The sequence below is a fragment of the Rhodoblastus acidophilus genome, from assembly GCF_009720655.1.
Classification (GTDB): Bacteria; Pseudomonadota; Alphaproteobacteria; order Rhizobiales; family Beijerinckiaceae; genus Rhodoblastus; species Rhodoblastus acidophilus_A.
The window spans coordinates 112942-226505 of the sequence record NZ_WNKS01000004.1 but is presented as its reverse complement, the minus strand read 5'-3'; the positions used below and the strand labels follow the sequence as shown (position 1 = coordinate 226505).

At 63.0% G+C, this 113564-nt stretch carries 107 protein-coding genes and 5 pseudogenes (2 of these 112 only partly in view); 73 read left to right on the top strand and 39 right to left on the bottom strand.

Going from position 1 to position 113564, the window contains the following annotated elements; all coding sequences use genetic code 11:
* From GJ654_RS07325 to hemC, 8 genes are all read right to left on the bottom strand, one after another.
* On the bottom strand, window positions 1-429 hold the start of the coding sequence (locus GJ654_RS07325) for a F0F1 ATP synthase subunit gamma (protein WP_155445476.1). The gene continues 435 nt to the left of window position 1, outside the view; only the first 429 of its 864 coding nucleotides appear in the window; its start codon is at window positions 427-429; the stop codon falls past the left edge of the window.
* A gap of 88 nt (window positions 430-517) precedes the next feature.
* A complete protein-coding gene (gene atpA / locus GJ654_RS07320; protein ID WP_155445475.1) occupies window positions 518-2047 on the bottom strand; it encodes a F0F1 ATP synthase subunit alpha in 1530 nt (509 codons plus the stop codon).
* Entirely contained in the window at window positions 2047-2619 is a 573-nt protein-coding gene (locus GJ654_RS07315; RefSeq protein WP_264586170.1) for a F0F1 ATP synthase subunit delta, read from the bottom strand. The genes atpA and GJ654_RS07315 overlap by 1 nt, the downstream gene beginning before the upstream one ends.
* 212 nt (window positions 2620-2831) lie before the next feature.
* The gene (locus GJ654_RS07310) at window positions 2832-5063 is read right to left on the bottom strand and encodes a primosomal protein N' (RefSeq protein WP_155445473.1); all 2232 of its coding nucleotides are present in this window, start codon (window positions 5061-5063) and stop codon (window positions 2832-2834) included.
* 33 nt (window positions 5064-5096) lie between these two features.
* Window positions 5097-7904: a preprotein translocase subunit SecA gene (gene secA / locus GJ654_RS07305; protein WP_155445472.1), complete on the bottom strand. Its 2808-nt coding sequence runs from the start codon at window positions 7902-7904 to the stop codon at window positions 5097-5099.
* A 165-nt stretch (window positions 7905-8069) separates the two neighbouring features.
* On the bottom strand, window positions 8070-8522 hold the full coding sequence (locus tag GJ654_RS07300) for a DUF2147 domain-containing protein (protein ID WP_155445471.1): 453 nt from the start codon (window positions 8520-8522) through the stop codon (window positions 8070-8072).
* A 22-nt stretch (window positions 8523-8544) separates the two neighbouring features.
* Window positions 8545-9213: a uroporphyrinogen-III synthase gene (locus GJ654_RS07295; RefSeq protein ID WP_155445470.1), complete on the bottom strand. Its 669-nt coding sequence runs from the start codon at window positions 9211-9213 to the stop codon at window positions 8545-8547.
* 3 nt (window positions 9214-9216) lie between these two features.
* The gene (gene hemC / locus GJ654_RS07290; protein WP_155445469.1) at window positions 9217-10137 is read right to left on the bottom strand and encodes a hydroxymethylbilane synthase; all 921 of its coding nucleotides are present in this window, start codon (window positions 10135-10137) and stop codon (window positions 9217-9219) included.
* Window positions 10138-10288: 151 nt separating this feature from the next.
* On the opposite strand from hemC, the gene tsaD reads away from it, so the two are divergent.
* The 3 genes from tsaD to GJ654_RS07275 are packed head-to-tail and all read left to right on the top strand — an operon-like array spanning window position 10289 to window position 12881.
* The gene (tsaD, locus tag GJ654_RS07285) at window positions 10289-11341 is read left to right on the top strand and encodes a tRNA (adenosine(37)-N6)-threonylcarbamoyltransferase complex transferase subunit TsaD (protein ID WP_155445541.1); all 1053 of its coding nucleotides are present in this window, start codon (window positions 10289-10291) and stop codon (window positions 11339-11341) included.
* Complete coding sequence (locus GJ654_RS07280; protein ID WP_155445468.1) at window positions 11341-11898, top strand: phospholipase D-like domain-containing protein; 558 nt, start codon at window positions 11341-11343, stop codon at window positions 11896-11898. Before tsaD ends, GJ654_RS07280 begins: the two co-directional genes overlap by 1 nt.
* The gene (locus GJ654_RS07275; RefSeq protein WP_155445467.1) at window positions 11895-12881 is read left to right on the top strand and encodes an NAD(P)H-dependent glycerol-3-phosphate dehydrogenase; all 987 of its coding nucleotides are present in this window, start codon (window positions 11895-11897) and stop codon (window positions 12879-12881) included. The genes GJ654_RS07280 and GJ654_RS07275 overlap by 4 nt, the downstream gene beginning before the upstream one ends.
* A 123-nt stretch (window positions 12882-13004) precedes the next feature.
* On the opposite strand, the gene GJ654_RS07270 is transcribed toward GJ654_RS07275, so the two are convergent.
* Window positions 13005-13388, bottom strand: a complete 384-nt coding sequence (locus tag GJ654_RS07270) for a DUF3597 domain-containing protein (protein ID WP_155445466.1) — start codon at window positions 13386-13388, stop codon at window positions 13005-13007.
* A 173-nt stretch (window positions 13389-13561) separates the two neighbouring features.
* Here GJ654_RS07270 and GJ654_RS07265 point away from each other — a divergent pair, with 173 nt between their 5' ends.
* Window positions 13562-13849: a YciI family protein gene (locus tag GJ654_RS07265; RefSeq protein WP_155445465.1), complete on the top strand. Its 288-nt coding sequence runs from the start codon at window positions 13562-13564 to the stop codon at window positions 13847-13849.
* A complete protein-coding gene (locus tag GJ654_RS07260; protein ID WP_264586169.1) occupies window positions 13846-14262 on the top strand; it encodes an EVE domain-containing protein in 417 nt (138 codons plus the stop codon). Before GJ654_RS07265 ends, GJ654_RS07260 begins: the two co-directional genes overlap by 4 nt.
* Before the next feature lie 9 nt (window positions 14263-14271).
* Here the strand turns inward: GJ654_RS07260 and GJ654_RS07255 are convergent, their stop codons facing one another.
* Window positions 14272-14790 carry a MarR family winged helix-turn-helix transcriptional regulator gene (locus tag GJ654_RS07255; protein ID WP_155445464.1) on the bottom strand — a complete coding sequence of 173 codons (519 nt, stop codon included), beginning with the start codon at window positions 14788-14790 and terminating at the stop codon, window positions 14272-14274.
* Window positions 14791-14940: 150 nt separating this feature from the next.
* On the opposite strand from GJ654_RS07255, the gene zapE reads away from it, so the two are divergent.
* The 10 genes from zapE (at window position 14941) to GJ654_RS07205 (ending at window position 28542) form a co-directional block, all read left to right on the top strand.
* A complete protein-coding gene (zapE, locus tag GJ654_RS07250; RefSeq protein ID WP_155445463.1) occupies window positions 14941-16122 on the top strand; it encodes a cell division protein ZapE in 1182 nt (393 codons plus the stop codon).
* Window positions 16119-16745, top strand: a complete 627-nt coding sequence (locus tag GJ654_RS07245; RefSeq protein ID WP_155445462.1) for a TetR/AcrR family transcriptional regulator — start codon at window positions 16119-16121, stop codon at window positions 16743-16745. Before zapE ends, GJ654_RS07245 begins: the two co-directional genes overlap by 4 nt.
* Before the next feature lie 253 nt (window positions 16746-16998).
* The gene (mdh, locus tag GJ654_RS07240; protein WP_155445461.1) at window positions 16999-17961 is read left to right on the top strand and encodes a malate dehydrogenase; all 963 of its coding nucleotides are present in this window, start codon (window positions 16999-17001) and stop codon (window positions 17959-17961) included.
* Between the two features lie 93 nt (window positions 17962-18054).
* On the top strand, window positions 18055-19251 hold the full coding sequence (sucC, locus tag GJ654_RS07235; RefSeq protein ID WP_155445460.1) for an ADP-forming succinate--CoA ligase subunit beta: 1197 nt from the start codon (window positions 18055-18057) through the stop codon (window positions 19249-19251).
* Between the two features lie 3 nt (window positions 19252-19254).
* Window positions 19255-20145 carry a succinate--CoA ligase subunit alpha gene (gene sucD / locus GJ654_RS07230; protein ID WP_155445459.1) on the top strand — a complete coding sequence of 297 codons (891 nt, stop codon included), beginning with the start codon at window positions 19255-19257 and terminating at the stop codon, window positions 20143-20145.
* A 170-nt stretch (window positions 20146-20315) separates the two neighbouring features.
* Complete coding sequence (locus tag GJ654_RS07225) at window positions 20316-23327, top strand: 2-oxoglutarate dehydrogenase E1 component (RefSeq protein ID WP_155445458.1); 3012 nt, start codon at window positions 20316-20318, stop codon at window positions 23325-23327.
* A gap of 67 nt (window positions 23328-23394) precedes the next feature.
* Window positions 23395-24609 (top strand): 2-oxoglutarate dehydrogenase complex dihydrolipoyllysine-residue succinyltransferase, encoded by a 1215-nt coding sequence (gene odhB / locus GJ654_RS07220; RefSeq protein WP_155445457.1) that lies wholly within the window; start codon window positions 23395-23397, stop codon window positions 24607-24609.
* A 59-nt stretch (window positions 24610-24668) separates the two neighbouring features.
* A complete protein-coding gene (lpdA, locus tag GJ654_RS07215) occupies window positions 24669-26066 on the top strand; it encodes a dihydrolipoyl dehydrogenase (protein ID WP_155445456.1) in 1398 nt (465 codons plus the stop codon).
* Window positions 26067-26158: 92 nt separating this feature from the next.
* On the top strand, window positions 26159-26713 hold the full coding sequence (locus GJ654_RS07210) for a hypothetical protein (protein ID WP_155445455.1): 555 nt from the start codon (window positions 26159-26161) through the stop codon (window positions 26711-26713).
* Window positions 26714-26814: 101 nt separating this feature from the next.
* Window positions 26815-28542 carry a chloride channel protein gene (locus tag GJ654_RS07205; RefSeq protein WP_155445454.1) on the top strand — a complete coding sequence of 576 codons (1728 nt, stop codon included), beginning with the start codon at window positions 26815-26817 and terminating at the stop codon, window positions 28540-28542.
* 20 nt (window positions 28543-28562) lie between these two features.
* On the opposite strand, the gene GJ654_RS07200 is transcribed toward GJ654_RS07205, so the two are convergent.
* Together GJ654_RS07200 and GJ654_RS07195 are read right to left on the bottom strand one after the other, a co-directional pair.
* On the bottom strand, window positions 28563-29516 hold the full coding sequence (locus GJ654_RS07200; protein WP_155445453.1) for a tyrosine recombinase XerC: 954 nt from the start codon (window positions 29514-29516) through the stop codon (window positions 28563-28565).
* Between the two features lie 49 nt (window positions 29517-29565).
* Window positions 29566-29886 carry a DUF1476 domain-containing protein gene (locus GJ654_RS07195; RefSeq protein ID WP_155445452.1) on the bottom strand — a complete coding sequence of 107 codons (321 nt, stop codon included), beginning with the start codon at window positions 29884-29886 and terminating at the stop codon, window positions 29566-29568.
* A 297-nt stretch (window positions 29887-30183) separates the two neighbouring features.
* Here GJ654_RS07195 and purC point away from each other — a divergent pair, with 297 nt between their 5' ends.
* The 9 genes from purC (at window position 30184) to GJ654_RS07150 (ending at window position 36782) form a co-directional block, all read left to right on the top strand.
* On the top strand, window positions 30184-30948 hold the full coding sequence (gene purC / locus GJ654_RS07190; RefSeq protein ID WP_155445451.1) for a phosphoribosylaminoimidazolesuccinocarboxamide synthase: 765 nt from the start codon (window positions 30184-30186) through the stop codon (window positions 30946-30948).
* 7 nt (window positions 30949-30955) lie between these two features.
* Entirely contained in the window at window positions 30956-31195 is a 240-nt protein-coding gene (gene purS, locus GJ654_RS07185; RefSeq protein WP_155445450.1) for a phosphoribosylformylglycinamidine synthase subunit PurS, read from the top strand.
* A 16-nt stretch (window positions 31196-31211) separates the two neighbouring features.
* Complete coding sequence (gene purQ / locus GJ654_RS07180) at window positions 31212-31895, top strand: phosphoribosylformylglycinamidine synthase subunit PurQ (RefSeq protein ID WP_155445449.1); 684 nt, start codon at window positions 31212-31214, stop codon at window positions 31893-31895.
* 133 nt (window positions 31896-32028) lie between these two features.
* Window positions 32029-32418 carry a 50S ribosomal protein L19 gene (rplS, locus tag GJ654_RS07175; RefSeq protein WP_155445448.1) on the top strand — a complete coding sequence of 130 codons (390 nt, stop codon included), beginning with the start codon at window positions 32029-32031 and terminating at the stop codon, window positions 32416-32418.
* 161 nt (window positions 32419-32579) lie between these two features.
* Complete coding sequence (gene leuC / locus GJ654_RS07170; protein ID WP_155445539.1) at window positions 32580-33992, top strand: 3-isopropylmalate dehydratase large subunit; 1413 nt, start codon at window positions 32580-32582, stop codon at window positions 33990-33992.
* A 9-nt stretch (window positions 33993-34001) separates the two neighbouring features.
* Window positions 34002-34508, top strand: coding sequence for an OsmC family protein (locus GJ654_RS07165; RefSeq protein ID WP_155445447.1), 507 nt, complete (start codon window positions 34002-34004; stop codon window positions 34506-34508).
* Window positions 34508-34933 (top strand): metallopeptidase family protein, encoded by a 426-nt coding sequence (locus GJ654_RS07160; RefSeq protein WP_155445446.1) that lies wholly within the window; start codon window positions 34508-34510, stop codon window positions 34931-34933. Before GJ654_RS07165 ends, GJ654_RS07160 begins: the two co-directional genes overlap by 1 nt.
* A gap of 21 nt (window positions 34934-34954) precedes the next feature.
* Complete coding sequence (gene leuD / locus GJ654_RS07155; RefSeq protein ID WP_155445445.1) at window positions 34955-35560, top strand: 3-isopropylmalate dehydratase small subunit; 606 nt, start codon at window positions 34955-34957, stop codon at window positions 35558-35560.
* A 43-nt stretch (window positions 35561-35603) separates the two neighbouring features.
* Entirely contained in the window at window positions 35604-36782 is a 1179-nt protein-coding gene (locus GJ654_RS07150) for a lytic murein transglycosylase (protein ID WP_155445444.1), read from the top strand.
* Window positions 36783-36838: 56 nt separating this feature from the next.
* Here GJ654_RS07150 and GJ654_RS07145 read toward each other — a convergent pair whose 3' ends face one another.
* The 5 genes from GJ654_RS07145 to GJ654_RS07125 form a co-directional block, all read right to left on the bottom strand.
* On the bottom strand, window positions 36839-38971 hold the full coding sequence (locus GJ654_RS07145; RefSeq protein WP_155445443.1) for a sensor domain-containing protein: 2133 nt from the start codon (window positions 38969-38971) through the stop codon (window positions 36839-36841).
* A gap of 263 nt (window positions 38972-39234) precedes the next feature.
* On the bottom strand, window positions 39235-39843 hold the full coding sequence (locus GJ654_RS07140; protein WP_155445442.1) for a TPM domain-containing protein: 609 nt from the start codon (window positions 39841-39843) through the stop codon (window positions 39235-39237).
* Entirely contained in the window at window positions 39843-40607 is a 765-nt protein-coding gene (locus tag GJ654_RS07135) for a TPM domain-containing protein (protein ID WP_155445441.1), read from the bottom strand. Before GJ654_RS07135 ends, GJ654_RS07140 begins: the two co-directional genes overlap by 1 nt.
* 19 nt (window positions 40608-40626) lie before the next feature.
* The gene (locus GJ654_RS07130) at window positions 40627-41211 is read right to left on the bottom strand and encodes a LemA family protein (protein WP_155445440.1); all 585 of its coding nucleotides are present in this window, start codon (window positions 41209-41211) and stop codon (window positions 40627-40629) included.
* Window positions 41212-41241: 30 nt separating this feature from the next.
* Entirely contained in the window at window positions 41242-42255 is a 1014-nt protein-coding gene (locus tag GJ654_RS07125; protein WP_155445439.1) for an NADPH:quinone oxidoreductase family protein, read from the bottom strand.
* Window positions 42256-42404: 149 nt separating this feature from the next.
* On the opposite strand from GJ654_RS07125, the gene GJ654_RS07120 reads away from it, so the two are divergent.
* Complete coding sequence (locus GJ654_RS07120; RefSeq protein WP_155445438.1) at window positions 42405-43049, top strand: invasion associated locus B family protein; 645 nt, start codon at window positions 42405-42407, stop codon at window positions 43047-43049.
* A 139-nt stretch (window positions 43050-43188) separates the two neighbouring features.
* Window positions 43189-45126 carry an acetate--CoA ligase gene (gene acs, locus GJ654_RS07115; RefSeq protein WP_155445437.1) on the top strand — a complete coding sequence of 646 codons (1938 nt, stop codon included), beginning with the start codon at window positions 43189-43191 and terminating at the stop codon, window positions 45124-45126.
* 82 nt (window positions 45127-45208) lie between these two features.
* Here the strand turns inward: acs and GJ654_RS07110 are convergent, their stop codons facing one another.
* Window positions 45209-46084: an undecaprenyl-diphosphate phosphatase gene (locus tag GJ654_RS07110; protein WP_155445436.1), complete on the bottom strand. Its 876-nt coding sequence runs from the start codon at window positions 46082-46084 to the stop codon at window positions 45209-45211.
* 85 nt (window positions 46085-46169) lie between these two features.
* Window positions 46170-48152, bottom strand: a complete 1983-nt coding sequence (locus GJ654_RS07105; RefSeq protein WP_155445435.1) for a protein meaA — start codon at window positions 48150-48152, stop codon at window positions 46170-46172.
* A 411-nt stretch (window positions 48153-48563) separates the two neighbouring features.
* Here GJ654_RS07105 and ccrA point away from each other — a divergent pair, with 411 nt between their 5' ends.
* Window positions 48564-49829, top strand: coding sequence for a crotonyl-CoA carboxylase/reductase (gene ccrA, locus GJ654_RS07100; protein WP_155445434.1), 1266 nt, complete (start codon window positions 48564-48566; stop codon window positions 49827-49829).
* 3 nt (window positions 49830-49832) lie between these two features.
* On the opposite strand, the gene GJ654_RS07095 is transcribed toward ccrA, so the two are convergent.
* Window positions 49833-50690 carry a YihY/virulence factor BrkB family protein gene (locus GJ654_RS07095; RefSeq protein ID WP_155445433.1) on the bottom strand — a complete coding sequence of 286 codons (858 nt, stop codon included), beginning with the start codon at window positions 50688-50690 and terminating at the stop codon, window positions 49833-49835.
* Between the two features lie 97 nt (window positions 50691-50787).
* Between GJ654_RS07095 and GJ654_RS07090 the strand changes: the two genes are divergently transcribed.
* Together GJ654_RS07090 and GJ654_RS07085 are read left to right on the top strand one after the other, a co-directional pair.
* A complete protein-coding gene (locus tag GJ654_RS07090) occupies window positions 50788-52821 on the top strand; it encodes a M3 family metallopeptidase (RefSeq protein ID WP_155445432.1) in 2034 nt (677 codons plus the stop codon).
* Between the two features lie 83 nt (window positions 52822-52904).
* Entirely contained in the window at window positions 52905-54563 is a 1659-nt protein-coding gene (locus GJ654_RS07085) for an acyl-CoA dehydrogenase family protein (RefSeq protein ID WP_155445431.1), read from the top strand.
* A gap of 27 nt (window positions 54564-54590) precedes the next feature.
* Here the strand turns inward: GJ654_RS07085 and GJ654_RS07080 are convergent, their stop codons facing one another.
* The 5 genes from GJ654_RS07080 to GJ654_RS07060 form a co-directional block, all read right to left on the bottom strand.
* Entirely contained in the window at window positions 54591-54869 is a 279-nt protein-coding gene (locus tag GJ654_RS07080) for an RNA-binding S4 domain-containing protein (protein WP_155445430.1), read from the bottom strand.
* A complete protein-coding gene (locus GJ654_RS07075; protein WP_155445429.1) occupies window positions 54870-56168 on the bottom strand; it encodes a GNAT family N-acetyltransferase in 1299 nt (432 codons plus the stop codon). It lies immediately after the preceding gene.
* A 68-nt stretch (window positions 56169-56236) separates the two neighbouring features.
* Window positions 56237-57403 (bottom strand): CobW family GTP-binding protein, encoded by a 1167-nt coding sequence (locus GJ654_RS07070; protein WP_155445428.1) that lies wholly within the window; start codon window positions 57401-57403, stop codon window positions 56237-56239.
* Window positions 57400-58740, bottom strand: coding sequence for a D-alanyl-D-alanine carboxypeptidase family protein (locus GJ654_RS07065; RefSeq protein WP_155445427.1), 1341 nt, complete (start codon window positions 58738-58740; stop codon window positions 57400-57402). Before GJ654_RS07065 ends, GJ654_RS07070 begins: the two co-directional genes overlap by 4 nt.
* 187 nt (window positions 58741-58927) lie before the next feature.
* On the bottom strand, window positions 58928-59212 hold the full coding sequence (locus GJ654_RS07060; protein ID WP_155445426.1) for a BolA family protein: 285 nt from the start codon (window positions 59210-59212) through the stop codon (window positions 58928-58930).
* A 105-nt stretch (window positions 59213-59317) separates the two neighbouring features.
* Between GJ654_RS07060 and GJ654_RS07055 the strand changes: the two genes are divergently transcribed.
* From GJ654_RS07055 to xth, 8 genes are all read left to right on the top strand, one after another.
* Entirely contained in the window at window positions 59318-59893 is a 576-nt protein-coding gene (locus tag GJ654_RS07055; RefSeq protein WP_155445425.1) for a J domain-containing protein, read from the top strand.
* 83 nt (window positions 59894-59976) lie between these two features.
* Window positions 59977-60960, top strand: a complete 984-nt coding sequence (gene cobS, locus GJ654_RS07050; protein ID WP_196305462.1) for a cobaltochelatase subunit CobS — start codon at window positions 59977-59979, stop codon at window positions 60958-60960.
* Between the two features lie 23 nt (window positions 60961-60983).
* Window positions 60984-62870, top strand: coding sequence for a cobaltochelatase subunit CobT (gene cobT, locus GJ654_RS07045; protein ID WP_264586168.1), 1887 nt, complete (start codon window positions 60984-60986; stop codon window positions 62868-62870).
* 107 nt (window positions 62871-62977) lie between these two features.
* On the top strand, window positions 62978-63316 hold the full coding sequence (gene fdxA, locus GJ654_RS07040; protein ID WP_155445423.1) for a ferredoxin FdxA: 339 nt from the start codon (window positions 62978-62980) through the stop codon (window positions 63314-63316).
* A gap of 457 nt (window positions 63317-63773) precedes the next feature.
* Window positions 63774-64484 (top strand): CarD family transcriptional regulator, encoded by a 711-nt coding sequence (locus GJ654_RS07035; protein WP_425540376.1) that lies wholly within the window; start codon window positions 63774-63776, stop codon window positions 64482-64484.
* Between the two features lie 196 nt (window positions 64485-64680).
* A complete protein-coding gene (locus GJ654_RS07030; RefSeq protein WP_155445422.1) occupies window positions 64681-66951 on the top strand; it encodes a DNA translocase FtsK in 2271 nt (756 codons plus the stop codon).
* A 118-nt stretch (window positions 66952-67069) separates the two neighbouring features.
* Window positions 67070-67843: a LolA family protein gene (locus tag GJ654_RS07025; protein WP_155445421.1), complete on the top strand. Its 774-nt coding sequence runs from the start codon at window positions 67070-67072 to the stop codon at window positions 67841-67843.
* A 62-nt stretch (window positions 67844-67905) separates the two neighbouring features.
* Window positions 67906-68712: an exodeoxyribonuclease III gene (xth, locus tag GJ654_RS07020; RefSeq protein ID WP_155445420.1), complete on the top strand. Its 807-nt coding sequence runs from the start codon at window positions 67906-67908 to the stop codon at window positions 68710-68712.
* Here the strand turns inward: xth and GJ654_RS07015 are convergent.
* Entirely contained in the window at window positions 68696-69898 is a 1203-nt protein-coding gene (locus GJ654_RS07015; RefSeq protein WP_155445419.1) for an NAD(P)/FAD-dependent oxidoreductase, read from the bottom strand. The two genes, xth and GJ654_RS07015, sit on opposite strands and share 17 nt — an antisense overlap.
* Window positions 69899-69941: 43 nt before the next feature.
* Between GJ654_RS07015 and GJ654_RS07010 the strand changes: the two genes are divergently transcribed.
* Complete coding sequence (locus GJ654_RS07010; RefSeq protein ID WP_155445536.1) at window positions 69942-70946, top strand: RluA family pseudouridine synthase; 1005 nt, start codon at window positions 69942-69944, stop codon at window positions 70944-70946.
* Window positions 70947-70950: 4 nt separating this feature from the next.
* On the opposite strand, the gene GJ654_RS07005 is transcribed toward GJ654_RS07010, so the two are convergent.
* The 4 genes from GJ654_RS07005 to GJ654_RS06990 all read right to left on the bottom strand — a co-directional run bounded on the left by GJ654_RS07005 (window position 70951) and on the right by GJ654_RS06990 (window position 76126).
* A complete protein-coding gene (locus tag GJ654_RS07005; protein ID WP_155445535.1) occupies window positions 70951-71418 on the bottom strand; it encodes a PTS sugar transporter subunit IIA in 468 nt (155 codons plus the stop codon).
* A gap of 187 nt (window positions 71419-71605) precedes the next feature.
* Window positions 71606-72196, bottom strand: a complete 591-nt coding sequence (gene hpf, locus GJ654_RS07000; protein WP_155445418.1) for a ribosome hibernation-promoting factor, HPF/YfiA family — start codon at window positions 72194-72196, stop codon at window positions 71606-71608.
* A 235-nt stretch (window positions 72197-72431) separates the two neighbouring features.
* Entirely contained in the window at window positions 72432-73343 is a 912-nt protein-coding gene (locus GJ654_RS06995) for a class I SAM-dependent methyltransferase (RefSeq protein WP_155445417.1), read from the bottom strand.
* Window positions 73344-73408: 65 nt separating this feature from the next.
* The gene (locus GJ654_RS06990; RefSeq protein ID WP_155445416.1) at window positions 73409-76126 is read right to left on the bottom strand and encodes a bifunctional acetate--CoA ligase family protein/GNAT family N-acetyltransferase; all 2718 of its coding nucleotides are present in this window, start codon (window positions 76124-76126) and stop codon (window positions 73409-73411) included.
* A 169-nt stretch (window positions 76127-76295) separates the two neighbouring features.
* Between GJ654_RS06990 and GJ654_RS06985 the strand changes: the two genes are divergently transcribed.
* On the top strand, window positions 76296-76673 hold the full coding sequence (locus GJ654_RS06985) for a DUF2147 domain-containing protein (RefSeq protein ID WP_246664641.1): 378 nt from the start codon (window positions 76296-76298) through the stop codon (window positions 76671-76673).
* A gap of 110 nt (window positions 76674-76783) precedes the next feature.
* On the opposite strand, the gene GJ654_RS06980 is transcribed toward GJ654_RS06985, so the two are convergent.
* A complete protein-coding gene (locus tag GJ654_RS06980; RefSeq protein ID WP_155445415.1) occupies window positions 76784-77989 on the bottom strand; it encodes an O-succinylhomoserine sulfhydrylase in 1206 nt (401 codons plus the stop codon).
* Window positions 77990-78212: 223 nt separating this feature from the next.
* Between GJ654_RS06980 and GJ654_RS06975 the strand changes: the two genes are divergently transcribed.
* Both GJ654_RS06975 and GJ654_RS06970 read left to right on the top strand, forming a co-directional pair.
* Window positions 78213-79673, top strand: coding sequence for a lipopolysaccharide biosynthesis protein (locus GJ654_RS06975; protein WP_155445414.1), 1461 nt, complete (start codon window positions 78213-78215; stop codon window positions 79671-79673).
* Window positions 79674-79754: 81 nt separating this feature from the next.
* A complete protein-coding gene (locus GJ654_RS06970) occupies window positions 79755-80420 on the top strand; it encodes a L,D-transpeptidase (RefSeq protein ID WP_246664640.1) in 666 nt (221 codons plus the stop codon).
* Window positions 80421-80535: 115 nt separating this feature from the next.
* Here the strand turns inward: GJ654_RS06970 and rpmB are convergent, their stop codons facing one another.
* Window positions 80536-80829: a 50S ribosomal protein L28 gene (gene rpmB / locus GJ654_RS06965; protein WP_155445412.1), complete on the bottom strand. Its 294-nt coding sequence runs from the start codon at window positions 80827-80829 to the stop codon at window positions 80536-80538.
* 283 nt (window positions 80830-81112) lie between these two features.
* Between rpmB and GJ654_RS21150 the strand changes: the two are divergent.
* The 15 genes and pseudogenes from GJ654_RS21150 to trmB form a co-directional block, all read left to right on the top strand.
* Window positions 81113-81433: pseudogene (locus GJ654_RS21150) on the top strand (hypothetical protein); the annotation flags it as partial.
* Window positions 81434-81522: 89 nt separating this feature from the next.
* Entirely contained in the window at window positions 81523-82041 is a 519-nt protein-coding gene (locus GJ654_RS06960) for a winged helix-turn-helix domain-containing protein (protein ID WP_196305460.1), read from the top strand.
* A 365-nt stretch (window positions 82042-82406) separates the two neighbouring features.
* The gene (locus tag GJ654_RS06955) at window positions 82407-83087 is read left to right on the top strand and encodes a hypothetical protein (RefSeq protein WP_155445410.1); all 681 of its coding nucleotides are present in this window, start codon (window positions 82407-82409) and stop codon (window positions 83085-83087) included.
* Window positions 83088-83153: 66 nt separating this feature from the next.
* On the top strand, window positions 83154-84188 hold the full coding sequence (gene trpS / locus GJ654_RS06950) for a tryptophan--tRNA ligase (RefSeq protein WP_155445409.1): 1035 nt from the start codon (window positions 83154-83156) through the stop codon (window positions 84186-84188).
* 95 nt (window positions 84189-84283) lie between these two features.
* Window positions 84284-84844 carry a NifU family protein gene (locus GJ654_RS06945; protein ID WP_155445408.1) on the top strand — a complete coding sequence of 187 codons (561 nt, stop codon included), beginning with the start codon at window positions 84284-84286 and terminating at the stop codon, window positions 84842-84844.
* Window positions 84845-84877: 33 nt separating this feature from the next.
* Entirely contained in the window at window positions 84878-85564 is a 687-nt protein-coding gene (tsaB, locus tag GJ654_RS06940; RefSeq protein WP_155445407.1) for a tRNA (adenosine(37)-N6)-threonylcarbamoyltransferase complex dimerization subunit type 1 TsaB, read from the top strand.
* Window positions 85561-86046: a ribosomal protein S18-alanine N-acetyltransferase gene (gene rimI, locus GJ654_RS06935; protein WP_155445406.1), complete on the top strand. Its 486-nt coding sequence runs from the start codon at window positions 85561-85563 to the stop codon at window positions 86044-86046. The genes tsaB and rimI overlap by 4 nt, the downstream gene beginning before the upstream one ends.
* A 103-nt stretch (window positions 86047-86149) precedes the next feature.
* Window positions 86150-87559 (top strand): tRNA (N6-isopentenyl adenosine(37)-C2)-methylthiotransferase MiaB, encoded by a 1410-nt coding sequence (miaB, locus tag GJ654_RS06930; protein WP_155445405.1) that lies wholly within the window; start codon window positions 86150-86152, stop codon window positions 87557-87559.
* Between the two features lies 1 nt (window position 87560).
* On the top strand, window positions 87561-88586 hold the full coding sequence (locus tag GJ654_RS06925; RefSeq protein WP_155445404.1) for a PhoH family protein: 1026 nt from the start codon (window positions 87561-87563) through the stop codon (window positions 88584-88586).
* Window positions 88583-89071, top strand: a complete 489-nt coding sequence (gene ybeY, locus GJ654_RS06920) for an rRNA maturation RNase YbeY (protein ID WP_155445403.1) — start codon at window positions 88583-88585, stop codon at window positions 89069-89071. Before GJ654_RS06925 ends, ybeY begins: the two co-directional genes overlap by 4 nt.
* A 2-nt stretch (window positions 89072-89073) precedes the next feature.
* Entirely contained in the window at window positions 89074-90078 is a 1005-nt protein-coding gene (locus GJ654_RS06915; RefSeq protein WP_155445402.1) for a hemolysin family protein, read from the top strand.
* 72 nt (window positions 90079-90150) lie between these two features.
* A complete protein-coding gene (lnt, locus tag GJ654_RS06910) occupies window positions 90151-91719 on the top strand; it encodes an apolipoprotein N-acyltransferase (protein WP_155445401.1) in 1569 nt (522 codons plus the stop codon).
* A gap of 54 nt (window positions 91720-91773) precedes the next feature.
* Window positions 91774-92184, top strand: coding sequence for a helix-turn-helix domain-containing protein (locus GJ654_RS06905; RefSeq protein ID WP_264586166.1), 411 nt, complete (start codon window positions 91774-91776; stop codon window positions 92182-92184).
* A gap of 184 nt (window positions 92185-92368) precedes the next feature.
* A complete protein-coding gene (gene metK / locus GJ654_RS06900) occupies window positions 92369-93565 on the top strand; it encodes a methionine adenosyltransferase (RefSeq protein ID WP_264586165.1) in 1197 nt (398 codons plus the stop codon).
* An 86-nt stretch (window positions 93566-93651) separates the two neighbouring features.
* Window positions 93652-94374, top strand: coding sequence for a tRNA (guanine(46)-N(7))-methyltransferase TrmB (trmB, locus tag GJ654_RS06895; protein ID WP_155445400.1), 723 nt, complete (start codon window positions 93652-93654; stop codon window positions 94372-94374).
* On the opposite strand, the gene GJ654_RS06890 is transcribed toward trmB, so the two are convergent.
* Both GJ654_RS06890 and mutM read right to left on the bottom strand, forming a co-directional pair.
* Window positions 94361-95149: a M48 family metallopeptidase gene (locus GJ654_RS06890; protein ID WP_155445399.1), complete on the bottom strand. Its 789-nt coding sequence runs from the start codon at window positions 95147-95149 to the stop codon at window positions 94361-94363. The two genes, trmB and GJ654_RS06890, sit on opposite strands and share 14 nt — an antisense overlap.
* A complete protein-coding gene (mutM, locus tag GJ654_RS06885) occupies window positions 95149-95997 on the bottom strand; it encodes a bifunctional DNA-formamidopyrimidine glycosylase/DNA-(apurinic or apyrimidinic site) lyase (protein WP_155445398.1) in 849 nt (282 codons plus the stop codon). Before mutM ends, GJ654_RS06890 begins: the two co-directional genes overlap by 1 nt.
* Before the next feature lie 87 nt (window positions 95998-96084).
* On the opposite strand from mutM, the gene ubiE reads away from it, so the two are divergent.
* From ubiE to rpsT, 7 genes are all read left to right on the top strand, one after another.
* The gene (ubiE, locus tag GJ654_RS06880) at window positions 96085-96867 is read left to right on the top strand and encodes a bifunctional demethylmenaquinone methyltransferase/2-methoxy-6-polyprenyl-1,4-benzoquinol methylase UbiE (protein ID WP_155445397.1); all 783 of its coding nucleotides are present in this window, start codon (window positions 96085-96087) and stop codon (window positions 96865-96867) included.
* Between the two features lie 13 nt (window positions 96868-96880).
* Window positions 96881-98440: a 2-polyprenylphenol 6-hydroxylase gene (gene ubiB / locus GJ654_RS06875; RefSeq protein ID WP_264586163.1), complete on the top strand. Its 1560-nt coding sequence runs from the start codon at window positions 96881-96883 to the stop codon at window positions 98438-98440.
* A 12-nt stretch (window positions 98441-98452) separates the two neighbouring features.
* Complete coding sequence (coaBC, locus tag GJ654_RS06870) at window positions 98453-99679, top strand: bifunctional phosphopantothenoylcysteine decarboxylase/phosphopantothenate--cysteine ligase CoaBC (protein WP_155445396.1); 1227 nt, start codon at window positions 98453-98455, stop codon at window positions 99677-99679.
* The gene (dut, locus tag GJ654_RS06865; RefSeq protein WP_155445395.1) at window positions 99648-100130 is read left to right on the top strand and encodes a dUTP diphosphatase; all 483 of its coding nucleotides are present in this window, start codon (window positions 99648-99650) and stop codon (window positions 100128-100130) included. Before coaBC ends, dut begins: the two co-directional genes overlap by 32 nt.
* 51 nt (window positions 100131-100181) lie before the next feature.
* Window positions 100182-101138: a cysteine synthase A gene (gene cysK / locus GJ654_RS06860; RefSeq protein ID WP_155445394.1), complete on the top strand. Its 957-nt coding sequence runs from the start codon at window positions 100182-100184 to the stop codon at window positions 101136-101138.
* A gap of 162 nt (window positions 101139-101300) precedes the next feature.
* The gene (locus GJ654_RS06855; RefSeq protein WP_155445393.1) at window positions 101301-102074 is read left to right on the top strand and encodes an enoyl-CoA hydratase; all 774 of its coding nucleotides are present in this window, start codon (window positions 101301-101303) and stop codon (window positions 102072-102074) included.
* Window positions 102075-102199: 125 nt separating this feature from the next.
* Complete coding sequence (gene rpsT, locus GJ654_RS06850) at window positions 102200-102472, top strand: 30S ribosomal protein S20 (protein ID WP_155445392.1); 273 nt, start codon at window positions 102200-102202, stop codon at window positions 102470-102472.
* Between the two features lie 12 nt (window positions 102473-102484).
* Here rpsT and GJ654_RS06845 read toward each other — a convergent pair whose 3' ends face one another.
* Window positions 102485-102685, bottom strand: coding sequence for a hypothetical protein (locus tag GJ654_RS06845; protein ID WP_155445391.1), 201 nt, complete (start codon window positions 102683-102685; stop codon window positions 102485-102487).
* 285 nt (window positions 102686-102970) lie between these two features.
* Window positions 102971-103554, bottom strand: a pseudogene (locus tag GJ654_RS06840) (IS256 family transposase); the annotation flags it as partial.
* 201 nt (window positions 103555-103755) lie between these two features.
* Between GJ654_RS06840 and GJ654_RS06835 the strand changes: the two are divergent.
* Window positions 103756-104361, top strand: coding sequence for a hypothetical protein (locus GJ654_RS06835; protein WP_155445390.1), 606 nt, complete (start codon window positions 103756-103758; stop codon window positions 104359-104361).
* Window positions 104362-104826: 465 nt separating this feature from the next.
* A complete protein-coding gene (locus GJ654_RS06830; RefSeq protein ID WP_155445389.1) occupies window positions 104827-105393 on the top strand; it encodes an IS5 family transposase in 567 nt (188 codons plus the stop codon).
* 13 nt (window positions 105394-105406) lie between these two features.
* Here the strand turns inward: GJ654_RS06830 and GJ654_RS06825 are convergent, their stop codons facing one another.
* Window positions 105407-107200 (bottom strand): sensor histidine kinase, encoded by a 1794-nt coding sequence (locus GJ654_RS06825; RefSeq protein WP_155445388.1) that lies wholly within the window; start codon window positions 107198-107200, stop codon window positions 105407-105409.
* 48 nt (window positions 107201-107248) lie between these two features.
* Window positions 107249-107947: a response regulator transcription factor gene (locus GJ654_RS06820; RefSeq protein WP_155445387.1), complete on the bottom strand. Its 699-nt coding sequence runs from the start codon at window positions 107945-107947 to the stop codon at window positions 107249-107251.
* Between the two features lie 413 nt (window positions 107948-108360).
* Between GJ654_RS06820 and GJ654_RS06815 the strand changes: the two genes are divergently transcribed.
* The 8 genes and pseudogenes from GJ654_RS06815 to GJ654_RS06780 all read left to right on the top strand — a co-directional run.
* Complete coding sequence (locus tag GJ654_RS06815; protein WP_155445386.1) at window positions 108361-109077, top strand: DUF1013 domain-containing protein; 717 nt, start codon at window positions 108361-108363, stop codon at window positions 109075-109077.
* A gap of 9 nt (window positions 109078-109086) precedes the next feature.
* Entirely contained in the window at window positions 109087-109599 is a 513-nt protein-coding gene (gene ruvC, locus GJ654_RS06810) for a crossover junction endodeoxyribonuclease RuvC (RefSeq protein ID WP_155445531.1), read from the top strand.
* 57 nt (window positions 109600-109656) lie between these two features.
* Window positions 109657-110271 (top strand): Holliday junction branch migration protein RuvA, encoded by a 615-nt coding sequence (gene ruvA, locus GJ654_RS06805; protein WP_155445385.1) that lies wholly within the window; start codon window positions 109657-109659, stop codon window positions 110269-110271.
* Between the two features lie 11 nt (window positions 110272-110282).
* Window positions 110283-111305, top strand: coding sequence for a Holliday junction branch migration DNA helicase RuvB (ruvB, locus tag GJ654_RS06800; RefSeq protein ID WP_155445530.1), 1023 nt, complete (start codon window positions 110283-110285; stop codon window positions 111303-111305).
* 181 nt (window positions 111306-111486) lie between these two features.
* A complete protein-coding gene (locus tag GJ654_RS06795) occupies window positions 111487-111699 on the top strand; it encodes a DUF1192 domain-containing protein (protein WP_155445384.1) in 213 nt (70 codons plus the stop codon).
* 372 nt (window positions 111700-112071) lie between these two features.
* The gene (locus tag GJ654_RS06790) at window positions 112072-112593 is read left to right on the top strand and encodes a DUF1465 family protein (protein ID WP_155445383.1); all 522 of its coding nucleotides are present in this window, start codon (window positions 112072-112074) and stop codon (window positions 112591-112593) included.
* A 328-nt stretch (window positions 112594-112921) separates the two neighbouring features.
* Window positions 112922-113137, top strand: a pseudogene (locus tag GJ654_RS21145) (IS21 family transposase); the annotation flags it as partial.
* Between the two features lie 2 nt (window positions 113138-113139).
* Window positions 113140-113253, top strand: a pseudogene (locus GJ654_RS06780) (ATP-binding protein); the annotation flags it as partial.
* Here GJ654_RS06780 and GJ654_RS06775 read toward each other — a convergent pair.
* Window positions 113235-113564 (bottom strand): annotated as a pseudogene (locus GJ654_RS06775) (ISAs1 family transposase); its annotated part runs 267 nt beyond the window's last position; the annotation flags it as partial. The pseudogenes GJ654_RS06780 and GJ654_RS06775 sit on opposite strands and share 19 nt — an antisense overlap.

Genomic DNA, 113564 nt, shown 5'->3' with positions numbered 1-113564 from the left:
CGAGCGAAGGTCCACGACCTCGACGATCAGTTTTTCAAACTGACGCTTGAGCTGCTCATAACCCTTCTTGCCGACGCAGAGGATTTTGACCGTCTTGCCCTCGGCCTGCAACGCCAGGATGCGTTCGCGCGCGAGGCGGACGATCGAGGAATTGAAACCGCCGCAAAGGCCGCGCTCGGCGGTGGCGACGATGAGAAGATGCGTCTCGCTCTTGCCGGTTCCCGACAGCAGGGCCGGCCCGCCGCCGGAAATGCCTGAGGCCAGATTGGCCAGCACGGTCTCCATGCGTTCGGCATAGGGGCGAGCAGCTTCCGCGGCCGTCTGCGCGCGGCGAAGCTTCGCCGCCGCGACCATTTGCATGGCCTTGGTGATTTTCTGCGTCGCCTTCACGGAAGCGATGCGGTTACGAAGATCCTTCAACGAGGGCATGGTTTATCCGCTCGAAAGCCGCTCGCGACCGAAGGCCGGAGCTTTTACGGGAGCGGACCCGTCGCCGAAACGACGGGTCCGGTTCGGATTAGGCGAAGGACTTGGTGTAGCCTTCGACGACCGCCTTCAGCTTGTCGGCGACGTCGTCCTTGAGGTCCTTGGAGGAGCGGATCGCTTCCAGGATCTCGGCATGGCTGGTGCGCAGCAGGTTGAGGAGGCCTTCCTCATAAGCCTTGATGCGCGCGACCGGCAGGCCGTCGAGATAGCCATTGACGCCAGCGTAGATCACCGAAACCTGCTCTTCCATCTTCAGCGGTGCGAACTGCGCCTGCTTCAGAAGCTCGGTCAGGCGCGCGCCACGGTTCAGCAGGCGCTGCGTGGTGGCGTCGAGGTCGGAGCCGAACTGGGCGAAGGCCGCCATTTCGCGATACTGGGCCAACTCGCCCTTGATCTTGCCCGCGACCTTCTTCATCGCCTTGGTCTGCGCGGACGAACCGACGCGCGACACGGAGAGGCCGACGTTCACCGCAGGGCGGATGCCCTGGTAGAACAAGTCGGTTTCGAGGAAGATCTGGCCGTCGGTGATCGAGATCACGTTGGTCGGGATGTAGGCCGACACGTCGTTGGCTTGCGTTTCGATCACCGGCAGAGCGGTCATCGAGCCCGCGCCATTGGCGTCGTTCAGCTTCGCGGCGCGCTCCAGCAGACGGGAGTGCAGGTAGAACACGTCGCCGGGATAGGCTTCTCGGCCCGGAGGACGACGCAGCAGCAGCGACATCTGGCGATAGGCGACAGCCTGCTTGGTGAGGTCGTCATAGACCATCAGCGAGTGCATGCCGTTGTCGCGGAAATATTCGCCCATAGCCGCGCCGGCGAAGGGGGCCAGGAACTGCATCGGCGCCGGGTCGGAGGCGGTGGCGGCGACGATGATCGAATATTCAAGGGCGCCCTGCTCTTCCAGCACCTTCACGAACTGGGCGACGGTGGAGCGTTTTTGACCGACCGCGACATAGACGCAATAGAGCTTGGCGCTCTCGTCGGTGCCCTGGTTCAGCGGCTTCTGGTTGAGAATGGCGTCGAGCGCGACGGCGGTCTTGCCGGTCTGGCGGTCGCCGATGATCAGCTCGCGCTGGCCGCGGCCGATCGGGATCAGCGCGTCAATGGCCTTGAGGCCGGTCGCCATCGGCTCATGCACCGACTTGCGCGGAATGATGCCGGGGGCCTTGACGTCCACGCGGGCGCGCTTTTCGGCGACGATCGGACCCTTGCCATCGATCGGGTTGCCGAGGGCGTCAACGACGCGTCCCAAAAGACCCTTGCCGACGGGAACGTCGACGATCGCGCCGGTGCGCTTGACGGTCTGGCCTTCCTTGATGTCGCGGTCGGAGCCGAAGATCACGACGCCGACATTGTCGGTTTCGAGGTTCAGCGCCATGCCGCGGATGCCATTCTCGAACTCGACCATTTCGCCCGCCTGGACGTTGTCGAGGCCATAGACGCGGGCGATGCCGTCGCCGACGGACAGAACCTGGCCGACTTCGGTGATCTGGGCTTCATTCCCGAAATTCGCGATCTCGTTCTTGAGAATCGCAGAGATTTCTGCGGCGCGGATATCCATCAGCCGACCTCTTTCATACGTGTGCGGAGCGAATTGAGTTTGGTTTTCAGCGAGGCGTCGACCATGCGCGAACCGAGCTTGACGACGATGCCGCCAATGATCGAGGGATCGACCTTGACGTTGACCTTAACGGTCTGGCCGCCCGACACCTGACGCAGCGCGGAATCGAGCGCGGCGGAATGATCGGACGAAAGCGGAGCCGCGACGACGACGTCAGCCCGGGTCACGCCCTTGGCCTTGTCGTTCAGCGCGGTATAGGCGCGAATCATCTCGGGCAGGACGAACAGGCGGCGCTTGGAGGCCACGAGCTTGATGAAATTGGCGGTGACGTCGCCAAAGCCGCACTGGCTGAGCAGGGCGGAGATCGCCTTGAGCTGCTGTTCGGCCGAGAATACCGGGCTGGCGACGAAACGCTTGAGATCGGAAGATTTTTCGATCATGTCGCCGAAATTGCCGAGGGCCTCGGCGACGGCGTCGGTGACCTTCTTTTCCTGAGCCAGCGAGAAAAGGGCCTGGGCATAGCGTTCCGCAACGCCAGATGTCGGATTAACGGAGTCTTCGACTTCAGCCACGCGGAAAGGCCCCCTATTTTTAAGTCTGACGCATGCCCGTGGAATGTCTGGCTCTGAGCCAAGCGGTGATCCGGGCAGCGCTGTCTGGAGACGATTGGATCAGCCGAGGCGCTCCAATCGAAAGGCGGCGTTCACGTATCATAGGGCGCCGGGCGGCGCAACCCATGGACCGCCTGCGAATTCACGCCCTGCTACCAAATGAGGACACAGCGTCAGAGAAAGTTTTGGGGGTCGACGTCGATGCTGATCTTCAGATCTTTGGTCGGCTTGGGCGCGTTTGCGCGCATGGCGCGCAGGAACGCCTGAATATTCGCCTTGCGTGGCGCTTTGATCAGCAGGCGGAAGCGATATTTGCCGCGCACCATGGCGATCGGCGCCTCCACGGGCCCAAACACGGCGATATCCTCATCCCCAGGCAGCGCGCCCGGAGGCGCCACGCTCCAGGCGTTTTTTTCGGGCGGAAGCACGGCCGCGCGAGCCAGCGCGCGGGCGAAAAGTTCGGCGGCGTTGCGGTCTGAGCCGGAAACGATCACCCCGGCGAGGCGGCCAAACGGCGGAAGACGCGCGACGCGGCGCGCCTGCGTTTCTTCAACGTAAAATCGCTCGAAATCGCCTGACAACAGCGCGCGCAGAACCGGATGGTCGGGCTGATACGTCTGGAGCATCGCGGTCCCCGGCTTTTCCCCGCGACCGGCGCGGCCCGCGACTTGATTGAGAAGTTGAAACGTGCGCTCGGCGGCGCGCGGATCGCCGTTGGACAGGCCGATATCGGCGTCGACCACGCCGACCAGCGTCAGATAGGGAAAGTTGTGGCCCTTGGCGACGAGCTGCGTTCCGATCACCAGATCGACCTTGTGGTCGGCGATGGCCTGCAATTCCGCGCGCATGCGTTCGGTCCCGCCGGGCATGTCGGACGACAGGACAAGCAATCGCGCCTCCGGCAGAATCTCGGCCGCCTCCTCCGCCAGCCTTTCGACGCCGGGACCGCAGGCCGAAAGCGTGTCCGCTTCGGAGCAGGCGGGACAGATCTCGGGACGGCGCTCGACATGGCCGCAATGATGGCAGACCAGGGCGCGACGGAAGCGATGTTCGACCAGCCATGCCGAACAATTGGGGCACTCGAACTTGTGGCCGCAGGCGCGGCACAGGGTCAGCGGCGCATAGCCGCGCCGATTGAGAAACAGCAGCGACTGGTCGCCCTGCGCGAGATTGCGCTTGAGCGCCTCGACCAGCGGCGGCGATACCCACCGCCCCCGCGCCGCCCCATGGGCGCGAAGATCGATGGCCTTGATCGCCGGCAAAAGACGGCCGGCGAACCGGCTCTCAAGACGCAGATAGCCGTATCGCCCCTGCCGGGCGTTTTCCCGCGTCTCGATCGAGGGCGTCGCGGAAGCCAGGACGACGGCGCAGCTTTCCTGGCGGGCGCGCACCACGGCCATGTCGCGGGCGTGGTAGATCACCCCCTCTTCCTGCTTGTAGGCGGCCTCATGCTCCTCATCGACGATAATCAGGCGCAAATCGTTGAACGGAAGGAACAGGGCCGAGCGCGCGCCCGCCACCACCCGAACCTCGCCTTCGGCCGCCCCACGCCAGACGCGGGCGCGGCGGCGCGGCGTCAGCTCGGAATGCCATTCGGCGGGCGCGGCGCCAAAGCGTTTTACAAAGCGGTCCCTGAACTGCGAGGTCAGCGCGATCTCGGGCATCAGGATCAACACCTGCCCGCCCGCGGCCAAAACTTCGGCGACCGCCTCGAAATAGACCTCGGTTTTGCCCGAACCGGTCACGCCCTCCAGCAGGATCGGCTTGAATTCCTTTCCAGCCGCCGCCTCGCGCAAGACCGCGGCGGCCTTGGCCTGATCGTCGGAGAGTTGGGCGCGGCAGAAATCGGCGTCCGGGGTTTGCGCGGCAAGTTCGGGCCCCAGCGCCACCGTCTGGAGCGCGCCGTCGTCGATCAGGGCGTCGATGACGCTCGGCGACACGCCCGCGACCCGCGCCAATTCCGCCTTGGTCAGCGCGACGTCGGCGGGCAGCGCCGCCAGCGCGCGCCCCCGCGCTTCGGTCAGGCGCGACGGCGCCGCGCCCGTCGCGCGCAATCCGATGCGCACCGGCTCAGGCCCAGCCTCGACCGCCGCATGGGTGGACATGCGCAGCACCATGCCGCACGGCGCGAGCGACCAGGCGGCCACCCAGTCGAGAAAATCGCGCATTTTTTGCGACAGCGCCGGAAAATCCAGCCGCGATTCAATTCTTTTGAGATTTGCGGCGCCACCGGTTCGAAAAGCCCAGACGACGCCATAGGTTTTGCGAGACCCGAGCGGAACCTCGACGAAATCGCCTGATGTCAAGGAGAGGTCCGGCGGAACCGCGTAGGAATAAGTCTGATCGACCGCGACGGGGATCAGGACTTCGGCGACGCAATTTTCAGGGGTTGGCGCCGGATCCATGATCCGCTCCGCAGCGGGCTCCAGCGACGCCGATCAGGCGGTCGCGCCGTGGCAATGCTTGTATTTCTTGCCGGACCCGCACGGGCAAGCCTCGTTGCGGCCGACCCGGCCCCAGCTCTCGGGACTGTTGGGATCTCGCGGGGCGCCGACGTCGTCGCCGGTCAACGCAACCGGCGTGAATTCGCCAGCGGCGATGGCCGCGTTGATGCGGGCAAGCGCTTCCTCGTCCTCGCCCGTCGCGGGATCGACGTGCGACCCGAACATCGGAGGCGGCGCCGGCATGGGCGGCGGCTCCACGGACACTTCCACGCGCATCAACTGCGCCGTGGTCACCTCGCGCAGCCGCGTGATCAGGCCGTCGAACAATTCGAACGCCTCGGACTTGTATTCGTTGAGCGGATCGCGCTGGGCCATGCCGCGCCAGCCGATCACCTGCCTCAGATGGTCGAGCACGACCAGGTGCTCGCGCCACAGGTGATCGAGCGTCTGCAACAGGATCTGCTTTTCCACATAGCGCATGACCTCGGGCGTGTTGCGCTGCTCACGCGTCACGTAAGCCTCGTCGGCGGCCTTTTCGATGCGCTCGCGCAGTTCTTCGTCGGCGATGCCCTCTTCCTTGGACCAGTCGGCCAGCGGCAGCTCCAGATTGAGCTGCGCCCTCACGCCCTCGTCGAGCGCGGCGATGTTCCAGGCCTCGGGATAGGCGTCATGGGGCACGTTGGCGGAGACGAGACCGTCGATCACGCCATGGCGCATGTCGGTGATGACGTCCGCAATCGACTCTTGGGCCATCATGTCGCGACGCTGCTCGAACACGACCTTGCGCTGGTCGTTCATGACGTTGTCGAATTTCAACACGTTCTTGCGCATGTCGAAATTGCGCGCTTCCACCTTCTGCTGCGCCTTCTCCAGCGCCTTGTTGATCCAGGGGTGGATGATCGCCTCGCCTTCCTTCAGGCCGAGCTTGACCAGCATGGTGTCCATGCGGTCGGAGCCGAAAATACGCATCAAATCGTCCTGCAAGGACAGGAAGAATTTGGATTTGCCGGGGTCGCCCTGGCGTCCCGAGCGTCCGCGCAGCTGGTTGTCGATGCGCCGGCTTTCGTGGCGCTCGGTGCCGATGATGTAGAGGCCGCCGGCGTCCAGCGCCTTGCGCTTGAATTCCGCGACCTCGGCGCGGATCGCCTTTTCCTTGGCCGCGCGCGCCTCGCCCTCCAGCCCCTCGCATTCCTGGCGCAGACGCATGTCGACGTTGCCGCCGAGCTGAATGTCGGTGCCGCGACCCGCCATATTGGTGGCGACGGTGATGGCGCCGGGCACGCCGGCCTCCGCGACCACATAGGCTTCCTGCTCATGGAAGCGGGCGTTGAGAACTGCGAAATTTTTCGAAGGCTTGCCCGAACGCGCCGACGCATAGAGCTTGTCCAGCGCTCCGGGCGCGCCGAAGTCGATCTGCTTGTAACCGCGCTGCTTGAGGAATTCAGCGAGCTGCTCGGACTTTTCGATCGAGGTCGTGCCGACCAGCATCGGCTGCGCCTTGGCGTTCGCGTCCTCGATCTCGGCGATGATCGCGTTGAGCTTTTCCTCGTTGGTGCGATAGACCTCGTCGTCGGCGTCGATGCGGATCATCGGCATGTTGGTGGGAATTTCCACCACGTCGAGCCGGTAGATTTCGGCAAATTCGTTGGCCTCGGTCGAGGCGGTGCCGGTCATGCCCGCGAGCTTGCCGTAGAGCCTGAAATAGTTCTGGAAGGTGATCGTCGCCAGCGTGACGTTTTCCGGCTGGACCTGCACGTCTTCCTTGGCTTCCAGCGCCTGATGCTGTCCCTCGGAATAGCGGCGTCCCGGCATCATGCGCCCGGTGAATTCGTCAATGATGACGACCTCGCCGTTGCGGACGATATAATCCTTGTCGCGGGCATAAAGCTTGTGGGCGCGCAGCGCCTGATTCACGTGGTGGACCAGGGTGACGTTGGTGGCTTCGTACAGCGATCCCTCGATGAGCAGGCCGTGCTCGCGCAAAAGCTCTTCGACGCGTTCGTTGCCCTGCTCGGTGAGGGACACGTTGCGCTGCTTCTCGTCCAGGTCGAAATCGCCGGGAACAAGGTGCGGGATGATCTTATCGATAGCGACATAGAGGTCGGACTTGTCGTCGGACGGCCCCGAGATGATCAGCGGCGTGCGCGCCTCGTCGACCAGGATCGAATCGACCTCGTCGACGATGGCGAAGGTGTGGCCGCGCTGAACCATGTGGTTCAGCTCATATTTCATGTTGTCGCGCAGATAGTCGAAGCCGAACTCGTTGTTCGTGCCGTAGGTAATGTCGGCGGCATAGGCCTCGGCGCGCTCGCGGTCGTCGAGGCCATGGACGATGACGCCGACGGTCATGCCAAGGAAATTATAGACCCGGCCCATGTTTTCCGCGTCGCGGCGGGCGAGATAATCGTTGACGGTGACGACATGGACGCCCTTGCCGCCCAGAGCATTGAGGTAGCAGGCGAGGGTCGCGACCAGCGTCTTGCCTTCGCCGGTCTTCATCTCGGCGATGGCGCCTTCATGCAGCACCATGCCGCCGATCATCTGCACGTCGAAATGCCGCAGCCCCAGCGACCGCTTGGCGGCTTCGCGCACAGTGGCGAACGCGGGAACCAGGAGGTCGTCGAGCTTGGCGCCGCCGGCCAGCTGCGCGCGGAATTCATCGGTCCGCGCGCGCAACGCCTCGTCCGACAAAGCCGCGACTTCGGGCTCCAGCGCGTTGATCGCGGCGACACGAGGCTTGTAGCCCTTCAGGCGGCGATCGTTGGCGGTGCCGAAGATTTTTTTAGCAAGGCTTCCGAACATTCCAACGACCCTTCAATCGACGCCTGTCGCGCCGCCCAAATGTGGGAGGCTTTTTGCATAGCACAAGGAGCGGCGCGCGTTCTGTGACAACCCGACGCAATCCAGAGAACGTTTGGCGCTTCCGCGCGCGAAGCGGCGAAGACTTAAGAGGGGGGCGTCGCCTTGTCAACGCGGCGGCGGCTTGCGCTGCTTTTTCGGCTTTCCCTTCGGCTTGGGTTTCGGCGCAGGCTCCTGCTCCGGCTCGTCGGCCTCGCGCCGCCATGTCTCCCCGCCGCAAATGCCGGCGGGCAGGCAGCCCTTGACCTTGAGAAGATCGCCCTGCGTCGAAATCTCGCCCGTGTAGGTCTGGCCGTCGTCGAGGTTGAAAATGGTTCCGCGCCAGATTTCGCCGTCCTGGCGCATGTCGATGAGGATTTTCTGGCCGACGGCGGAGGCGGCGCCGGGTTCCGGCGCGGGAGCGGAGGCGACAAAACCGCAGAGCGCGTCATCGCAGCGTTTGATCCGGATCGTCGCGGTGCCGTCAGCCACCCGCCACAGACCCATCGCGCTCGGTTGCGTCTCAGCCGCCGCAGCGGGCAGGATAAGCAAGGCGATGACCAGGGTCGCCAGGATTCTCATCTTTATTTGGTTCCCACGAGGCCTACCGCCTCTCGATCAGGCTCAATAAACAGTCTTCGATCGGTTGAGAAGCGACGAAAACCCTGTCCGCGGGAATTTCCGCGCACGCCCGCGCGACCGCAGGCGAGAGGCAGAAATGGTCAAGGCGCGTGCGCGCCTCACCCATCAGCGGCAGCGCCAAGGCCGCGCTGCGCGGCGAATAATGCAGCACGCCATCGATTTCTCCGGCCGCGAGCGCCTCGACGATTTTCTTGGGCCACGCGGCGACCGGGCGCGCGGCATAGACCTCGACGAGATCGACGCGCCAGCCGGCTCCGCCCAGGCGGGTTTCAAGGTCCGCCCGACGTTCGCGCCCCGCAACATAAAGGACTCTCTTCGTCCCTGACTCCTTGAGCAGCAGATCGGCGAGCCGCTCCGCATCGGGCGCCACGGCGGCCACCGAAAACCCAGCCTTGCGACCGGCCGCGGCGGTTTTTTCGCCAACGCAGGCCAGAGGCGCAGCGATGGGCGCGACTTCGTGCAGCGCGCGGGCGCTGGTGGCGACGACAAGGTCGAAGGGACCATCGGGGAGCGCCGCGCCGGTCGGCGCGACCTCCATGACAGGCGCGATCAGCGCCTCATGGCCGAGAGCCGACAGCCTGCCGGCGGTGCGCTCCGCCTCGTCAACGGGACGCGTCACCAGCAGGCGCATGGCTCAGAACGCCAGAATGTCGCTCGGCGCGGCCGCCAGGATTTTGCGGGCGGCTTCCTCGCCCAGGGCGGCGGCGTTGGCGACGGGACCTTCGACGCAGGCGTCGTAGGATTCGGAGCCGTCCTTGCGCAGCACCAGGCCGTAGAACTTGAGTTTGTCGCCCTCAACGGTCGCATGGCCGGCGATGGGCGTGCGGCAGGAGCCGTCGAGCACGTGCAGGAAGGCGCGCTCGGCGTTCAGCGCATAGCCGGTCGCCGGATCGCAGATGGCCGCGAGGTCTTCGAGAAGCTGCTTGTCCTGCGGACGCGCGGTGATGGCGATCGCGCCCTGGCCGCAAGCCGGCGGGAATTCGTCGAGCGTCAGAACCGAGGTCACCTTGTCGGCGAGGCCGAGGCGGCGCAGACCGGCGAGCGCCAGCAGGGTGGCGGCGAATTCGCCGCTCGCGACCTTGTTCAGACGGGTCTGAACGTTGCCGCGCAGCAGCTCGATCTGCAAATCGGGGCGCAGCCGCCGAATCATCGCCTGACGACGCAGCGAAGCCGAACCGACGCGCGCGCCCTGCGGCAACTCCATCAGTGTGGGGGCGGCGCCGCCGATAAAGGCGTCGCGGACGTCCTCGCGCGGCAGATAGCCGGCGACGATCAGCCCCTCGGGCAGCAGGGTCGGCAAATCCTTGGCGGAATGCACGCAGATATCGACCTGGCCATCAAGCTGGGCCTGATCCAGTTCGCGCGTGAACAAACCCTTGCCGCCGGCCTCGCTCAGGGCGCGATCGAGGATTTCGTCCCCCATCACCTTGATGATGCAGATTTCGAACGCGTCTTCCGAGGTCTTGAAATGCGCGGCGAGACGCCGGCGGGTTTCATAGGCCTGCGCAAGGGCCAGAGGGCTGCCGCGCGTCCCAATTTTAAGCCGGACGGTCAAGACGAAACTCCAGAAAGGTTGTTTGCGGTTTTCTTTTCTTCGGGCGCCGGACTATAGGGAAAAGAGTTCGGCGACGGAAGCCGAGCCCTGTCCGAAATTCGGCATTTTTTTGCGGCGATTCGCCGCGTTGGAGGGGAGCCCCATGCAAGCCCTGCGCGTGCTCGGCATCGAGAGCACCTGCGACGAAACGGCTGCGGCGGTCGTCGAGGCGGACAATGCCGGGCGCGGAAAAATTCTCTCCAACGCGGTCTTGAGCCAGATCGCCGAACATGCGGCCTATGGCGGCGTGGTGCCGGAAATCGCGGCGCGCGCCCATATCGACGCGCTTGATCCCCTGATTCGCCGCGCGCTGGACGAGGCCGGTTGCACGCTTGCCGACATCGACGCCGTCGCCGCCGCCGCCGGCCCCGGCCTGATCGGCGGCGTGATGATCGGCCTGACCATGGGCAAGGCGATCGCGCTGGCGGCGAACAAACCGTTTGTCGCCGTCAATCACCTCGAGGGACATGCGCTCACCCCCCGGCTGACCGACGGCGTCGAGTTCCCTTACCTCCTGCTGCTCGTGTCCGGCGGCCACAGCCAGTTGATCTCGGTCGAGGGCGTCGGCGAATACCGCCGCCTCGGCTCGACGGTGGACGACGCCCTGGGCGAGGCGTTCGATAAAGCCGCAAAACTGTTGGGCCTGCCCTATCCCGGCGGCCCCCAGGTGGAGAAGGCGGCGGCCTTGGGCGACCCTGACCGGTTCGAATTTCCCCGCCCGATGGCCGGCCGGCGCAATCCGGATTTCTCCTTCTCCGGACTGAAAACGGCGGTGCGCCTGGAAGCGGAAAGAATCGCGCCCCTGACGGACAAGGATGTGTGCGACCTCTGCGCCTCCTTCCAGGCGGCGGCGGTGGACGTCATCGTCGATCGCTGCCGGGCGGCCTTGCGGCTGCTGGCGGAAAAGCCTCCGACCGCTCTGGTCGCCGCCGGCGGCGTCGCGGCGAACGGCGCCATCCGGCGCGGGCTCGCGCGACTGTGTCTCGAAAGCGGCCTGCAACTGGCGCTGCCTCCCGTCGGCCTGTGCTCCGACAATGGCGCGATGATCGCCTGGGCGGGCCTGGAGCGGCTTCGTCTGGGTTTTGTCGACGGCATGGATTTCGCCGCCCGCCCGCGCTGGCCGCTTGACAGCCGACAGGACCCGCGCTGGCACGGCAAGGCGTGATGCGCTGGACATTTTTCCTGCTGACCGGGGCGATGCTCGTCGCTCTCGCGGCGGCAAAACCGTTCTTGCGGCAGAATTCTCCGGTGACCGCGCCCGTTCGCATCGCCTATGGTCCGGGACATGGTTTCGAGGCCATCGATCTCGATCTGATCGGCCGGGCGAAGGACAGGATCGACATGGCCGCGTACGTCCTCAGCGACCAGCGAATCATCGAAGCCCTTTCGGCGGCGGCGGAGCGCGGCGTGAAAATCAGGCTTTATCTTGACCCCGAACAATTTCGCCGCATCGCCGGCGCCAATGTAAATATGCTAGCGCTGGTCAACCAACCCAATGTGAGCGCCAGGATCAAGGCCGAGCAGAACGACATGATGCACCTAAAATCCTTTGCCGTGGACGGGCGCTGGCTGCGCACCGGCTCCGCCAATTTTTCCTGGGCGGGAGAGCGCCGCCAGGACAATGACATCCTGGTGATCGACAGCCCCGAAGCCACGCGGGACTTCTTGCGCAATTTCGATATGATTTGGGCGCGGCGCGACAACAGCGAGGCCAGCCAATGAGCGCGACTCTCGCAGTTTTAGGCGCCGGCGCCTGGGGCACGGCGCTGGCCAATATGGCGGCGGGCCAGCACGAAAAGGTTTGGGTCTGGGCGCATGAGTCCTGGCTCGCGGAGGCTCTGAGCGCGGATCGCGAGAACAAGGCGCTTCTGCCCGGCGTGCCGCTCGCCGATTGCATCGAGCCGACCGATGACCTCAATTGCGTGCGCGAAGCCGACCATGTGCTGATGGTGACGCCAGCCCAGGTGGTGCGCTCGGTCTGCGAGCAACTCAAGGGACGCATCCGCCCGGAGTCCGCTGTGGTGAGTTGCGCCAAGGGCATCGAGCGCGGCACGGGTCTTTACATGCGCGAGGTGCTGAAAGAGGTGCTGCCGGACCAGCCCGGCGCCGCGCTGTCCGGCCCCAGCTTTGCCCATGACGTCGGACGCGGCCTGCCCACCGCCGTGACGCTCGCCGCCGACCGCATCGAACTGGCGGAATTGCTCTGCGCGCGGCTGGCGGCGCCGCACTTCCGGCTCTATCGCTCCGACGACCTGATCGGGGTGGAAATCGGCGGCGCGGTGAAGAACGTTTTGGCGATCGCCTGTGGCGTGGCGCTCGGCGCCGGCCTCGGGGCCAGCGCCCACGCGGCGCTGCTCGCGCGCGGCTTTGCCGAAATGCGGCGATTCGCGCTGGCGCAGGGGGCGAAGACCGAGACACTCATGGGCCTGTCAGGGCTCGGAGACCTCGCGCTGACCTGCTCCTCGCCGCAATCGCGCAATTATTCCCTTGGCTTCGCCATCGGACAGGGAGAGAGGCCCGAAGTCGCCGGCCACGGCGCTTTGACCGAGGGCGCCTGGACCGCGCCGGTCCTTACCGAAAAGGCGCGCAGCCTGGGAGTCGAAATGCCTATCGCGGAAGCGGTGCAGGCGATTTTGGAGGGCCGCACCGGCGTCGCCGAAGCCATAGGCGCGCTGATGCGCCGGCCCTTTAAGGCAGAGAGCTGACGTTTCTCTGTCAGTGCTCTTATGACGGCGGTGGGCCTATCGCGCAGCGACGCCGCGCGTCACCTCTCCCCGCCTCAGCGGGGAGAGGGACAAGGTGAGGGGCTGCCGCCAGCCTTGCGCGGATTACTTCTTCAGAAGGTCCGCCGGAACCTTGCCGCCATTGGCGGCGACCAGTTCGATCACCTTCTTGTGCAGCCAGATGTTCATGGAGGCGGAATCACTGGTGTCGCCCTCGAACTTCAGTTCGGCGGCAAGCTGCTTCCTGGCCGCGAGGCTGGAATCGAGTCCGAGCACTTTCAGGAGATCGACGATTGACACGCGCCAATCCAGCGTTTCCGGATTGGATTCGTTGAGATCGTCCAAAACCTTGGCGATGTCGACGGCGCCGGCGGCAGGCTGCGCAGCAGCCGGCGCGGTCGGGGACTCCGCTGCGGGCTTGCCGGCGGGAGCGGCTTGGGCGGGTGCTGAACCAAAAATCTTGCCGATGATCGAACCGAAGATGCTCATGGGGACCTGCCGGGTTCTCGAGAAAAATTCCACATTGCAACGCGGATCAGGCTAGGGCTAACGCGCGACGCTTACAATACGTGAACAAACGGATTGGGATTGAATGCGCGTAACGCTTCGTGCAAGCATCTGGGCTCACTCATCTTATCCTCCGGAAGATTTTGGTTTTCCCCATGCACTATGTCGCCCTCTGCCTCGACAAGCCCGATTCGCTTAGCCTCCGTACCGAAAATCGCGCCGCCCATCTCGCTTTCCTGGCCGCCCACGCCGCCAAAGTGAAACTGGGCGGCCCCTTGCTCGACGCGGAAGGCAAAATGTGCGGCTCGATGCTGGTTCTCGAATGCGCTGACGAGGCGGAAGCCAAGACCATGCTCGCGCAAGACCCCTATGCGCAGGCGGACCTGTTCGCCTCGGTGGAGTTGCGCGCCTACCGTCCGGTCGTCGGAACCTACGTTGCGTGAGCGCCTACTGGCTGTTCAAGAGCGAGCCTGACGCGTGGTCGTGGGACCAGATGGTGGCCTGCGGAAAGGCGGGAACCGGCTGGACCGGCGTGCGCAACCACCTCGCCAAGAACCAGATGCAGGCGATGAAGCTGGGCGATCTCGGCTTTTTCTATCATTCCAATGTCGGCAAGGCCGTGGTCGGCGTGGTCGAGGTGATCAAGACTTTTCACCCCGATCCCACCGACGAGAGCGGCAAGTTTGGCATGGTGGACGTGCGCGCGGTCGAGCCGCTGCCGCGTCCGGTGACGCTGGACGAGATCAAGGCCGACCCGCGTTTTTCGGACATGGCGCTGGTGAAGAACACGCGTCTGTCCGTCCAGCCGGTTTCGGCGGAACACTGGCGCGCGATCCGAGCCAAAGGGGGATTGTAGCTTCGCGGACTATGGCTCGTCCGTATCGGCGGCGCCAGGCTGCGCGACCCCGGCGGCAACGCCCGCGAGCCAGCGGCGCAGGGCGCGCTCGCGCTTCGGCCGCATCCCCTCGATGAGCCGCGCGGAGGCCGCCTCGATCCGCTCCCGCCCGCGCCTCAAGACCGTCTCGCCCTGGGCGGTCAATACGAGCGGACGCGCGCGAAGCGCGCCGCCCTCCTCCCGCACCAGATCGGCGCGGCGCAAATTGGCGACGATCAGGCTGATGGTTTGCGGCGTCAGCTTGCTGCGCCGCGCGATGTCGGCGGCCAGCAGGCCGGGCTGGGCGCCGAGCAGTTGCAGCACAGCCATTTGCGGCGGGGTGATCCCGAGATCGGCGAGCAGTCTTTCCTCCGCCAACCGCTGCGCGGCAGCCGCCTGGCGCAGCAAGCCGGCGATGTCGCCGTTCTCTCCCGGAAGCTCGAGCAGCCGCGCCGGCTTGCGTTTCTCGGCTTCCGTCGCGGCGGACGCCTGGAGGACAGGTTTGGTCATGGTCGGCTCCGCGCAGTACGAATCGAATCGGTAGTGTCTTGAAAAGAACCGCGGCAGCGCAAGCGTCGCCGCGCATTTGTCCACGGTTTCGCGCGCTTTAGGCGAAAGGCGAGGTTGCCAGCGGTTTTGTGGCGCCGTTACTTCGATTCAATGGAAAGCGCCTTTCCCCCCATCGTCGAGCATTACCAGTCCCTGGTGGCGCGGGGACGCATCGAACACGACCCGCACCAGGCCGCTGTCGCCGCAAAGCTCGACAAGCTGCGCGAAGCCTTGGACGTGCGCCGGCTGGCCAAAAAATCCAGCGCGCTCGGCTGGATGTTCGGCGCGCGGCGCCCGACGGAAGAGCGGGTCAAGGGTTTGTACATCTGGGGGTCGGTCGGGCGCGGCAAGACCATGCTGATGGACATGTTCTTTGATTCCGTCGTGCTGGAGACCAAGCGCCGCGTCCATTTCCACGCCTTCATGGCCGACGCGCACCGGCGGATTTTCGACTGGCGGCAGAAGAAGAAGGCCAGTGCTGTCAAGGGCGACGACCCCATCGTTCCCGTCGCGGAGGCGCTGGCGAAAGAGGCGACGCTGCTGTGTTTCGACGAGTTCGCGGTCACCGACATCACCGACGCGATGATCTTGGGGCGGTTGTTCCAGGCGCTGTGGGCGCGCAACGTCACGGTGGTCGCCACCTCCAACGTCGATCCCGGCGATCTCTACAAGGACGGCCTCAACCGCGCGCTGTTCCTGCCCTTCATCGACATGATCCGGGCGCATATGGAAGTGATCAAGCTCGACGCGCCCAGAGATTTCCGGCTGGAGAGGCTGGAAAACGCCCCCGTCTGGCTCACGCCGCCGGACGACAAGGCGCGAAACGCCCTCGACGAGGCTTTCGTCGCGCTGAGCGGCGTCATCAAAGGCGCTGAAAGCCGCCTGCCGATCCTCGGGCGCGAGATCGTCGTCCCGCAGGCGGCCGGCCATGTCGCACGGTTCGATTACGCCGACCTGTGCAAAAAACCGCTGGGCGCGGCGGATTTCGTCATGATTGCCGAATGTTTCCACGCGCTGGTCGTCGACAATATCCCCGTGATCACACCCGACGAGCGCAATGAGGCCAAGCGTTTCATCAACCTCATCGACGCGCTCTATGACAAGCGCGTCAAACTGCTCGCTTCGGCCGCAGGCGAACCACACGAACTTTATCGGGCGCCCGAAGGACGGGAAGCCTTCGAGTTCGAGCGGACGGTGTCGCGCCTGATCGAAATGCGGTCGAAAGACTATCTGGCGCTGCCTCACGGCAGCATTGGAGCCAGCGGCGACATGGCCGGACTGGTCGATACGTGAGCGCGCCGGCGCGACAGATCGAGGCGGCGGCGGACCAGAGAATCCTCGAGCATGCCTGCGAGCATCTGCGCCGTTTCGGCCCGAAGCGGACGACGATCCTCGACATCGCCGAAGCCGCGGGCATGTCGCACGCCAATGTCTATCGCTATTTCCCCTCCAAACTTGCGCTGTTCGACGCGGTCACTGCGAACTGGCTGGCCGCGCTCGAGGGACAGTTGCGCGTGATCAAGGAGGGGCCCGATCCCGCCTACGACAAGCTGGAGCGGGCGCTTTCGGCGATCCAGAAGACCTATCGCGCCAAGCTTGAGGCCGATCCGGCTCTGTTCAAGCTGCTCTGCGACGCCATCGAAACCAACCGCGTGGTGGCGCGAAAACATCGCAACAAGATCCAGGGCGAGGTTCAGGCCATTGTCGAGGAGGGGATCAATGCGGGCTCGTTCCGCATGACCGACCGGCGAAGGGCGATGGCGCTGGTCTTCGACCTCGCCCATCGCTTCATTCAGCCGATTTCCATCGCGCTCGACCGCTCCATTCCGGCGCCGGACCTCGCCTTCCGCGCGGGCCGGGCTTTTGCAGCCATCCAGCGCAGCCTGGTTTATGGTGATCCCGACTTTGACATCTGACACTTTTTGTTTTTTGTCACCCATGCGTAATGCGAGGTGAGGCGAGCACAAGATTCAGCGCTAATCGCCTGTTCCTACCGAGCTTTTTCAGCTAAAGCTGCGGCCTGTTGTCGCAGCAGGGGCCGCCTTCCCGCCCCCGTTAGTCTTTCTCCCGACTTGAAAGCCTGACCGCTTGGAGGCACAAGCCCTCTCCGACATTGACGCCACCCCCGCGGCCTCCAGCGCGGAACATCAAGAGCAAGGACTAGGACCCATGGCGCGTAACAAGATAGCACTGATCGGAGCTGGCCAGATCGGCGGCACGCTGGCCCATCTCGCCGGCCTCAAGGAGCTTGGCGACATCGTCCTGTTCGACATCGCCGAAGGCACCCCCCAGGGCAAGGCGCTCGACCTCGCCGAGTCCTCACCCGTAGACGGTTTTGACGCGGCGCTGAGCGGCGCCAACGACTACAAGGCGATCGAAGGCGCCGACGTCGTCATCGTCACCGCCGGCGTGCCGCGCAAGCCCGGCATGAGCCGCGACGACCTGCTCGGCATCAACCTGAAGGTCATGGACCAGGTGGGCGCCGGCATCAAGCAATACGCCCCCAACGCCTTCGTCATCTGCATCACCAACCCACTCGACGCCATGGTCTGGGCGCTGCAGAAGTCGTCGGGCCTGCCGGCGAACAAGGTCGTCGGCATGGCCGGCGTGCTCGATAGCGCCCGCTTCCGCTATTTCCTCTCCGAAGCCACCGGCGTGTCGGTCAAGGACATCCACGCGATGACGCTGGGCGGCCATGGCGACGACATGGTGCCGCTGGTCCGCTATTCCACGGTCGGCGGCGTGCCGCTGCCGGAACTGGTCAAGTCCGGCTGGCTCAGCCAGGACAAGCTCGACGCCATCGTCGACCGCACCCGCAAGGGCGGCGGCGAGATCGTCGCGCTGCTCAAGACCGGCTCGGCTTTCTACGCCCCCGCCGCGTCCGCCATCGCCATGGCTGAATCCTACCTCAAGGACCAGAAGCGCGTCCTCCCGGTCGCCGCTTATCTCAACGGCGAATATGGCGTGACCGACACCTATGTGGGCGTTCCCGCGCTGATCGGCGCCAATGGCGTGGAGAAGATCATCGAAGTCTCCTTCGACGCGACCGAAAAGGAACAGTTCGCCAAGTCGCTGGCCTCGGTGCAAGGCCTGATCACCGCCTGCAAGCAGATCAATCCGGCGCTCGCCTGATTTTTTCATCAGCCCCCGGCCTGTCCGGGGCCATGCGGGTCCGCGCGGAAAAAACACGCCGGACCCGCTCAAGCTCTCATTGGGAGGTTTTGTATGAATATTCATGAGTATCAGGCGAAAGCCGTTCTCAAGGAATTCGGAGTGCCGGTTTCGCGTGGCGTTCCGGTCCTGAAGGTCGAGGACGCCGAAGCCGCGGCAAAGGAGCTCGGCGGTCCGCTCTGGGTCGTCAAGTCCCAGATTCATGCGGGCGGTCGCGGCAAGGGCAAGTTCAAGGAAGCCGCCGCCGGCGAAAAGGGCGGCGTGCGCCTCGCCAAGTCGATCGAGGAAGTCAAGCAGTTCGTCAAGGAGATGCTCGGCAATACGCTGGTCACCATCCAGACGGGACCGGCCGGCAAGCAGGTCAACCGCCTCTATATCGAGGACGGCTCCGACATCGAGAAGGAATTTTATCTCTCGGCGCTGGTCGACCGCGTGACGTCGCGAGTCTCCTTCGTGGTCTCCACCGAAGGCGGCATGGACATCGAGGAAGTCGCGCATTCGACTCCGGAAAAGATCGTCTCGTTCTCCGTCGATCCCGCGACCGGCGTCATGCCGCATCACGGCCGCACCGTCGCCCAGGCTTTGGGGCTGAAGGGCGACCTCGCCAAGCAGGCGGGCGTTTTGGTGGGCCAACTCTACAAGGCGTTCGTGGCCACGGACATGTCCATGCTCGAGATCAATCCGCTGATCGTCTCCAAGCAGGGCGAGCTGAAGTGCCTGGACGCCAAGGTCTCCTTCGACTCCAACGCGCTCTACCGTCAGCCGAAAATGCTGGCGCTGCGCGACGAGACCGAGGAAGACGCCAAGGAAATCGAGGCTTCCAAATATGATCTGTCCTATGTCGCGCTCGACGGCGACATCGGCTGCATGGTCAATGGCGCCGGCCTCGCCATGGCGACCATGGACATCATCAAGCTCTACGGCCATGAGCCCGCCAACTTCCTCGACGTTGGCGGCGGCGCCAGCAAGGAGAAGGTTACAGCGGCGTTCAAGATCATCACCGCCGATCCGAACGTGAAGGGCATCCTGGTCAACATCTTTGGTGGCATCATGCGCTGCGACGTGATCGCGGAAGGCGTGATCGCCGCGGTCAAGGAAGTGGGCCTCAGGGTTCCGCTCGTGGTTCGCCTCGAAGGCACCAATGTCGAACTCGGCAAAAAAATCATCGGCGAATCCGGTCTCAACGTCATCTCCGCCGATGACCTCGACGACGCCGCCCAGAAAATCGTCAAGGCCGTGAAGGAGGCTTGAGACATGTCCATCCTGATCGACAAGAACACCAAAATCATCACCCAGGGCTTTACCGGCAAGAACGGCACGTTCCACTCGGAGCAGGCGCTGGCCTATTTCGGCACCAAGGTCGTCGGCGGCACCTCGCCCGGCAAGGGTGGTGGGACCCATCTGGGACTGCCGATTTTCGATACGGTCGCTGAAGCCAAGGCCGCCACCGGCGCCGACGCGTCGGTGATCTACGTCCCGCCGCCGGGCGCGGCCGACGCCATCTGCGAGGCGATCGACGCGGAAATCCCGCTGATCGTCTGCATCACCGAAGGCATTCCGGTCGAGGACATGATCCAGGTGAAGCGCGCGCTGTCGGGCTCCAAGTCGCGCCTGATCGGGCCGAACTGCCCCGGCGTGATGACCGCCAACGAATGCAAGATCGGCATCATGCCCGGCAACATTTTTAAGGCGGGCAATGTCGGCATTCTCTCGCGCTCGGGCACGCTGACCTATGAAGCGGTGTTCCAGACCACCCAGGTCGGCCTCGGCCAGACCACGGCGGTCGGCATCGGCGGCGATCCGGTCAAGGGCACCGAATTCATCGAAATGCTCGAACTGTTCCTGGCCGACCCCAAGACCGAGTCGATCATCATGATCGGCGAGATCGGCGGCTCGGCGGAAGAGGACGCGGCGCAGTTCATCGCCGACGAAGCCAAGCGCGGCCGGAAAAAACCGATGGTCGGCTTCATCGCGGGCCGCACCGCGCCTCCGGGCCGCCGCATGGGCCATGCCGGCGCGATCATCGCCGGCGGCAAGGGCGGCGCAGAAGACAAGATCGCCGCGATGGAAGCCGCGGGCATCCGCGTCTCTCCCTCGCCGGCGCGACTGGGTTCGACCCTGGTTGAAGTGCTGAAGGGCAAGTGATTTTGGGGCGCGGGCGAAAGAAAAACGTCCGCGCCTTTTTCGTCCGCCGATCAATAGAGCCGTCGGCGGCGCCGGGAACACTCCGGCTTGAGGCTCGAATGCGTTCTTGAACGAATGCTTTGATCCCGCGGGCAAGCCGCTCCGGCGGCGGCGGGTCGAGAGGAACAACCATGGCGCGTCACGACAGCACACCCAATGGCGGCGGAGGAAACGGCCGATCGCAGACGAACGAGGCTTTCGCCGATTCGTCCTTCCTGTTTGGCGGCAACGCTGCCTATATCGAGCAGCTCTACGCGCTCTATGAGCAAAATCCCGCCGCCGTCGACGCCGAATGGCGCGAATTCTTCGGCGGTCTGAACGACGACGCCGCGTCGGTCGAAGCCAACGCCCGCGGCGCCTCGTGGAAGCGCAAGAACTGGCCGCTCGCGCCGCAAAGCGAGCTGGTCGCCGCGCTCGACGGCCAATGGCCCGTCAACGAAAAGGCGCTCGCCGACAAGATCAAGGGCAAGGCGGCAGCCAGCGGCAAGGGCGAGATTTCCGCCGCCGAATTGCAGCAGGCCACCCGCGACTCCGTGCGCGCCATCATGATGATCCGCGCCTATCGCATGCGCGGCCACCTGCACGCCGAACTCGATCCGCTGGGTCTTGATCCGCAGAAGGATCACGAGGAGCTGCATCCCTCGTCCTACGGTTTCACGGAAGCCGATTACGACCGCAAAATCTTCATCGACCATGTGCTCGGCCTGGATTACGCGACGATCCGCGAGATGCTGGCGATCCTGCGCCGCACCTATTGTTCGACCATCGGCTGGGAGTTCATGCACATTTCCGATCCGGCGGAAAAAGCCTGGATTCAGGAACGCATCGAAGGTCCGGACAAGGAGGTCAGCTTCACCAAGGAAGGCAAGCGCGCCATCCTGCAAAAGCTGATCGAAGGCGAGGGTTTCGAAAAATTTCTCGACGTGCGCTACACCGGCACCAAGCGTTTCGGCCTTGACGGCGGCGAAGCCATGCTGCCGGCGCTCGAGCAGATCATCAAGCGCGGCGGCGCGCTCGGCGCCAAGGAAATCGTGCTGGGCATGGCCCATCGCGGCCGCCTGAATATTTTGTGTCAGGTGATGGGCAAGCCGCACCGCGCCCTGTTCAACGAGTTCAAGGGCGGCTCGTTCCTGCCCGACGAAATCGAGGGCTCGGGCGACGTCAAGTACCACCTCGGCGCCTCGTCGGACCGCGAATTCGACCACAACAAGGTGCATCTGTCGCTCACCGCCAACCCCTCGCACCTCGAAATCGTCGACCCCGTGGTGCTGGGAAAGGTGCGCGCAAAACTCGACCAGGATCTGGATCGCGCCCCCGACGACCGCCGCTCCATCATGCCGCTGCTGATCCACGGCGACGCCGCTTTCGCCGGCCAGGGCGTGGTCGCCGAGTGTTTCGGCCTCTCGGGGCTGAAAGGGCACCGAACCGGCGGCTCCCTGCATTTCATCATCAACAACCAGATCGGTTTTACGACCTATCCGCGTTATTCGCGCTCCTCGCCCTATCCGTCCGACGTGGCGAAGACGGTGGAGGCGCCGATCTTCCACTGCAACGGCGACGATCCGGAAGCGGTGGTGTTCTGCGCCAAGGTGGCGACGGAATTCCGCCAGAAATTCCAAAAACCCGTCGTTATCGACATGTGGTGCTATCGGCGCTTCGGCCATAACGAGGGCGACGAGCCATCGTTCACCCAGCCGCTGATGTACAAGAAAATCCGGTCGCACAAGTCGACGCTGGATATTTATGCGGAAAAACTGATCGCCGAAGGCTTGGTCACCCAGGGCGAAGTCGACAAGATGAAGGCCGACTGGCGAAGCCGACTGGACGCCGAATATGAGGCGAGCCAGGGGTTCAAGCCGAACAAGGCCGATTGGCTCGACGGCCGCTGGTCCGGCCTGCGCGCCGTGCCGAGCGCCGATCTCGAAGACGCGCGTCGCGGCAAGACCGCCTTGGACGTCGACCAGGTCAAGGCCTATGGCAAGGTTCTGACCACGACGCCGGACGGATTCCATCTCCACAAGACCATCCAGCGCTTCCTCGACAATCGCGCCAAGGCGATCGAGACGGGCGAGGGCATCGACTGGGCGACAGCCGAATCGCTGGCTTTCGCCTCGATCGTCGACGAGGGCTATCGCGTCCGCCTCTCCGGCCAGGATTGCGAGCGCGGCACGTTTTCCCAGCGCCATTCGGTGCTGACCGACCAGGAAAACGAAAGCCGCTACGTGCCCCTGAACCACATCCGCGAGGGCCAGGGCCATTACGAAGTCATCAACTCCATGCTCTCGGAAGAGGCGGTTCTGGGTTTTGAGTACGGCTATTCGCTGGCCGAGCCCAATGCGCTGGTGCTTTGGGAGGCGCAATTCGGCGATTTCGCCAATGGCGCGCAAGTCCTGTTCGACCAGTTCATCTCCTCGGGCGAGCGCAAGTGGCTGCGCATGTCCGGTTTGGTGTGCCTGCTGCCGCACGGCTACGAGGGCCAGGGTCCCGAGCACAGCTCGGCGCGTCTGGAGCGCTATCTGCAACTCTGCGCCGAAGACAACATGCAGGTGGCGAACTGCTCCAGCCCGGCCAACTACTTCCACATCCTGCGCCGGCAGCTGAAGCGGGATATTCGCAAGCCGCTGATCCTGATGACGCCGAAATCGCTGCTGCGCCACAAGCGCGCGGTATGCACGATGGACGAATTGACCGGCGACGGCCATTTCCGCCGTCTGCTCTCCGACACGGCCGAGACCGACGCGAACGAAAAGATCAAGCTCGTCAAGGACGACAAGATCCGCCGCGTCATCCTCTGCACCGGCAAGGTCTATTACGACCTCTACGAAGAGCGGGAAAAGCGCGGCATCGACGACGTCTACCTGCTGCGCGTCGAGCAGCTCTATCCCATGCCGCTGAAGGCGCTGGTCGAGCGTCTGAAGCGCTGGAAGAAGGCCGATGTGGTCTGGTGCCAGGAAGAGCCGAAGAACATGGGCGCGTGGTCCTTCGTCGAGCCCTATCTGGAATGGGTGTGCGCGCAGGCCGGCGGCAAGAGCACGCGCGCCCGCTATGTGGGACGCCCGGCCTCCGCCGCCACGGCGACCGGCACGATGTCGCGCCACCTCGCGCAGCTCCAGGCCTTTTTGGACGACGCTTTCGCCAACTGAATCGGGACGCTACGCGGCGTCCCCCCTTTCCTTATGAGCCCCGCGCCCTGAGCGGATGAGGTTGCACATGTCCACCGACGTTATCGTTCCCACCCTTGGCGAATCCGTTTCGGAAGCCACCATTGGCCGCTGGTTTAAAAAGATCGGCGATGCGGTGAAAGCCGACGAGCCCCTGCTTGAACTCGAAACCGACAAGGTCACGCTCGAAGTCAACGCCCCCGCCGCCGGCACGCTTGCTGAAATCATCGCCAAGGACGGGGATACGGTTTCCCCCGGCGCGCTGCTCGGCAAGATCGGCGCGGGCGCCGGCGCATCGGCTCCGGCCGCCGCTCCAGCCGCAGCGCCTGCTCCCGCTGCTGCGTCGGCCCCCGCCCCGGTCGCGGACACCGCTGGCGCGGGCGCGCCGCCCTCCCCGGCGGCCGCGAAGAACGCGGCCGACCGCGGCATCGACGTGTCGCAGGTGCCAGGCTCCGGCAAGCGCGGTCAGGTTCTGAAAGGCGACGTGCTCGCCTACACCCCGCCGGCCGCCGCGCCGGCCCCGGCGCCGGTCGCGTTGCGCGCCCCCTCGGCGCCGTCGGACGCCTCACGCGAAGAGCGCGTGAAAATGACCAAGCTGCGCCAGACCATCGCGCGCCGCCTGAAGGACGCCCAAAACGCCGCGGCCATGCTCACCACGTTCAACGAAGTGGACATGCAGCCGCTGATGAGCCTGCGCACACAATACAAGGACCTGTTCGAGAAGAAGCACGGGGTGAAGCTCGGCTTCATGGGCTTCTTCGTGAAAGCCTGCACCCACGCCCTCAAGGAAATCCCGGCTGTTAACGCCGAGATCGACGGCACGGACATCATCTACAAGAATTTTTGTCATGTCGGCGTCGCCGTCGGCACCGACAAGGGTCTTGTTGTCCCGGTGGTGCGCGACGCGGACAAGCTGTCGATTGCGGGGGTGGAAAAGACCATCGCCGATTTCGGCAAGCGGGCGCGTGACGGCCAGCTCAAGATCGACGAGATGCAGGGCGGCACCTTCACCATCTCCAACGGCGGCGTCTATGGCTCGCTGATGTCGACGCCGATCCTGAACGCGCCGCAGTCCGGCATTTTGGGCATGCACAAGATCCAGGAGCGCCCGGTGGTGATCGGCGGCAAGATCGAGATTCGCCCGATGATGTATTTGGCGCTGTCCTACGACCACCGCATCGTCGACGGCAAGGAAGCCGTCACCTTCCTGGTCCGCGTGAAGGAGGCGCTGGAAGATCCGGCGCGTCTGGTCCTCGACCTCTGATCACGCCTTCCCACCATGCCCGGCCCGGCCGGGCGTGATGCCTCCAAGCGGAGAATTTCATGTCCTACGACCTCATCGTCATCGGCTCCGGCCCCGGCGGCTACGTCTGCGCAATCCGCGCGGCGCAACTGGGCCTCAAGACCGCCATTGTCGAGAAACGAAAAACCCACGGCGGCACCTGCCTGAACATCGGCTGCATTCCCTCGAAAGCCCTGCTGCACGCGTCCGAGGTTTTCGAGGAAGTCGCGCACGGCCTGGGAAAACTCGGCGTCAACGTCGGCAAACCAAAACTCGACCTTCCCGCCATGATGAAGCACAAGGAAGACACGGTCGCCGCCAACGTCCAGGGCGTCGCCTTCTTGCTCAAGAAGAACAAGGTCGATTGCTACACCGGGACCGGCTCGATCCCGGCCGCCGGAAAAGTGGAAGTGACCGCCGAGGACGACTCCAAGCAGGTGCTGGAGACGAAAAACATCGTCATCGCCACCGGCTCGGACGTCGCCCAGCTTCCCGGCGTCACTATTGACGAAAAGATCGTGATCTCCTCCACCGGCGCGCTCGAACTGCCGAAAGTGCCGGGCAAACTGATCGTCGTCGGCGCCGGCGTGATCGGCCTCGAACTCGGCTCGGTCTGGCGGCGTCTCGGAGCGGACGTGACAGTGGTCGAATTTTTAGACCGCATCCTGCCCGGGCTCGATCTCGACACCTGCAAGCAGTTCCAGCGCCTGCTGGAAAAGCAGGGGATCAAATTCAAGCTCGGCTCCAAGGTTTCGAAAGTCGAGACCACCAGCAAGGCCGCCAAGGTCACGGTGGAGCCGGCCGCTGGCGGCGACGCCTCCGTGCTCGACGCCGATGTCGTGCTGGTCGCCATCGGCCGCCGTCCCTATACGGACGGCCTCGGCCTCGAAGCACTGGGCGTCGCCATGGAGCGTGGCCAGATCGTCATCGACAGCCATTTCGCCACCAACGTTCCCGGCATTTACGCCATTGGCGACGTGGTGCGCGGCCCGATGCTCGCCCACAAGGCCGAAGACGAAGGCGTCGCCGTCGCGGAAATTCTGGCGGGCCAGCACGGCCACGTGAACTACGAGGTGATTCCCGGCGTGGTCTACACCAGCCCCGAAATCGCCTGCGTCGGCGCCACCGAAGAAGATTTGAAGGCCAAGGGCGTCGCCTACAAATCCGGCAAATTCCCGTTCACCGCCAACGGCCGCGCCCGCGCCGCCAACCACACCGACGGTTTTGTCAAAGTTTTGGCAGACGCGACGACCGACCGCGTGCTGGGCGTGCATATCCTTGGCTTCGGCGCCGGCGAAATGATCGCCGAAGCCGCCGTGCTCATGGAATTCGGCGGCTCCTCCGAGGATCTCGCGCGCACCTGCCATGCGCATCCCACCATGTCGGAAGCGATCAAGGAAGCGGCGATGGCGGTGGAAAAGCGCGCCATTCACATGTAATCCCGCAAACAAGTCGCGAAAGGCCCGGCGTGTCCGGGCCTTTTTTTTAGCCATATTTCTGCGACACTGTCTTTGACGACACGGGGACCGCCATGCGCGAACTGAAAAAATTCTTGTGGCTGGCGCTCGCCGGCTTGTTCCTTTTCGAAGCCTGGCTCTGGGATGTTCTGGGCGCGGCGCTCGCGTCGCTGGTGGCCGTGCTGCCGATCAAGGAAGCGCGCGCATCCTTCGAAGGCTTTGTCAAAAACCTTTCGCCCTGGGGCAGCCTTCCGATCTTCGTGCTTCCGATCCTGCCGCTGCTGCCGCTCAAGCTGGCGGCGCTGTTTTTCATCGCCCATCATCAACTCGTGCTGGGCCTGAGCTGTTTTCTGGCCGCGAAACTCGTTGGTTTTGCTGCGGGCGCCTATCTGTTCGATCTGTGCCGTCCAAAACTCCTGCAAATTTCCGGTTTCGAAAAACTCTACACCACGCTGATCCGCTGGCGCGCCATCGCCCATGACATGATCGAGCCCTATCGCGCCGAACTGCGCCGGCGCACGGAATTTTTGCGTGTCCGCCTCCGCGCTTTGCGCGGCGCCCGGGGCTCGTCGATGGTCGCGCGGCTGCGCGCCCGCAGCAAACGCTGGATCGCCGAGCGCAACGGGTAAAAGAATTTGCTCCCGAAGCGCCGACGGTCCATTTTGCGGATGTGTCGTCGCCTGAATCCACCGAATCCGCTGACGCCCCAAGGCTTCCGGCGCTCGCGCGGATGCTCGGGCGCTTGCGCTCGTCGCTGCGCGCCAATGAATTCGCGCTGGTCGCGGTCGCCGCGCTGATCGGCTGTCTCGCCGCGCTCTGCGTCACCGCGATGACTGAGACGGCGATCTTCTTTCATGAAAAAATCTACAATCTGCCCTTCGACGTGCGCCTCAGCGCCGCCGCCAAAGTGTCGCCTTGGGCGGCGTTTTCGTCGCTGATCGTCGCCGGCTTGATCCTCGGCGCCATGGAGGCGCGACGCCGCAAGAAAAAAATCCGCGCCGCCGTCGATCCCGTGGAGGCCAACGCCCTGCGCGGCGGCCGCATGTCGTTTCGCGACAGCGTTGTCGTCTCCCTGCAAACCCTCATTTCCAATTCCGCCGGCGCCTCTGTCGGGCTGGAGGCCGGCTATGCCCAAATCGGCGCGGCCTTTGGCTCGGCGCTTGGGCAGAAATTGCGACTGCGGCGCAATGACCTGCGCCTGCTGGTCGGCGCCGGCGCGGGCGCGGCCATAGCCGGCGCGTTCAACGCGCCCCTGACGGGCGCGTTCTACGCTTTCGAGGTCGTGCTCGGCGCCTATTCCATTTCCGGCGCGGCGCCGATTTTCACCGCCGCCATTGCGGGAACGCTCACGACAAAGCTGATCGCCACCGCGCCGTACCAGATCGAGGCGCCTGCGCTCCAGGCCCTGACCTGGAGTTCGTATGTCGCGCTGATCGGACTGGCGGCGCTGACCTCGGCGCTGGGCATTTTGGCGATGCGGGCCGCTGGCCTTGGCGAAAAGGCGCTCGAAGCCACAAAGCTCCCGCCCTTGTTCCGGCCGGTCATCGGCGCGGTGATCGTCGCGTCGCTGGCGATCTTCACTCCGCAAGTTCTCGGCGCCGGCCACGGCGCGCTCGCCCTGGACGTGGCGACGAATTTTCCCGCCGCCATCCTCCTGGCTTTCCTGGGCATGAAGCTCGTCGCCTGCCTGGCGTCGCTGGCGAGCGGCTTTCGCGGTGGCCTGTTCTTCGCCTCCCTGCTGATGGGCGCGCTGCTGGGAAAGATTTACGCGCTCGCCCTGGCGGAACTGTGGCCAGCGCTCGCGCCCGACCCCACTTTGTGCATCCTCGCCGGCATGGCGACGCTCGGGGCGGTGATCGTCGGCGGCCCCTTGACCCTCGCGTTCCTCGTGCTCGAAGGCGTTTCGGATTTTTCCGCCGCCAGCGCCATCATCGCCGCAACCATTGCCGCCAATCTGATCGCGCGCGCCACCTTCGGCTATTCCTTCTCGACCTGGCGGCTGCATTTGCGCGGCGAGAGCATCCGCAGCGCAAACGATATCGGCTGGATCGAGGAGCTGAAAATCGGAAAACTGATGCGGTCGGCGCCGCCCACCGCGCCCGACTGGATCGACCTCGACGCCTTCTGCGAGCTTTTTCCGCCCGGCGGCGAGCAATTTGTCGCGCTGGTCGATCGCGACGGCCGCTATGCCGGCCTCGTCAACGCGGCGGAAGCGCACGCCTACTCCCGCGACCGCGAGGGCTGGGCGAAAAACCTCGCGCGTCACACCGATATCGTGCTCTCGCCGGACATGAACGCCAAGACGGCGATGACCCTGTTCGACAATGCGGAGGCCGATCTGCTCGTGGTCGTCGCCCCCGAGACCGGAGAACCCGTCGGAACCGTCACCGAAACCTTTTTGGCGCGGCGCTATGCGGAAAAGGCCGACGCCGCCGCGCGCAACGCCATGGGGATCTAGTCATTGCGAAGCAATGACGGCTAAGCGCGGGGGTGGGCGGATTTATAGGCGTCCAGCAGGCGCGCCTTGTCGATGGCGGTATAAATTTGCGTGGTGGACAGGCTGGCGTGCCCCAAAAGCTCCTGGATCGAACGCAGGTCGCCGCCGCGCCCGAGCAGATGGGTGGCGAAGGAATGGCGGAGCGCGTGGGGGGTCGCCGAATCAGGAAGGCCAAGCGCGCCGCGCAGCCTCTCGACCGTCAACTGGATGATGCGCGGAGACAGAGGCCCACCTCGCGCGCCCACGAACAGGGGGCCATCGGGCGCGAGCGGGTGCGGGCAGAGGTTCAAATAAGTTTCGACCGCCGTGCGGACCGGCTGGATCACGGGCGTGGCGCGCGTCTTGCCCCCCTTGCCCTTGATGGTGAGCGCGTCGACGGAGCCGACCGGCGCGTCTTGACGGCGGATCGAAAGCGCCTCGGAAATGCGCAGGCCTGCGCCATAGAGCAGCGCGAGCACGGCGGCGTCGCGGGCGACGATCCAGGCCGGCCGCGCCTCATCCGCTTCGCCCGACGCGAGTTCGCGCGCCTTGTCCACCGGCAGAGCTTTTGGCAAGACCCGCGCCAGTTTGGGCGAGCGAGCTTTTGAGAAGACGTCGACGGTCGCGATGTCCTCGCGGCCCAGATGGCGCGCGAAGGATCGCAAGCCGGCGAGTTGCCGCATCAGCGAGCGCGACGTGACCCCCTGCTCGCGCCGCTGCGCCATGAAGGCCCTGATATCGGCCGGTTTCAGCGCCGACAGGGCGGCGAGCGTGACAGTCTCTCCGCGCCGTTGCGCGGCAAAGGCGAGAAATTGTCTGAGGTCCCGGGCGTAGGCGTCGAGCGTGAGCGGCGACACCCGCCGCTCGCCGGAAAGCCGCCCAAGCCACGCGCCCGCCAGGCCAGCCAGTTCGGCGTCGGCATGGGGAAAGGCGAGGGCGGCGAACGGCTTCGACATGCTCCTGTTTTATTCGGAAGTGTTCAAGAAAACCTTAGCCGGCGCAGCCTTAGCCGTTCTTGATTTCGTTGAGCGCCAGAGCGTGGAACTCCTCGAAATGGCGCGTGATCTGGTGTTCCGACTGCTCCACGCCGGCGCCGACGAAATCCTTGAGGATTTGCGCGATGATCGCCTTCGAGTCATGCTTCACCACGCCCTCGGCGACGAGCCCCTTGGCGTAATCTTCCGCCGCCGCGCCGCTCTTGCCCAGCTTCTCCGCCGCCCAAAGGCCCAGCAGCTTGTAAGCCTTCGCGAAAGCCTTGAACTGAAGCTCTTCGTCATGCGCGAACTTGTTCTCGTAGGCGTCTTCGCGCTTGTCGAACGTGGACATGAATTTTCCCTTCCATTTTCAAGGCTGGATTTCGCCTCTATATATCGACTTGACGTCCGCTAGGCCAGTAGCGCTTCCGTCCAACATGCCGTGAACCGCGCAAGCTCCAGGTATGTTCCATTGATGAATCCGGTTGTGCTGCGACCCAGAACGGGCTAGGAACCGTACGAAACGCGTCTCGGGGTCCGTGAGCGCGCGCTTGAGCCATTCCGCACCAGCGCGCTCCGGAGAGCCAGACGCATTGTCGCGGGAGGCGCGCGTTCCTCCCTGGATTTCTCGAAGTGATCGGTTGACCACATGAACCGCCGCCGTCGCATATACGAAGGCAAGGCCAAGGTGCTTTACGAAGGCCCGGAGCCCGGCACCCTCGTTCAGCATTTCAAGGACGACGCCACCGCCTTCAATGCCAAGAAACATGAAGTGATCGACGGCAAGGGCGTGCTCAACAACCGGATCTCGGAATATATCTTCCAGAACCTGAACGACATCGGCGTGCCCACGCATTTCATTCGCCGGCTCAACATGCGCGAGCAGCTGATCCGCGAAGTCGAAATCGTGCCGCTCGAGGTCGTGGTGCGCAATGTCGCGGCTGGCTCGCTCTCCGCCCGGCTCGGCATCGAAGAGGGATCGCAGCTGCCGCGCTCGATCATCGAATTCTACTACAAGAATGACGCGCTCAACGACCCCATGGTGTCGGAAGAGCACATCACCGCCTTTGGCTGGGCGACCCCGCAGGAAATCGACGACATCATGGCGCTGGCCATCCGTGTCAACGATTTCTTGACTGGCCTGTTCCTCGGCGTCGGCATCCGCCTCGTCGACTTCAAGATGGAATGCGGCCGGCTCTGGGAAGGCGACATGATGCGCATCGTCGTCGCCGACGAGATTTCTCCCGACTCCTGCCGCCTCTGGGACATCAAGTCGAACGACAAGCTCGACAAGGACCGGTTCCGCCGCGACATGGGCGGTCTGGTCGAGGCTTATGCCGAAGTGGCTCGCCGCCTCGGCATCATGCAGGAAAACGAGAAGCCGGTCGCGACCGGTCCGAAACTGGTGCAGTGAGGATCAAATGAAAGCCCGTGTGACCGTCACCCTGAAGACCGGCGTGCTCGACCCGCAGGGCAAGGCGATCGAAGGCGCGCTGCACTCCCTGGGCATCGATGGCATCGCCTCTGTGCGCCAGGGAAAAGTGTTCGACATCGAGGTCGAAGGCGACGACGCCGAGGCCGCCAAGGCGGCGCTGGCCGCCGCCAGCGAAAAGCTTTTGGCGAACACCGTCGTCGAAAACTACCGCGTCGACATCCTCTAAATTTTGGGACCGAGCGATGAAGGCCGCGATCGTGCTTTTTCCCGGCTCCAACCGCGAGGGCGACGCCGCGCGCGCCCTCCGGCAGGCGGGCGCCGACACACAGATCGTCTGGCACGACGATCATGCCCTGCCTGACAGGACCGATCTTGTCGTTCTGCCCGGCGGTTTTTCCTACGGCGACTATCTGCGCTGCGGCGCCATCGCCGGTCGCGCGAAAATCATGGACGCCGTGCGCGCCCATGCCGCGCGCGGCGGCTATGTGCTGGGCATTTGCAACGGCTTTCAAATCCTCTGCGAAAGCGGCCTTCTGCCGGGCGTGCTGATGCGCAACCGCGACCTGCGCTTCGTCTGCAAGCGCCAGTTTTTGCGCGTCGAGCGCAACGACACGGTTTTTACCCGCGTTTACAAAAAGCATCAGGCCATCGATGTCGCCATCGCCCATGGCGAGGGCAATTACGAGGCGCATGAGGAAACGATCCGCGAACTGGAAGACCAGGGCCGCGTCGCTTTTCGCTACTGCAACGCGCAGGCGCAAGTCGGCGGAGAGGCCAACCCCAATGGCTCGACCAACGACATCGCCGGGATCTATTCCGAGAAGCTCAATGTGCTCGGCATGATGCCCCATCCCGAGAACCTGATCGATCCGCTGGTCGGCGGAATTGATGGGCGCGGCCTGTTCGCGAGTCTCGTCGCCGCCTAAGGGCTCGACAAGGAAGCGAGAACCCTGTAAGGGACCGCCTCCGGCCGCAAAGCCGCAAGCGCCCGCCCAAGCGGGCGCCAATTCACAACAGCGTTCCGAAAACGCTCGCCGCAAGGCGAAACGGAGAACTGACATGGACCTTATCAAGCAGCTCGAAGCCGAGCAGATCGCCAAGCTTTCGCAGAACAAGACCATTCCCGAATTCGGTCCCGGCGATACCGTGATCGTCAACGTGAAGGTCAAGGAAGGCGACCGCGCCCGCGTGCAGGCCTATGAAGGCGTCGTGATCGCCCGCAACGGCGGCGGCCTCAACGAAAGCTTCACCGTGCGGAAAATTTCCTACGGCGAAGGCGTGGAGCGCGTGTTCCCGGTCTATGGTCCGCTGATCGACTCGATCAAGGTGGTCCGTCGCGGCAAGGTGCGCCGCGCCAAGCTCTATTACCTCCGCGACCGTCGCGGCAAGTCGGCCCGCATCGCCGAACGCACCGACACCAAGAAGGCCAAGGCCGCCAAGGGCGAGTAATCCCCGCCGGGGAGCAGAAAACTCGACTTTTTGCGAAGGCTGGCCGCTGCGCCAGCCTTTTGCGTTCGCCATGAACCGCGCGTTGCGTATCGCGACGGAACGCGCCACATAATTTCAGCGCATTCGGGCGGCACACAACCGCCACGAAAGGGATGATGAAAATGACCACCGGCAAGCCGCGCACTCTGTATGACAAGATCTGGGACGACCATGTCGTGGACATCCAGCCTGACGGCACGGCCCTGCTCTACATCGATCGCCACCTGATCCACGAAGTCACCAGCCCGCAAGCTTTTGAAGGCCTGCGCATGGCCGGCCGCAAGGTGCACGCGCCGGGTAAAACCCTCGCCGTGGTCGATCACAACGTTCCCACCACCGACCGCAGCAAACCCATCGAAGACCCGGAATCCAAGGCGCAGGTCGAACAACTCGCCATCAATGCGGCCGACTTCGGCGTCGAATATTTTAACGAGCACGACCGCCGCCAGGGCGTCGTCCACATCGTCGGCCCCGAACAGGGTTTTACACTTCCCGGCGCCACCATCGTCTGCGGCGATAGCCACACCTCGACTCACGGGGCCTTCGGCGCGCTGGCGCATGGCATCGGCACCTCGGAAGTCGAGCATGTGCTGGCCACCCAAACCCTGATCCAAGCCAAGGCCAAGAACATGCTGGTCAAGGTCAATGGCCAGCTCGGCGAGGGCGTCACGGCGAAAGACATCGTGCTGGCGATCATCGGCAAGATCGGCACCGCCGGCGGCACCGGCTATGTCATCGAATATGCCGGCGAGGCCATCGAAAACCTCTCGATGGAAGGCCGCATGACCGTCTGCAACATGTCGATCGAAGGCGGCGCCCGCGCCGGCCTGATCGCGCCGGACGAAAAGACGTTTGCGTACCTGAAGGATCGCCCCAAGGCGCCCAAGGGCGAAGCTTTTGAGCGCGCGGTCGCCTATTGGAGCCAGTTCAAATCCGATCCGGGGGCGCACTACGACGCCGTGGTCGAACTCGACGCCGGCAACCTGCCGCCGGTCCTGACCTGGGGCACCAGCCCCGAGGACGTCGTCACCATCGACGGCGTCGTGCCGACGGTCGACAGCGCCAAGACCGAGGCGCAGCGCGCCAAAATCGCCCGCGCCCTCGAATATATGGGCCTGAAGGGCGGGGAAAAGCCTGTAGACATCAAGATCGACCGCGTCTTCATCGGCTCCTGCACCAACGGCCGCATCGAGGATTTGCGCGAGGCGGCCAAGATCGCGGAAGGCAAAAAGGTGGCGGCGCATGTCAACGCCATGGTCGTGCCCGGCTCCGGTCTGGTCAAGGAACAGGCGGAAGCCGAGGGCCTCGACAAGATTTTCGTCGCCGCCGGTTTTGAATGGCGTGAGCCCGGCTGCTCCATGTGTCTGGCGATGAACCCCGACCGTCTCGCCCCCGGCGAGCGCTGCGCCTCGACCTCGAACCGCAATTTCGAGGGCCGCCAGGGTTTCAAGGGCCGCACGCATCTGGTGTCGCCGGCCATGGCGGCGGCGGCGGCCATCGCCGGCCATTTTGTCGACGTGCGCGCATTCAAGTAAGAGGATCGAATGGACGCTGAACACCTGCGCGCCCTTCAGGCGCCCCTGAAGGAGAAATACAAGGCGGACACCCAATCCGCTTTGGTGACGCTTCACGCGCAGGGCGACGTGTCCGGCGAGGGACTGGCGTGCAAGGTCTCGACCTCGCGCGCCTTGATCGAAGCCGGCCTCCATCCGGCCACCGGCGGAACGGGCCTGCAAGCCTGTTCCGGCGACATGCTTCTTGAAGCCCTGGTCGCCTGCGCAGGCGTCACCCTCAAAGCGGTGGCGACGGCGCTGGACTTCAAGCTCAACGGCGGCGCCGTGCGCGCCGAAGGCGATCTGGATTTTCGCGGCACGCTCGGCGTCGCCAAGGACGCGCCGGTCGGCTTTGTCGCCATCCGGCTGTTCTTCGATCTCGACACGGACGAACCGCAGGAGCGCATCGACGCGCTGACCAAGCTGACGGAACGCTATTGCGTGGTCTTTCAGACCCTGGCAAAGCCGCCGCAGATCACGCTGACAGTGAAGCGCTGATGGGCAGCATCAACCCTCCCACGGTCGATTGGGCGTTGCGAAAAGCGCCGTCGCTCGCCGATTTCGAAATATTGGCCGAGGCGGCGTTCCTGCGCCTGCCCAAACGCTTCCTGCGCTACTGCAACGGCCTTCTCATCCAGATCGAGGATTTTCCCGACGAGGAAACGCTCGACGAAATGGGCTGCGAAAGCGAATTCGAACTTTTGGGACTGTTTCGTGGGCGCGGACTCGCCCAGGGCGATGAGGTGCAGACCGGGCAATTCCCCAACACGGTCTATCTCTACCGCCGCCCGATCCTCGACGCCTGGGCCGACAGCGAGGAGCTTCTGGGCGACCTGATCCGGCACGTCCTCATCCATGAGATCGGCCACCATTTCGGCCTATCCGACGACGATATGGAAAAAATCGAGCGCGAAGCCGACTGATTCAACAAAGCGAGCAAGACAATGGACAAGTTCACGGTATTGACGGGCGTCGCCGCGCCTCTGCCGATCACCAACATCGACACCGACATGATCATCCCGAAACAATACCTCAAGACGATCGCCCGCACCGGGCTCGGCAAGGGGTTGTTTTCGGAAATGCGCTACAAGGAAGATGGCTCGGAAAATCCCGATTTCGTCCTGAATCAACCGGCCTATCGCAAGGCGCAAATTGTCGTCGCCGAGGACAATTTCGGTTGCGGCTCCTCGCGCGAACATGCGCCCTGGGCGCTGCTCGATTTTGGCATTCGCGCGATCATCTCGACGAGCTTCGCGGATATTTTCTACAACAACTGTTTCAAGAACGGCATCTTGCCGATCAAGGTGTCGAAGGAAGACCTCGCGAAGCTCATGGACGACGCCCAGCGTGGCTCCAACGCCACCCTGACCATCGACCTCGCGGCCCAGGAAGTGCGCGGCCCCGACGGCGGCGTGGTCAAGTTCGACATCGACCCGCACAGGAAACATTGCCTGCTGGAGGGGCTCGACGACATCGGCCTGACGCTCGTCAAGGCGTCCAGGATTGGCGATTTCGAAGCGAAAATCGCTCAGGAGCGCCCCTGGATCTGACAAGGTTAATGATCGATTGGTAAAATCGCGCTAGGCTCAGGGCATGAAAGTCCTGAGCCTTTCTCTTGCCGCCCTTCTCGCCTTCGGCGTGTCCGCGCGCGCCGATTTCGACTCCTGCAAGGCGCGCCTCAAGGCCGAAGCCGCCGCCAACGGGGTCTCGGCCGCGACCCTGGCTCGCGCCCTCGACGACCTCGAACCCAATGACGCCCCGACCTTTTTGGGGGCGCAGCCGGAATTTTCGACCCCGATCTGGGATTATATCGCCGGCCTCGTCGACGAGGAGCGGGTGCGCGACGGCCAAGCCGCCTTCGCCAAATACAAGCAAGCGGCGCTCGCCGCGCAGCAGCGATTCGGCGTCGACGCCGCTGCGGTGGTGGCGGTCTGGGGCGTCGAATCGAATTTCGGCCAGAATTTTGGCACACGGCCGGTGATCCAGTCGCTGGCCTCGCTCGCTTGTCTGGGCAGCCGCCGCAACGATTATTTTCGCGGCGAGCTGATGGCGGCGCTGAAGATCGTCGACCACGGCGACGTGAAACTTGACGAGTTTACCGGCTCCTGGGCCGGCGCCTTCGGCAACACCCAGTTCATGCCTTCGACCTTTTTGCGTCTCGCCGTCGACATGGACGGCGACGGACGCCGCGACGTCGTTGAATCGGTCGCCGACGCGCTCGGCTCCACCGCCAACTTTTTGAGGTCCTCCGGCTGGGTGACCGGCCTGCCCTGGGGTTTTGAGGTCGCGCTGCCCCAAAACTACAAGGGACCGTCCGGTCGCGGCGGCAAGCAACCCCTCGCCGCCTGGGCGAAGCGCGGCCTGACCCATATCGACGGCTCACCGCTCTCGGGTTCGGGCGCCTACGGTCTGCTGCTGCCGGCCGGGGCGAATGGCCCCGCCTTCCTGGTGTCGCGCAATTTCGACGCCTTCTATTCCTACAACGCCGCCGAGTCCTACGCGCTGGCCATCGCCCTGCTGTCCGACAGGCTGAAGGGCAAGCCGGGCATCCAAACCGCGTGGCCAACCGACGACCCCGGCCTGACGCGCGCCGAACGCCGCGAGGTTCAGGCGCGGCTCGAACAGCGCGGCTACGATGTCGGCGGCAAGCACGACGGCGTGATGGGGACCAAGACCCGCGAAGCCGTCAAAGCTTATAAAGCCAGCGTGGGCATGAAACCGGACAGCCGGGCCGGGCAGAAGGTGCTGGAGTCCTTGCGCGCCGGGCGGTGAGGCCGCCGTTTGAAGGAAAGGCCGAAGCGATCCCAGGCCGCCTTCGCCGGCAAGATTCACTCTGCGGCGATCGTGAGGGCCGGGCTCTCCTGGAGCTTTTGCAGCAGCGCCGGCAGTTCGCGCGCGGCGACGGGGCGGCTGAACAGAAACCCCTGCGCCTGGCTGCAGCCCTCTCGCCGCAGCGCCTCCAACTGAGCCTCCGTTTCCACGCCTTCCGCGAGCACAGCCATGTCCAGGCCGTCGCAGAGACTGACCACCGCCTTCACGATCGCGTTGCTCTTGCGCGACTGGTCGAGATTGCAGGTGAAGCTGCGGTCGATCTTCACCTTGTCGAAGGGGAAGGTCTGGAGATAGCTCAGCGAGGAATAGCCCGTGCCAAAATCGTCCATGGCGATGCGCACGCCCAGGGCTTTTATGGCGCCCAGGGTGGCGAGTGTCGCATCCTTGTCCTTGATCAGGACGCTTTCCGTGATTTCCACCTCGAAACGCCGGGGGAGGAGGCCGGATTTGCGCAGGGCCGACGCGATCTGCTTCACCAGGGAGCGCGATTGGAACTGCACCGGCGAGAAATTCACAGCGACGCCAATCTCTTCGGGCCAGCGCACCGCATCCGCGCAAGCCTGGCGAAGCACCCACTCGCCCAATGGCGCGATGAGACCGATCTCCTCTGCGAGCGGAATGAACAGGTCGGGCGACAGCAGGCCGCGCTGGGGATGACGCCAGCGCAGCAGCGCCTCAAAACTTTTCACCCGCCGCGAGGCCACGTCCACGATAGGCTGGTAGAAAAGTTCGAGTTGGTCATCGCTCAGCGCCCGGCGCAGGTCGAGTTCGAGTTCCCGGCGCTCCTGCATGCGCTGGTTCATCGCCTGCTCGAAATAGCGCCACATGCCGCGACCGTCCGACTTGGCGCGATAGAGCGCCATGTCGGCGGCGCTGAGCAAGCTTTCGCTGTCGCCGCTGTCCTGCGGCGCAAGGGCGATGCCGATGCTGACGCCGACGATGACATGCTGTTCGTCGATGATGAAGGGCCGCGACAGCGTTTCAATCAGGCGGCGCGCCAGCGCGGCGGCCTCTTCCGGCTGCAGCAGGAAAGACTGGATGATGGCGAATTCGTCGCCGCCCAGCCGCGCCAGCGTGTCGGTTTCGCGCAATTCCGCCTTGAGTCTGTCGGCGGCGGCGACAAGCAGCCGGTCGCCAATGGGATGGCCGAGTGTGTCGTTGACCTCCTTGAAGCGGTCGAGATCGAGGCAGAGCAAGGCGAAGCCGATTCCACGCCGGGCGCGGGCGAGCGCCTCGTCGAGCCTTAGGCGGAACAGGGTCCGGTTGGGCAGGTTGGTCAGCGAATCATGATGCGCGGCATGGGCGAGGCGCTGCTCGACCTCCCTCCGCTCGGTCACGTCGATGGCTACGCCCGTCGAGGAGATGGCCTTGCCGTCGGGGCCGAACTGATAGCGGGCGCGCAACTCGATGTAGCGAAGCCGCCCCGTGCGCGGACACCGCGTGCGGTAATCCAGGCTGATTTCGGGCGCGTTGCTTTCATAGGCGTCGCGCATTTGCTCAACGACCCGGCGCCTGTCCTCGGCGACAATGCGCTCCATCCATTCCGTGGTCGGAATTGGCCCATCGCCCTGGGGCAGAGCCATGATCTCCCGCATGGCGGGTTCGACGTGAATGACGCCCTTGACGAGGTCGCGTCGCACCGTGCCGATCCGGCCCACCATCTGGCCGAGTCGCAGCGCTTCAGCGTATTCGCGCGCCTCTTCGTCTGCGCGGCGCGCCTCTGTCATGTCGATGATGATCCCGATGCTGCGCAGCGGCGTCCCGTTCTCGTCGCGGCTGGTGACGGTGGCGCTGATCAGCGCCCAAACAATGCCGCCATCAGGCAGAACTTGACGGACTTGTCCCTCCCAGCGGCCGTGCTCGATCATCGCTTTGATGAAATCCGGCATAATACGGCTGGAGTCCTCGGGATGCTGGACGTCTTGCGGTCCGAGCGTGAGAAGCTCCTTCTCGCTGCGGCCGAGCATCTTGCACAAGCGCGAATTGACGCGCGTGAACTTGCCCGTGCGGAAATCGGCCTTCGCGATCCCGGCGATGTCGGTGACGAAAAGCGCCTCGATGGCGGCGGCGTGGTCTGCCGGGCGATTGCCCGCGAACAGAGTGTTCAGCTTCCGCCAGAGTTGTTTCATGCTTCGGACACCTTAGGGCGCCCCAAGACGCGGCGCTAAAGGCTTCTGACATGAAGCGCTGGGGAGGCGACAGCATAGTGGCCGATTACGACACAGAGGTAACGTCCAAAAGTGAATCCGGCGCGAAGAATAAAAGTTAACGCGAACCTCCGGAGCCTCGGGAAGGTTAGTTTTGCCGCATCTGAATGCGAAACGCAGGTTCTTCAATCGACGTTGGCCGGCTTCCCGCCGATCTTTGCCGTCCGCCCGGCAAGCGGCGGGCGTCAATCATCCAGTTGCACCAGTCCGTCCGGTAACTCATTGTCGCCGCCGTCGCCGGGCGCGGCGCGTTCGAGCAGCGCGCCGCAGCGGTCGATCGCCGCCACAAAAGCCTCCGTCGCCTGTCCGGCGCGCAGGCGCTCCGTGAGCAGCGCGACCACCTCGCGCCATTCGTCTTCCGAAATTTTCTGCGCCAAACCCTCGTCCGGAAGAATGCGCGCGTAACGCTCGGCGAGCGACACAAAAATCAGCACGCCCGCACGGCTCTCCGTCCGCCCGACGCCTCTTGCAAAAAACTGTTCGGTCGCGGCGCGAAAAGCCTGCCGGCGTTTTTCGGCGCGGGGAACCAGGGCTACGCCGAGGGGCGTCACCGCCAACAAAGCCAGCGCGCAGACAAAGATTGCGAGCTGGCTGACGAAAATCACCTGCGCCGACCAGTCTGTAAAAATCAGCAGCGGCCAAGGCGCGAGGCAGGCGAGAACGCCGGCGTAGAGCGCCGCTGCGCCCCGGGTGTCGCAGGATTTTTTCGCCAGCACGCAGACGATCTGGCCGCTGGTCCGCGCCTCGGCCCTTTGCACCGCCGCGACGATCCGCGCTTCATCGGCTGCTCTCATCACCAGTCTCCCGAAGCGCCGCCGCCGCCGGACGAACCGCCGCCGCCGGAAAACCCGCCGAAATCGCTCCCGCCCGACGAACTCCACCCGCCGCCGCTGGAGCCGCCCGAACCAATATAGATGAACGGCCCGCCGCCGCCGCGGCGGTGGATGCGCCACACGATGATGAACACAACGAGAAAAATCACCAGCGGCAAGAGCACGACGAACAGGTCTTCGGGGGCGTTCTGCCGCAGATCCGGCTTTTTCTGCCATTCGCTGGTGTCGGTGGTCAGGATCGCGATGATGTCGTCGACGCCGCGCGTGACGCCGCCGTCAAAATCCCCCTTTTTGAACCGGGGCGCGATGCCGTTGACGATGATCAGTTTTGAAAGGGCGTCGGTCAAAACACCTTCGAGGCCATAGCCAACCTCGATGCGCACCTTTCTTTCCTTGGGCGCGACGAGAAGCAGCACACCATTGTTCGTCTTCTTGTCGCCCAGCCCCCATTTGCGGAACAACAGGTTCGCAAAGGTTTCGATGTCGCGGTCCTGGAGCGAGTCCACGGTGGCGACCGCGAGCTGGATGCTCGATTTTTGTTCGAGATCGGCGAGTTTTGTCTCGAGCGCCTGCCGTGTGTCGGGGCCAAGCACATGCGCCTGATCGACGACGCGCCCGGTCAGCTCCGGAAATTTTATGTCCTGAGCCCTGGAGAGCGAGCCCAGCGCCAGCAGCACGACAAGCGCAATCACCCAGACATGAAGCGTCCGGACCGCCCTGGGCATGGGCAAGCCTCCCCAAAAATCAGAATTTCACTTGCGGGGCCGATTGCGCGCCGTCCGAGGCCGTAAACGCCGCCATCGGCTTCTTGCCGCGAAACAATGTGTTCGCCCACAGCAGCGTCGGAAACGTTTCGAGCGTGAGATTGTAGTTGCGCACGGCGGCGATGTAGTCGCGGCGCGCGACGGCGATGCGGTTTTCCGTTCCTTCAAGCTGCGACTGCAGCGCCATGAAATTCTGGTTGGACTTCAGGTCCGGATAGTTTTCCGAAACCGCAAGCAACCGACCCAGGGCGCCGCTGAGCGCCGCCTGGGCGTCCTGGAATTGCTTGAGCTTGTCCGGATCGGTCAATTGGGAGGCGTCCACATGCACTTGCGTCGCCTTGGCGCGGGCTTCCGTCACCCCGACAAGAACGTCCTTCTCCTGCTTGGCGTAGCCCTGCACCGTCGAGACGAGATTGGGAATGAGATCGGCGCGGCGCTGGTACTGGTTCTGGACGTCGGCCCACCGCGCCTTGGCGTCTTCCTCGGCTGTGGGGATGGTGTTGTAGCCGCAGCCGGACAGGCTGAGGCCGATGACAGCGACGGCGACAAGATTTTTAAAGCGCATGCTCGCATCCTCAATTCGGAACGCCGAACCTCAATCTATGCGTGAACCCGTGGTTTCGCCAGACCGTTGCGGCACGGCCAGCACGATCTTGCCCTGCGCCTTGCGTTCCTTGAGCATGTTCAGCGCCTCGGCGATCCGTTCCAGCGGCAACACCGCATGGACATGGGCCGAAATTTTTTTCCGCGCCGCCCAGTCGAAAATCTGCGCCATGTTTTGGCGATGGGCCGCCGGCTCACGCTTGACGAACTCGCCCCAATAGACGCCGATGATTGAACACCCCTTGAGAAGGGTGAGGTTGAGCGGGATTTTCGGGATTTCGCCCGCGGCGAAGCCGACGACGAGAAACCGTCCGTTCCAGGCCATGGCGCGCAACGCCTTTTCGCTGAAATCGCCGCCAATGGCGTCATAGACGCAATCGACGCCACGCCCGTCGGTGGCGCGCTTCAGCGCCTCCTTCAAATCCTCGGCGGCGTAGTCAATCCCCTGTTGCGCCCCGAAGGTGCGGGCAAAATCGAGTTTTTCCGAGGAAGAGGCGCAGGCGATGACATGCGCGCCCATCGCCCGCCCGATTTCGACCGCGGTCAGGCCCACGCCGCCGGACGCGCCGAGCACGGCAAGGGTCTCCCCCTCCCGCAGCTGCGCGCGTTGCCTGAGGGCGTAAAGGGTTGTTCCATAGGTGATGAACAGCCCTGCGGCGTGGTCGTCGTCCAAGCTGTCCGGCACGGGCGTCAGACTGTCGGCGGGAACGACAAGACGCGACCGCGCCGCGCCATAGGAGCAATAACCGGCCACACGCTGGCCCGGCGCGACGCCGGACACGCCCTCTCCGAGCGCGACCACCCATCCGCAAAACTCCCCGCCCGGCGAGAACGGCAGAGCCGGTTTGAGCTGATATTTGTTGGCGATGATCAGCGTGTCGAAAAAGTTCAACGCGACCCGCGACGGGGCGACCAACACCTCGCCCGGCCCCGGAACGGGATCGGGCAATTCGCGAAAGGTCAGGTTTTCCGGCGGCCCGTAAGATTCACACAGTGCGGCGATCATGCCAAAAATCCGTTTCTTGGGGGATGTCCGATTTCCGCCAAGTTGGCGTCATAATCAAGCGGGGCCGCGCGCTCTCGCCGAAAATGAAATTGGCGCTATGATCCCGCGCACCTGATTCGCTTCAACCGAACTTTCCACGGCTGCTCATGATGTCCTTTAATCGTCACGCCCGCATGCTCATGATCGGATTGCTCGCCGGCTCGGTCTGCGCGGCCCCCATGGTCTCGCACGCGAAGCCGAAAAAACCCGCGGCCGAGGAGCCGGCGGACGACGAGAAGCCCAAGGGCAAGGACGCAAAGCACAAGGACGCGAAGGGCAAGGGCAAGGACGAGAAGAAGGCCGACTCCAAGGACGCCGGCAAGACGCTGAAACTGGGCATTTTCGGCGAGTGGGGCGCCTATCAGACCCAGGGCAAGCCAAAGACCTGCTACGCCCTGGCCAAGCCGAAAAGCCGCGAGCCCAAGACCGCGAGCCGCGACGCCGCCTATATCTTCATCTCCACCCGCCCGGCGGAAAACGTCAAGAACGAGATCGCCATCATCATGGGCTTTCCGATGAAGGACGGCTCGGAGGCGAGCGCGGAAATCGGATCGAACACGTTCGGCCTGCTCGCCAAGGGCGCCAACGCCTGGGTCAAGAATCCGGCGGAGGAAAACCAGTTCATCGCCGCCTTGAAGAAGGGCTCGAAACTGGTGGTCACGGCGGATTCGGTCAAGGGAAAGACCACCACCGACACTTATGTGCTGACCGGACTCGCCCAGGCGCTGGACAAAGTGCACAAGGAATGTCCGTGACGGGCAAGTCACGGTGGTGATGGACCAAAGTGTGAGCGTCCCCCCGCTTGTGAGGCGTTACGCGCTTGGGCCATAATGCTCCCGATCAAAGACGCCCTGCTGAACCAAGAGTGGCGTCTGATTGTGTTGGGAGGAATGCATGTCCGATAAAGTTTATCCCGTTCCGGCGGAGTGGGAAAACCGCGCGTTTATCAACGATGCGAAGTACAAGGAGCTTTACGCGAAGTCCGTGTCGGACCCCGAAGGTTTCTGGGCGGAGCACGGCAAGCGCATCGACTGGATCAAGCCCTTCACCAAGGTGAAGCACACCTCCTACGATCCGCACAATGTGTCGATCAAATGGTTCGAGGACGGCACCACCAACGTGTCGCTGAACTGCATCGACCGTCACCTCGCCAAGCGCGGCGATCAGGTCGCGATCATCTGGGAAGGCGACAATCCCGAAGAGTCGAAAAAGATCACCTACAAGCAGCTGCACGAGGAAGTCAGCCGCTTCGCCAACGTCTTGAAAGCCAAGGGCGTCAAAAAGGGCGACACCGTCACCCTCTATCTGCCGATGATTCCGGAAGCTGCCTACGCCATGCTGGCTTGCGCGCGCGTCGGCGCGATCCACTCGATCGTGTTCGGCGGGTTCTCGCCTGATTCGCTGGCGGGCCGCATCGAGGGCTGCAAGTCCAAGGTCGTCATCACCGCCGACGAAGGCCTGCGCGGCGGGCGAAAAGTTCCGCTGAAGGCCAACGCCGACGCCGCCATCGACAAGACCGGCGACATCGTCGAGACCCAGATCGTCGTCAAGCGCACCGGCGGCAACGTGGCCTGGAAGGAAGGCCGCGACGTGTGGCTGCATGAGGAAACGGCAAAGGTTTCGGCCGACTGCCCGCCCACCGAAATGAACGCGGAAGACCCGCTGTTCATCCTCTACACCTCGGGCTCCACGGGCGCGCCAAAGGGCGTGGTGCACACCACCGGCGGCTATCTGGTCTATGCGTCCATGACGCACCAGTATGTGTTCGACTATCACGACGGGGACATTTATTGGTGCACCGCCGACGTGGGTTGGGTGACCGGCCACAGCTACATCGTCTATGGGCCGCTGGCGAACGGCGCGACCACGCTGATGTTCGAGGGCATTCCGAACTATCCGACCATCTCCCGTTTCTGGGATGTGGTGGACAAGCACGGCGTCAACATCTTTTATACCGCCCCGACCGCCATTCGCTCGCTGATGGGCGCCGGCGAGGAGCCGGTGAAGCGGACCTCGCGCAAAACCCTGCGCCTGCTCGGTTCCGTTGGCGAGCCGATCAACCCGGAAGCCTGGGAATGGTATCACCGCGTGGTCGGCGAGGACCGCTGCCCGATCGTCGACACCTGGTGGCAGACTGAAACCGGCGGCATCCTCATCACCCCGCTGCCCGGCGCGACAAAACTGAAGCCCGGCTCGGCGACCCGTCCGTTCTTCGGCGTTCAGCCGCAGGTGGTCGACGCCAATGGCGTGGTGATCGAAGGCCCCTGTGAAGGCAATCTGGTGATCGCCGACAGCTGGCCGGGCCAGATGCGCACGGTCTACGGCGACCACGAACGCTTCCAGCAGACCTATTTTTCGACCTATCCCGGAAAATATTTCACCGGCGACGGCTGCCGCCGCGACGCCGATGGGTTCTACTGGATCACCGGCCGCGTTGACGACGTCATCAACGTCTCCGGTCACCGCATGGGCACGGCGGAAGTGGAAAGCGCGCTGGTCGCCCACGCGGCGGTCTCGGAAGCCGCCGTGGTCGGCTATCCGCACGACCTCAAGGGCCAGGGCATCTATGCCTATGTCACCGTGATGGAAGGCATCGAGCCGACCGAAGAGCTGCGCAAGGAACTGGTGGCCTGGGTCCGCAAGGAAATCGGCCCGATCGCCTCGCCGGACGTGATCCAGTTCGCGCCGGGTCTGCCCAAGACCCGGTCCGGAAAAATCATGCGCCGCATCCTGCGCAAGATTGCGGAAAACGAGTTCGGTTCGCTGGGCGACACGTCCACGTTGGCCGACCCCACCGTGGTCGAGGATCTGATCGCCAATCGCGGCGGCTGATCGGCGCATCCGATCAAATGAGAAGCCCTTGGTCCTCACGGACCAAGGGCTTTTTTCATGTCGTGGTTTTGAGAGAGGCGGCTTAGGTCAGCCAGCCCAGATACACGGCGCTGATCAGGAATATGCCGATGAAAAAGCGGTAGAACACGAAAATCCAGGACGAGAACCGCTCCAGATATTTCATCAGGCTCCAGATCGCGACAAAGGCGGAGATCGACGCGACCACCAGGCCAACGGCAAGGATCAACCAGCCCTCCAGCGGCAGATGCGCCTTGTAGAGTTCATGGAACTCTTTGACGCCCGCCAGAAAAATGGCGGGAAGGCCTAGCAGGAACGAGAAGCGGGCGGCTTCTTCGCGCTTGAGGTCGAGGAACAGCGCGGCGGTCAGGGTCGAGCCGGACCGGCTCACGCCGGGAATGAGCGCGCCGACTTGCGCGAGCCCCACCAGCATGGCGTCCTTGAGCGAAACATTGTCCATGGTCCGCCTGTGCGCGCAAAACATTTCCGCCAGCGCCAGCAGCACCGACATGACGATGCAGGCCGCGCCGATGACATAAAGGCTGCGCAACGGCGAGCCGCAGGCGTTCAGCGTCGATGACAGCAGCAGGCCGAAAATCACCAGCGGGACCGTGGCGAGCACGATCCAGCTGGTGAAGCGGAACTGCCAATCACGAAAATCGCGTCGGGCGATGGCGCGCACGGAGCCGCCGAGCAGTCCGGAAAAATCGGACCAGAAATAGGAGATCACGGCGGCCAGCGCCGCCATCTGCATGGCGGCCGAAAACGCCGATCCGGGATCGCGCCAGCCGAGCAGCGCCGGCACGATGCGCATATGTGCGGTCGAGGAAATGGGAAGCAATTCCGTAATGCCCTGAACCACGCCGAGGGCCGCGACCTTCGCGTACCCGAGTTCGATGAATCCGGTGTCCAGTCCCTGTGTACAGGCTCCGGCGGCCATGCTCGCACTCCCGTCGAATCAAAAAAGAAAGCCTCCGCCGTTTGTGACCCACACGGCGGAGGCTGGCAATCGCGACGGCTTGCGTTCAGGCTGCGGCGGCGGTTTTTTCCACCACGCGGACGAGGTCGGCCATGATCGCGTTGAGTTCGTAATCCTTGGGCGTGTAGACGGCGGCGACGCCCTCGGACAACAACAATTTCTCGTCTTCCGGCGGGATGATGCCGCCGACGATCACCGGAATGTCGGAAATCTCCTGCGCCTTCATCTTCGCCATCACGTCTCGGACCAGGGACAGATGCGAGCCGGAAAGAATGGACAAGCCGACGATGTGCACGCCCTCTTCAAGCGCGGCATTGACGATTTCGGCCGGGGTGAGGCGGATGCCCTCATAAACCACCTCCATGCCGGCGTCGCGGGCGCGCACTGCGATCTGCTCGGCGCCATTGGAGTGGCCGTCGAGGCCCGGCTTGCCGACCAAAATTTTTATGCGCCGGCCGAGTATTTTCGAGACGCGCTCCACATCGGCGCGCACGCTGGCCAGCGAGGCGCCGGCCTCGCGCGCGGCGCGGCCCACCCCGGTCGGCGCGCGGAACTCGCCGAACACTTCGCGAAGAGTTTGCGCCCATTCGCCGGTGGTCACGCCCGCCTTGGCCGCCGCGATCGACGGCTCCATGATGTTGCGGTCCTCCTGCGCGGCGGCGCGCAGATCGGCGATCGCCTTTTCCGCCGCCTTGGCGTCGCGCTGGGCGCGCCACGCCTTCAGGCGCTCGATCTGTTCGGCCTCGACATGTTCGGAGACGACCATGATGGCGCCGTTGCCTGCGGTGAGCGGCGAGGGCTCGGTTTCCGTGAACTTGTTGACGCCGACGACGATCTGCTCGCCCGATTCGATGGCCTCGAGGCGCCGCGTATTGGATTCAACGAGCTTGGCCTTGAGATAGCCGGTTTCAACCGCGGCGACCGCGCCGCCCATGGCGTCGATGGCGGCGAGTTCGGCAAGGGCTTCGGCCTTCAGTTCATCAACCTTCTTGGTCAGCTCAATGGAGCCGTCGAAAAGGTCGCCATATTCGAGGAGGTCGGTTTCATAGGCCAAAATTTGCTGGAGGCGCAGCGACCATTGCTGGTCGAACGGACGCGGCAGGCCAAGGGCCTCGTTCCAGGCCGGCAATTGCACGGCGCGGGCGCGCGCCTTTTTGGACAGCACGACGGCCAGCGTCTCGATCAAGATGCGATAAACATTGTTTTCCGGCTGCGGTTCGGTCAGCCCCAGCGAATTGACCTGCACGCCATAGCGGAACCGGCGATGCTTTTCCTCCTTCACGCCATAGCGGTTGAGGGTCAGCTCATCCCACAATTCGGTGAAGGCGCGGACTTTTGCCAACTCGGTGACAAAACGCATGCCGGCGTTGAGGAAGAAGGAGATGCGTCCGACAACCTCGCCGAAGTCGGCGTCGGCCACCTGCCCCGATTTTTTCACCGTGTCGAGGATGGCGACGGCGGTCGCCAGCGCATAAGACAGCTCCTGGACCGGCGTCGCGCCCGCTTCCTGCAGGTGATAGGAACAAACGTTCATCGGGTTCCACTTGGGGACCTCTTTTGTTGTGAACAGGATGACGTCGCGGGTCAGGCGCAGCGACGGGCCCGGCGGAAAAATGTGCGTGCCGCGCGAAAGATATTCCTTGATGATGTCGTTCTGCGTCGTGCCTTGCAGCACCGAGCGCGGCGCGCCCTGCAAGTCGGCGGCGGCGATGTAGAGCGACAACAGCCAGGGCGCGGCGGCGTTGATCGTCATCGACGTGTTCATCTGCGCGATGGGAATGCCGTCGAACAGGGTGTTCATGTCGCCGAGATGGCTGATCGGCACGCCGACCTTGCCGACCTCGCCGCGCGACAGCGGATGGTCGGAATCGTAGCCGGTCTGGGTCGGCAGGTCGAAGGCGATGGAGAGGCCCGTCTGCCCCTTGGCGAGATTGCCCCGATACAGCTTGTTGGATTCGGCGGCGGTCGAATGACCCGCATAGGTGCGGAAAATCCACGGCTTGTCGCGGCCAGTCTGGGTCTTGGTCATTCGAGCCTCTCACACGGTTTGACGGTGTTTTGTTCATCGATGCTTTGCCTGACTTTTTCGCAAAGCACAATCAGACGTCAAGCCGAGACGATCCTGGAAAAATGCGGGAACGCCCTCGCGCTAATCGATGATATTTCTGCCTTTGGCGTCGCCGGGGCGGGCGAGGGCGAGACCAATAAGGCGTTGGACTTAAGGAGAAAGCATCATAGCCGCAAGTACAGTCGCCAAAGCTGATAAAAATGTTTATCTGCCGGATTTCATGGTGGCGGGGCGGCAAACTCCTGGAGTGAGGGCCCGTTTCCCGACAGCGGAATGCCGCAGCGCAGCAAAAATCCCTTTTGGATTTGGCGCGCGCCGTTCTAGCATCGTCGACGCCAGGGAAAAAAACGGTTTAACCGACAGGAGTGAGCGTTGACCGAACAAAAACCGGTCTACAAGGACCTTTACGACATCGGCGAAATTCCGCCCCTCGGCCATGTTCCGAAAAACATGCACGCCTGGGTGATCCGCAAGGACCGTCACGGCCCGCCGGAAACCGCCATGCAGCTCGAAGTCGTGCCCACCTGGGAGCTCGACAGCCATGACGTGCTGGTGCTGGTGATGGCCGCCGGCGTGAACTACAATGGCGTGTGGGCCGCGCTTGGCGAGCCGATCTCGACCCTGGACGTGCACAAGCTGCCTTATCACATCGCGGGGTCCGACGCCTCCGGCATCGTCTGGGCGGTCGGCTCCAAGGTGAAGCGCTGGAAGGTGGGCGACGAAGTGGTCGTCCACTGCAACCAGGACGACGGCGACGACGAGGAATGCAACGGCGGCGACCCGATGTTTTCGTCATCGCAACGCATCTGGGGCTACGAGACCCCCGATGGCTCCTTCGCCCAGTTCTGCCGCGTGCAGGACCGCCAGCTCATGGTGCGTCCGAAGCACCTGACCTGGGAGGAAAGCGCCTGCTACACGCTGACGCTCGCCACCGCCTATCGCATGCTGTTCGGCCACGAGCCGCACCGCCTGAAGCCGAGCGACAACGTGCTGGTTTGGGGCGCCTCCGGCGGCCTCGGCGTGTTCGGCGTCCAGCTCATCGCGGCGGCCGGCGCCAACGCCATCGGCATCATTTCCGACGAAACCAAGCGCGACTACGTGCTGTCGCTCGGCGCGAAGGGCGTGATCAACCGCAAGGACTTTAAATGCTGGGGCCAGCTGCCCAAGGTCAATTCGCCCGAATATACCGAGTGGACCAAGGAAGCCCGCAAGTTCGGCAAGGCGATCTGGGACATCACTGGCAAAAAGGACGTGGACATCGTCTTCGAACATCCGGGCGAAGCGACCTTCCCGGTTTCGACCCTGGTGTGCAAGCGCGGCGGCATGATTGTGTTCTGCGCGGGCACTTCCGGCTTCAACCTCACCTTTGACGCTCGCTACGTTTGGATGCGGCAAAAGCGCATCCAGGGTTCGCATTTTGCTCATCTGAAACAGGCGGCCGCCGCGAACAATTTCGTGGTCGACCGCCGCGTCGATCCCTGCATGTCCGAAGTCTTCCCCTGGGCGAAGATTCCGCTGGCCCACATGAAGATGTGGAAGAACCAGCACGCGCCCGGCAACATGGCGGTTCTGGTCAACGCCACCGAAACCGGCCTGCGAACGATCGAGGACGTGATCGAGGCGGGAAAAAAATCCTGATTTTCAGGGGGCGGGGCTTCGGTCCCGCCCTTCCCGCGTCTTTCGGGCTCGCACCAGCGCCTGGTTCAACTCCGCGCCGTAAATGAAGATCGCGCCGAGCGCATAGAGAAACACGATGGCGATCATCACCGAGGCCAAGCCCGCATAAGTCGCGACATATTTGAAGGCATAGCGCTGGAGATAGGCGCTGAAGGCCGTCGCGAAAATCATCCAGGCGGCGAATGTGAGGATTATGCCCGGGGCGCAATCGCGCAAGGGCATTTTGGCGTTGGGCAGCACGCGATGCGCCACGATCAGGGCAATCACCAGAATGACCGTTGCGACGCCATAGCGCGCCAAGGCAACCAGATGCGTAAGCGGCGCCAGCCCTGGCGCGAATTTGAGCGCCGTCTCCCAGATTACCGGCCCGAGCACCAGCAGCAGGGTCAGCGCCAGCAAGGCCAGGGCGCCGATGACGACATAGCCGATGGATTCAAGCCGCAGGAGCCACCAGGGTCGCGTTTCCTTCAGACCATAGGCGCGGTTCAGCCCTGTTCTCAGAGCCTCGACCCCGCTTGACGAGAAATAGACCGCCAGCGCCGCGCTGATGGTCAGCAAGCCGCTGTGTCGCGCGTTCAGAACCCGCTCGATTTCCTGGCGAATTGGCCCGGCGACCTGCGGCGGCCAGATTTCGAAAAACGCGCCAGCCGCGTCGTGGGCGACAAGCTGACCGCCCAGGAAGCCCGCGAGGCTGGTGACGAAGATCAGGAAGGGGAAAATGGCGGTCAAGCCTTGCAAAGCGATGTGGCTCGACATGGCATAGCCGTCATCGCTGTCGAAATTTTTCAGGCTCTCAAGAATCAGTCGCAGGAATCCACGCATGAAAGGTCTCCGTTCGGGAGCATGAGGCGCCTGGGCCGGAAAGCAACTGGCGCGACCGACGCAACAAACCTATTTGTGGAGACCAACGGAGATTTTCATGACCGCCAACCCGCTGCTGAACGACTGGTCGACGCCCTTTGCCCTGCCGCCTTTTTCGCAGATCGCCACGGAGCAGTTCCGCGATGCTTTTTCGCACGCCCTGCGCGACCATGAGGCGGAAATCGCCGCTATCACCTCCAATCCGGAGGCGCCGACCTTCGCCAACACCATCGACGCGCTCGAACTCGCCGGGCGCAAGCTCAACAAGGTCGGCAGCGTGTTCTGGAATCTCACCGGGACGGATTCCACGGAAGAGCTGCGCGTCCTCGAACGCGAAATTTCTCCTCAGCTCACCCGACATTTCACCGCCATTTCCCTGAACCCCGAGCTTTTCGCCAGGGTTAGCGCGCTTTACGACCGGTGCGAAGACCTGACGCTGGATGAGGAGCAGGCGCGGCTGCTGGAGCTGACCCACAAGAGTTTTGTTCGCACCGGCGCCAAGCTCGAAGGCGAGGCCCGCGCCCGCTATGCGCAGATCGCGGAGACGCTGAGCGAGCTTGAAACCCAATTCGCCCAAAACATCCTGGCGGACGAAACCGATTTTCTGTTCGAGCTGGAGGAAGCCGACCTCGCGGGACTCGCCGATGACATCAAGGCCGCAGCCGCGCAGACGGCAAAGGATCGGAACACAGCCAAACCCTGCGCGCTGACGCTCCAGCGCTCCAGCGTCGAGTCATTCTTGAGCCAATCCACGCGTCGAGACCTGCGCGAGGAGCTGTTCAAGGCTTTTGTGGCGCGTGGCGAACATGCAGGGAAAACCGACAACCGCCCGCTGATCGCGCAAATTCTCGCCCTGCGCCAGGAAAAGGCGAGCCTGCTTGGCTACAAAACGTTTGCTGACTACAAGCTTGAGCCGACCATGGCGCATGAGCCGAGCGCGGCCGCCGCATTGATGGAAAAGCTGTGGACGCCAGCGCTGCGCAGGGCCGAGGAGGAGCGCGCCGCCCTGCAGGACCTCATCGACGGGGAAGGCGGCAATTTCGCGTTGGCCGCGCACGATTGGCGCTACTATGCCGAAAAGCTGCGACTGTCGCGCTATGCCCTGGACCAGGCCGAACTTGCGGCCTATTTCCAGTTGGAGTCCATGATAGACGCGGCCTTCTATTGCGCGGAAAAACTGTTCGATCTGCGCTTCGAGCGGCGCTTCGACCTGCCCGTCTATCACACCGACGTGCGCGCCTATGAAGTGAAAGATGGGCATGGGCGCCACGTCGCCATTTTCTATGGCGATTATTTCGCCCGCGCGGGAAAACGCTCAGGCGCGTGGATGTCCGGATTCCGCAGTCAGAAAAAGCTCGGCGGCGAGGAGCGCCCGGTCATCGTCAATGTGATGAACTTTTTGAAGCCGACGCCGGACCGGCCCTCGCTCTTGACCCTGACAGAGGTCATCACCCTATTCCACGAATTCGGCCACGCCCTCCACGGCATGCTGTCCGACGTCGTCTATCCCTCGATGAGCGGGACCTCCACGCCGACCGATTTCGTCGAATTTCCCTCGCAGGTCTACGAACACTGGGCCTTGCGTCCGGAAGTCCTGCAAAAATTCGCCAAGCATTTTGAGACCGGCGCGCCCATGCCGCAGGCTCTGATCGACCGCATTGTCGCCGCGCGCTGCTTCAACCAGGGTTTTGGGACAGTCGAGTTCCTCGCCTCCGCCCTCGTCGATTTCAAGCTGCATTGGCGCCCTGATGCCCCGGCGGAAGTCGGCGCGGCCGAAGCCGACATTTTGGAAACAATCGGCATGCCCGCCGAAATCGTCATGCGGCACCGCTCGCCGCACTTCGGGCACGTCTTCGCGGGCGAAAGCTATGCTGCCGGCTATTATTCCTACCTGTGGTCGGAAACGCTCGACGCCGACGGTTTCGCCGCCTTCGAGGAAGCGGGCGACATTTTTGATCGCGAAACCGCGAAAAAATTGCGGGACTATGTCTATTCCGCCGGCAATCGCCGTGATCCCAACGCCGCCTATGCCGCCTTTCGCGGCCGCGGGCCCGACGTCGAGGCCCTGCTACGAAAGAAAGGTTTTGTATGATCAAAGGTCATATTGCGCTGCGAAAAGCGCCGCTTTAAGCCGTGGCGACCACGACAATTCCAAACTCTGACGCAGGAGCCGAAATGACTCAGGCCGCCAACGAAGAATTTTTTGCCCTTGGGCGCAAGGCGACCCACGCCATAGAAGCCCTCTACGAAAAAGCCGTGGCGTCCCTGCGCGGAAAAGTCGTTGAAAACGGCAAATTGTCGAACGCCTTGATCGAAAAGGAACAGCACGCCGCCCACGGCCTCGCCTGGCTCGCCACCTATGTCGAATCCGTGCGCGAAATGCTTGCCTATGCCGAGCGCGTCAACGGCGAAGGCCGCTATGGCGAAACCGAAGACCTTTTGACGCGCATTGGCGTCGGCGAATATCTGGCGCAGATTTTTGGCGGCATCCCGATGAGCCAGGGCGAGTTCGTGCGCCCCAGCGACTTCGGCCTGGCGCCAGCGGAAATCGCCGCCGCCAAAATCTCCGAGATCGATGCGCTTGTGGCTGCCGGCAACACGGTCGCCAACCGCGCCCGCCTTGTCGACCTCGTCGATCACGCCGAAGCCTCGGCGACCGTCGGCACGCCGGGCCTCGACGACACGCTCGAAGCCATTCGCGAGGAAATCCGCAAATATGCGGAAGCCGAAGTCGTGCCGCACGCCCATGAATGGCATCTCAAGAACGAGTACATCCCGCTGGAAATCATCCAGGGCCTCGCGGATCTCGGCGTGTTCGGCCTCACTCTGCCCGAAGAATTCGGCGGCATGGGCCTCGGCAAGGAAGCCATGTGCGTGGTCACTGAGGAGCTGTCGCGCGCCTATATCGGCGTGGGCTCGCTCGGCACCCGTTCGGAAATCGCCGGCGAACTGATTTTGGGCGGCGGAACGGCCGAGCAGAAGGCGAAATATCTGCCAAAAATCGCGTCGGGCGAAATCCTGCCGACCGCCGTGTTCACCGAGCCGAACACCGGCTCCGACCTCGCCTCGCTGCGGACGCGTGCGGTCAAGGAAGGCGACACATATATCGTCAACGGCAACAAGACCTGGATCACCCATCCAGTCCGCGCTGACCTGATGACGGTTCTCACCCGCACCAACCCGAACGAGCCCGGCTACAAGGGCCTGTCGATGCTGCTGGCGGAAAAACCGCGCGGCACGGACGAAAACCCATTTCCCGCAAAAGGCATGTCGGGTGGCGAGATCGAGGTGCTCGGCTATCGCGGCATGAAGGAATACGAAATCGCCTTCGACGGTTTTGAAGTTCCGGCGGAAAACCTCCTCGGCGGCGTCGAGGGCCAAGGTTTCAAGCAACTCATGCAGACCTTTGAGGGCGCCCGCATCCAGACGGCCGCCCGCGCGGTGGGCGTCGCCCAGTGCGCCATGGAGCTGGCCCTGCGCTATGCCAAGGAACGCATCCAGTTCGGCAAGGCGCTGATCCACTTCCCGCGCGTGGCCGATAAGATCGCCATGATGGCGGTGGAGGTCCACATCGCCCGGCAGATCACATATTTCGCGGCCCGCGCCAAGGACGAGGGCAAACGTTGCGACCTCGAAGCGGGGCAAGCCAAACTGCTCGGCGCCCGCGTCGCCTGGGCGGCGGCGGACAATGCGCTGCAAATCCACGGCGGCAACGGTTTTGCCCTGGAATATCCGGTGTCACGCGTGCTGTGCGACGCCCGCATCCTCAACATTTTCGAGGGCGCGGCGGAAATCCAGGCGCAGGTCATCGCCCGCCGCCTGCTGGAACTTTGACATTGGAGCGCGCCGACATCGGCGCGCTCATTCCCCCTCGGGGCCGCTGATCAGACGATAGAGTTTCTGCGCCTCAGGATAGGAGCCACGCCGCTCGGCGCATCCGAGGATTTCCAGAACAACGACTTTTTGCGCCAGGGCGATGGTCAGCACATTGCCCGGGCCGACCATTTTCGAGGCCTGATCGGCCTTGCGCCCGTCGACGCGGACAAAGCCGTTTGCGATCAACTCCTGCGCCAACACACGCGTGCGCGCCATGCGCGCGAACCACAACCATTTGTCCAGGCGCTGGCGCGCATCCGTCATTCAGCGCGACCTGATCCGCGCCAGCGCGGATTTTGTTCTTTCCCGCAACGTGAGCCGGAATTTCTCGCGATGCAGCAGACCGGCGAAGGCGAGCGGACGATCCGGCGCGATGGCCAGCATGACGTCGCCGACGCGCAGCCGGCCGCGCCACATATGGTCGATCATCGGATGGTTCGGGATGGCGCAGGAATCCACAAAGGCGACGCTGCGGTCGGCGAGCAACCGGTCTGTCATGTCCATGGTCAACAAGGCGCCGGGCGATAGGGACGCGAAGTCCTCGTCATAGGCGGTCTTCCAGAAATAGGCCCCGCCGCGCCCATCCTGCAAGATAATGTTCGCCGCGATCATCCGCCCGTCGAGCGAAAGCCAGAACACCCGGCACTTGCCTTGGCGCCCGAGCGTCCGGCTCATCGCGCGCAAAAAGGTGGCATGGCCGGGATCGCTCAGAAATGCCGTTCCCTTGCGCCCCTTCCAGCCCTTGGCCTCCATCAACATGAAGGCTTCGATCTGTTCGCGCAGATCCTCGGCGCCGCGCGTGACATGAAACGCCGCCGCGCCCCGTTCGCGCAAGCGCCGGAATCGACGCCGCAGCTTGCTGCGTCTTTCCGCGGAGACGAAATCGCGCGCTGCAACGCCCACCTGGGTGGCGTCGAGCGCGGCGCGGTCATGCTCGTCGACGATCGTGAAGGTCAGGCCCGCCCGCCCGGCGTGCTCCTGCATGACGGCATAGGCAGGATGGGTCTTGGGCAGCAGCCGGGTTCGGACGGCGTTGAGACGCCGATGATGCAGCCAAGCCAACATTCGCTCCAGCACGACGGGAGCGCAGGCGCGGTCGAGCAAGGGGGCGCCGGAGCAGCCGTAATCATGGGTCCAACTGCGCGCGAGGGACAGAAAGGCCGAACGCGGCATCAACAGCGGCCAAACGCCCAGAAGCCGGCCGCGCGCCGGCGTTTCGCCGCCCTCCCAACAGAACAGGAATTCGGGCTTTTTCGAACGGGCGATATGGCGCGCCGCATTCAAGGCAAAACCGGGCTCGAAAAAAATGTTCGACTCCAGGGCGCGCGCCGCAAGGTCCTCCCACTCGGCAGCGCAGGTCTGCGCCTCCTCCAGCCCAAGACATTCCATGAAATGGAGCGCGCCGGACTGCAAATCGTCAGCGCGGCGCGCGTGGATCGGCGCCGGTGGTGAAACCTCCGGCGCGCCAGGCGAAAGTGCGTTCAGGAATGGCGCAGGCAGCCAGCTCGAATCGGGCAAATGCTTCAACTCCGACCATTTCGGCGAGAAAGCCTGGGCGTTCATGCGCCCTTTCGACACAGAACGACCTTGCCGGCAGGCCTCGACCGGGAAGATTCAACCTTCACGCCAATTCAGCCCAACAAGCCGCCGGACCGGGGCGACAGCGGATTTGCGACCAGCGCCGACGCGTCCGGCGTATCGACCCGCGCCTGACCCGAGAAGGCCGCGTAAAGCCCCTCGACGAATTCCGCCTTCAAATTCTTGACGATGAAGACGGCGCGCGTCCGGCGGTCGTCATCGGGCCAAGACTCCAGCCGCGCCGGCGGATGAAAGACATGCTGGACCCCATGGATCACCAGGGGCCGGTCAAGATCGTCCGACAGCGCAATCAGCCCTTTGACGCGCAACAGGTTCGGCCCGTGCGCGCTGCGCAGCATCTCCAGAAACATGCCGCAGGCGTCGGGGCTGAGCGGTTCCGCGCTGGTCAGACAAAACGTGCGGATCGCTTCGTCATGGGCGTGATGGTGATGGTGCCCGTGGTGGTGATGCCCGTGATCGTGGTCCTCGCCGCAGACCTCGCAGGAGGTTTCGCCGCCCACGGCTTCCGCGTTCAGCCATTTTTGCACATTGGGGCTTTTCGAAATCGGGTCATACAGCCCCGCATCCAGCAGGTCCGCGGCGCCGATGTCGTCCGCCGCGCTCAGGACGCGCGCGGTGGGATTGATTTTTTTCAGACGCTGCGAAAGGCTCTCGAAGGCGCGGCGCCGGTCCTCGGTGTCGAGGAGGTCCGTCTTGGCGAACAGCAGGCGATCCGCGATCGCCGCCTGCTTCAGCGCTTCCGGATGGTTTTGCAGCGTCGCCGCGCCATTGACGGCGTCGACCACGGTCACGACCCCGTCGAGCCGGAACCGCAACAGGAAATAGGGATGGCTCATCAGCGTGTGCAGCACGGGCGCGGGATCGGCGAGACCCGTGGTTTCGATGATGAGACGATCAAAGGCGCGGATGCGTCCGTTGTCGCGATCGCGCAGCAGTTTTTCCAGGGCATCGACGAGATCGCCGCGCACGGTGCAGCAGACGCAGCCCGACGCCAGCATCACCATGTCGCCGTCGATCTTTTCGACAAACAAATGGTCGAGCCCGATCTCGCCGAACTCGTTGATGAGGACGACGGCGTTCGCGAGGCCCGGATCGCGCAACAGGCGATTGAGCAGGGTGGTCTTTCCCGACCCCAAAAAACCCGTGAGGATGGTCAGCGGAACCGGAACCGGGCGTTTCTTCTCCGAGGATTGCGTCAATGCGCGGCGGCCTTGGCTTCGGTCTTGTGTTTCGCTTTGCCGGCGTGCGCCTTGGCGTGAGCCTTGGCCGGCTTGGCCTTGGCCGCTTTCTTCGCCTTGTGCGCCGGCGGTTTTGGCGCGACCGCGGCGTGATCGGAAATGGCCGAAGCCGCCGCCGCCGTGGGCAGCAGGGTGTAGGCGATCGCGCCGATGGGGCTGTCCGCCGGACGCGGGCCGGCGACCGGCCCCTGGTAGCCGGGCGGCGGGCCGACGTAGAGATCGACCGGCTGGAAGACCGGGCGCGGCAGCGCGGCGATGGCGGCGCCGTTCTTTTGCTGCGCGGCCTCCCCGCCTTCGGAGCCCGTCGCAGGCGCGCCAAAATCCTCGTTCTCGGCGGCGAGTTGCGCCTTTCCGCGCCGGCCGCAGGCTTGCCCCCTCATGTCGGGCGGCGAACCGCCGGCGGAGGGCAAGGCGGTGATGGCGTCCGCGCCGGCCGAACTGGCGAAGGCGCGATCCAGCAGGTCGGAGGCGTGCGCCGTGCGCACCCGCGCGGAGACGTCGCCGAACACGACGACGATGACCCGCCGGCCGGAGCGCGTGGCGCTGGCGACGAGATTGAAGCCCGCCGGGCAAGTGAAGCCGGTCTTCATGCCGTCGGCGCCGGGATAACGGCCGATCAGGCCGTTATGGGTGGGGACGACCTGCTCGCCGATGCGGAAGGCGCCGATGTTGTAGAGGCCGGCCTGGTTGGGGAAGCGCAGCAGCAGCGCGCGGCCGAGCACGGCCATGTCCCGGGCGGAGCTGTAGTGATTGGGGTCGTGCAGCCCGTTCGGATTGACGAAATGGGATTCCTGCATGCCGAGCGACCGCGCCGCGTCGTTCATTTCGGTGGCAAAAGCCTCGACCGAACCCGAGACGCCTTCGGCGATGGTGACGGCGATGTCGTTCGCCGATTTGACCATCAGCATCTTGAGCGCGTTGTCGAGCGTCACCTGCGAGCCCGGGGCAAAGCCCATTTTCGACGGTTTCTCCCGAGTCGCGCGCGCGCTCACCACCATCGGCGTATCGAGCGTCAGCCTGCCGCTCTCCACCGCCTGGAGGGCGACATAGACCGTCATCAATTTCGTGACCGAGGCAGGATACCAGGCGCGGGTCGCGTCGCGCTGGGCGATGACGCGGCCGCTTTCCACGTCGATGGCGACATAGGGCGTAGGCACGTAAGGCGCCGGCGCGGCCGGCGCCGCATGATGGCCGCGGGCGTGCTTGCGGGCCGCGAAAGCCGCGTCGGGCGCCGCCAGGGGCAAAACCAGCGCCACGGGCAAGATCAGCCGCAGGTTCCGAAAAGACTTGCAATCCATGACGTTCCGCAACCCCCAAATCGCGTTTCCAGCAAAGCCGCGTCGAGCACAACGAGTTATGAACGGCCGCGCGGTCAAATCAAGGCGCCAAAACCGTCCTGATGCCGATGAACGCCCCTTGCGGCGATTTCATGACGTCGCGCGTCCGCGCTGGCCGCAACGAGGCGGCGCGGGCGCGCGAAAAACCTTACTCGCCGGGCGCGCGCGTCTCCAGCGCCAAGGCATGGACGCCCGCCGCAAATTCCTCGGCGAACAGCGCGTTCACGGCGCGATGCCGCTCGACCCGGCTTTTCCCGGCGAAATCGGGCGAGACGATGCGCACGCGAAAATGGGTTTCCCCGCCATGGGGCGCGCCGCCCTCATGCACGATATGGCCGGCGTGCTTGTGCGACTCGTCGATCACCTGCACCTCGGTCGAGTGAAAAGCTTGCTTCAGCTTGTTTTCCATGCGTTCGCGAAGACTGACCGTCATTTTTTCCCCTGTGCCCTGGTTTGCCGGCAATTTGGTAAGTCAACAGGATTTAATCTGAATCCCGTCCTTGCCCGCGGCGCCGACCACGCCATATTGTGCCGAACCATGAATCTGAACTCACCTCTGTTCGACCGTATCAGGACTCGGCGCGAAGCCAAGAGCGAGCAGCCAGCGCCGACTGCGCGCGGGCCGGTCTGCGCGCATCCCGGATGCCAGGCGACGGGCGAGTTTCGCGCGCCGATGGGGCGATTGCGCGAAGGCCAGTATTTCTGCTTTTGCCTCGACCATGTGCGTGAATACAACGCCACCTACAATTATTTCAACGGCATGAGCGACGAAGACCTGCTTCGCTACCAGAAGGACGCCGTCACCGGTCATCGCCCCACCTGGAAAATGGGCGCCAATCGCGCGGGCCCCGCGAGCCCGGGCATGGCCGACCCTTTCCACATGCAGGGGAAGACCGCCCGGAACCGCACGCCGCGCCACGGGGTCGTCGCGCGAAAGGCCTTGCACGTCCTCGGCCTCGACGACGACGCCGGACCCGGCGAAATCAAGGTGCGCTACAAGGAGCTGGTGAAGCGGCTGCATCCCGACGCCAATGGCGGCGACCGCTCCAACGAGGACAGGCTGCGCGAGATCATCAACGCCTATAACGTCTTGCGCTCCTTCCGCGCCGTGTGACAAGCTTTTCCTCGCAATCCGTCTCCCACCCACATAAGAGTCTTGCTGGCGTGGAAGCCGCGCGTAATTCAGGACTGAGGCCATTGACGTCTTTGACACTGCCCCCGATCTCGATTCCGGACACGTTCATTTCGGTTCGCGAGGCCTTCGGCTTCGACTCGGACATGAAGGCGCCCGCGTTTTCGCAGAAGAGTGAACATGTGCCGGAACTCGACCCGGACTATCTGTTCGACCGCACCACCACGCTCGCAATTCTCGCCGGCTTCGCCTTCAATCGCCGCGTTATGGTCACCGGCTACCACGGCACCGGCAAATCGACCCATATCGAACAGGTCGCCGCGCGCCTGAACTGGCCCTGCGTGCGCGTCAACCTCGACAGCCATGTCTCGCGCATCGACCTCGTCGGCAAGGACGCCATCGTCCTCAAGGACGGCAAGCAGGTGACGGAATTCCGCGACGGCATGCTGCCTTGGGCGCTGCAAAACAACGTCGCCCTGTGTTTCGACGAATATGACGCGGGCCGCCCGGACGTGATGTTCGTGATCCAGCGCGTGCTGGAGGTTTCCGGCCGCCTGACCCTGCTCGACCAGAACCGCGTGATCAAGCCGCACCCGGCGTTCCGCCTGTTCGCCACCGCCAACACCATCGGCCTCGGCGACACTTCGGGGCTCTATCACGGCACGCAGCAAATCAACCAGGGCCAGATGGACCGCTGGTCGATCGTCACGACCCTGAACTATCTGCCGCACGACAAGGAAGTCGATATTGTCGCCGCCAAGGTCAAGCAGGCGGGCGCCGAGGGGCTCGACATGATCGGCAAGATGGTGCGCGTCGCCGATCTGACCCGCAACGCCTTCATGGCCGGCGACCTCTCGACGGTGATGAGCCCGCGCACCGTGATAACCTGGGCCGAAAACTGCGAGATCTTCGGCGACGTCGGCTTCGCCTTCCGCCTGACCTTCCTCAACAAATGCGACGAACTCGAACGTCCCCTCGTCGCGGAATTCTATCAGCGCTGCTTTGGAAAAGACCTGCCGGAATCGGCGGTAAACGTGGCTCTGAGCTGACGAGCGCAAGGCCGAGGTCGCCCGTGACACTCACCAACCATACGCCTTCGACTCCGCGCGAGGGGCCCGCGGAGCCCTTCAAGCGAGCGGTTGTCGGCTGCCTGCGCGCCATGGCGGCCCGGCCCGAACTCGACGTCAGTTTTGTCGTCGACAAGCCGGGCTACATCCAGGCGTCAGAGCCCGGCGCGTTGCGCCTGCCCGAGCCCCCGCGCCGGCTGAGCGCGCGCGATGCCACGGTCCTGCGCGGACAGGCGGATTCCGCCGCGCTGCGCCTCGCCTGTCACGACGCGCGGCTGCACCAGAAAATCATGCCACACGGCGAGACCGGCCGCGCCGTGTTCGACGCCCTAGAACAGACGCGCGTGGAATGCATCGGCGCCCGGCGCATGGTCGGCGTCGCGCAAAACTTGCACGCCGCGCTCGACGACCGCTATCAGCGCGCAGGCCTCGCTTCGGTGCGCTCGCGCGACGACGCGCCGCTCGCAGACGCGCTGGCGCTGCTGGCCCGTGAGCATTTTACGGGACAGCCGCCGCCGGAGTCCGCGCGCGCCGTCGTCGACCTCTGGCGTGACGTCATCCGGGCGCGGCTAGGCGGCGACAGGCTGGCGAAGCTCACTGGCGCGCTCGAGGATCAGCGCGGTTTCGCCAGGATCGTTCGGGCCATTCTCGAGGATCTCGATCTCGCCGAAAAGGGTGACGACCGCCTCGACGAGGACGAGGACGAGTCCGACGAAAACCCGGAGACGGACAATTCCGATGCGGACGGCGAGGGCGAACAGCAGGAGTCCTTCGATCCGCTGAAAAGCGAACGCGTCGAGGAAGCCGAAGAGGCCGCGCCTGATTTGCAGGGCGAAGTCGAGAGCGGCCCGCCCGGCGAGACGCCCGACGATCTCGCCCCCGGCGACAGCGAGGAGCCTTCTGGCGCGCGTCGCGCACCGCCGCCGAACGCCCTTCCCGCAGGCCTCGAATATCGGGCCTATGCGCCGCAGTTCGACGAAACGGTTAGCGCCGAGGATCTCTGCGACTCCGAAGAACTGGAGCGGCTGCGCGCCTATCTCGACAAGCAGTTGCAGAACTTGTCCGCAGTGGTGGCGCGACTCGCCAACCGGCTGCAAAGGCGTCTCATGGCGCAACAAAACCGCGCCTGGGAATTCGACCTCGAAGAGGGCATGCTCGACCCGGCGCGTCTCACGCGCGTCATTATCGATTCGCAAACGCCGCTGTCGTTCAAGCGCGAAAAGGACGCCGATTTCCGCGATACGGTCGTGACCCTGCTGATCGACAATTCCGGCTCGATGCGCGGCCGCCCGATCACGGTGGCGGCGACCTGCGCGGACATTCTGGCGCGCACGCTTGAGCGCTGCGGCGTCAAGGTGGAGATCCTCGGGTTCACCACGCGGGCGTGGAAAGGCGGCCAGGCCCGCGAAGCCTGGCTCGCCGCCGGCAAGCCTCCGAACCCCGGCCGGCTTAATGACCTGCGGCATATTGTCTACAAGGCGGCGGACGCGCCCTGGCGCCGGTCGAGGAAAAACCTCGGGCTGATGATGCGCGAAGGCCTGCTCAAGGAAAACATCGACGGCGAGGCGCTGGACTGGGCTTACAAGAGACTGCTTGGCCGTCACGAGCAACGCAAGATCCTGATGATGATTTCAGACGGCGCGCCGGTGGATGATTCCACGCTTTCAGTGAATTCCGGGCACTATCTCGAAAAGCACCTGCGCCAGATGATCGCGCAAATCGAGAGCCAGGGTCGCGTCGAACTTCTGGCGATCGGCATTGGACATGACGTCACGCGCTATTACAGCCGCGCGCTCACAATCGTCGACGCGGAGGAGCTTGGCGGCGCCATGACGGAGAAGCTGGCGGAGCTTTTTGCGGACACGCAAACGCCCCGGTGCGGCGGGCGATAATTCGGGCTATGCGCGCCACGCGCGGCTTGCATGACGTCAACAAAAGCGCTAGCTACCCGCACGCCAGAAGTTGATCGCGCGGTCCCTTGGCGCGCGGGGAGAGGATAATGACCTACGTCGTCGTCGACAATTGCATCATGTGTAAGTACATGGATTGCGTCGAGGTGTGCCCTGTGGATTGTTTCTACGAGGGTGAAAACATGCTCGTCATCCACCCCGACGAGTGCATTGACTGCGGCGTGTGCGAGCCGGAGTGCCCGGCGGAAGCCATCAAGCCGGACACGGAGCCGGATCTCGAAAAGTGGCTCAAGCTCAACGCGGATTTCGCGCAGATATGGCCGAATGTGACGATCAAGCGCGAAGCCATGGCGCAAGCCAAGGAATATGACGGTCGCGAAGGCAAGCTCGAGGCGTTCTTCAGCAAGAACCCCGGCAAGGGTGACTGACAACGCGGTTCCGCCGCAGGAACCAAACCGGGCTCCTGCGGCCACGATCTTAACCATTGACTGCCTGATATTTTTGGCGGGTCAATAATCCTTTGATTCGTTCGTTAACTTATGATATTGAAGCTTACGCAATCGTCGGAAAGCACAGCAAGCTCAGCTCACGAGGAAAAATCGACGCACGGCCGGGTCCCCGCTTAGGCGCGGGACCTATTTTTGCCTGAAGTCCATCACTCGTCCCGGGACTTGCGCGCTTGAAAGGCGCAGACTCGAAAGGCCAAAGCGCGTTCTGCTCACCTGAAGCCCCTCAGGGGAAGCCGAACAATAACGAACTTTCGTGCCGCTCGTAAGCAAGCAAAGGGAACGCCCATCGACAAACGCGTTTGAAAGCGATTTCAGCCCACAACGGAGCTGAAGTGGGCGTGACCAACGCCCTTATCGAAGACTCAGCCCAGGACCGATCAGACCCTGCACTGAAGATTTGAACTCAAACCTTAGCGAATGGTTCAAGGTGACGCAGAAAAAACCCTCCTTGCCGGCGAACGCCGCAGCCTCTCTCCGTTCCAATGACCCAAACAAGACTCAAGCCGCCGCCAGTAAAACTGGCAAGGGAAGTTCGACGAAAGCGACCTTCAAGGCCAATGAATTTATCGTGTATCCGGCGCATGGCGTTGGCCAGATCACCGCGATCGAGGAACAGGAAGTCGCCGGATTCAAGCTGGAGCTGTACGTCATTTCCTTCGCCAAGGACAAGATGACGCTGAAGGTTCCGACGCCGAAAGTCTCGTCGGTCGGCATGCGCAAGCTCGCCGAGGCGGACGTGGTCAAGAAGGCTCTTGATACCCTCACCGGCCGGGCGCGCATCAAGCGGACCATGTGGTCCCGCCGCGCGCAGGAATATGAAGCCAAGATCAACTCGGGCGATCTGGTCGCCATCGCCGAAGTCGTTCGCGATCTCTACCGGTCCGAGGTCCAGCCTGAGCAATCCTATTCCGAACGGCAGCTTTACGAAGCCGCGCTCGACCGCATGGCCCGCGAAATCGCCGTCGTGCAAAAGTTGACGGACAGCGAGTCGCTCAAGGTGATCGAAGGGCAGTTGGCGAAAAGCCCGCGTCGCGTCGCCAAAGCCGATGACCCCGTCGATGACGCCGACGTTGAGGAAGCCGCCTGACGCGGTTCAACAGAAATCAATCAAAGCGGCTTTCGGGCCGCTTTTTTGTGCCGGCGCGCGCTCAGAAGGTTAAGCGCCGGTTAACCCCGCGCGACTATGCTGAACGCATCCTTGTTAGCGAGCAGCAAATCCGGGGCTCATGCGCACGACGACCTTTCCTCTGGGAGATTTCTTGCCCGAGTCGGCGCGGCTCTTCATGCGGCGCCGATTTCAGGAGCTTATCGGAATCGCCATCATCGCCGCGACCGTCGCCCTCGGCGCATCGCTGGCGACCTGGTCGATCAACGACCCCAGCCTGAACCATGCGACCGACGCCAAGGTCCACAACGTTCTCGGCGTCCACGGCGCCATCGTCGCCGACCTTGTGATGCAGCTTGTTGGGGTGAGCTCTATCGCCTTGCTTGCGCCGCTCGGTTTCTTCGGTTGGCGCGTGGCGATCCACCAACCGACGAGCGCGGGCAAGCTACGGTCGGGCTATTGGCTGCTCGGGATCATTTCGTCCGCGGCGCTCGCATCCCTGCTGCCCAACACCGAGCGCTGGCCGCTGCCGACCGGAATGGGCGGGGTGATCGGCGACGCCGTCCTGTCGCTGCCGCGCCTCTATTTTTCCAGCGCCGGCCTGGCCCTGACCGCGCTGGTGCTCGGCGTCACCGCGATTTTTTCGCTGTCCATCGCCGCCGGCTTTGGCCACCTGCCTCAAAGGGAAAAGCAGGCCTCCAGCGAAATGCGCGGCGGCTTGCGGGCTGAGAAGGAGCCGTTCATCCGTCGCGCGCTCGAAGGACTCAGGCGTCTGGTCCCCGGGAAGCGCATGGCCCCGATCGATCGCCGCGAACCCGAAGGCGGGTTCAATCTCGACCGGCGAGAGAGAGCCAGCGAACCCGTTGCGGAAGCCTTTTCGGGCCTCGCCGAATCGCCGGGCCGGAGCGCGCGCCGCTCGCACCATGAGTCGGCGTCGCGCGTCGCCGATGGCCCGTTCGGTCTGCCTGACGCTGGTCTGCTCAATCCGCCAAAAGCGGGTCCGCGGTCCTTCCCAAAGGAAACGCTTGAACAGGGCGCAAACATGCTCGAGAGCGTGCTGGATGATTTTTCCGTGAAGGGGGATATTGTCAGCGTCCACCCCGGCCCGGTCGTGACCCTGTATGAATTCGAACCCGCCCCGGGCATCAAATCCTCGCGCGTCATCGGCTTGGCCGACGACATCGCCCGCTCCATGTCGGCGGTTTCCGCGCGCGTCGCGGTCGTTCCCGGCCGCAACGCCATCGGCATCGAACTGCCCAATCCGCGCCGCGAAACCGTTTATTTGCGCGAGCTCATCGCCTCGCCCGATTTCTCCGACTCAAAACACCGCCTCGCCATCGCGCTGGGCAAAACCATCGGCGGCGAGCCAGTCATCGTCGATCTCGCCAAAATGCCGCATCTGCTGGTCGCCGGCACCACCGGCTCGGGCAAATCGGTCGCCATCAACACCATGATCCTCAGCCTGCTTTACAAGCTGAAGCCGCAGGACTGCCGGCTGATCATGGTCGACCCGAAAATGCTGGAGCTGTCGGTCTACGACGGCATCCCCCACCTGCTCACCCCCGTCGTCACCGACCCGAAAAAGGCGGTCGTGGCGCTCAAATGGGCGGTGCGCGAGATGGAGGACCGCTACAAGAAGATGTCCAAGCTGGGCGTCCGCAACATCGACGGGTTTAACGCCCGCGTCACCGAGGCGACAGCAAAGGGAGAAGTGATCACCCGCACGGTTCAAACCGGCTTTGACCGCGAGACCGGCGAGGCGATCTACGAACAGGAGCAGATGGACCTGTCCACCCTGCCCTATATCGTCGTCATCGTCGATGAAATGGCCGACCTGATGATGGTCGCGGGGAAAGAAATCGAAGGCGCGATCCAGCGCCTGGCGCAAATGGCGCGCGCGGCGGGCATCCACCTGATCATGGCGACGCAGCGCCCCTCGGTCGACGTGATCACCGGCACGATCAAGGCGAATTTCCCCACCCGCATCTCCTTCCAGGTGACGTCGAAAATCGACAGCCGCACCATTCTGGGCGAGATGGGCGCGGAGCAGCTTCTGGGCCAGGGCGACATGCTCTACATGGCCGGCGGCGGCCGCATCGTGCGCGTCCACGGCCCATTCGTCTCCGACACCGAGGTCGAGCGCGTGGTGGCGCACCTCAAAATGCAAGGCCAGCCGGAATATTTGGATGCGGTGACAGTCGAGGACGACGACGAGGACGAGGAAGCCCGGTTGCCAATGGGCGACGACGAGGGCGCCGACCTCTACGACCGCGCGGTGGCGGTGGTGCTGCGCGACAAGAAGTGCTCCACCTCCTATGTGCAACGGCGGCTTCAGGTCGGCTACAACAAGGCGGCGTCGCTGGTGGAGCGCATGGAGAAGGAGGGGGTTGTTGGTCCCGCCAACCATGCGGGCAAACGCCAGATTCTTGTGGGCGGCGACGTGGAATAGCGTCCTATTGCCGCCACAAACAAAATTCTATAGTCCCGCCGTGCGTACCCCTCCTTCTTAGACATGCAAGGCCCCGCCCTTCGGCAATCGCCGGCGCCTGGGGTCGAAGGTCCCACAAATGAAACTGAGCAAGGCGATTTTTTGGTTCGGCCTGATTCTGTCGATCGGCGTTCAGACGGCGTTGGCGGAGACCGCAAAACCGTCCGACAAGTCCGACAAAAAAGTCGCCAAACCCGAACCCGCCCCCGCCGCGGACAAGAAAGCCGCAAAGCCCGAGCCTGCTCCTGCCCCAGCCCCAACCGCCGCGGAACAGGCGGAAAAAAAGGTGGCGAAGCCGGCGCCAGGCCCCGTCAGCGACCCGGACGTCGCCATTCAGATGGCCGATGACTATTTCAATTCCTCGCGCGCGATGACCGCCGATTTTGTCCAGACGGGACAGGATGGCCGTCGCGCCGAAGGCAAGCTTTACGTGGTGAAGCCGGGGCGCATGCGTTTCGAATATGCCGAACCCGCGACCATGGAAATCATTGCGGACGGCCGCTCCGTCGCGATCCGCGACCGCAAGCTGAAGACGCAGGAAACCTATTTCATTGAGCAGACCCCGCTGAAATTCCTGCTCAAGAACGATCTTCATCTCAAGAAAGACGTGAGGATCACCAACGTCACGACGGCAAAGGACAAGACCATCATCATCGTCGAGGATTCTACGACTTTTGGAGGCACCTCGACCATTGGTCTGTATTTCGACGCGAAGAATTTCAACTTGACCCAGTGGACCGTCAAGGATCCGCAAGGCTATGAAACGCTCGTGGTCCTGCACAACATCGACAAGACGACGACGCCGAGCGCAAACCTGTTTCGCATCCCCAGCGAAGGCATTTTTTCCGAGTAGGCCGTTCGCGATGACATGAGTGGCGCGGATATCGCAAGGCCCCGCCAGCTCTGGAGTTACCCTTGAACCTCAAGATCACCACTTGGAACATCAATTCCATCCGTCTGCGCATCGGTCTGGTGACGGATTTTTTGAAACGGCATGCGCCTGACATCGTCTGCTTTCAGGAAACCAAGTGCCGCGACAGCGAATTCCCGCTCTCCGCGCTTCGGCAAGCCGGCTATGAGCATATTCTGATCAACGGCCAAAAAGGGTATCACGGCGTCGCCATCGCCTCGCGCCTGCCGCTCGGCGAGGCCAGCCGTCGCGATTTCTGCGACAAGGGCGACGCGCGCCACATCGGCGCCGCGTTCGAGGTCGGGGGCCGGTCGATCCAGCTGCACAATTTCTACATTCCGGCAGGCGGCGACGAGCCCGACCCCGAGATCAACGCGAAATTCGCCCACAAACTCGCTTTCCTCGACGAATTCCACGAATGGACGCGCGCTGCCGAGATTTCGCAGGCGAACACGATCCTGGTGGGCGATTTCAATGTCGCGCCGCACGAGCACGACGTCTGGAGCCACAAGGCGCTGCTCAAGGTCGTGAGCCATACGCCGGTTGAAACCGACAAGCTCAAGGCGATCCTGGGCGACGGCGCCTGGGTCGATGCGCTCAGACGCTTCCGGCCCATGGACGAAAAACTTTATACGTGGTGGAGCTACCGGTCGCCGGATTGGGCCAAGGCTGACAAGGGGCGACGGCTCGATCATGTCTGGGTGTCGAACGCCCTGGGTCCGAACCTGACCGCCATGGACATTTTGAGGGAAGCGCGCGGCTGGGAGCGTCCCTCGGACCACGCGCCCGTCAGCGTCACCCTCGCCTTTTGAGCCATCGCGCCGCGGCTTCGCCCGCCGCCCGCCCGGTGGCGAAGCAGGCGGTCAGCAAATAGCCGCCGGTCGGCGCGGTCCAGTCGAGCATTTCGCCGGCGACGAACAGGCCCGGAAACGCTTTCGACATTAGATTTTCGTCGAGGTCGTCCCAGATCACGCCGCCGGCCGTCGAAATCGCTCGCTCCAGCCCGGCGACGCCGCAAACCGCCAACGGAACGGATTTGATCAAGGCGGCCAGCGCGCCGGGCTCGCCGGGAAATGGGCCGCCCTCGCGCAGCAGCGCGACGGCGGCCGCATCAAGATGCGCGGCTTTGCGCAAGAAGTTGGAAAAACTGTTCTTTCCGCGCGGCCGCGCCAACCGGGCCGCCAGCGATTCGACCGTGACGTCAGGCCTCAGATCGATGCGAATGTCCGGGGATTTTTCGGCGCGCAACAGCTCGCCAACCTCATGGGAACAGGCGTAGACGACGCCCCCTTCGAGCCCCCCGCGGGTGATGACGCATTCGCCGCGCGCGCGCCGTCCGTTCACGGACAGACCGATGTTCTTCAGCGGGTGACCCGCGCATTTTTCGATCATCGGCTGCGACCAGGCGACCACAAAACCGCAATTGGCGGGGCGAAGGGGGGTGGAGGTCAGCCCAATCTCTTTGAGCGGTTCGACCCAGGACCCGTCCGAACCGAGCCGGGGCCAGGATGCGCCGCCCAGCGCCAGCACGAAAGCGTCGGCCTCGACGGTCTTGACGCCATCCGGGTCTTGAAAGCGGGCTTGGCCATTTTCAAACCCTTCAAGCCGATGGCGCAGGTGAAACTCGACGCCCAATGTCGAAAGGCGGCGCAACCACGCCCGCAGCAAGGGCGAGGCCTTGAAATTTTTCGGGAAGACGCGCCCGCTGGAGCCAACAAACGTCTCCTGCCCCAGCTCCGCGCACCAGTCGCGCAATTGCTCGGGCCCGAAATCGCGCAGAAACGGGGCAAGTCTTTCCCTTGCGTCACCGTAGCGCGCCAAAAAACGCTCAAAATCTTCGGAATGGGTCAGGTTGAGGCCGCCGCGCCCCGCCATCAGGAATTTGCGCGCCGGGCTCGCCATGCGCTCGAAGACATGGGTCTTGATCCCGGCCCGCGCCAAACCTTCGGCGGCGCTCAGGCCCGCGGGACCGGCGCCGATGACAAAAGCTTTTCTCATCGTTGGGCTTTACAATTTTTCCTCCGCCGTTTCTATCGGCGCCATGAAGATGATCGAAATTGAAGTTGACGAGGCCGACGCGGGCCAGCGCCTTGACCAGTTTTTGAGCGCCCAGGGCCCGGTCCAGGCCGAAAACGTTTCGCGGACGCGCGTGCAGGCGCTGATCGAAGCGGGCCACGTGACGATCGACGGGGCCAGGGCGGGCCAGGCCAAGCTAAAAATCCGCGCCGCCCAAAAAATCGCCATCGAAATTCCCGACGCGGCGCCGGCCGAGCCGATGGGCGAGGATATTCCGATAAACGTCGTTTTCGAGGACGACCATATCGTGGTGATCGACAAGCCGGCCGGGCTCGTCGTCCATCCCGGCGCCGGCAATGAGACGGGCACGCTGGTCAACGCCCTGATCGCCCATTGCGGCGATTCCCTGTCCGGCATCGGCGGGGTGAAGCGGCCGGGCATCGTGCACCGACTCGACAAGGACACCTCCGGCCTGCTGGTGATCGCCAAGACGGATGGCGCGCATCAAAAACTGTCCCGGCTGTTCGCGGACCACGGACGCCGCCTGCATCTGACGCGCGAATATCTGGCCCTGGTCTGGGGCGCGCCCGACCGGCAGGCCGGCGCCGTCGACGCCCCCATCGGCCGACACGCGATCCAGCGCGAAAAAATGGCCGTGGTTCCGCTGGCGCGCGGGCGGGAGGCGATCACGCATTGGCGCGTGCTGGAAAATTTCGGGCGGGATCGCGAGGGACGGCCGATCGCCAGCCTGATCGCCTGTGAGCTGGAAACCGGGCGCACGCACCAAATCCGCGTGCACATGGCGCATATCGGGCATCCGTTGCTCGGCGACCAGACCTATGGCGCGGGTTTCAAGACCAAGGCGTCACACCTCGGGGACGAGGCGCGCACCGCGCTCGCGGCGCTGAACCGGCAAGCGCTGCATGCCCGCGCGCTCGGCTTCAATCACCCGATCACGGGTGAAGAGCTTCTGTTCGAGAGCGACGCGCCCCAGGATTTCGCGGAACTGGTCCGAGCGCTCAAAAACTGAGGGGTCACGCGGCGTCGGACGAGCGGCCCGGGCGGATGAGAAGCGAGTAAAGCGCCGAGGGCTCTCGAGTCGCGCGGATCTTCGCGACGGTCGCGGGGTTGCGCAGCACGCGCGCGATGGTCGCCAGCGCCTTGAGATGATCGGCCCCCGCCGACTCCGGGGCGATCAGCCCGAAAATGATGTCGACAGGCTGATTATCGAGCGATTCGAAGTCGATCGGCCGTTCCAGGCGCGCGAACAGGCCGAAGATGCGATCGGCGTTCAGAAGCCTGCCGTGCGGGATGGCGATGCCATCGCCCAGCCCGGTGGAATTCAGTTTTTCGCGTTGCAGCCAGGCGTCAAAGATCTCTCTGGCGGGCAAGCCGGAGATCTCTGCGGCTTTCTCGCTCAGTTCCTGCAACGCCTGCTTCTTGTTGTTGACGCGAAGGGCAGGAATGATGGCGTTGGGAACGATGATATTTTCTAGCGGCATTCGGATCATTTTCCGTTACAGCGCCGAATGGAAAACGTGCGGCCGTCTTTCGCCTGCGCAGACGCTATCTTTTAGCAGAATTCGTGCCGAACAGTACAGCCATCCAGGCGCCTTTGTGGGGGGCTAACCCGTCAGACCCCCAAGGAGTCGGGGTCTGACGCGCAGCCTCACCCACAAGCGCCAGATGTCATGATGCGTTGGTCTCGCGTCCGCCCGGATCGATCCATCCAATGTTGCCGTCGGTGCGACGATAGATAACGTTCACACGCCCCGTCGTGGCGTGACGGAACGCCAGGACCGGAAGCCCGGTCAAGTCGAGTTCGAGGACAGCCGCGGAGACGGAGAGCTGCTGGAGCGTCTTTTCCGACTCGGCGACGATGGCGGGCTTGAACTCGCTCTCGTGCGGCGCCTCTTCCGTCTCGTCCAGCGCGCTCAGAACCGTGTAGCGCATCGGCTCGGAATTGGCGGCCTCGCGTTGCGCCGCGCTGCGATCCTTCAGCTTGCGCTTGTATCGGCGCATGCGGCTTTCGATGCGGGCTGCCGTCTGGTCGAAGCTCGCGTAAACTTCTTGCGCGCGCCCGTCCGCCTGAATGGTGACGCCCGAAGCGAGATGCAGAGTGCAATCGGTGCGGTAACCGGATCCCTCAGGTTCGACGGTGACGTGGCCAGTGACTGAGCCGTCGAAATATTTCTCGGTGACGCTTTTCAACCGCTCGGAAACATGTGTGCGCAGGGCTTCGCCGATATTTATATTTTTTCCAGAGATACGCAAACCCATGTCATTGTCCCGATAGAGACGCGAATCGCGTGCTAAAGTTGATCCTGAGGCGCCAGGGCGGCGCTCCCGAAACGAGCGTTAAAAGCCTACGCCAACGAAGTCAATGATGGAAGCGGTATCGCCATTTCCATGCGCGGCGGCCGCCGCGAAGGCCGCGTGTGATCCTGATGCAATCTAGCATCGCCTCGACATTTCTAAGCCGATGGCCGGGGAACGACGTGCCCGCTCCGCTTTTTCAGGCGGGTCGACGGGCCAGGGCGCGAACGCAGCGTCGATCCGTAGCGCAGTGAACGACATGATAACCTGTCGCCTCAAGGATGCGCTTCAGCGACACTGCATCGAAGAAATTGATGTGCTCGTGCATTTTGAAGAAACCAAGCGGCGGAATGACGGAAAACCGATCCCGAAAACCTGATGAATAGAAATCGACCAGCGTAATCAGAGGAACAGGCATGTCGGCGACGAATTTCAACCATGCGCGGTAATAGTCTTTTGGCGGAGCAAATTTCATGTTGCAGCCGCGTTCGTAAGGAACTTCGACATATAGCCGCGCTTCGGGGCGTGCCAGGTGCGAATGCATTTCGCGCAACATCGAACCCGGGTCCGGCGCGTGTTCGAGCACGTGGCAAAGCATGACCAAGTCATAGCCTTCGGCGGCAAAATCGTTTTTGTCGGCGATGCGGATCACGCCCGGGACGCAAGGCGCGTCCGACAGTTCATAGACGAATTTTTCCCCGACCAGTTCGGGCGGTATGAACTGGCCGCTGTCACCGCCATAGTCCAGGATCGTGGTGAAGGTTTTCCTGTCGGCGGATTTGTCCAGAAACGCCAGGGTGGCGGCGTTGCGGGCGGCGATTTCGCGGGGGTGGCGACCCAAATGGTCGTTGAAGGCGCGCGTGTACCAGGGTTCGAAGCGGTGGCGAGCCTCAAAATAGCCGTCGCCGCGATAATTGCCGTAGAGCTTCGCCATTTCCGCATCGCTGTAGCGACGGTCGAAGAACCACAACCCGCAGTCGTCGCAAATCATCAGGCGGCAAGGCTCGACCGGTCGCTCGAGCACGTAGGCCGCGATGAACGGCGCCGTCAGCACAGGATGGGAGCGCGTCGCAGGCGCGCCGCAAGCCGGACAGTCTTCAAGCAAGGACATGGAGCTTCCGAAGGGTCAGGGAAGCGCTATGATAAATCCTGATGCTGAACAAGCCGGAAACGCCTCTATTTGTCCGGTCGCAACGCGGCTTCGGTCGGCGGCTGGGTCAGGTCCAGCACCACCTTCTTCACGCCGTGCTCGTTGGGATCGTCCATGATCTTGAAGCCGAGCGCCTGATTCATCGACAGCATCGGCCCGTTCTCGCTTAGCACCTGTCCCTCGATTTCCTGAATTCCGTCGGCGCGGGCGAATTCGATCATGTATTTCATGAGCTTCCAGCCCAGGCCCTGCCCCTTCATGTCGGAGCGCAGCAAGATGGCGTATTCGCCCTTCTCATGGTCGGCGTCGAGCATCAGCCGCACGACGCCCAGCATCAGCCCGGTCGCCTCCTCCACCGCGACGATGACGAAGGAGCGCGCATAATCGATCTGGATCAGGCGGGCGATGAAGGCGTGGGAAAACTCCTTCACGGGGCCGAAGAAGCGCAGGCGAATGTCTTCCGAGGAGACATGGGTGAAGAACACCTTGTACATCTCTTCGTCTTCGGGCCGCACCGGTCGCAACTGCACCGGCGTTCCGTTTTTCAGCGTGGTGTGCCGCTCCAGCGCCTTGGGATACGGGGCGACGGCGAAACGCGGATTCGAGATCGCGCTCGCGCGACCGGTGAACGGCGCGACGGCGACGCGGGCGTCCACAACCACCACGCCGTTGGCGTCGGCGAGCACCGGGTTCAGCTCCAGTTCGCGGATTTCCGGCACGTCGGCGGAAAGCTGCGAAATTTTTACGAGCAGCAAGGCGACAGCGTCGATGTCCGCCGCCGGGACGTCGCGGTAATCGCGCAAGGCCCGAACCACCTGGGTTTGCTCGATCAGAGCGCGGGCCAGCGAAAGGTCGAGCGGCGGCAAGGCGAGGGCCTTGTCGTTGATGACCTCCACCGCCTTGCCGCCGCGCCCGAACACGATGACCGGCCCGAAAGTGGGGTCGTCGGTTACGCCCATCACCAGTTCGCGGGCGTTGGGGCGGCGCACCATGGGATGGATGGTCACGCCATCCACCCGCGCATGCGGCGCCTCGGCCGCGACACGCTCCAGCATTTTTCGCGTAGTGTCCACAACCTGCTCGATGCTGCGCTGGTCGAGGGCCACGCCGCCGAGGTCGGATTTGTGCACGATGTCGCGCGACATGATCTTGACGACACAACCGCCGTAGCGCCCGAGCACCAGACGCGCCACTTCCGCCGCCTCCTCGGGCGAGCGGGCGAGGCGGGCTGGGGCGATGGGAATGTCATAGGCTTCGAGGAGCGCGCTGATCTCGACCGGCGCCAGCCATTCATGGCCGCGCGAGATCGCCTGGGCGATGACCGCCCGCGCCTTGGACGTGTTCGGCGCGAAATCAACCGGCAGCGACGGCGGCGCCGCCATCAGCGCCTCGCGCGCCTTCCGCCACTTGACCATATGCATGAAGCCGGACACCGCGCCGCGCTCGTAGTGCGGGATGCGAGCGTCCTCAAAAATTCGATTGGTCTCCTCGTCGGCGCCGTACCAGACCACGAACACCGGCTTGGGCGAAATCGAGGATTTCCTGTGCTTCTTCACCGCCTCCACCGCCGCCAGCGCCATCTTCTTGCTGTCGATGAGCACATTGGGCGCCTGGATGACCAGCACCGCATCATTGGCGCGGTCCTGCAACACCATGGCCAGCGCCTGTCCGAACTGCTCCGGTTGAGTGTCGCCCGACAATTCGACGGGCGAACCGCCGGCCCAGCTTTCAGGTAAGAGGGGTTTCAGCGCCTCACCAGTCGCCGGCGAGACCTCGGCCAGCTTGCCGCCGAGGTCGAGCAACTGGTCGATGGCGAGATAGCCGACGCCTCGCCCGTTGGTGACGATGGCGAGCCTTTCGCCGTTGAAAGGTTTGACGCGGCCGAGCGCCTCCGCCGCGTCGAACAGCGCGTCGATGTCGGGCACGCGCAAAACGCCAGCGCGCCGGAAGGCGGCGTCATAGACATCGTCGTCCGTGGCGAGATTGCCGGCATGCGTGCCGCCGCGCCGCGCCGCTTCGTGGCGCCCCGAGCGCACCACGATCACCGGTTTGACGCGAGACGCCGCGCGGGCGGCGGACATGAAGCTCTTCGCGTCCTCCAGATGCTCGATGTAGAGCAGGATAGCGCGCGTCATCGGGTCGAGCGCGTAATAGTCCAGGAGATCGTCGAAATCGACGTCGGCCATGCCGCCGAGCGAAATCATGCCGGAAAAGCCGACCTGGTTCCGGTGCCCCCAGGCGGTGATGGCGTAGAGCACGGCGTAGGATTGCGAAATCACCGCAAGATCGCCAGCCGCGGGCGGAAGGGCCGACAAGGAGGCGTTGAGTTTTGAGCGCGGCGCCATCATCCGGCAATTGGGGCCGAGGATGCGGATGCCGCGCGCGCGGGCGATGGCGCGCACCTGCTCGAACAGCGAATCCGATCCCGGCGTCGGGTCCTTGGTCATCACCATGACGGCGGGCGCGCCAATGTCGGCGGCCTCGTTGACGAAGCCCGCAACAAACTCCTTGGGCGTGATGACCATGACCAGATCGGGAATTTCCGGCAGCGCGGTCAGATTGGGGTAGCAGACGCGGCCCTCGATCTCCGTATGGTGAGGATTGACCAGATAAAGCGGCCCGGAAAAGCCGGATGCGACGATATTGCCCATCACCGCGCGTCCTCGCGAGTTCGCGCGGTCGCTGGCGCCGACCAAGGCCAAAGATTTGGGCTGGAGGGCCCGGTCCAGCTGGCGTGTGCTCATTCCTGTTCGCTCCTGCTCGCGGGGACCGATGCTAAACCATATCCACGCCGATTGCGCCCTGGACCCTTGGCTTAAACCCGTTGTCGGGTTAATTGCCGCTTGCGCCTGTGGCGAAGGCGCAGCTTAATGCGCTCGAAATCGTTCGCGCCGCCGTGACAGGGAGCCGTTCTTGGTCAAGCTTTCCACCGGAGTTTTGGGTCTCATGCTGGCCGCCGTTCCGTTCGGCGCGACGCAGGTCCGGGCGGAAGACGTGCAGGGCGTGTGGACGCGCGACGACGGCGCGGTGAAGGTCGAGTTCTCCGCATGCGGCGACGCGCTTTGCGGCGCGGTGTCCTGGCTCAAGAGCGCGAAGGGCGCGGCAAAAGTCGGCCAGCGCGTGTTCTTCGACATGGTGCGCTCCGACCAGATCACCTGGGTCGGCAAGGCGTTCAATCCCGATGACGGCCGCACCTATTCGGGCAAAATGGTCTTGAGCGGGAAAAAACTCAAAACCAGCGGCTGCGTCATGGGCGGCCTGATCTGCAAGACCGTGGTTTGGGTGCGTTAGAGCGGGCTGCTGAAGGACCCGTGGACCGCCCTCGCCCTCCGAGACGCCCGCGAAGGCGGGCTCCTCAGGGTTAGGCCTACTCTATTGTTCTATATATAGAAAAAGGCAATCTAGACCGCAGCCAACCCGCGCTTCAGATCGTCGATCAGATCGTCCGCGTCCTCCAGCCCCACGGACAGGCGCAACATGCCCTGGGTGACGCCGACATCAAGCCGCGCCTCCTCGGTCAGGCGCTGGTGAGTCGTGGTGGACGGATGGGTGATCAGGCTCTTGGCGTCGCCGAGATTGTTGGAAATTTTTATGACTTCCAGCGCATTGGCGAAGCGGAAGGCCGCGGCCTGCCCACCCTTGATCTCCAGAGCGACCATGGTGGAGCCGCCCTTCATCTGCCGCCGCGCCAGTTCGTATTGCGGATGATCCGGACGTCCCGGATAAAAGACCCGCGCGATCTTCGCTTCGCTCGCGAGGAAATCGGCAAGCTTTTGCGCGCTGTCCTGCTGCTGGGCGATGCGCAGCGGCAAGGTTTCCAGACCTTTCAGCAGCACCCAGGCGTTGAAGGGCGACAGCGACGGCCCGGTCTGGCGGATGTAGACTTGGATGTGCGTCTCAATGAACGCCTTGGATCCCAAAATGACGCCGCCGAGACAGCGCCCCTGGCCGTCAATGTGTTTGGTCGCGGAATAGACGACGCAATCGGCGCCCAATTCGAGCGGTTTTTGCATCAGCGGCGTGGCGAACACATTGTCAACCACCAGCGTCGCGCCGACCCCATGAACGATGTCGGCGATCGCCGCGATGTCGAGCACGCTCAGGTTCGGATTGGTGGGGCTCTCCAGAAACGCGGTTTTGGTGTTGGGGCGCAGCGCCGCCTTCCACTGCGCGAGGTCGTGGCCGTCGACCAGCGTGGACTCCACGCCGAAACGCGGCAGCAGGTCCTGCACGATGTAGAGGCACGAACCGAACAGGGCGCGCGAGGCGACGACGTGATCGCCCGCCTTCACCTGGCCCATCAGCGCCGTGGTCACCGCCGCCATGCCGGTGGCGGTGGCGCGCGCGGCTTCCGCGCCTTCGAGCAGCGCCATGCGCTCCTCGAACATGGCGACGGTGGGATTGCCGAAGCGGCTGTACTGAAAGCCCTCGTCTTCGCCGGTGAAGCGACCCGCCGCCTGTTCGGCGCTGTTGTAGACAAAGCCTTGCGTGAGGAACAAGGCCTCGGAGGTCTCGCCGAACCCGGAGCGGGCGACGCCGCCATGGACGAGTTGGGTGCGCGGGCGAAAAGTTTTGGCGTCGATGGCGGGACGATCGTAAGCGGACATGAGATTTCCCTGCGCCGCGCGAGCGGCGAATTGGGGCGAGCGATCCTGGCTTGCCCGGCCTTTTAGCGCTTCGTTGCGATGTGGCGGCAAGCCGGCCGGCTCAATGAGGCCACACCCGCGTTCTAGTCCTGCGGCCCTGCGCCGGCAAGACTTTCTTATCCGCGCCGCGCTAAAAGGAACCGATGAGAGCCCGCCTGGACCGCTCCCTCGCGGAGGTCACGCCTTGAGGATCGTTTTCGCCTTCCTCGTCAACACGATCTTCAATCTGATCGTCGGCCTGATCGTCGCCAAGTTTTTGGGGCCTGAGGAATATGGGCGTTTCGCGCTGGCCATCGGCGTGATGATCTTTGGACAGGCGCTGGTGTTCGAATGGATTCGCCAATGCGCGATCCGCTTTTATTCCGTCCGGACCCGCGACAACAAGCCGACGGTGCGCGCCACGCTCGACGCCGCCTTCGCGCTGGTCACGATCGGCTTCATTCCCCTGGTGGTCGTCGTCGCGCTGCTGGGACCGGAAACCTCCCTGCCCCGCGATCTGCTGGCGCTGGCCTTCGCCGCCTCCTTCGCCAACGGCCTGTTCGATTACCAAACCGCGCTCGCCCGCGCCCGGTTCGACGACCGCCTCTACATGCGCATCGTCGTCATAAAAAACATGTTTTCGCTGGTCTGCATGGCCGGCGGCGCCTGGGCGACAGGTTCCGCGCGGATCACCTTGGCGGCGGGCATGGTCAGCTTGCTGGGCGCGCTGGCGTTTTCTTACCGGCATTTGCACGACCCCGACGCCGGTTTCGCAAAGGCGGACCGCCGCCTGATGCGCTGCTACGGCGCCTATGCCGCGCCCATTGTCGCGGCGGTGGTGCTGTACCAGCTGATTCCGCTGGTGAACCGCGAGCTGGCGACGCGCTTTTTCGGATTCGCCGAAACCGGGCGCTTCGCGCTGGCCTATGATCTGGGGCTGCGTGCGGTGGCGGCGCTGGGCTCGGCCCTCGACGTGCTGCTTTTCCAGATCGCCGTGCGCGCCCACGACCTCCACGGCCTCGACAAGGCGCGCGAGCAGATCGCCCGCAACATGGCCGTGGTCTTCGCCATCCTGCTGCCGGCCTGCGTCGGCATCTGGATCGTCCTGCCTTCCGTCGAGGCGCTGATCGTGCCGCAGGCCTATCGAGGCGCCTTCGGCCTTTTCCTCACGCTGATGCTGCCGGGCCTGTTCTGCCTGGGGCTTAGCCAGTTCGCGCTCAACGCCATTTTCCAGATCGCCCGGAAAACCCGGCCGGTCGTGCTCGCCGCCCTCGTCGTCTGCGTCGCCGATCCCCTGATTTTCTTGATTCTGCCAAGGGCGGAAGATGCGTCGAGCCTCGCTTTGGCGCAAAGCCTCGCCATGGCGCTGGGCCTGCTGACCCTGCTCGTCTTTGCCCAGGCCAACCGGCCGCAATGGCCGCCGGCGCGCGACCTGTTCTGGAGTATTTTGGCGAGCGCGGGCATGGCGGCGCTCGCCGGGCCTTTGCGCAACGCGCATCCGGGCCTGCTGCAAATAATCGCGCAAATGGCTATTTCCGGAGGGGTTTACGCCGCAGTGGTCGCGCTCACCGATCTCGCCGGCCTGCGCACGGCCTTTCTCGCCAAAATTGTTCCGCTTGTGCGTCGTAACAAGTTTTTGAACCGGACGTTTACCATTATCACTTGAATAACTACGCCGCACGGTAAATCTTTATGCTGAAGATTCATGGTTTATATTGGTAGAGTCAGGCGTTCCAGGATTTTGGCCATGCACATCTCACGCGTTCTGCCGCCGCTGCTTTGCGGTCTCGGCCTCATCGTCGCAATGCCCGCCCAGGCCCAAGATTACGGCGGAGGGCTGGTCGACTTCCTCTTTGGCGGCCAGCCACACGCGCGGCCGGCGCCCCAACAGCGGACGCTGCGTCCGCGGCCCGCCGCTTACCCCCCTTACCGCGAGCCCGAATATGCTCCCGCGAACCGCGACGTGCTGTCGGACCAGTGGAGGCGCCAGCAGGTCTATTATACGGGCGGCGGCAAGGTCGGCTCAATCGTGGTAGATACGCGGAGCCACTATCTCTATCTGATCACGGCGCCGGGTCAGGCCGTACGCTATGGCATTGGCGTCGCCCGCTCTGGCTTTGAATGGGGCGGCCGCAAGACCGTCAGCCGCAAGGCGGAATGGCCGGCCTGGACGCCGCCGCCGGACATGCTGAGGCGGCGGCCGGACCTGCCGAGGCATATGGAGGGCGGCCCGGACAATCCGCTCGGCGCCCGCGCGCTTTATCTGGGATCGTCGATGTATCGCATCCATGGCACCAACGAGCCCTGGACCATCGGCCAGAACGTTTCGTCCGGGTGCATCCGCATGATGAACGACGACGTGGTCGATCTCTACAATCGCGTCAGGATCGGAACTGAAGTGACTGTCCTATAGATAGAAAGAAGCCAAGGAGGCGCAAAGCGCCGCCTCCAAGGGCAAGCGTGATCGCGGAATCGCCAAACAAAAACGGACCCCGACGGGCCCGTTTCGCATGTCTGGTCCAAAAAACTCAGGCCGTGGCGACTTCGAGTTTTTTGACGATTTCTCGCTTCAGCTTGAGCGCGTTCATCGACAGCTCGGCGTCGCGCGCCTTGAGCAGGAAGGCGTCGAGGCCGCCGCGATGCTCGACCGAGCGCAGGGCGGCGGCGGCGATGCGCAGGCGCACCGAACGCTGCAGGGAATCGGAGATCAGCGACACGTTCACCAGGTTCGGCAGGAAGCGGGTGCGGGTCTTGCGGTTCGAGTGGCTGACGAGGTTGCCGGTCTGGACAGCCTTGCCGGTCAATTCGCAACGGCGGGACATGGGTGTTCCTTTCAATCTTTGGCTCGCCGGCGGCCGGACGCGCACTGGTCCTGTCCCGGTTTGGTCTCGCGACCGAAATTCGTGGAAACCGTTGAACGCTCTTGCAAAACAAAAGCGGCGCGGAAATTTCCGCGCACGGTTAGGTGCGCGTTCATAAGGGAGAGCCCCGGAAAGGTCAAGCGACAAAGCGCCCGCTGCAGGGCGACGAACGCGGGTTAACGCCTCTTTGCGGATTGCGCTATGCGTGATTCGCTGTCGACGGTTTGATTCTGGCGCCGCCGCCATGAGCCTCGCTTTCGATGTCTCTTCTGAAAAATCGAGCCTCAAGGCTTTGCTCGATCATTTTTCAATCCTTGATCACGCACGCGACGCCTGCGGGTCGCGCACCCTTTGCCCGAGGTCCTGCTGCTGATCGTCTGCGCACAATGGCCGATTACGACGATTTCGACGGCATCGCGCTCAGGGCAAGGGGCCGCTGCATCTCGTCTCCGCCTACGCGACAACGGCGCGACTCGTGCTCGGCCAGGAGGCGGTCGAGGGCAAGAGCAAAGAGCGTTCCGCAATCCCGACTCTGACCGAACGGTTGAGCCAAAAAGAAGGACTGATACGATTTCCGGTTGAATGACTCGGGCAGATTCCCTTCTGAGCGCGATAAGGCTAAGCTTTGTGGTTATGAATCGCAGGAGGCGGGTCATGACGGCGATCGCTGGGCATTTGAGCGTCGATGGGTTGCGTGATCGGTATGTTTCGAGTTCGCATGCGTGCGAGGCGCGGCATTTTCAGACCATTTGGCTTCTCGCCAAAGGCCATAGCGTCGGCCAAGTGGCTGAAATGACGTCCTTCGGCGAACGTTGGATCGAGCAACTCGCGGCGCGCTACAACGCTGAAGGCCCAGGGTCTCTTGGGGACTTACGTCGACGCAACGGCGCGAAGGCGACCGTGCTCAAACCAGAACTGATCGAAAAACTTCGGGTGCGATTGCAGGAAGCGCCGGACGACGGCGGCCTTTGGACGAGTGCGAAGGTCGCCGTCTTCCTGGCGCGCGAATTGGGAGTGGAGAAGGTCGCGGTTCAACGCGGCTGGGAGGCGCTCAAGGCGTGCGGCTTGTCGATCCAGACGCCGCGACCCAGGAACCCCAACGCCGCCACGCCCGAAGAGGCGGCGGCGTTCAAAAAAAGAGAGCTGGCTCGGGAAATCTGGCCAGGACGATAAGTGGCAACACCAAGCGAACCGACATTCATGGCTCCCGACCGAAAAGGAGCTTGAATCAGATTTGCGAGTCTGTGGGAATCCTGAATGTCAACGCGCTCTAGCTGGCGGCGGGTCCGTTGCTCCGCCGCAACGGTGCTTTTTATCGCTCTGAAAGAAAAAGAATTTCGACGATAGAATGAAGCACTCGTTTGTCTCTGTCACATTATGTTGAAGACGACAAACGCCGCTAACCAAGCTTGGTCCCGACTCCTCTGAATTCACGAATCTGTTTGCAGCAGGGGCATTTTTGTGAGACCAATGTTTCGAGTTAACGTGCGTTAAGACTTTTTGTTGTCGGCAAGCTTTGTTTGAGTCAGGGAATCGCGATGCGCAGAAACGGCGCCATGCTCGCCTGTTTGCTTTTCTTGCTGACCCTGGGGTTCATTCCGGAAGCGAGGGCCCGAGGTTTTCTAGACGATGTATTCGGTTACGCTCGCAATGACTCGCCCACGCAATTTGACTATACTCCTCCGCGCCCATCTTTTTCCTATCGTCAAGCTCATCGTCGCGATGTCCGTCATCGTTCCTGGCGGGTAAAGCACGCGACCGCGCGCGGCGCGCGCGAGCATTTCGGTCGTCACAGGCCGCGCGTGGCGGTGACGATGCTGGCGTCGCCAACCCAATCCGGGATTCCGGCCTCATCCCCGCGGCTCTGCTGCGGCAATGCGCAGGATGCGATCAACCAGATCATCAACAACGATCCCACCTTGCGACCGGGCGACGCCTACATGTCTCATGAAGGACTGAAGGTCTACGTCGGCGAGCGCAAGAAGGACTCGCAGTTCGTGCCTGTCGATCATGCGCGGCATATCGGCGCCAGGCTGAAGCAGCGCTTGAAGGAGGCCGTCACGACCCCCACCAGGGTGGCGCGGGCTCGGGACGCAAAGGCCAGGAGCCAAAGTCACGAACCGCAACCATCCGCGCCGCGCGCCACGCGCGGTGGAGAGAAACTCGTTTCTGGACCCGAGGGCCGGCCGATCCGGCTGGTTGGCGGATTCGCGAAATAAGGGGCCTCTTGCCAGCAGAGCCGCCGAACGCCATAAGACCGCATCTTTCGATCCGTGCGGTCCCAAATGACGAACTTTCCCGAACGCGTCTTCTCCGGAATCCAGCCAACCGGCAATCTGCATCTCGGCAATTACCTCGGCGCCATCGTCAAGTTCGTGGCCTTGCAGAAGACGCATGAATGTCTGTTTTGCGTCGTCGACCTCCATGCGATCACCATGCCGCAGGCGCCAGACGAGTTGCGGGACGCCATTCGCCGGATCGCCGCCGCCTATATCGCGTCGGGCGTCGACCCCGCAAAGAACATCATTTTCAACCAGAGCCAGATCGCCGAACACTCTGAACTCGCGTGGGTGTTCAATTGCGTCGCCCGCATGGGCTGGTTGAACCGCATGACGCAGTTCAAGGAAAAGGCCGGCAAGGACCGCGAAAACGTCTCGATCGGCCTGTTCGCCTATCCGACCCTGATGGCGGCCGATATCCTGCTTTACCGCGCGACGCATGTGCCGGTGGGCGAGGACCAGAAGCAGCACATCGAGCTCGCGCGCGACATCGCGCAAAAATTCAACAATGACTACGGCGCCTCCATTGCGGCTCAAGGCCACGGCGACGCCTTCTTCCCCCTGCCTTTGCCGCTGATCCAGGGGCCGGCCGCCCGGGTGATGAGCTTGCGTGACGGCTCCAAGAAAATGTCGAAATCCGACGCGTCCGAGTTCTCGCGCCTGAACCTTTCCGATGACGCCGACGCCATCAACCAGAAAATTCGCAAGGCCAAGACCGATCCCGAACCGTTGCCCACCGAACTTGAGGGTTTGAAGGGGCGGCCCGAAGCGGAAAATCTGATCGGCATTTTCGCGGCCTTGGCTGACGTCCCGGCCGAAAAAGTGCTGCAGGATTTTGGCGGGGCGCAGTTCTCGGCGTTCAAACAGGCGCTGGCCGATCTCGCCATCGAAAAGCTCGGCCCCATCGGCGCCGACATGCGCCGGCTCGAAAAAGACCCCGGCTACATCGACCAGGTCCTGCGCGACGGCGCGGTGCGCGCGCGGGCGATCGCGCAGCCGATCATGAATCAGGTGAAGGACATCGTCGGCCTGCTGCGTTGAGCTTTTGCCAAAAGCCCGCTTCCCTTGTCGGGCACAGTCCTTATCTTAGCATCATCCATCTCCGGCCTTGAACCGGGTGAATTCGGAGGCACGCTATGTTCATTCAGACGGAAACCACGCCCAATCCCGCGACACTGAAATTTCTCCCTGGCGCTTCCGTGGCGCGGGATGGGGTTTGGGACTTGCGCTCACCCGATGAGGCCAGCGTGTCTCCGCTCGCCCAGGCGATATTCTCCATCGACGGCGTCAGCGGCGTGTTTCTGGGCTCGGATTTCATTTCGGTGACCAAGGCCGACGGTGATTGGCAAAACCTCAAGCCGGCGATTCTTGGCGCCATCATGGAGCATTTTCTGTCCGGTCGGCCGGTGCTGGTCGCCGAAGCCGGCGCTTCCGGTCAGGCTCCGTCCGAGCAATTCGCTCCTGAGGATGCCGAAACCGTCGCGACCATCAAGGAGCTTCTCGATGAACGCGTGCGTCCCGCCGTCGCAGCCGATGGCGGCGACATCGTGTTTCGCGCCTTCAAGGATGGAGTGGTCTATCTGCAGATGAAAGGCGCGTGCTCCGGGTGTCCGTCCTCCACGGCGACGCTCAAGCGCGGCATCCAGAATTTGCTGTGTCACTTCCTGCCGCAGGTCAAATCCGTCGAGGAAGCCTGACCTTCATCCATTCTCAGGTTCGGTCGGCCCTCCATGCGCGTCCTCGCGATCGACACGTCGCTCCCCGCGGTTTCCGTCTGTATTTTCGATGGCGACGCGCAACAGGCGGTGGTCCGCGAGACCTTGCCCATGAAAAAGGGGCACGCCGAGGCCCTGATGCCGATGATCGAGCGGGTCGCGCGTCTCGGCGGCGGCTTCGCTTCACTGGATCGCGTGGCTGTGACGGTTGGTCCGGGTTCGTTCACCGGCATACGGATCGGCGTCGCCGCGGCGCGTGGAATAGCCCTGGCGTGCGGAATTGAGGCGGTTGGGGTGTCAACCCTTGCCGCGTTGGCCACGCCATTGCTCTTTTCCGAAGATGAGCGGATCGTTGTCGCCGCGATCGACGCCTCGCACGGCAATGTGTTTCTTTCGGCTTATAATTCAAACGGCCGGGTCCTGACCTCGCCCCGGCTGATTTCCCTGTCCGACGCGTGCCGTTTGCTGGCTGCGGGGTCAGTGATCGCCACTGGAAGCGGCGCCGAAAACTTGCGAGAGACGGCGAGAGCGCTGGGCAAGGAGATCATGGTCGACGAACGAGAAGCTTGGCCGGATATTGCGGCGGTGGCGAAATTGGGGGCTGTGGCTGATCCTCAGACGGCCCCGGCGCGCCCGGTCTATCTCAAGGCGCCCGATGTCACTCTTTCCGCAAGGGCGGCCCTTCCGCGCGCAGTCTCATGAAAATTCCAGAACTCCTGCGTCGAAAACCGGACTTCGCCCTTCCCCGGATCCTCAAGGTGAGCGACGCTCCAGACTGCGCCAGTCTCCATGCGACCGGCTTTGCGCATCCCTGGAGCGCCAGCGAGTTTGAGGCCTTGTTGGCGGATTCGGCGTGCCTGAGCGTTGGCGTGGACACGAAATCGGGCTTTGCCGGTTATCTGATGTCGCGGATCGCCGCCGATGAGGCTGAGGTCTTGACGATCGTCGTCGCTCCGGCGTTTCGCATGTTCGGCTGCGCGCAGCGTTTGCTTCTGGACCATTTATCCCGGTTGGCGGCGCGCCGTGTTCAGGTCGTCTTTCTCGAAGTCGATGCGCAAAATGAAGCCGCCCTGGCTCTCTACAGGCGCAACGGCTTTTTGGAGGTCGGTCGTCGCAAGGCCTATTACGCGACAGCGGAGGGCGGCCGAGGCGATGCGCTGGTGATGCGGAGAAATCTGACGTGAGCCGCGCGAAGGCGATTGAACAAATTGCGTCGCGGTTCTTATCGAGGCAGGCGAAATCGGCTATATAAGCTCCACGTCTCCCTGCCGAGGACACCCAGAAATTTTGAAACCCGTATCCGATCGCGCCGAATTCGCCGCCGCCAAGGCGAGCGAGCCCAAGAAACTGTTCATCAAATCCTTCGGCTGCCAGATGAACGTCTACGACGCAACGCGCATGGCGGATGTACTCGCGCCAGACGGATACGAGGAGACGGCGCAGATCGAGCAGGCGGACCTCATCGTCCTGAACACCTGCCACATCCGCGAAAAGGCCGCCGAAAAAGTGTTTTCGGAACTGGGCAAGCTGCGCCAGCTCAAGGAGGAGCGCCAGGCCAGAGGCGAGTCCACGCGCATCGCGGTGGCGGGGTGTGTCGCGCAAGCGGAGGGGGCGGAGATCCTGCGCAAGCAGCGCGCCGTCGATCTGGTCGTCGGCCCTCAAAATTATCATCGCTTGCCGGATCTGGTGCGCGAAAGTGTTGCGCGGCCCGTCGTCGACACCGAATTTCCAGTCGAGGACAAGTTCGATCACCTGACCGCGCCGAGCGACGAAAAAATCAGGGAACGCGGCGTCACAGCCTTTCTGACGGTGCAGGAAGGCTGTGACAAGTTCTGCACCTTCTGCGTGGTGCCTTACACGCGCGGGGCTGAGGTTTCGCGTCCGGCTGCGAAAATCGTCGCCGAAGCGGAGATTTTGGCGCGCGCCGGCGTTCGCGAGATCACTCTGCTCGGGCAGAATGTCGACGCCTATCACGGCATGGGCGAGGACGGCGCGATCTGGTCACTGGCGCGGTTGCTGAGGCGTCTGGCGCAAATTGAAGGCATCCTGCGGCTGCGCTTCACCACCAGCCATCCCAATGACATGACGGATGACCTGATCGAGGCTTTTGCCGATCTGCCCGCGCTCATGCCGTTCCTGCATCTGCCGGTTCAATCGGGCTCGGACGCGATCCTCGAGGCCATGAATCGTCGCCACAGCGCTCAGGACTACATTCGGCTCATCGAGAAAATCAGACGCGCGCGCCCGGACCTGGCCCTTTCGTCTGATTTCATTGTCGGCTTTCCCGGTGAAGCCGACGCCGACTTTAAGGCCACGCTCGATCTGATCTCCGAAGTAGGCTTTGCTTCGAGTTTTTCGTTCAAATATTCGCCCCGGCCGGGCACGCCGGGCGCGGACCTCCCCGACCAGGTTGACGAAGCGGTCAAGACCGAGCGCCTTTACCGCTTGCAGGACCTGGTCGAGCGTCAGCGTCAGCAATTCAACGCCAGTCTGGTCGGCCAGGTGACGCCGGTGCTCTTCGAAAAACCGGGGCGGCACAATGGCCAGGTGGCGGGCAAGTCTCCTTATTTGCAGCCGGTCCAGATCGACGGGAGCGCGGAATTGATCGGGCGGCAAGTTCCGGTCGAAATCGTGCGGTGCGGCTCCAATTCGCTGTTTGGCCGGCTTGTTGAAACTGGATCGGAAGGGGCGGCCTGACATGGCGGGTTCCCCGGATCGCATCGCCGACGCCGAACAAACCGTTTCGCTCGACGACAACCGCACGGCCTCGATGGTTTTCGGTCATTACGATCAAAACCTGGCGCGGATCGAGCGGCGGCTGAACGTGTCCCTGAACGCCAATGGCAATCACGTCGTCATGAAGGGGCCGCCCGAAGCCGTCGGGCATGCCCGACGTGTTCTGCAAATCCTTTTCGACCGCGCTCGGGCCGGGCAGCCGGCGACCCTTGGCGATGTCGATGGCGCGATTGAAGAATGCGCCATGCAAGGCAGCCTTTTTCCCGGCGAAACGCCCGCCTCGCGCTCCAATTTCGAGCAGGTGGCGACGCGGAAGAAAGGGGTGCGCGCGCGCACCAGTTCCCAGGATTTTTATATTCGCGAGTTGAAGCGGCGCGAGCTGGTTTTCGCCGCCGGCCCCGCCGGCACGGGCAAAACCTGGCTCGCCGTCGGTCATGCGGTGTCGCTGCTGGAGCAAGGCGCCGTCGAGCGCCTGATTCTTTCGCGCCCCGCCGTCGAAGCCGGGGAACGGCTGGGCTTCCTGCCCGGCGACATGCGCGAAAAGGTCGATCCCTACCTGCGTCCAATCTACGACGCTTTGCAGGATTTCATGGATGCGCGCATGGTCGAGCGCGGCATGCAAACCGGGATGATCGAGGTTGCACCGCTGGCGTTCATGCGTGGGCGCACCTTGTCCAACGCCTGCGTCCTGCTGGATGAGGCGCAAAATGCGACGACCATGCAGATGAAGATGTTCTTGACCCGGCTGGGCGAGGGTTCGCGCATGATCGTCACGGGCGATCCCAGCCAGACCGATTTGCCTGCGGGTCAGAGGTCCGGACTGAGCGAGGCGATTGCGCTGCTGTCGGGACTGGAAGGCGTCGGCCACGTGACATTCACCGAGGCCGACGTCGTCCGGCATGATCTGGTGCGGCGGATCGTCGCGGCCTACGAATCGTCCGATCGAAAACCGAAGCCGGATCGCGGCGCCAGGGACCTGTCGTTATGACGCTCTCGATCGAAACCAGCGTCGAGTGCGAGAGTTGGCGCGCCCTTGCCGAACTCGACGCGCTGATCGAGCGGTGTCTCATGGAGGCTCTTGCCGAAACGGACGAAAGGGTGCGCGACGGCGCCGAGGTCAGTTTGCTGCTTTGCGACGACGCGCGCATCCGCGTGCTCAACGCGCAATTCAGGGGCATGGACAAGCCGACCAACGTCTTGTCCTTTCCAGGTCCTGAGCCCATCGAGACGGCCCATGTGCTCGGCGACATCGCCGTGGCCTATGAAACCGTGGCGCGCGAGGCCGAGGAGCAGGGCAAGCCGCTGCCTCATCATTTCTGTCACATGATTGTTCACGGCTTTCTCCATCTTCTCGGCTACGATCACGAGACCGATGACGAAGCCGACGCCATGGAGGCCAGCGAGGCGCGCGCGCTTCAGCGGATGGGGATCGCCGATCCTTACCGAGAAAATCAACCTTCTGAAGGTCATTAGCCATGGGCGCCCCGGAACGCGACAGCGACGAATCCAATGTCGCCGAACGAAGTTCGAGCCGCGGATCGATCGTCGAACGCCTGCGCGCGTTGTTCGGGCTATCGGGCGCATCGATCCGTGACGACATCGAGGATGCGTTGGAAGACGACGCGGTCGCCGAGGATTTCACGCCGTACGAAAGGGAAATGCTGAAGAACGTCCTGGCGCTGCATGGCCTCAAGGTCAGCGACGTCATGGTGCCGCGCGCGGATATCGTCGCGATCTCAATCGAATCGCAATTGGCCGACGTTCTGGCCACCTTTCGCACCGCCGGCCATTCGCGTCTGCCGGTTCATGGCGAAACGCTCGACGATCCACGGGGGATGGTTCACATCCGCGACTTCGTCGATTTCGTCGCCTCATCCGCCGAAAAGTCGATCTTGGCGCGGGGACAGCCGCAAGGCGAGGACCCGCCCCCCGGGCCGCAGTTTGTGCGCGTCGATCTTTCCGTGCGGCTTGAAGCCGCCGGAATTCTTCGTCCCGTTCTCTACGCGCCGCCGTCGATGCCGGCGCTCGACCTGTTGGTCAAGATGCAGGCGACGCGAACGCATATGGCCTTGGTCATCGACGAGTATGGCGGCACCGACGGTCTGGTTTCCATCGAAGATATTGTCGAAATGATCGTCGGCGACATCGAGGATGAACACGACCTCGACGAGAATCCGAAAATCGAAGCGGTCGCCTCGGGCGTCTATATCGCCGACGCGCGCGTGGGGCTTGACCACGCAACGGAAATTACCGGCCTTGAACTGACGAAATGCGGCGAACAGGAAGATGTCGACACGATCGGCGGATTGGCGACGGCTTTCGCCGGACGGGTTCCCATTCGCGGCGAGGTCGTGATCAGCCCGGACAAGGCCTTCGAGTTCGACATACTCGACGCCGATCCCCGCCGGCTGAAAAAGCTCAAGATCCGCGTCGTGGCGCGTGAGGCTGTGCAAAGCCAGAAGAGCGAAGGAGAAGCGTAACGCTCTTTGGCGACGCTCCAACCCTTCTATAAAGTCGAAAGTGATTCGGTCCTCTCGTCTTCCAGGCGCGCAATGCTTTTTCTCTCGCACAAGGTGATCCTCGCCGAAGGCTGGACGCGCCGTTTGATCGCCTTTTTCAGCGGCGCCATCGGTGTGCTGGCGCTCGCGCCATTTTCTTTCTTTCCGGCCTTCTTTGTTCCGATGACGGTCGCCGTCTGGCTGATCGACGGTTCCTCGGGCGAAACGCGTTGGGCGGGCATTCGCCGCGCCGCCGGCGCCGGCTGGTGGCTTGGGTTCGGCTATTTTGTCGCCGGCCTTTGGTGGCTTGGCGTCGCCTTCCTCACGGAGGCCGACCGCTTCGCCTGGGCCTTGCCTTTGGGCGTGCTGGGTTTGCCCGCCGGCTTGGCGATCTTCACGGGGTTGGGATTCGCGTTGGCGCGGCTGATGTGGTCGCCGGGCGCGGCCCGAATTTTCGCGCTCGCCGCGGGGCTGTCGGCCGCCGAATGGCTGCGTGGCCACGTCCTGACAGGATTTCCCTGGAACGATTTCGGCATGGCGCTGGGCGGGAACCTGGTGTTCGCGCAAGCCGCGTCCGTCGTCGGCCTTTATGGCCTGACGGTGCTGTCCGTCCTGCTTTTTTCTGCGCCGGCGCTGCTGGGCAAGGGCCATTCCAGCCGGCGCGCGCTGGTCCTGACCCTGTTCGGCTTCGTCGCGCTGGCGCTTTTTGGCGTCGCAAGGCTCCAGGACAAGACCGAGTTCGTCAAGGGCGTCAAGCTGAGGATCGTTCAGGCGAATGTCGCGAACGACGAGTTCCGCTTCGACCGCAGGGCGGAATTGCTGGAGCGGTATCTGAAATTGTCGGATCGCTCCACGTCTCCTCAAACGACCGGAGTGTCCGACGTCACCCATGTGGTTTGGCCGGAGTCCGTCTTCCCGTTCATTCTGTCACGCGATCCCCTTTCCCTGTCGACGATTGCGTCCCGCATGCAGAACGCCATCCTGTTCACCGGCGCCGCGCGGGCGCAAGTCGAGGGAAGCCACACAAAATATTTCAACGCGCTCGCCGTCATTCAACAGGGCGAAATCAAGGACTATTTCGACAAGATGCATTTGACGCCTTTCGGCGAATATATGCCGTTCGCGGATCTGCTGGCCCGCGCGGGCGTGACCCAATTCGTTTGGAGCCCCGGCGCTTTTGACGCAGGCGAATATTCGCGTCTTCTCTTAGCGCCGGGATTGCCGGCGGCTTTGCCTTTGATTTGCTATGAAGCAATATTTCCGGAGGAAGTCGCCAAACGCCTGTCGGAATCCAGCGCACGGCCCGGACTTATGCTAAACGTGACCAATGATGGCTGGTTCGGCGTCACGACCGGACCCTACCAGCATTTGTCGCAGGCGCGGTTGCGCGCGGTCGAACAAGGTTTGCCCATGGTGCGATCCGCAAACACCGGGATCTCCGCGATTGTTGATCCATTCGGACGAATCCTGGACTCCACTTCGCTGGGAATTGAAGCCATACTCGATGGAAGTCTGCCAAAAGCGCTTCCGGCGACCTATTACTCGCAACATTGGCGACTTGCGCCCGCTGTTGCATGGTTGATTGTTTTCCTCGGAGCGTTAATTCGTCCACGGAACATTTGACTTTAGGTAAACTGTTGTCGCAAATAGGGCCAAACGCTAGGACGGAAGAACGCCGTGACCAAAGTCCCTAATCCAATTGATCGTCACGTTGGGGCGCGCGTGCGCATGCGGCGGATGATGATCGGAATGAGCCAGGAAAGACTGGGCGAAGCCCTTGGCCTGACGTTCCAGCAGGTGCAAAAATACGAAAAAGGCACCAATCGGATCAGTGCAAGCCGGTTGCAGCAGATTTCGGAAACCTTGAACATCCCTCTGGCCTATTTCTTCAAGGGCGCTCCAGTCTCTGAAGGCGCGGTGAACGGCGGTTTCGCCGAAAGCAGCCCGGAGGAAGGATACGCCAGCGATTTCGTGATGACGGCCGAGGGCCTCAGCCTGAACCGCGCCTTCGCGCGGATCACCGATGCGAAGGTTCGCAAGCGCATCGTCGATCTCATTGTCACGCTTGCCGAGGGCGAGGGCGCCTAATCGCTCTTGAGTCGTTCGTTTTATCGAACGAAAGAACGGCAAAGGCTTGACGAAACGAACGCTCCCCCTATAAGGACAGTGGGTTTCTGGCTTCGTCCCGGCGCTTGCGGGTCTGACCCGGCGAGAGCGACGAGCATTCCGGCAACCAGCTGAAGACTGGTCTTGCGTATGATGGAGATGAGTTGTGGCGCGCAGCGATTATCTGTTCACCAGTGAATCCGTTTCTGAAGGACATCCGGACAAGGTCGCGGATCGTATTTCCGACGAAATTGTTGACTTGTTCTATCGAGAAGGTGCCAAAGCCGGCGTCGATCCGTACCAGATTCGCGTCGCCGCCGAAACGCTGGTGACCACCAACCGCGTCGTCATCGCCGGCGAAGTGCGCGGTCCGCAGCTCACCCACGCCCAGATCGAGCAAGTCGCCCGCGAAGCGATCAAGGACATCGGTTACGAGCAGGATGGCTTCCACTGGAAGAACGCCCAGGTCGAGATCCTTCTCCACGCTCAGTCGGCCGATATCGCCCAGGGCGTTGACGCCGCGGGCAACAAGGACGAGGGCGCGGGCGACCAGGGCATCATGTTCGGTTACGCGACCAACGAAACCGAGTCGCTGATGCCGGCGCCGCTGTATTACTCTCACAAGATCCTGGAAGTGCTGGCCAAGGCGCGTAAAGCTAGGGAAGGTGAGGCCGCGAAGCTCGGACCGGACGCCAAGAGCCAGGTCACGGTGAAATATGTCGGCGGCAAGCCCGTTGGCGTCACCCAGATCGTTCTGTCGACGCAGCATGTCGATGAGAGCCTGACCTCCGAGGACGTGCGCCGCATCGTCGAACCCTACATCCTCTCCGTCCTGCCCAAGGGCTGGGTCACCGACGCCACCGTCTGGCACGTCAACCCCACCGGCAAGTTCGTCATCGGCGGCCCCGACGGCGACACCGGGCTGACGGGCCGCAAGATCATCGTCGACACCTACGGCGGTGCGGCTCCGCACGGCGGCGGCGCCTTCTCGGGCAAGGACCCGACCAAGGTGGACCGTTCCGCCGCCTATGCGGCGCGCTATCTGGCCAAAAACGTCGTCGCGGCGGGTCTCGCCGACCGTGTCACCATCCAGCTCGCCTATGCGATCGGCGTCGCCGAGCCGCTGTCGATCTATGTCGACGCCCACGGCACCGCCAAGGTCGACGAAGCCAAGCTCGAAGAGGTGCTGTTCAAGATCATGCGCCTGTCGCCGCGCGGCATTCGCGAGCATCTCCAGCTCAACAAGCCGATCTACGCGCGCACCTCGGCTTACGGCCATTTCGGCCGCCAGCCCGACGCGGACGGTGGTTTCACCTGGGAAAAGACCGACCTCGTCGACAAGCTCAAGGCGCATTTCGCCTGAAGTTAGAGCGTTTTCAAGCTAAGTGGATGCCGGTTCGCGTGAAGAAAACGCGTGAAAACAAAAATCTAGAGCACTTTCATGTTTCCATGAAACGTGAAAGTGCTCTAGAGCAAAGCGTGAGCGAGACCTTCGCACACCGCGAGTCCGCGTTTTTTGGGCGTCGCAAGGGCAAGACCTTGCGCGCCTATCAGGCGGGCTTGATGGAAACCCTCCTGCCGGAAGTTCAAATCGATCTTTCGGCGCCGCTCTCCGACCCTGCCGCGCTCTTTGCCAACCATCCCGACGATCTCCGTCTTGAAGTCGGCTTCGGCGGCGGCGAACATCTCGCCGCCGACGCCGCTTCGCATCCGGACCGCGGCTACTTCGGTTGCGAGCCGTTCGTGAACGGCGTGGCCAAGCTGATGGCCCTGATCGATGCGCAAGACGTGCGCAATATCCGCGTCCACCCCGGCGACGCCGGAGACTTGATCGACGCGCTGCCGGCGGGCTGCCTGTCGGGCGTCTGCATCCTCTATCCCGACCCCTGGCCGAAACGGCGCCACAAGGAGCGGCGTTTCGTTTCCGATCGCATGCTGGCGCGGCTGGCCCGCGCGATGCGCCCGGGCGCTGAATTGCGTTTCGCCTCGGATATCGACGATTACGTCGGCTGGACGCTCGCGCGGGTGTTGCGCTCGGCGGATTTCATCTGGCCGGCCAACAGCGAGGCCGAATGGCTGACGCCTTACGCCAACTGGCCCGGCACACGCTACGAAGACAAGGCGCTGCGCGAAGGTCGCCGCCCCGTCTATCTCACGTTCATCCGGCGCTGACGCTTGGGCCCTTGCGACCGTAGCGGTGCAATTGCGCGCCATAAAGCTTGAGCCACGCTTCCGCCTTGGCGGTCGCGGGACACAGGCTTTTCGTCAGGCTCCAGAATTCGTCTGAATGGTTGTGATGGCGCAGATGCGCCATTTCATGCGCGACCAGATAGTCCAGCACAAACGGCGGCGCCAGGATGAGGCGCCAGGAAAAATTCAGCGCGCCCCTCGCCGAGCACGAGCCCCACCGACTCGTCGTGTCCTTCAGGGTGATTGAAATCGGCGCGCGTCCCACCGTGGCGGCATGGCGGCGCGCCGCCTCTTCGATATCGCGGCGCGCTTCTCGCCGGAAGAAATCCGTCATCCGTCGTTCGAAATGCGAGGGATCGCCGCCTGCGCAAATCGCGGCGGGCTGCTGCAATGCGTCGATCCAGACGGGTCCGGTCTTGCCTGCGCCAGGGCGCGACTGGACGGAATGAATCAACCGGTGCGTCTCGCCGCGAAACGGGACCTCGGCCTCCGGCGCAAACAACTGGCGCTCCGGGAGCCGCGCCATGCGATGCGCGATCCATTCGGCGTGGCGGTGAGCAAAACCCTCGGCGTCCCGCTGGTTCGAGCGCGCCGGAATCGTCAAAACCACGTCCTGCGTCGCCGCGCGCACACGCAGCGTGAAGCGTCGGGCCGACGCCAGCCGCTTGATTTCGACCCGAAAACTTCGCCCCTGATGAACGACGAGCAACTCGTCGGCGGGTTTGGCGCGTAGCCCGAATTTAAGGTTCAGCAGCATCAACTTTGGCAGATTGGGCAATAGAACGTCGACCGCCCGTTCTGCGTGTGCCGGGCGATCGTTCCCTGGCAGGCGCGACTCACACAAGCCTGACCTTCGCGATCATAGACCCGAAAATTGTGTTGGAAATAGCCAAGCGAGCCGTCGGCTTGCCTGTGGTCGCGCAAGGACGAGCCTCCCGCCTCGATCGCCTCCTGCAAAACCTGCATCACGGCGCGGGCGAGCGTCTCGCCGGTTTTGGCCGTAAGGCTTCCCGCCGGGCGCATCGGCGAAAGTCCGGCGCGATGCAAGGCCTCGCAGACATAAATATTGCCCAGTCCGGCGATGTTGCGTTGGTCGAGCAAGGCAGATTTCAGAGGGGCGGATTTCCCGGCGAACAGCTGCGTCAGGGATTTTCCGCTGAAATCGTTGGAGAGCGGTTCGACGCCAAGGCCCGCGAAATAGGGATGGTCGGCAAGTTCGCTGGTTTGAGCCAAAGTCATGAACCCGAAACGGCGGGGATCATTGTAGACCATGAGCCCGGTTTCGAGCGAGAAGGCGACGTGGTCATGCGCGGGATTCTTGTTGCGCGGGTATTTGAACGCTCCAACCGGCTCCGCTTCGAGCCGAAACGAGCCGCTCATGCCCAGATGCGCGATCAGAACCTGGTCGTCGTCGAGGTTGGCCAGCAAATATTTGGCGCGGCGGTTGAGCGCGACAATGCGTCGCCCCTCGAGGCGCGTCGAAAAATTCTCGGGAAACGGAAACCTCAAGTCTTTTCGCCGCAAGTCGACGCGCAAAATGCGCGAACCCACCAGAAACGGCGCCAGTCCAACGCGAACTGTTTCGACTTCCGGCAGTTCGGGCATCTCTTTCCCTTCAGTTTACGAGACAAACAGAATAAATAGCCAGTCAGCAAAGGGCGCGCTATGGTCCGGCGCGCAGAAGAGGTTCCCATGATCGACGTCAAATCGTCCAGCAGCGAGACACACGACCAGCACACCCATTTCGGCTTTTCCGAGGTTCCTCTCGACGAGAAGCAGGGGATGGTGGACGACGTCTTCCACAAGGTGGCGCAGCGTTACGACATCATGAACGACCTGATGTCGGGTGGGCTCCACCGCATCTGGAAGGATGTGTTCGTCTCGCGCGTGCACCCCTCGAAAACCGCGCCGTTCAACCATCTCGACGTCGCCGGCGGAACGGGCGACATCGCCTTCCGCGTCGTCCAGGCCGGCGGTCCCAAGACCAAAGTCACCGTCCTCGACATCAACGGCGACATGCTGGCCGTCGGGCGCGAGCGCGCGGAGCAGAAGGGGCTGGCCGACCGGTTGGAGTTCGTCGAAGCTAACGCGGAATCTCTGCCCTTCGAGGACAACGAGTTCGACGCCTACACCATCGCCTTCGGCATCCGCAACGTGCCGAGGATCGACCGCGCCCTCGCCGAAGCCTATCGTGTGCTCAAGCGCGGCGGCAAGTTCATGTGCCTGGAGTTCTCGCAGGTCGAGACCCCGGTTCTCGCCAAGATTTATGAATCCTATTCCTTCTCGGTGATTCCCGCGATTGGGCGTCTGGTGACCGGCGACGGCGAGCCTTACCGCTACCTCGTGGAATCGATCCGCCAGTTCCCGGCGGCCGAGGATTTCGCCGCCATGATCGAAAAGGCGGGATTCCAGCGCGTGTCCTTCACGCGACTGACAAACGGCGTCGTCGCCATTCATTCCGGCTGGAAGCTCTGAGGTCGAGACTTAAGTGATAACCTCGATCGGCCATGTGGTCAGGCTCGCGCGCGCCGGCTACATCCTCGCGCGCGAAGGCGTCTTTTCCGGCGTCGATACATCCGGCCTGCCCCTCGAAATGCGGGCTCCGCTGTTTTTGGCCGGCCTGATCGCCCGCAAGGGCGGCGGCTTGCAAAGACTCGCGCCCGCCATCGCGCGGTTGGGGCCGTCCTATGTCAAGCTCGGACAGACCTTGGCGACGCGGCCCGACGTGGTCGGCGTCGCGGTCGCGCGCGAGCTGGAGGCCTTGCAGGACCGCATGGCGCCTTTTCCGCGCGAGGTCGCCGTCGAGGTCATCGAACGCGCCTTTGCCAAGCCGCTCGACCAGATTTTCGCGGAGTTCAGCGAACCCGTGGCCGCCGCGTCGGTCGCCCAGGTGCATCGCGCCAAGATTGTCGCGGACGGACAGGAGCGCTGGGTCGCCGTCAAGGTGCTCCGGCCGCGGATCGAGCGCCGCTTTCGCCGCGATCTCGCCGACATGTTCTTCGCCGCGCGCGTCGTGCACAAATATTCGGCGGAGGCGCGCCGGCTGAAACCCGTCGAAGTCGTCGAGACGCTGGCGCGCTCGATGAAAATGGAGATGGATTTCCGGCTGGAGGCCGCCGCCGCCTCGGAATATGCCGACAACACCCATGGCGACGACGATTTTCTCGTGCCGAAGGTCGATTGGGACCTTTGCGCGCGCGAAGTGCTCACGCTGGAGTGGATCGACGGCACGCCGCTGTCGGATGTCGAGGCGCTGCGACGGTCGGGCGTCGATCTGCCGAAACTCGGGCGGACGATCATTCAGTCCTTCCTGCGCCATGCGGTGCGCGACGGGTTTTTTCACGCCGACATGCACCAGGGCAATCTGTTCCTGACCAAGGAGGGTCGGCTGGCCGCCGTGGATTTCGGCATCATGGGCCGGCTCGGCATGAAGGAGCGGCGCTTCCTCGCCGAAATCCTCTACGGATTCATCACCCGCAACTACCAGCGCGTCGCGGAAGTGCATTTCGAGGCGGGCTATGTGCCGCCGTCCTATCCGGTCGCCGATTTCGCTCAGGCGATCCGCGCCGTGGGCGAGCCGATCCATTCGCGAAAAGCCGAAGACATCTCGATGGCGAAGCTGTTGTCGCTGTTGTTCGAGATCACCGCGCTGTTTGACATGCAGACCCGCACCGAACTGGTGATGCTGCAAAAAACCATGGTGGTGGTCGAGGGCGTGGCGCGGTCGCTCGATCCGAGGCTGAACATGTGGTCCACGGCGGAGCCGGTCGTACGCGCCTGGATCGAGGAAAATCTCGGCCCACTGGGCAAGCTCGCCGATGCGGGGCAGGGGCTTGCGGCGGTGGCGCAGCTCGCCGCGCAGGCGCCGGCGATCCTGTCGCGCGGCGCGCGCATCTCGGAGCAACTGGAAACCTGGACAACCCAGGGCTTGACTCTGGCGCCGCCCACCGTGGAGGCTCTGGCCCGGGCCAATGCGTCGCGAAACCGGTTTTGGCGCTACGGCTTTGCGCTCCTGCTGGTCGTGGTCACCGTCCACTTCTGGCGCTGAGGTTTTTTTTCGATGCATGCGAAAGCCTCGTCCATCCTGCTGATCGTTGGTGGCGGGATCGCCGCCTACAAAAGCCTTGAGCTCATTCGGCTCCTGCGCGGCGCCGGAATGGAGGTTCGGGTTGTTCTGACCAAGGCGGGGGCGCAGTTCGTTACGCCCTTGTCGCTCGCCAGCCTTAGCGGCAACAAGGTTTATGAGGATCTGTTCTCCCTCACCGACGAAACCGAAATGGGCCATATCGAGTTGAGTCGTCAGGCGGACGCGATTGTCATCGCGCCCGCGACGGCCGATTTGCTCGCCAAGGCGGCCAACGGGCTCGCCAATGACCTCGCTTCGACGCTGCTGCTGGCCTCCGACAAGGCCGCGTTGGCCGCGCCCGCCATGAACTGGCGGATGTGGACCCATCCGGCCACACGTCGGAATGTCGATGTCCTCCGCGGTTACGGCATGGCGTTCGTTGGGCCGAACGAGGGTCCCATGGCCTGCGGCGAATCCGGGCCGGGGCGCATGGCGGAGCCCGAAGAGATTTTTGCCGCGCTTCGCGCCCGGCTCGCCGACCGCCCGAAAACACTGGCAGGCCGAAAAGTGGTGATCACCGCCGGTCCCACCCATGAGCCGATCGATCCGGTGCGCTACATCGCCAACCGATCCTCGGGCAAACAGGGGTATGCGCTGGCCGAGGTCGCGCGCGATGCGGGCGCGGAGGTGGTGCTGGTGTCCGGTCCCGTTAACCTGCCGCCGCCGGCGGGCGTGCGGCTCATTTCGGTGGAGACCGCCCGCCAAATGGCCGAGGCCGTCGAATCGACCCTTCCCTGCGACATTTTCATCGCCGCCGCCGCCGTGGCGGATTGGCGAACGGAGGCCGACGCCGCCCAAAAAATCAAAAAGGGGTTTGACGGGCCGCCGGCGCTCAAAATGGTCGAGAATCCCGATATTCTCGCCAGCATTGCGCGCCATGGCGCGAATCGCCCGCGCCTGGTGATCGGCTTTGCGGCGGAGACGGAAAACGTCGTCGCCCATGCCCGCGCCAAACTGGCGAAGAAAGGCTGTGACCTGATCGTCGCCAACGACGTCGGCGAGGGGACCGGCGTCATGGGCGGATCGGAGAATGCGGTCGTGCTCATAACCCCTGACGGCGAACAGGCTTGGCCGAGACTGGCGAAAGACGAAGTCGCCCGCCGCCTCGTCGCGCATTTCGCACAGATGTATGCGGCCGAGGAGGAGCGCGGTGGAGCTTAAGATCAAGCGTTTGCCGCATGCCGCGGGTTTGCCCCTGCCGACGTATCAAAGCGTCGGCGCCGCGGGTTTCGATCTGCTCGCCGCCGTGCCGGCGGACACACCGACGACTTTGCCGCCAGGCGGTCGCGCGCTCATCCCCACCGGCCTTGCCGTCGAAATCGCGGCGGGATATGAGGCGCAGACCCGGCCGCGCTCGGGGCTGGCGCTCAAGCACGGTGTGACCGTGCTGAATGCGCCGGGAACCATCGACAGCGATTATCGTGGCGAGGTTGGAATCATCCTGATCAACCACGGCGACGCGCCGTTCGTCGTCCGGCGGGGCGACCGCATCGCGCAGATGGTGGTCGCGCCTGCGCCCCAGGCGCGCCTCATGGAGGTGGATCACTTGTCTTCGACCGCGCGGGACGCGGGCGGGTTCGGTTCGACGGGCATAAGGACCGACGTTAGCTGACAATATCAGTCAGCTTTGATAGGCTACAGCACTCATTCAGGGGGAAGCGCCATGTCGGGCAAGCCGGGTCGGGGAAAAATTTACGATTCCATCACGCAGACGATCGGCGACACGCCGCTGGTGCGATTCGACCGCATCGCGGCCGAGCGCGGCGTCAAGGCCAAGCTGCTCGCCAAGCTTGAATTCTTCAATCCGCTTGCTTCGGTGAAGGACCGGATTGGCGCGGCGATGATCGATGCGCTTGAAGCGCAAGGCAAGATTTCTCCCGGCAAGACGGTTTTGATCGAGCCGACTTCAGGCAACACCGGCATCGCCCTGGCTTTTGTCGCGGCGGCGCGCGGTTACAAGCTGCAATTGGTGATGCCCGAATCCATGTCCATCGAGCGGCGCAAGATGCTGTCGCTGCTGGGCGCGGAGCTCGTGCTCACGCCCGCCGCGCAGGGCATGAAGGGCGCCATCGCCAAGGCGGCGGAGCTTGTGGCCGCGACGCCCGGCGCCATCACGCCCGCGCAATTTGAAAATCCGGCGAACCCCGAAATTCATCGCCGCACCACGGCCGAGGAAATCTGGAACGACACGCAAGGCGCCGTCGATATCGTCATTTCCGGCGTGGGGACGGGCGGCACCATCACCGGCGTCGGCGACGTCCTGAAGGCGCGCAAACCCGGCTTGAAGATGATCGCTGTCGAGCCGGTGGAATCGCCTGTTCTCTCGGGCGGACAGCCTGGACCGCACAAGATCCAGGGAATCGGCGCCGGCTTTGTTCCGCCTGTTCTCGACAGGGGCGTGATCGACGAGGTCGTGACCATCGACAGCGCCACCGCCATGGAAGTGGCGCGGCAGGTCGCGCGCATCGAGGGCGTTCCCGTCGGTATTTCGTCCGGCGCGGCGGTGGCGGCGGCCTTGCAGGTCGGCGCGCGGCCGAGCTCAGAAGGCAAGAACATCGTGATCATCATTCCGTCCTTCGCCGAACGTTACCTTTCCACGGCTCTGTTCGATGGGCTCTGAAGCGTTTTCAAGCGAAGTGGATAAAGGTTCGCGTCAAGAAAACGCGTTTACAGAAATCGGAGCGTGTTCGGTGAACGGGGTTCACCGAACACGCAGACGGCACGAGTGTTGCAATCCCTCTCGGCTTCTTTAGCGTTCTGCGAGAAGCCGGGAGAGCGATTCATGCATTTCGAAAACATCATCGTTGAAGTTCACGACGCCGTCGGTCTGATCCGTCTCAATCGTCCGAAAGCGCTGAACGCACTCAACACGGCGTTGATTCACGAGCTGAACGTGGCGTTGGAGACGTTCTCCGACGATCCTCAGATCGGGGCCCTGGTGCTGACGGGCTCCGAAAAAGTGTTCGCCGCCGGCGCGGACATCAAGGAGCTGCACCACCTCACCTATATGGACGCCTATCTTGGCGACGCCATCCGCACCTGGGAGCGGCTTTCTCATTTCCGCAAGCCGGCGATCGCGGCTGTCGCCGGTTTCGCGCTTGGCGGCGGCTGCGAACTCGCGATGATGTGCGATTTCATCCTGGCGGCGGAAAACGCCAAGTTCGGCCAGCCGGAAATCAAGCTGGGCATTCTTCCGGGCGCGGGTGGCACGCAGCGGCTCGCCCGCTTTGTCGGCAAGGCCAAGGCGATGGAATTGTGTCTGACCGGTCGGATGATGGACGCCCAGGAGGCCGAACGGTGCGGCCTGGTGTCGAGGATTGTCCCTTCGGAGCACTTGCTGGAGGAGGCGCTGCGGACGGCGAAGCTCATAACGACCATGTCGCTGCCGATCGCCATGCAGATCAAGGACTGCATCAATTCCGCCTATGAAACGACCTTGACCGAGGGCGTGAAGTTCGAGCGCCGCAATTTCCATGCGGCTTTCGCAACCGATGATCAGAAGGAGGGCATGGCCGCCTTCATCGAGAAGCGTCAGGCGCGTTTCGCCAATCGCTGAGATTCATGCGTTGACGACTGTGGGTTTTCCTGCCTATAAGCGTCCACTCTCGGCGCCGGCAATCGGCGCCGTCATGGTTTTATGCGCGGCCCTTGGATTGGGCATGCATTTGTCCGAGGAACACAATGGCCAATACCAAATCGGCTAAAAAGGCCGTTCGTCAGATCGATCGCCGCACGGCGGTGAACCGCCAGCGTCGCAGCAAGATGCGCACGTTCCTGCGCAAGGTCGAGGAAGCCATCGCCGCCGGCGATCAAGGCGTCGCCAAGACCGCGCTCGCCGCCGCCGAGCCGATCCTGATGCGCGCGGCCCAGAAGGGCATCGTTCACAAGAACACGGCCTCGCGAAAAGTTTCGCGGCTGAGCGCCCGCGTGAAGGCTTTGGGCGCGACCGCCTGAGCTTTTGCTTCGTTAAAAAGAAAGCCCCGCATGCGCCGCGTGCGGGGCTTCTTGTTTGCCGGCTTGGTGACTTCCACATAAACCGCGAATGCCCTGGCTGATTCCAAAGGGTTTTCTCGATTCCTTGGCCGGAATAAGTGCGACAATTGGCCGGAAATAACGCGAATGCTCACCCATTTGGCCCGAAATAATGCGAAAGGCGATTCCCGCCATGAACCGGGAGTCCTTCCTCGAAAAGCAAAAACGAAGGTTTCACAAGATTTCCGTGCAGAGCGAGGCGAGTCCGGACGGGCCTGCCGACACTGACCTCGAACTAATCTTCGAGTGGTATTGAGAGTACCGCCGAGATCGTCTCCGAACTCATCGCGGGCCCGGCGCCGACCGGGCAAGCTCCTGCCTTTGAGGCGATTCCGGTGTTGCGCTTCGGCACTGGGCTTTGTGCTAAAACCGGTCTGTTGAAGGGAAAGGCTTGCACGGGTCTTGTTCAATTGGCGGATGGCCCAGCACTTCGCGGCGGCCATCGGCGTTGGCGCCGACCGCGACGATTACCGCCGCCGAGACGATGCGGCCATTGTTGCGGACTTTGACATAGGTGGCGTCGATCCACAGATAGGGCCAGTCGCCTACGATCGGACGGTCGAGGAAGGCTTTGACCTTGCCGTCGATCTCCTCGCACAGCCGGCTGACCTGGCTCTTGGAAATGCCGCTCATGCCCATCGCCTTGACCATATCGTCAACCGAGCGCGTCGAGACGCCCTGGATATAGGCTTCCTGGATGACGGCGGTCACAGCGCCTTCTCGGCCATCCGGCGCGGCTCAAGAAAGCCTGGCAAATAGCTGCCTTTCGGCAACTTCGGGATGCGCAGTTCGACCGTGCCGGCCCGCGTCTCCCAGTCCCGCGGGCGATAGCCGTTGCGCTGGGCGAGACGCTCGGCGCTCTTCTCGCCATGGTCGGCGCCGGTCAGCCCGGCGACCTCCATCTCCATCAGCCGCTTGGCGGCAAAGCCGATCATCTCGCGCAGGATATCGGCGTCGGGGGCCTTTTCCACGAGCGCGCGAAGGTTCATCATCTCATCGGTCATCGATGGTTCCTCGGTTGCGTTGGTGTGTCGCAACCCGAACTTAACCGGAGAATCGTCGGTGGCCGCCGAAAGCCGCTCGCTCGCTACGGCGCTATGATGGGCGCGCTTCGCAAGCGGTTTTCTCCCATCGTCCTAAACCACAGCCTGGGACACGATCGGACGGGGCGTTTGAGTTGCGATGAAGCAGCGGAACTCCTGGGGATGAGCAAGCGGCATTTTCGCCGCCTTCTCGATGTCTATGAGGCGAAGGGGCCTGAGGGGCCTGGTGGACCGCCGCCTCGGCGGGCGTCCGGGCGGCGCGCGTCGGTCGACGAGATCGCCTGGGTTGTCGAGCAGTTGGGCACCCGCTATTTCAACTTCACCGCCAAGCACTTCCACGAAGCGATCGTCGGGGAGGCGATGACGGACGGGCGGCCGTTCGCGCGCTCCCACACCTGGACGAAGTGGGTTTTGCAACTTCGCGGGCTGACGACGAAGCCGACGCGAGGCGCACCGGCGCCGGCGAACGCAGTCCATTGTCAGGCATGCTCGTATTTCATCGACCCAATCCTGGCTCCCCGAAGGACCGCCGCGCGATCTCGTGGTGAGCTGACGATGGACGACGCCACGAGCCGGATCCTGTCGATCTTTCTGATCGAGGAAGAAGGCACGGCGTCGAGCTTTCGCGGCCTGTGCGAGACGATCAAGGCGTCAAGCCCCCTCATAGAGCGTTTCCAAGCCTCTCTCATGGAAAACAAAATCGCTGCCGCAGTGTGCGTCGTCGTTTTTAAATATGCGGGGATGCGTGAGGCGCGCTACTCGTGGTGAACGACCACATTTTCCCCAGCATCTCGATCATGCATGTGATTAACTGTTTCTTAGGTTTCAGATCGCAAAATGGCCTGTAAAGCTATGGTCAGATATTCACAACTAACTCGCTGTTGATCCGAACAAGAGGTCTCACCTGCAAAAGTTTGGACTTCTCACATCAGTGTCCGCTCGGTTTGAGAAATCGCTCCTATCTTTTTGTTTTTTAAGAAAATTGTCCTTAATGAAGTTATCCGCGATGATTCGTTGCTACCGTCGGAAATGAACGTGCATTGTGGATATTCTGTGGAAAATTCAATTCCAATATAATTCCGAGTCTAAAAATAAATAAAATATTAATTGCCCTATTTTAGGTATCATCAACCATTCAAGCTGGCCGACGAATGCATCGACCGCCATCTGCCTTTCAACCAAGAGCCCTAGCCGCCTGCGTCGGCAGACGGCTATGCACAATGTGCGCCTGTCATGCTTGGAAGTTCGTGGAGCTGGTCGAAGGATGGCGTTTGGGACAGGCTGTTCGTAGCGATGGCCGACGACCCGGACTCCGAATACATCATGATCGACTCGACCATCGTCCGGGCGCACCAACATGCGGCTGGAAAAAAAAGGGGGTCTGAAGCTCGCGCGATCGGCCGGTCACGCGGCGGTTTGACCACCAAAATCCACGCCGTCGTCGATGCTTTGGGCAATCCGCTTCGGTTTATTCTCTCGCCGGGTCAGGCCAGCGACTACACCCAAGCCGAGGCTCTCATCACCGATTTGCCAGCCGAGTCTGTTCTTGGCGACAAAGGCTACGACTCCAAGGCTTTCCGCGACGCCATCGCCCTGCAGGACGCCGTCGCCGTCATCCCGCCCAGAAAGACGTCACCGCAGGTCGCCTGCGACTTCGCCCTCTATTGCGAGCGCAACCTCGTCGAACGGTTCTTCCCGAAAATCAAGCACTTCAGGCGCATCGCAACACGCTACGAACAAACGCCCAGAGCCTTCATGTCCATGCTCGCCCTTGTCAGCGCGTTCATTTGGATAAAATGAATGTCAACGCGCTCTAGTCGCTGCGTCCAAAAACACGTGCCATTTCAGCAGGCAAAAACACTTCGAAACGTGCACCAACTATATTTCCGTGATTGTCACTTCTGTTATTGGCCTGAATGCAGCCACCATGTGCCTCAACAATTTGTCGCGAGATAGAAAGGCCCAACCCCGAATTGTTCCCAAAGCTCTGATTCGGTCTATCAGTATAAAAACGCTCGAAAATTCGTTCAAATGCGTGCGCTGGAATTCCAGGGCCGTCATCATCAACGGTAATGTTGTATCCTGGTGTACGGCGTTGAATATCGATAATATGTTCGGCACGAGCAATAGAGACCCTGACTTCGCCACCCGGGGGTGAAAAACTTCGTGCGTTATCTATGAGATTATTGAAAACTTGACCCAGGCGCGATTTGTGCCCTTCAATACATACGTACCCGCATGTGAGCGCGACGGCGAGCACGACCTTGATCTGGTCGCCTCGGTCAACTTGGTTCGACACCTCAACAATTGCCTGAAGCAAATCGGAAATATTGATGCGCTCAAGGTCGTCGCGCGCCAACTCCGCGTCTAGGCGCGAGGCATCAGAAATATCGGAGATCAGCCGGTCGAGCCGCCTCACGTCATGTTGAATTATTTCCAGCAAGCGATCACGTGACGTTTCAGTCTTTGCGATCGGCAAAGTTTCGACGGCGCTGCGAAGGGAAGTTAAAGGGTTTTTCAGTTCATGAGCCACGTCGGCCGCGAAACGCTCAATCGCCTCCATACGGTTCAAGAGCGCAGTTGTCATGTCGCGCAACGCCCCGGATAGTAGCCCGATCTCATCGTTGCGCGCGGTGAAATCCGGAATTTGGGCTCGTGACGTTACGCCGCGCCTCACGCCTTCGGCGGCGGTCACGAGCCTACGTATGGGCTCTGCGATCGCGCCGGCGAGCGCGGCGGACAGCAAAACCATCACGGTCGCCGACACGAGAAATATGCTGAAGATCGCTCGGCGCTCAGATGCGATAATTCCATCGATATCGCCGCCCTGGGTTGACAACAGCAGAGCGCCGCGAATGGTGCGAAATCTTTGGATGGGCGTGGCCACTGAGATGACGGTTTCGCCTTGGGTATTGCGTCTGACCGCGGTCTGAGATTTCCCTTGAAGGGCATTCGCGATTTCGGGGTAACCTTTGCCATTGGCGGCGCCGATGTCTCGGTAGAGGGGCAAACGCGCGAAGTTGAAACCGCCGCGCAGGAAATCTTGGAAGTCTCGAAGCCACTGGGGCTTGTCGGTTTGGCCTTGAGGGAGCAAATCGAAGCGTAAAATGTTTGAACGCGCGGCAAGCGAATGCGAATCCATCAACATGTATCCATCCCGGTCGTAAATCCGGGCGCGGGTTCGGGTGGGCGAAACAAGACGTCGCAATAACGGGCCAACGCGGTCGGGGTTGATGGAGAATTCCAATGCCGGCGACGTCTCGTCATTTACTCCGTAGCTCTGTCCCGGCGCGAGTTTCAGCAGCTTCTCCGGGTCAATCGTTATGGCGTCCGCGTCGACTGTCGCGGACGCGGCGATTGCTGCGGCGATAATCTCACTTTGGGTCTGTAGGCTCTGCACGCGCGCGTCGATGAGGCCTTCGCGAAATTGATTTAGGTAAAGAAATCCGACCAGAAGCGCGACCAACCCACCGAGGTTGAGCAGGATGATTCTGCGGGTGAGACGCGACGAAATACGAGACAGCAAGCCCCGCCAAAGCGAACGAAACGCAACCGCGCGCCGCTTGGATCGAGGTTTGCTGGAAATTGCGGCCGCAAATTTCTTCATGCGTCAACCGGCGCCGCATCCATGCCGTCATCCCAAATCACTATGAGCTCAGCCTTCCTTGAAACGGTATCCCACTCCGTAAAGGGTCTCGATCATTTCGAAATCATCGTCAGCTTGCTTAAATTTCTTCCGTAACCGCTTGATGTGGCTGTCGATCGTGCGGTCATCCACATAGACCTGATCGTCGTAAGCCGCATCCATCAAGGCGTTGCGGCTCTTAACGACCCCTGGACGAGTCGCGAGCGCTTGAAGAATCAGAAATTCGGTCACGGTCAACGTGACTTGTTCGCCTTTCCAAGTGCAAGCGTGTCGCTCGGGGTCCATTCTCAGGTGACCGCGTTCAAGGATCTTGGCCTCAGTTTCTTTTTGTGCGGCGGCTTCCTTCGGACTTGCTCGTCTCAGTATCGCCTTGACTCGCTCGACCAGCAATCGCTGCGAAAACGGCTTCCGGATGAAATCGTCGGCGCCCATTTTCAAGCCGAACAATTCGTCGATTTCCTCGTCCTTCGATGTGAGGAAAATCACCGGAAGATCGGACTTTTGGCGCAGTCGCCGCAGCAACTCCATCCCATCCATGCGCGGCATCTTTATGTCGAAGATCGCCATATCCGGCGGATTGTTCTTCAATCCTTCGAGCGCTGCCATCCCGTCATTATAAGTTTGGACGCGATAGCCCTCTCCCTCGAGAGCGATCGAAACTGAAGCGAGGATGTTGCGATCGTCGTCGACAAGCGCGATGGTTGGCATAACAGCCCTCTTTCGTCATATCCGACACCAGAATTTTAGCGCCGAGAATGCAATATAATAGCGTTCGCTCGGAATTCACGCCGAATTGAGTGAACACGCCATGAACGGATCTCCACCTCATCGAGTCGCGCTTCGCCGGCGGGAAGATTTCCTGGACTTCGGCCGTCCGCCTGCTCGCAAAAACTGGACGAGGCCGCCATGCCAGTTTCAATGGCTGCTTTCTGAATTTCGGCGAAGCCCCGAAAGTCTTTCATTGCGTTCTTCTGTTTGGCCCCACGTTGCCTTTCTGTGCGAGTAGGCTTATAAAAGCTGAATTCCCGTCATGTATGGAAATTTGAGGCTCCGCCTCAGCCGGGCTGGTCCGGGCGCGATGGCGCGCGGGCGGCGAGACGAAGAGATTCTAGGAGACGACGATGAGCAATGCCCCGCTCATGCCAAAAGCCACCGCCATATGGCTTGTTGAGAACACCTCTCTGACGTTTGATCAGATTGCGGAGTTTTGCAAGTTGCATCCTCTTGAAGTGAAGGGCATTGCCGACGGCGAGGTGGGCGCCGGCATTCGCGGTCTCGATCCAATCACCTCCGGTCAATTGACCCGTGAGGAAATTGAGAGGGCGGAAAAAAATGGTTCGCATCCGCTCAGGCTCGCCGTTTCCAAGGTTCGTCTCCCGGAACCCAAGCGGCATCGCGGTCCACGATACACGCCTTTGTCTCGCCGTCAGGATCGCCCGAATGCAATTCTCTGGCTGGTCCGCAATCATCCAGAACTCAGGGATGCGCAGATCATGCGGCTGGCCGGCACGACCAAGAACACGATCGCCGCTATTCGAGATCGGACACATTGGAACTCCGCGTCGTTGACGCCCATGGATCCGGTGACACTGGGCCTGTGCTCCCAGATTGATCTGGACTTCGAGGTGCAGCGGGCGGCCAAGGAGCGCCCGGGTCTGGTTCAGGATCAAGGTCCTACGTTGGCGTCGGCCGAAGAAACCACCCAGCCCTATTATTACGAGCCGGTCTCCCAAGAGGAGGTGTTCGGCTCGACCGCGAAGAAGCCGGTCGAGCAAGAAGACGAATTCGACGTCGAATCGGTGTTTGGCAAGCTCAAGGATCTGAAAACCCGGGAATAATGCTTGGAGATGCGCAGGGCCGTCCGCATCCTCGGCATCGATCCGGGACTGCGTCACACGGGCTGGGGAGTGATCGAGGCCGAAGGTGCGCGCCTTGCTTACGTCGCCTCCGGAGCCATCCACGCGCCTACTGAAGGGGATCTGGCGCTGCGGCTTCGCGCGTTGCATGAGGCGCTGGCCGGCGTCATCGTCGCTCATGAGCCTGATGAGGCGGCCGTGGAGGAGACTTTCGTCAATCGCAATCCGCAGTCAGCGCTGAAACTCGGCCACGCGCGCGGCGTGGCCCTGGTCGTCCCGGCGCTCGCCGGGGTCGAGGTCGCCGAATATTCCGCCAATCTGGTGAAAAAGACCGTGGTGGGCGCGGGACACGCCGCAAAAGCTCAAATCGCGATGATGGTCAAGGTGTTGCTGCCTCGAAGCGAAGCGCTGACCAGTGACGCCGCCGATGCTCTTGCGGTGGCTATATGCCACGCTCAGCATCGCGGCGCCCGAAAACGTGAGGCGATGCTTTTAAAGAAGTGAGCGGAAGCGCCGCGTGCACGCAAATGCGTTAGACTGCGGGCGAATCGGGCGGGACGCATGATCGGCAAACTCAAAGGCGTGGTGGACTCATTGTACGAGGATCACTTGATCCTCGACGTTCATGGCGTCGGCTATGTCATCGCCTGTTCCAGTCGAACATTGCAAAAATTGCCGGGCCCGGGCGAGGCGGCGGTTCTGGCCGTCGAAACACAGGTTCGCGAGGACTCCATAAGGTTGTTCGGCTTCCTGTCGGATGGAGAGAGAGACTGGTTCCGTTTGCTGCAAAACGTGCAGGGCGTCGGTTCCAAGGTCGCGCTCGCTATACTTTCCATTCTGCCGCCTTCTGACCTCACCGCGGCCATCGCCTTACAGGATAAGGCGGCCATCGCCCGCGCGCCGGGCGTCGGCCCGAAGCTTGCCGCGCGCATAGTTGCGGAATTGAAGGACAAGGCGAGCGATTTTAGCGCGGTGTCTCCGCAAGCGTTGGCGCTCGCCGGAGAGCCGGCGCTGGGTGAAAGCAGTGCTGCGGCGGAAGCGACATCGGCGCTGGTCAATCTCGGCTACGCGCGCGCCCAGGCTGCCGCCGCCATCGCCGCGAGCCTCCGGGCGTTGGGTGACGGCGCCGAGACGAGCGCCCTGATTCGGCGTGGACTCAAGGAGTTGGCGCAGTGACGCCGCCGCGGATGGTTTCGCCCGACAAGCGCCAGGACGACCTGGAGTCTTCGATCCGGCCCCTGACCCTTGCCGATTTTACGGGGCAGGAAGCGGCGCGGAAAAATCTCAAGGTTTTCATCGAGGCAGCCAAGGCCCGCAAGGACGCCCTGGATCATGTCTTGTTCGTTGGCCCTCCTGGGCTTGGCAAGACCACTCTGGCGCAGATTGTGGCGCGCGAACTCGGCGTGAACTTCCGATCAACGTCTGGTCCGGTGATCGCCAAGGCGGGCGATCTGGCTGCACAGCTGACCAATCTTGAAGAGCGCGATGTTTTGTTCATCGACGAAATTCACCGGCTCAATCCTTCCGTTGAGGAAATCCTTTATCCCGCCATGGAGGATTTTCAGCTTGACCTGATCATCGGCGAAGGTCCAGCGGCGCGGTCGGTGAAGATCGATCTGGCGCGATTCACGCTAGTCGGCGCCACGACGCGCGCCGGTTTACTCACGACGCCACTGCGCGACCGATTCGGCATACCGGTCCGCATGAATTTCTACACCGTGGAGGAATTGCAGAGCATCGTGGCGCGGGGGGCGCGGGTGATGAATTGTCCCATGAGCCCTGATGGCGCGAACGAGATCGCTCGTCGGTCCCGCGGGACCCCCCGCATCGCTGGAAGGCTGCTGCGCAGGGTGCGCGATTTCGCCCTCGTTGACGGCGACCTCAAGGTGACCCGCGAAGTCGCCGACCGGGCCCTGAAACTCCTGGACGTCGATTCCATCGGCCTGGATCAGATGGACCGCCGGTACCTTGACATGGTCGCCGTGAATTTTGGCGGCGGCCCCGTTGGCATCGAGACGATCGCCGCAGCGCTTTCGGAACCCCGCGACGCGATCGAGGACATCATCGAGCCCTACTTGCTGCAACAAGGATTCCTGAACCGGACGCCGCGCGGTCGTGTGCTGACGCCTCAGGCGTTCAAACATCTTTGTCTTGCCGTTCCTTCGCAGCAATCGCTTCAAGCCGGACTTTTCGCGGATGACGGTGATTAGCACCGCGCTTCACTTGAGCTGCCGACAGAGGGTCAAGCAAATTATCATCGTCGTTCTTTGGCCAGTTGCATTATCAATGCCGTGAGTGAAACTCCGCTGGCGTCAATTCAAATTGTCTTGCATTCATTTACGGGCGTCAAATCGTTAAACGCTGATTCAGAGCCTATGTAAGGGGATATGCATGGCAAGAGATGACGATGACGTCTTCCCTAAGCGGCGTAGAGCCAATTTGCAACATGCAATCGGCGAGCCCCTCGACGCCTTGTCACTCGAAGAGCTTACAGGCCGCGTCATCGCGTTACGCGCCGAGATCGACCGGATCAACACGGAGATAAATCGGAAGAAGGCATCACGGGATGCTGCCTCCACCTTCTTCAAGGGCGGGCCAACGTGATTGTACACTCCTATAATGAACCAATCTTCCGATTCTTGGACGACTGTCCGGCCATTCACGGCCGCGTTTTCGAGACCATCGACGATGTAAGGAAAGCCGTGGCCGACTTTGCTGACACTTGCAACAAGGAGTGGTTCATCGAAGAAACGGATACCGTTCACGACGCGCCGCGCGCACCGAATGGCTCGACACCAACCTCAAGCGCGCGGCAAAATGCAGTCTCGTGTCCAGAAATCCAGGTGCGGCACAATTAACGTTAAATAAGATTAAACAAGCGCAACGCTCCAAATGACGCTATCTTGTGTTCAAGTTCACGGGCGGTCGAACGATGGTCGGTGGCGATTGTTGTTTGCGCGCGTTCCGAGGTGGCGCATGTCTCAGTTTATCCAGCAGGACAACGGCGAACCCGTGTCATTTGTCGCCCGTCTCGCCTCCTCGGAGGCTTTCAAGTCCATGTTCCGGGAAGGCATGAGCTTGGTCGAGGACGCAGCTGCTTATCTAGATGGACCAGGGCGTGAACAGGCGCGCGAGCTCGGACGCAATGAATCTCTAGCCTATGCAGCGGAGAGCATGAGGCTTACCACGCGATTGATGCAATTGGCGTCGTGGCTTCTGTTGCAGCGCGCGGTCAACGAAGGTGAGTTGACATTCGACCAAGCTCTATCCGAGAAGCGCAAGGTTAAATTGTCTCAACAAGACATGGCGACCGCTCCGGAAATGTTTGAAAGACTCCCTCACGACTTGCAAGCCTTGGTTGGCGAGTCGCTTCGGTTGCAGGCGCGGGTTATCCACCTCGATCAGCTTCTTTATCTTGATCCCAAAGCCTCTATTTCGAGTCCCCAGGGAAGCCCAGTCGAAGAGCAACTGGCGCGCCTGAGGGCTGCATTCGGATGAACGCTCGGAACAGCGCCGTGACGGTGCGCATCCGGCTTGTGCCGCAGGCAGTCTCGGATTTGACCGTTCCAGATCAAAGCGGCGGTAGAGGCTTCGTTCTGGCTCTTCCAATTCCACCGCAACAGGTCGTCAATCTGCTTGGCGGGATGCGGAACGTTGTTGATTTCCACAGAGACCTGACCCGCCCACGCAGGAAATTTCCATCGAGAACTGGCCATGTTTTGCGCCCGCCCTGTCCGTTTCAGCGGGGGGCCCGGAGTGATCGACATGGAGTTATTGCGTGCGCTCCGACGTCGTCGTCGTGAAATTCAAGGTTCCGGAGGGCGCGAGCAAACTTGACGCTTTCGCCGACAAATTGTCCGACTGGCGGAAGGCGGAAGGCGGAAGGCGGAAGGCGGAAGCGCACGCTCAAACAATTGCATGGCGATCTGGTGGCGCTCGGCTTCATCGGTTCCTACAATCGGGTGGCCGCCTTCGCCCGCGACTGGAAGGCTGAGCGGAGCCGCGAGCAGCATACCGTGGCCGGCGCGCGTTTGTGCCGCTGAGGCCGGCGTTTTCGGCTACGCCAAGATGACCATCGCGCTGCTCGATCGCCTCGCGCACCACTGCCACCTCGTCGAGACCGGCAAGGACAGCTTCCGCTTCAAGGTGAGCAGGTAGTCCGCGCCCTTGGCGCGGATTTTCTCGGCGATCTCGCGTTGGCAGCCCATGGCGTCGATGGTGACGAGCGCGCCGGAGAGTTCAAGTCGTTCAAGCAGCAGCGGAATGGCGACGATCTCGTTGCTTTTCTTTTTGACGGCTTCCTGCTCGAGCGCGAGGCGCTGGCGTGAGGCCCAGGCCGAGACGAGATGCGGCGGCGCGCCGTTCTCGCCATGGGCGCGGCGCTAGGTCTTGCCGTGGATGGCCACGATGTCGGGCTCGCGCTCGCGCAAGCTCTCGACCCATCTTGTGAAACATTCGGCAAACAGCGT

Bases quoted from the DNA above. Each gene is read 5' to 3' on its own strand.
- rpsT (WP_155445392.1), top strand. From the start codon at position 102,200: ATGGCCAATACCAAATCGGCTAAAAAGGCCGTTCGTCAGATCGATCGC.
- mdh (WP_155445461.1), top strand. From the start codon at position 16,999: ATGGCGCGTAACAAGATAGCACTGATCGGAGCTGGCCAGATCGGCGGC.
- cysK (WP_155445394.1), top strand. From the start codon at position 100,182: ATGTCGGGCAAGCCGGGTCGGGGAAAAATTTACGATTCCATCACGCAG.
- GJ654_RS07060 (WP_155445426.1), bottom strand. From the start codon at position 59,212: ATGACGGTCAGTCTTCGCGAACGCATGGAAAACAAGCTGAAGCAAGCT.
- GJ654_RS07010 (WP_155445536.1), top strand. From the start codon at position 69,942: ATGAAGATGATCGAAATTGAAGTTGACGAGGCCGACGCGGGCCAGCGC.
- GJ654_RS07200 (WP_155445453.1), bottom strand. From the start codon at position 29,516: ATGTCGAAGCCGTTCGCCGCCCTCGCCTTTCCCCATGCCGACGCCGAA.
- trmB (WP_155445400.1), top strand. From the start codon at position 93,652: ATGAAACGTGAAAGTGCTCTAGAGCAAAGCGTGAGCGAGACCTTCGCA.
- purQ (WP_155445449.1), top strand. From the start codon at position 31,212: ATGAAGGCCGCGATCGTGCTTTTTCCCGGCTCCAACCGCGAGGGCGAC.
- atpA (WP_155445475.1), bottom strand. From the start codon at position 2,047: ATGGATATCCGCGCCGCAGAAATCTCTGCGATTCTCAAGAACGAGATC.
- coaBC (WP_155445396.1), top strand. From the start codon at position 98,453: ATGCATGCGAAAGCCTCGTCCATCCTGCTGATCGTTGGTGGCGGGATC.
- GJ654_RS07025 (WP_155445421.1), top strand. From the start codon at position 67,070: ATGAAACTGAGCAAGGCGATTTTTTGGTTCGGCCTGATTCTGTCGATC.
- GJ654_RS07205 (WP_155445454.1), top strand. From the start codon at position 26,815: ATGCTCGGGCGCTTGCGCTCGTCGCTGCGCGCCAATGAATTCGCGCTG.
- GJ654_RS07160 (WP_155445446.1), top strand. From the start codon at position 34,508: ATGGGCAGCATCAACCCTCCCACGGTCGATTGGGCGTTGCGAAAAGCG.
- GJ654_RS06915 (WP_155445402.1), top strand. From the start codon at position 89,074: ATGGGCGCCCCGGAACGCGACAGCGACGAATCCAATGTCGCCGAACGA.
- GJ654_RS06855 (WP_155445393.1), top strand. From the start codon at position 101,301: ATGCATTTCGAAAACATCATCGTTGAAGTTCACGACGCCGTCGGTCTG.
- GJ654_RS07015 (WP_155445419.1), bottom strand. From the start codon at position 69,898: ATGAGAAAAGCTTTTGTCATCGGCGCCGGTCCCGCGGGCCTGAGCGCC.
- zapE (WP_155445463.1), top strand. From the start codon at position 14,941: ATGGAAAGCGCCTTTCCCCCCATCGTCGAGCATTACCAGTCCCTGGTG.
- GJ654_RS06980 (WP_155445415.1), bottom strand. From the start codon at position 77,989: ATGTCCGCTTACGATCGTCCCGCCATCGACGCCAAAACTTTTCGCCCG.
- ruvA (WP_155445385.1), top strand. From the start codon at position 109,657: ATGATCGGCAAACTCAAAGGCGTGGTGGACTCATTGTACGAGGATCAC.
- tsaB (WP_155445407.1), top strand. From the start codon at position 84,878: ATGCGCGTCCTCGCGATCGACACGTCGCTCCCCGCGGTTTCCGTCTGT.
- ybeY (WP_155445403.1), top strand. From the start codon at position 88,583: ATGACGCTCTCGATCGAAACCAGCGTCGAGTGCGAGAGTTGGCGCGCC.
- acs (WP_155445437.1), top strand. From the start codon at position 43,189: ATGTCCGATAAAGTTTATCCCGTTCCGGCGGAGTGGGAAAACCGCGCG.
- GJ654_RS06820 (WP_155445387.1), bottom strand. From the start codon at position 107,947: ATGCCAACCATCGCGCTTGTCGACGACGATCGCAACATCCTCGCTTCA.
- ruvC (WP_155445531.1), top strand. From the start codon at position 109,087: ATGCGCAGGGCCGTCCGCATCCTCGGCATCGATCCGGGACTGCGTCAC.
- GJ654_RS07080 (WP_155445430.1), bottom strand. From the start codon at position 54,869: ATGACGGATGCGCGCCAGCGCCTGGACAAATGGTTGTGGTTCGCGCGC.
- GJ654_RS06955 (WP_155445410.1), top strand. From the start codon at position 82,407: ATGCGCAGAAACGGCGCCATGCTCGCCTGTTTGCTTTTCTTGCTGACC.
- GJ654_RS07140 (WP_155445442.1), bottom strand. From the start codon at position 39,843: ATGAGAGCAGCCGATGAAGCGCGGATCGTCGCGGCGGTGCAAAGGGCC.
- purS (WP_155445450.1), top strand. From the start codon at position 30,956: ATGAAAGCCCGTGTGACCGTCACCCTGAAGACCGGCGTGCTCGACCCG.
- GJ654_RS06970 (WP_246664640.1), top strand. From the start codon at position 79,755: ATGCACATCTCACGCGTTCTGCCGCCGCTGCTTTGCGGTCTCGGCCTC.
- GJ654_RS07255 (WP_155445464.1), bottom strand. From the start codon at position 14,790: ATGACCAAACCTGTCCTCCAGGCGTCCGCCGCGACGGAAGCCGAGAAA.
- GJ654_RS06790 (WP_155445383.1), top strand. From the start codon at position 112,072: ATGTCTCAGTTTATCCAGCAGGACAACGGCGAACCCGTGTCATTTGTC.
- GJ654_RS06995 (WP_155445417.1), bottom strand. From the start codon at position 73,343: ATGTCCTTGCTTGAAGACTGTCCGGCTTGCGGCGCGCCTGCGACGCGC.
- GJ654_RS07300 (WP_155445471.1), bottom strand. From the start codon at position 8,522: ATGAGAATCCTGGCGACCCTGGTCATCGCCTTGCTTATCCTGCCCGCT.
- leuD (WP_155445445.1), top strand. From the start codon at position 34,955: ATGGACAAGTTCACGGTATTGACGGGCGTCGCCGCGCCTCTGCCGATC.
- GJ654_RS06960 (WP_196305460.1), top strand. From the start codon at position 81,523: ATGACGGCGATCGCTGGGCATTTGAGCGTCGATGGGTTGCGTGATCGG.
- rpmB (WP_155445412.1), bottom strand. From the start codon at position 80,829: ATGTCCCGCCGTTGCGAATTGACCGGCAAGGCTGTCCAGACCGGCAAC.
- GJ654_RS07275 (WP_155445467.1), top strand. From the start codon at position 11,895: ATGAGCGCGACTCTCGCAGTTTTAGGCGCCGGCGCCTGGGGCACGGCG.
- GJ654_RS07005 (WP_155445535.1), bottom strand. From the start codon at position 71,418: ATGCCGCTAGAAAATATCATCGTTCCCAACGCCATCATTCCTGCCCTT.
- GJ654_RS07145 (WP_155445443.1), bottom strand. From the start codon at position 38,971: ATGAAACAACTCTGGCGGAAGCTGAACACTCTGTTCGCGGGCAATCGC.
- GJ654_RS07055 (WP_155445425.1), top strand. From the start codon at position 59,318: ATGAATCTGAACTCACCTCTGTTCGACCGTATCAGGACTCGGCGCGAA.
- GJ654_RS06890 (WP_155445399.1), bottom strand. From the start codon at position 95,149: ATGCTGCTGAACCTTAAATTCGGGCTACGCGCCAAACCCGCCGACGAG.
- GJ654_RS07270 (WP_155445466.1), bottom strand. From the start codon at position 13,388: ATGAGCATCTTCGGTTCGATCATCGGCAAGATTTTTGGTTCAGCACCC.
- trpS (WP_155445409.1), top strand. From the start codon at position 83,154: ATGACGAACTTTCCCGAACGCGTCTTCTCCGGAATCCAGCCAACCGGC.
- GJ654_RS06925 (WP_155445404.1), top strand. From the start codon at position 87,561: ATGGCGGGTTCCCCGGATCGCATCGCCGACGCCGAACAAACCGTTTCG.
- GJ654_RS06845 (WP_155445391.1), bottom strand. From the start codon at position 102,685: ATGGCGGGAATCGCCTTTCGCATTATTTCGGGCCAAATGGGTGAGCAT.
- rimI (WP_155445406.1), top strand. From the start codon at position 85,561: ATGAAAATTCCAGAACTCCTGCGTCGAAAACCGGACTTCGCCCTTCCC.
- hpf (WP_155445418.1), bottom strand. From the start codon at position 72,196: ATGGGTTTGCGTATCTCTGGAAAAAATATAAATATCGGCGAAGCCCTG.
- mutM (WP_155445398.1), bottom strand. From the start codon at position 95,997: ATGCCCGAACTGCCGGAAGTCGAAACAGTTCGCGTTGGACTGGCGCCG.
- GJ654_RS07125 (WP_155445439.1), bottom strand. From the start codon at position 42,255: ATGATCGCCGCACTGTGTGAATCTTACGGGCCGCCGGAAAACCTGACC.
- GJ654_RS06825 (WP_155445388.1), bottom strand. From the start codon at position 107,200: ATGAAGAAATTTGCGGCCGCAATTTCCAGCAAACCTCGATCCAAGCGG.
- rplS (WP_155445448.1), top strand. From the start codon at position 32,029: ATGGACCTTATCAAGCAGCTCGAAGCCGAGCAGATCGCCAAGCTTTCG.
- GJ654_RS07195 (WP_155445452.1), bottom strand. From the start codon at position 29,886: ATGTCCACGTTCGACAAGCGCGAAGACGCCTACGAGAACAAGTTCGCG.
- GJ654_RS07030 (WP_155445422.1), top strand. From the start codon at position 64,681: ATGCGGCGCCGATTTCAGGAGCTTATCGGAATCGCCATCATCGCCGCG.
- GJ654_RS07120 (WP_155445438.1), top strand. From the start codon at position 42,405: ATGTCCTTTAATCGTCACGCCCGCATGCTCATGATCGGATTGCTCGCC.
- GJ654_RS07105 (WP_155445435.1), bottom strand. From the start codon at position 48,152: ATGACCAAGACCCAGACTGGCCGCGACAAGCCGTGGATTTTCCGCACC.
- GJ654_RS07075 (WP_155445429.1), bottom strand. From the start codon at position 56,168: ATGAACGCCCAGGCTTTCTCGCCGAAATGGTCGGAGTTGAAGCATTTG.
- GJ654_RS07295 (WP_155445470.1), bottom strand. From the start codon at position 9,213: ATGCGCCTGCTGGTGACGCGTCCCGTTGACGAGGCGGAGCGCACCGCC.
- GJ654_RS07210 (WP_155445455.1), top strand. From the start codon at position 26,159: ATGCGCGAACTGAAAAAATTCTTGTGGCTGGCGCTCGCCGGCTTGTTC.
- GJ654_RS07085 (WP_155445431.1), top strand. From the start codon at position 52,905: ATGACTCAGGCCGCCAACGAAGAATTTTTTGCCCTTGGGCGCAAGGCG.
- GJ654_RS07110 (WP_155445436.1), bottom strand. From the start codon at position 46,084: ATGGCCGCCGGAGCCTGTACACAGGGACTGGACACCGGATTCATCGAA.
- GJ654_RS07225 (WP_155445458.1), top strand. From the start codon at position 20,316: ATGGCGCGTCACGACAGCACACCCAATGGCGGCGGAGGAAACGGCCGA.
- secA (WP_155445472.1), bottom strand. From the start codon at position 7,904: ATGTTCGGAAGCCTTGCTAAAAAAATCTTCGGCACCGCCAACGATCGC.
- GJ654_RS07265 (WP_155445465.1), top strand. From the start codon at position 13,562: ATGCACTATGTCGCCCTCTGCCTCGACAAGCCCGATTCGCTTAGCCTC.
- sucD (WP_155445459.1), top strand. From the start codon at position 19,255: ATGTCCATCCTGATCGACAAGAACACCAAAATCATCACCCAGGGCTTT.
- odhB (WP_155445457.1), top strand. From the start codon at position 23,395: ATGTCCACCGACGTTATCGTTCCCACCCTTGGCGAATCCGTTTCGGAA.
- dut (WP_155445395.1), top strand. From the start codon at position 99,648: ATGCGGCCGAGGAGGAGCGCGGTGGAGCTTAAGATCAAGCGTTTGCCG.
- GJ654_RS07095 (WP_155445433.1), bottom strand. From the start codon at position 50,690: ATGCGTGGATTCCTGCGACTGATTCTTGAGAGCCTGAAAAATTTCGAC.
- GJ654_RS06815 (WP_155445386.1), top strand. From the start codon at position 108,361: ATGAGCAATGCCCCGCTCATGCCAAAAGCCACCGCCATATGGCTTGTT.
- GJ654_RS07135 (WP_155445441.1), bottom strand. From the start codon at position 40,607: ATGCCCAGGGCGGTCCGGACGCTTCATGTCTGGGTGATTGCGCTTGTC.
- GJ654_RS07090 (WP_155445432.1), top strand. From the start codon at position 50,788: ATGACCGCCAACCCGCTGCTGAACGACTGGTCGACGCCCTTTGCCCTG.
- ubiE (WP_155445397.1), top strand. From the start codon at position 96,085: ATGATCGACGTCAAATCGTCCAGCAGCGAGACACACGACCAGCACACC.
- GJ654_RS06835 (WP_155445390.1), top strand. From the start codon at position 103,756: ATGAGCAAGCGGCATTTTCGCCGCCTTCTCGATGTCTATGAGGCGAAG.
- leuC (WP_155445539.1), top strand. From the start codon at position 32,580: ATGACCACCGGCAAGCCGCGCACTCTGTATGACAAGATCTGGGACGAC.
- GJ654_RS06945 (WP_155445408.1), top strand. From the start codon at position 84,284: ATGTTCATTCAGACGGAAACCACGCCCAATCCCGCGACACTGAAATTT.
- fdxA (WP_155445423.1), top strand. From the start codon at position 62,978: ATGACCTACGTCGTCGTCGACAATTGCATCATGTGTAAGTACATGGAT.
- GJ654_RS06795 (WP_155445384.1), top strand. From the start codon at position 111,487: ATGGCAAGAGATGACGATGACGTCTTCCCTAAGCGGCGTAGAGCCAAT.
- lpdA (WP_155445456.1), top strand. From the start codon at position 24,669: ATGTCCTACGACCTCATCGTCATCGGCTCCGGCCCCGGCGGCTACGTC.
- GJ654_RS07310 (WP_155445473.1), bottom strand. From the start codon at position 5,063: ATGGATCCGGCGCCAACCCCTGAAAATTGCGTCGCCGAAGTCCTGATC.
- sucC (WP_155445460.1), top strand. From the start codon at position 18,055: ATGAATATTCATGAGTATCAGGCGAAAGCCGTTCTCAAGGAATTCGGA.
- GJ654_RS07165 (WP_155445447.1), top strand. From the start codon at position 34,002: ATGGACGCTGAACACCTGCGCGCCCTTCAGGCGCCCCTGAAGGAGAAA.
- GJ654_RS06990 (WP_155445416.1), bottom strand. From the start codon at position 76,126: ATGAGCACACGCCAGCTGGACCGGGCCCTCCAGCCCAAATCTTTGGCC.
- purC (WP_155445451.1), top strand. From the start codon at position 30,184: ATGAACCGCCGCCGTCGCATATACGAAGGCAAGGCCAAGGTGCTTTAC.
- GJ654_RS07150 (WP_155445444.1), top strand. From the start codon at position 35,604: ATGAAAGTCCTGAGCCTTTCTCTTGCCGCCCTTCTCGCCTTCGGCGTG.
- ruvB (WP_155445530.1), top strand. From the start codon at position 110,283: ATGGTTTCGCCCGACAAGCGCCAGGACGACCTGGAGTCTTCGATCCGG.
- GJ654_RS07130 (WP_155445440.1), bottom strand. From the start codon at position 41,211: ATGCGCTTTAAAAATCTTGTCGCCGTCGCTGTCATCGGCCTCAGCCTG.
- GJ654_RS06830 (WP_155445389.1), top strand. From the start codon at position 104,827: ATGCTTGGAAGTTCGTGGAGCTGGTCGAAGGATGGCGTTTGGGACAGG.
- GJ654_RS07065 (WP_155445427.1), bottom strand. From the start codon at position 58,740: ATGGATTGCAAGTCTTTTCGGAACCTGCGGCTGATCTTGCCCGTGGCG.
- lnt (WP_155445401.1), top strand. From the start codon at position 90,151: ATGCTTTTTCTCTCGCACAAGGTGATCCTCGCCGAAGGCTGGACGCGC.
- GJ654_RS07280 (WP_155445468.1), top strand. From the start codon at position 11,341: ATGCGCTGGACATTTTTCCTGCTGACCGGGGCGATGCTCGTCGCTCTC.